Origin of the sequence: Burkholderia sp. SRS-25, assembly GCF_004343765.1 — a bacterium.
Classification (GTDB): Bacteria; Pseudomonadota; Gammaproteobacteria; order Burkholderiales; family Burkholderiaceae; genus Burkholderia; species Burkholderia contaminans.
This window is the reverse complement of the sequence record NZ_PTXM01000015.1, coordinates 170,088-283,881: the sequence shown is the minus strand read 5'-3', so window position 1 is coordinate 283,881 and position 113,794 is coordinate 170,088. Positions and strand designations below refer to the sequence as shown.

106 protein-coding genes, 1 pseudogene and 1 riboswitch (2 of these 108 only partly in view) are annotated in these 113,794 nt (G+C 64.9%); of the genes and pseudogenes, 64 read left to right on the top strand and 43 right to left on the bottom strand.

The genetic code is table 11. The features are described 5' to 3' along the window. The 3 genes from C5O79_RS22030 to C5O79_RS22020 all read right to left on the bottom strand — a co-directional run. A protein-coding gene (locus tag C5O79_RS22030; protein WP_046549151.1) for an amino acid permease crosses the window boundary here: on the bottom strand, positions 1-890 show its 5' portion. It extends 643 nt beyond the left edge of the window; the window shows 890 of its 1,533 coding nt (coding positions 1-890); it begins with the start codon at positions 888-890; the stop codon falls past the left edge of the window. A 309-nt stretch (positions 891-1,199) separates the two neighbouring features. Continuing rightward, positions 1,200-1,499, bottom strand: a complete 300-nt coding sequence (locus C5O79_RS22025; RefSeq protein WP_122474773.1) for a superoxide dismutase — start codon at positions 1,497-1,499, stop codon at positions 1,200-1,202. A 28-nt stretch (positions 1,500-1,527) separates the two neighbouring features. Continuing rightward, positions 1,528-2,082: a flavodoxin family protein gene (locus tag C5O79_RS22020; RefSeq protein ID WP_122474774.1), complete on the bottom strand. Its 555-nt coding sequence runs from the start codon at positions 2,080-2,082 to the stop codon at positions 1,528-1,530. 157 nt (positions 2,083-2,239) lie between these two features. Here C5O79_RS22020 and C5O79_RS22015 point away from each other — a divergent pair, with 157 nt between their 5' ends. After that, positions 2,240-3,196 (top strand): LysR family transcriptional regulator, encoded by a 957-nt coding sequence (locus C5O79_RS22015; protein WP_122474775.1) that lies wholly within the window; start codon positions 2,240-2,242, stop codon positions 3,194-3,196. Between the two features lie 27 nt (positions 3,197-3,223). On the opposite strand, the gene C5O79_RS22010 is transcribed toward C5O79_RS22015, so the two are convergent. Further along, positions 3,224-4,303, bottom strand: a complete 1,080-nt coding sequence (locus C5O79_RS22010; RefSeq protein ID WP_122474776.1) for a zinc-binding alcohol dehydrogenase family protein — start codon at positions 4,301-4,303, stop codon at positions 3,224-3,226. Positions 4,304-4,413: 110 nt separating this feature from the next. Here C5O79_RS22010 and C5O79_RS22005 point away from each other — a divergent pair, with 110 nt between their 5' ends. After that, on the top strand, positions 4,414-5,205 hold the full coding sequence (locus tag C5O79_RS22005) for a helix-turn-helix transcriptional regulator (protein ID WP_122474777.1): 792 nt from the start codon (positions 4,414-4,416) through the stop codon (positions 5,203-5,205). Between the two features lie 100 nt (positions 5,206-5,305). On the opposite strand, the gene C5O79_RS22000 is transcribed toward C5O79_RS22005, so the two are convergent. Then, positions 5,306-6,802, bottom strand: a complete 1,497-nt coding sequence (locus C5O79_RS22000) for an aminotransferase class V-fold PLP-dependent enzyme (RefSeq protein WP_122474778.1) — start codon at positions 6,800-6,802, stop codon at positions 5,306-5,308. 141 nt (positions 6,803-6,943) lie between these two features. On the opposite strand from C5O79_RS22000, the gene C5O79_RS21995 reads away from it, so the two are divergent. After that, entirely contained in the window at positions 6,944-7,615 is a 672-nt protein-coding gene (locus C5O79_RS21995) for an NIPSNAP family protein (protein ID WP_240687922.1), read from the top strand. Positions 7,616-7,870: 255 nt separating this feature from the next. Here the strand turns inward: C5O79_RS21995 and C5O79_RS21990 are convergent, their stop codons facing one another. From C5O79_RS21990 to C5O79_RS21965, 6 genes are all read right to left on the bottom strand, one after another. Next, positions 7,871-8,203 (bottom strand): TrfB-related DNA-binding protein, encoded by a 333-nt coding sequence (locus C5O79_RS21990; RefSeq protein ID WP_172625574.1) that lies wholly within the window; start codon positions 8,201-8,203, stop codon positions 7,871-7,873. After that, on the bottom strand, positions 8,204-8,461 hold the full coding sequence (locus C5O79_RS21985) for a PAAR domain-containing protein (RefSeq protein ID WP_124471866.1): 258 nt from the start codon (positions 8,459-8,461) through the stop codon (positions 8,204-8,206). It lies immediately after the preceding gene. A gap of 80 nt (positions 8,462-8,541) precedes the next feature. Next, on the bottom strand, positions 8,542-9,885 hold the full coding sequence (locus C5O79_RS21980; RefSeq protein ID WP_131931737.1) for a virulence factor: 1,344 nt from the start codon (positions 9,883-9,885) through the stop codon (positions 8,542-8,544). Between the two features lie 65 nt (positions 9,886-9,950). After that, on the bottom strand, positions 9,951-11,423 hold the full coding sequence (locus C5O79_RS21975; protein ID WP_240687921.1) for a virulence factor: 1,473 nt from the start codon (positions 11,421-11,423) through the stop codon (positions 9,951-9,953). Beyond that, on the bottom strand, positions 11,420-13,660 hold the full coding sequence (locus C5O79_RS21970) for a hypothetical protein (RefSeq protein WP_131931755.1): 2,241 nt from the start codon (positions 13,658-13,660) through the stop codon (positions 11,420-11,422). The genes C5O79_RS21975 and C5O79_RS21970 overlap by 4 nt, the downstream gene beginning before the upstream one ends. Positions 13,661-13,751: 91 nt before the next feature. Continuing rightward, positions 13,752-16,520 (bottom strand): type VI secretion system Vgr family protein, encoded by a 2,769-nt coding sequence (locus C5O79_RS21965; RefSeq protein WP_122474781.1) that lies wholly within the window; start codon positions 16,518-16,520, stop codon positions 13,752-13,754. Positions 16,521-17,362: 842 nt separating this feature from the next. On the opposite strand from C5O79_RS21965, the gene C5O79_RS21960 reads away from it, so the two are divergent. The 19 genes and pseudogenes from C5O79_RS21960 (at position 17,363) to C5O79_RS21875 (ending at position 33,892) form a co-directional block, all read left to right on the top strand. After that, the gene (locus C5O79_RS21960) at positions 17,363-18,616 is read left to right on the top strand and encodes an MFS transporter (protein ID WP_131931735.1); all 1,254 of its coding nucleotides are present in this window, start codon (positions 17,363-17,365) and stop codon (positions 18,614-18,616) included. Between the two features lie 133 nt (positions 18,617-18,749). Next, positions 18,750-19,679 (top strand): LysR family transcriptional regulator, encoded by a 930-nt coding sequence (locus tag C5O79_RS21955; protein ID WP_131931753.1) that lies wholly within the window; start codon positions 18,750-18,752, stop codon positions 19,677-19,679. A gap of 115 nt (positions 19,680-19,794) precedes the next feature. Beyond that, the gene (locus C5O79_RS21950) at positions 19,795-20,289 is read left to right on the top strand and encodes a hydroxyquinol 1,2-dioxygenase (protein WP_122474783.1); all 495 of its coding nucleotides are present in this window, start codon (positions 19,795-19,797) and stop codon (positions 20,287-20,289) included. 38 nt (positions 20,290-20,327) lie between these two features. Beyond that, positions 20,328-21,347: a hydroxyquinol 1,2-dioxygenase gene (locus C5O79_RS21945; protein WP_046549159.1), complete on the top strand. Its 1,020-nt coding sequence runs from the start codon at positions 20,328-20,330 to the stop codon at positions 21,345-21,347. Between the two features lie 51 nt (positions 21,348-21,398). Continuing rightward, complete coding sequence (locus tag C5O79_RS21940) at positions 21,399-22,865, top strand: aldehyde dehydrogenase family protein (RefSeq protein WP_131931733.1); 1,467 nt, start codon at positions 21,399-21,401, stop codon at positions 22,863-22,865. An 8-nt stretch (positions 22,866-22,873) separates the two neighbouring features. Further along, positions 22,874-23,941 carry a maleylacetate reductase gene (locus C5O79_RS21935; protein WP_131931731.1) on the top strand — a complete coding sequence of 356 codons (1,068 nt, stop codon included), beginning with the start codon at positions 22,874-22,876 and terminating at the stop codon, positions 23,939-23,941. A gap of 28 nt (positions 23,942-23,969) precedes the next feature. Continuing rightward, positions 23,970-24,098: pseudogene (locus tag C5O79_RS38205) on the top strand (6-chlorohydroxyquinol-1,2-dioxygenase); the annotation flags it as partial. Positions 24,099-24,118: 20 nt separating this feature from the next. Continuing rightward, on the top strand, positions 24,119-24,430 hold the full coding sequence (locus C5O79_RS21930) for a YciI family protein (protein WP_046549162.1): 312 nt from the start codon (positions 24,119-24,121) through the stop codon (positions 24,428-24,430). A gap of 3 nt (positions 24,431-24,433) precedes the next feature. Beyond that, positions 24,434-24,769 carry a Rieske 2Fe-2S domain-containing protein gene (locus tag C5O79_RS21925; protein ID WP_047851885.1) on the top strand — a complete coding sequence of 112 codons (336 nt, stop codon included), beginning with the start codon at positions 24,434-24,436 and terminating at the stop codon, positions 24,767-24,769. A gap of 197 nt (positions 24,770-24,966) precedes the next feature. After that, on the top strand, positions 24,967-26,055 hold the full coding sequence (locus tag C5O79_RS21920; protein ID WP_131931729.1) for a porin: 1,089 nt from the start codon (positions 24,967-24,969) through the stop codon (positions 26,053-26,055). Positions 26,056-26,238: 183 nt separating this feature from the next. After that, on the top strand, positions 26,239-27,054 hold the full coding sequence (locus C5O79_RS21915) for a MipA/OmpV family protein (protein ID WP_131931727.1): 816 nt from the start codon (positions 26,239-26,241) through the stop codon (positions 27,052-27,054). 8 nt (positions 27,055-27,062) lie between these two features. Beyond that, positions 27,063-27,737 carry a response regulator transcription factor gene (locus C5O79_RS21910; RefSeq protein WP_131931725.1) on the top strand — a complete coding sequence of 225 codons (675 nt, stop codon included), beginning with the start codon at positions 27,063-27,065 and terminating at the stop codon, positions 27,735-27,737. Positions 27,738-27,791: 54 nt separating this feature from the next. After that, entirely contained in the window at positions 27,792-29,144 is a 1,353-nt protein-coding gene (locus tag C5O79_RS21905) for an ATP-binding protein (RefSeq protein ID WP_131931723.1), read from the top strand. Positions 29,145-29,296: 152 nt separating this feature from the next. Continuing rightward, a riboswitch (SAM-I-IV-variant riboswitch) is annotated at positions 29,297-29,400 on the top strand. Between the two features lie 42 nt (positions 29,401-29,442). Next, on the top strand, positions 29,443-29,775 hold the full coding sequence (locus C5O79_RS38200) for a hypothetical protein (protein WP_163009006.1): 333 nt from the start codon (positions 29,443-29,445) through the stop codon (positions 29,773-29,775). A 296-nt stretch (positions 29,776-30,071) separates the two neighbouring features. Beyond that, positions 30,072-30,953 carry an NmrA family NAD(P)-binding protein gene (locus tag C5O79_RS21895; protein ID WP_122474789.1) on the top strand — a complete coding sequence of 294 codons (882 nt, stop codon included), beginning with the start codon at positions 30,072-30,074 and terminating at the stop codon, positions 30,951-30,953. Positions 30,954-30,984: 31 nt separating this feature from the next. Further along, entirely contained in the window at positions 30,985-31,359 is a 375-nt protein-coding gene (locus C5O79_RS21890; protein WP_046549537.1) for a hypothetical protein, read from the top strand. Between the two features lie 72 nt (positions 31,360-31,431). Next, positions 31,432-32,145: an SDR family oxidoreductase gene (locus C5O79_RS21885; protein WP_039354144.1), complete on the top strand. Its 714-nt coding sequence runs from the start codon at positions 31,432-31,434 to the stop codon at positions 32,143-32,145. A 157-nt stretch (positions 32,146-32,302) separates the two neighbouring features. Next, complete coding sequence (locus C5O79_RS21880) at positions 32,303-32,764, top strand: MarR family transcriptional regulator (protein ID WP_047851877.1); 462 nt, start codon at positions 32,303-32,305, stop codon at positions 32,762-32,764. Positions 32,765-33,079: 315 nt separating this feature from the next. Then, a complete protein-coding gene (locus C5O79_RS21875) occupies positions 33,080-33,892 on the top strand; it encodes a hypothetical protein (protein WP_131931751.1) in 813 nt (270 codons plus the stop codon). 351 nt (positions 33,893-34,243) lie between these two features. Here C5O79_RS21875 and glmS read toward each other — a convergent pair whose 3' ends face one another. Beyond that, positions 34,244-36,073 carry a glutamine--fructose-6-phosphate transaminase (isomerizing) gene (gene glmS / locus C5O79_RS21870; protein WP_131931749.1) on the bottom strand — a complete coding sequence of 610 codons (1,830 nt, stop codon included), beginning with the start codon at positions 36,071-36,073 and terminating at the stop codon, positions 34,244-34,246. 156 nt (positions 36,074-36,229) lie between these two features. Between glmS and C5O79_RS21865 the strand changes: the two genes are divergently transcribed. After that, positions 36,230-36,721, top strand: coding sequence for an Lrp/AsnC family transcriptional regulator (locus tag C5O79_RS21865; protein ID WP_021160045.1), 492 nt, complete (start codon positions 36,230-36,232; stop codon positions 36,719-36,721). Between the two features lie 107 nt (positions 36,722-36,828). On the opposite strand, the gene panB is transcribed toward C5O79_RS21865, so the two are convergent. Then, the gene (gene panB, locus C5O79_RS21860; protein ID WP_131931721.1) at positions 36,829-37,686 is read right to left on the bottom strand and encodes a 3-methyl-2-oxobutanoate hydroxymethyltransferase; all 858 of its coding nucleotides are present in this window, start codon (positions 37,684-37,686) and stop codon (positions 36,829-36,831) included. A 77-nt stretch (positions 37,687-37,763) separates the two neighbouring features. On the opposite strand from panB, the gene C5O79_RS21855 reads away from it, so the two are divergent. Continuing rightward, positions 37,764-38,582 (top strand): helix-turn-helix transcriptional regulator, encoded by an 819-nt coding sequence (locus C5O79_RS21855; protein ID WP_046549179.1) that lies wholly within the window; start codon positions 37,764-37,766, stop codon positions 38,580-38,582. A gap of 19 nt (positions 38,583-38,601) precedes the next feature. Here C5O79_RS21855 and C5O79_RS21850 read toward each other — a convergent pair whose 3' ends face one another. Both C5O79_RS21850 and C5O79_RS21845 read right to left on the bottom strand, forming a co-directional pair. Further along, positions 38,602-39,135 carry a methylated-DNA--[protein]-cysteine S-methyltransferase gene (locus C5O79_RS21850; RefSeq protein WP_122474813.1) on the bottom strand — a complete coding sequence of 178 codons (534 nt, stop codon included), beginning with the start codon at positions 39,133-39,135 and terminating at the stop codon, positions 38,602-38,604. Beyond that, on the bottom strand, positions 39,132-40,616 hold the full coding sequence (locus tag C5O79_RS21845) for a DNA-3-methyladenine glycosylase 2 family protein (protein ID WP_131931719.1): 1,485 nt from the start codon (positions 40,614-40,616) through the stop codon (positions 39,132-39,134). Before C5O79_RS21845 ends, C5O79_RS21850 begins: the two co-directional genes overlap by 4 nt. 321 nt (positions 40,617-40,937) lie before the next feature. Between C5O79_RS21845 and C5O79_RS21840 the strand changes: the two genes are divergently transcribed. Then, the gene (locus C5O79_RS21840) at positions 40,938-42,230 is read left to right on the top strand and encodes an MFS transporter (protein ID WP_046549538.1); all 1,293 of its coding nucleotides are present in this window, start codon (positions 40,938-40,940) and stop codon (positions 42,228-42,230) included. 86 nt (positions 42,231-42,316) lie between these two features. On the opposite strand, the gene C5O79_RS21835 is transcribed toward C5O79_RS21840, so the two are convergent. After that, the gene (locus tag C5O79_RS21835; protein ID WP_124471819.1) at positions 42,317-43,420 is read right to left on the bottom strand and encodes a LacI family DNA-binding transcriptional regulator; all 1,104 of its coding nucleotides are present in this window, start codon (positions 43,418-43,420) and stop codon (positions 42,317-42,319) included. A 77-nt stretch (positions 43,421-43,497) separates the two neighbouring features. Between C5O79_RS21835 and C5O79_RS21830 the strand changes: the two genes are divergently transcribed. Then, complete coding sequence (locus C5O79_RS21830) at positions 43,498-44,334, top strand: NAD(P)-dependent oxidoreductase (RefSeq protein ID WP_131931717.1); 837 nt, start codon at positions 43,498-43,500, stop codon at positions 44,332-44,334. Between the two features lie 19 nt (positions 44,335-44,353). Here the strand turns inward: C5O79_RS21830 and C5O79_RS21825 are convergent, their stop codons facing one another. The 3 genes from C5O79_RS21825 to C5O79_RS21815 form a co-directional block, all read right to left on the bottom strand. Continuing rightward, on the bottom strand, positions 44,354-44,674 hold the full coding sequence (locus C5O79_RS21825; RefSeq protein WP_131931715.1) for a DUF1330 domain-containing protein: 321 nt from the start codon (positions 44,672-44,674) through the stop codon (positions 44,354-44,356). A gap of 233 nt (positions 44,675-44,907) precedes the next feature. Further along, positions 44,908-45,606: a hypothetical protein gene (locus C5O79_RS21820; RefSeq protein WP_046549185.1), complete on the bottom strand. Its 699-nt coding sequence runs from the start codon at positions 45,604-45,606 to the stop codon at positions 44,908-44,910. Between the two features lie 104 nt (positions 45,607-45,710). Beyond that, complete coding sequence (locus tag C5O79_RS21815; protein ID WP_124471815.1) at positions 45,711-46,181, bottom strand: MerR family transcriptional regulator; 471 nt, start codon at positions 46,179-46,181, stop codon at positions 45,711-45,713. A 78-nt stretch (positions 46,182-46,259) separates the two neighbouring features. Between C5O79_RS21815 and C5O79_RS21810 the strand changes: the two genes are divergently transcribed. Further along, entirely contained in the window at positions 46,260-47,504 is a 1,245-nt protein-coding gene (locus C5O79_RS21810; RefSeq protein WP_131931713.1) for an NADH:flavin oxidoreductase/NADH oxidase family protein, read from the top strand. Positions 47,505-47,672: 168 nt separating this feature from the next. Here the strand turns inward: C5O79_RS21810 and C5O79_RS21805 are convergent, their stop codons facing one another. From C5O79_RS21805 to C5O79_RS21770, 8 genes are all read right to left on the bottom strand, one after another. Then, entirely contained in the window at positions 47,673-49,790 is a 2,118-nt protein-coding gene (locus C5O79_RS21805) for a TonB-dependent receptor (protein WP_131931711.1), read from the bottom strand. A gap of 53 nt (positions 49,791-49,843) precedes the next feature. Next, positions 49,844-51,958, bottom strand: coding sequence for a TonB-dependent receptor (locus C5O79_RS21800; protein WP_131931709.1), 2,115 nt, complete (start codon positions 51,956-51,958; stop codon positions 49,844-49,846). 173 nt (positions 51,959-52,131) lie between these two features. After that, positions 52,132-52,563 (bottom strand): DUF2946 domain-containing protein, encoded by a 432-nt coding sequence (locus tag C5O79_RS21795; protein WP_131931707.1) that lies wholly within the window; start codon positions 52,561-52,563, stop codon positions 52,132-52,134. After that, a complete protein-coding gene (locus tag C5O79_RS21790) occupies positions 52,541-54,004 on the bottom strand; it encodes a PepSY domain-containing protein (RefSeq protein ID WP_131931705.1) in 1,464 nt (487 codons plus the stop codon). The genes C5O79_RS21795 and C5O79_RS21790 overlap by 23 nt, the downstream gene beginning before the upstream one ends. A 242-nt stretch (positions 54,005-54,246) precedes the next feature. Continuing rightward, positions 54,247-54,732: a hypothetical protein gene (locus C5O79_RS21785; protein WP_046549541.1), complete on the bottom strand. Its 486-nt coding sequence runs from the start codon at positions 54,730-54,732 to the stop codon at positions 54,247-54,249. A gap of 103 nt (positions 54,733-54,835) precedes the next feature. Continuing rightward, entirely contained in the window at positions 54,836-55,381 is a 546-nt protein-coding gene (locus C5O79_RS21780; RefSeq protein WP_047851859.1) for a hypothetical protein, read from the bottom strand. After that, positions 55,378-55,566 carry a hypothetical protein gene (locus C5O79_RS21775; RefSeq protein ID WP_240687918.1) on the bottom strand — a complete coding sequence of 63 codons (189 nt, stop codon included), beginning with the start codon at positions 55,564-55,566 and terminating at the stop codon, positions 55,378-55,380. Before C5O79_RS21775 ends, C5O79_RS21780 begins: the two co-directional genes overlap by 4 nt. Before the next feature lie 144 nt (positions 55,567-55,710). Continuing rightward, positions 55,711-56,034, bottom strand: coding sequence for a hypothetical protein (locus C5O79_RS21770; protein WP_039354216.1), 324 nt, complete (start codon positions 56,032-56,034; stop codon positions 55,711-55,713). A 604-nt stretch (positions 56,035-56,638) separates the two neighbouring features. Here C5O79_RS21770 and C5O79_RS21765 point away from each other — a divergent pair. After that, positions 56,639-57,271: a LysE family translocator gene (locus tag C5O79_RS21765; protein ID WP_122474833.1), complete on the top strand. Its 633-nt coding sequence runs from the start codon at positions 56,639-56,641 to the stop codon at positions 57,269-57,271. An 18-nt stretch (positions 57,272-57,289) separates the two neighbouring features. Here the strand turns inward: C5O79_RS21765 and C5O79_RS21760 are convergent, their stop codons facing one another. Beyond that, positions 57,290-58,258 carry a LysR family transcriptional regulator gene (locus C5O79_RS21760; protein ID WP_122474835.1) on the bottom strand — a complete coding sequence of 323 codons (969 nt, stop codon included), beginning with the start codon at positions 58,256-58,258 and terminating at the stop codon, positions 57,290-57,292. Positions 58,259-58,529: 271 nt separating this feature from the next. Between C5O79_RS21760 and C5O79_RS21755 the strand changes: the two genes are divergently transcribed. After that, positions 58,530-59,858, top strand: a complete 1,329-nt coding sequence (locus tag C5O79_RS21755) for an MFS transporter (protein WP_124471810.1) — start codon at positions 58,530-58,532, stop codon at positions 59,856-59,858. Positions 59,859-59,986: 128 nt separating this feature from the next. Next, a complete protein-coding gene (locus C5O79_RS21750) occupies positions 59,987-61,153 on the top strand; it encodes a Xaa-Pro peptidase family protein (protein WP_124617614.1) in 1,167 nt (388 codons plus the stop codon). 70 nt (positions 61,154-61,223) lie between these two features. Here the strand turns inward: C5O79_RS21750 and C5O79_RS21745 are convergent, their stop codons facing one another. Further along, positions 61,224-62,852 (bottom strand): NADP-dependent glyceraldehyde-3-phosphate dehydrogenase, encoded by a 1,629-nt coding sequence (locus tag C5O79_RS21745; RefSeq protein ID WP_122474837.1) that lies wholly within the window; start codon positions 62,850-62,852, stop codon positions 61,224-61,226. Positions 62,853-63,784: 932 nt separating this feature from the next. On the opposite strand from C5O79_RS21745, the gene C5O79_RS21740 reads away from it, so the two are divergent. Both C5O79_RS21740 and C5O79_RS21735 read left to right on the top strand, forming a co-directional pair. Then, on the top strand, positions 63,785-65,914 hold the full coding sequence (locus C5O79_RS21740; protein WP_046549196.1) for a TonB-dependent siderophore receptor: 2,130 nt from the start codon (positions 63,785-63,787) through the stop codon (positions 65,912-65,914). A 66-nt stretch (positions 65,915-65,980) separates the two neighbouring features. Next, positions 65,981-66,475 carry a hypothetical protein gene (locus tag C5O79_RS21735; protein ID WP_240687917.1) on the top strand — a complete coding sequence of 165 codons (495 nt, stop codon included), beginning with the start codon at positions 65,981-65,983 and terminating at the stop codon, positions 66,473-66,475. Positions 66,476-66,494: 19 nt separating this feature from the next. Here C5O79_RS21735 and C5O79_RS21730 read toward each other — a convergent pair whose 3' ends face one another. Further along, a complete protein-coding gene (locus tag C5O79_RS21730; RefSeq protein WP_046549197.1) occupies positions 66,495-67,442 on the bottom strand; it encodes a LysR family transcriptional regulator in 948 nt (315 codons plus the stop codon). Positions 67,443-67,668: 226 nt separating this feature from the next. Here C5O79_RS21730 and C5O79_RS21725 point away from each other — a divergent pair, with 226 nt between their 5' ends. Continuing rightward, positions 67,669-68,697, top strand: coding sequence for a DUF1338 domain-containing protein (locus C5O79_RS21725; RefSeq protein ID WP_046549198.1), 1,029 nt, complete (start codon positions 67,669-67,671; stop codon positions 68,695-68,697). A gap of 219 nt (positions 68,698-68,916) precedes the next feature. On the opposite strand, the gene C5O79_RS21720 is transcribed toward C5O79_RS21725, so the two are convergent. The 5 genes from C5O79_RS21720 to C5O79_RS38195 all read right to left on the bottom strand — a co-directional run bounded on the left by C5O79_RS21720 (position 68,917) and on the right by C5O79_RS38195 (position 70,576). Next, positions 68,917-69,165 (bottom strand): GlsB/YeaQ/YmgE family stress response membrane protein, encoded by a 249-nt coding sequence (locus C5O79_RS21720; protein WP_076841438.1) that lies wholly within the window; start codon positions 69,163-69,165, stop codon positions 68,917-68,919. A 135-nt stretch (positions 69,166-69,300) separates the two neighbouring features. Beyond that, positions 69,301-69,522: a hypothetical protein gene (locus tag C5O79_RS21715; RefSeq protein ID WP_046549199.1), complete on the bottom strand. Its 222-nt coding sequence runs from the start codon at positions 69,520-69,522 to the stop codon at positions 69,301-69,303. A 204-nt stretch (positions 69,523-69,726) separates the two neighbouring features. Then, complete coding sequence (locus tag C5O79_RS21710) at positions 69,727-69,924, bottom strand: CsbD family protein (protein WP_009694074.1); 198 nt, start codon at positions 69,922-69,924, stop codon at positions 69,727-69,729. A 56-nt stretch (positions 69,925-69,980) separates the two neighbouring features. Continuing rightward, positions 69,981-70,331 carry a BON domain-containing protein gene (locus C5O79_RS21705; RefSeq protein ID WP_047851856.1) on the bottom strand — a complete coding sequence of 117 codons (351 nt, stop codon included), beginning with the start codon at positions 70,329-70,331 and terminating at the stop codon, positions 69,981-69,983. An 80-nt stretch (positions 70,332-70,411) separates the two neighbouring features. Further along, positions 70,412-70,576: a hypothetical protein gene (locus C5O79_RS38195; RefSeq protein WP_163009010.1), complete on the bottom strand. Its 165-nt coding sequence runs from the start codon at positions 70,574-70,576 to the stop codon at positions 70,412-70,414. A gap of 371 nt (positions 70,577-70,947) precedes the next feature. Here C5O79_RS38195 and C5O79_RS21700 point away from each other — a divergent pair, with 371 nt between their 5' ends. The 4 genes from C5O79_RS21700 to C5O79_RS21675 all read left to right on the top strand — a co-directional run bounded on the left by C5O79_RS21700 (position 70,948) and on the right by C5O79_RS21675 (position 75,747). Then, positions 70,948-72,480, top strand: coding sequence for a helix-turn-helix transcriptional regulator (locus C5O79_RS21700; protein WP_131931701.1), 1,533 nt, complete (start codon positions 70,948-70,950; stop codon positions 72,478-72,480). Between the two features lie 140 nt (positions 72,481-72,620). Beyond that, positions 72,621-72,812: a CsbD family protein gene (locus C5O79_RS21695; RefSeq protein WP_046549202.1), complete on the top strand. Its 192-nt coding sequence runs from the start codon at positions 72,621-72,623 to the stop codon at positions 72,810-72,812. Positions 72,813-73,229: 417 nt separating this feature from the next. Continuing rightward, on the top strand, positions 73,230-74,381 hold the full coding sequence (locus tag C5O79_RS21685; RefSeq protein WP_046549203.1) for a branched-chain amino acid ABC transporter substrate-binding protein: 1,152 nt from the start codon (positions 73,230-73,232) through the stop codon (positions 74,379-74,381). A gap of 193 nt (positions 74,382-74,574) precedes the next feature. After that, a complete protein-coding gene (locus tag C5O79_RS21675) occupies positions 74,575-75,747 on the top strand; it encodes an FAD-binding oxidoreductase (protein WP_039354247.1) in 1,173 nt (390 codons plus the stop codon). 127 nt (positions 75,748-75,874) lie between these two features. On the opposite strand, the gene C5O79_RS21670 is transcribed toward C5O79_RS21675, so the two are convergent. Continuing rightward, positions 75,875-77,056 (bottom strand): serine hydrolase domain-containing protein, encoded by a 1,182-nt coding sequence (locus C5O79_RS21670; protein WP_122474846.1) that lies wholly within the window; start codon positions 77,054-77,056, stop codon positions 75,875-75,877. Positions 77,057-77,419: 363 nt separating this feature from the next. Here C5O79_RS21670 and C5O79_RS21665 point away from each other — a divergent pair, with 363 nt between their 5' ends. Together C5O79_RS21665 and C5O79_RS21660 are read left to right on the top strand one after the other, a co-directional pair. Beyond that, positions 77,420-78,547: an aminotransferase class V-fold PLP-dependent enzyme gene (locus C5O79_RS21665; protein WP_046549205.1), complete on the top strand. Its 1,128-nt coding sequence runs from the start codon at positions 77,420-77,422 to the stop codon at positions 78,545-78,547. Positions 78,548-78,724: 177 nt separating this feature from the next. Then, positions 78,725-79,135, top strand: coding sequence for a GNAT family N-acetyltransferase (locus C5O79_RS21660; RefSeq protein ID WP_046549206.1), 411 nt, complete (start codon positions 78,725-78,727; stop codon positions 79,133-79,135). A 61-nt stretch (positions 79,136-79,196) separates the two neighbouring features. Here the strand turns inward: C5O79_RS21660 and C5O79_RS21655 are convergent, their stop codons facing one another. Further along, positions 79,197-80,426 carry a peptidoglycan DD-metalloendopeptidase family protein gene (locus tag C5O79_RS21655; RefSeq protein ID WP_047851853.1) on the bottom strand — a complete coding sequence of 410 codons (1,230 nt, stop codon included), beginning with the start codon at positions 80,424-80,426 and terminating at the stop codon, positions 79,197-79,199. A 462-nt stretch (positions 80,427-80,888) separates the two neighbouring features. Between C5O79_RS21655 and C5O79_RS21650 the strand changes: the two genes are divergently transcribed. After that, a complete protein-coding gene (locus C5O79_RS21650; protein WP_240687916.1) occupies positions 80,889-81,995 on the top strand; it encodes a NucA/NucB deoxyribonuclease domain-containing protein in 1,107 nt (368 codons plus the stop codon). 60 nt (positions 81,996-82,055) lie between these two features. Then, on the top strand, positions 82,056-84,095 hold the full coding sequence (locus C5O79_RS21645; RefSeq protein ID WP_236862367.1) for an SMI1/KNR4 family protein: 2,040 nt from the start codon (positions 82,056-82,058) through the stop codon (positions 84,093-84,095). 124 nt (positions 84,096-84,219) lie between these two features. Here C5O79_RS21645 and C5O79_RS21640 read toward each other — a convergent pair whose 3' ends face one another. Then, positions 84,220-84,678, bottom strand: coding sequence for a GNAT family N-acetyltransferase (locus tag C5O79_RS21640; protein ID WP_047851852.1), 459 nt, complete (start codon positions 84,676-84,678; stop codon positions 84,220-84,222). Between C5O79_RS21640 and C5O79_RS21635 the strand changes: the two genes are divergently transcribed. The 7 genes from C5O79_RS21635 to C5O79_RS21605 all read left to right on the top strand — a co-directional run bounded on the left by C5O79_RS21635 (position 84,677) and on the right by C5O79_RS21605 (position 89,679). After that, positions 84,677-85,816: a helix-turn-helix transcriptional regulator gene (locus tag C5O79_RS21635; protein WP_236862368.1), complete on the top strand. Its 1,140-nt coding sequence runs from the start codon at positions 84,677-84,679 to the stop codon at positions 85,814-85,816. The genes C5O79_RS21640 and C5O79_RS21635 overlap by 2 nt on opposite strands. Before the next feature lie 86 nt (positions 85,817-85,902). Beyond that, complete coding sequence (locus C5O79_RS21630; protein WP_122474853.1) at positions 85,903-86,817, top strand: alpha/beta hydrolase; 915 nt, start codon at positions 85,903-85,905, stop codon at positions 86,815-86,817. A 234-nt stretch (positions 86,818-87,051) separates the two neighbouring features. Then, positions 87,052-87,426: a VOC family protein gene (locus tag C5O79_RS21625; protein ID WP_046549210.1), complete on the top strand. Its 375-nt coding sequence runs from the start codon at positions 87,052-87,054 to the stop codon at positions 87,424-87,426. 127 nt (positions 87,427-87,553) lie between these two features. Further along, positions 87,554-87,775: a hypothetical protein gene (locus C5O79_RS21620; protein ID WP_046549211.1), complete on the top strand. Its 222-nt coding sequence runs from the start codon at positions 87,554-87,556 to the stop codon at positions 87,773-87,775. A gap of 112 nt (positions 87,776-87,887) precedes the next feature. Continuing rightward, on the top strand, positions 87,888-88,334 hold the full coding sequence (locus C5O79_RS21615) for a hypothetical protein (RefSeq protein WP_124493497.1): 447 nt from the start codon (positions 87,888-87,890) through the stop codon (positions 88,332-88,334). Positions 88,335-88,402: 68 nt separating this feature from the next. Continuing rightward, on the top strand, positions 88,403-88,897 hold the full coding sequence (locus tag C5O79_RS21610) for a GNAT family N-acetyltransferase (protein ID WP_122474855.1): 495 nt from the start codon (positions 88,403-88,405) through the stop codon (positions 88,895-88,897). Between the two features lie 104 nt (positions 88,898-89,001). Next, positions 89,002-89,679: a hypothetical protein gene (locus C5O79_RS21605; RefSeq protein WP_122474857.1), complete on the top strand. Its 678-nt coding sequence runs from the start codon at positions 89,002-89,004 to the stop codon at positions 89,677-89,679. A gap of 4 nt (positions 89,680-89,683) precedes the next feature. Here C5O79_RS21605 and C5O79_RS21600 read toward each other — a convergent pair whose 3' ends face one another. Then, the gene (locus tag C5O79_RS21600; RefSeq protein WP_047851847.1) at positions 89,684-90,655 is read right to left on the bottom strand and encodes a LysR substrate-binding domain-containing protein; all 972 of its coding nucleotides are present in this window, start codon (positions 90,653-90,655) and stop codon (positions 89,684-89,686) included. Between the two features lie 135 nt (positions 90,656-90,790). On the opposite strand from C5O79_RS21600, the gene C5O79_RS21595 reads away from it, so the two are divergent. Next, the gene (locus C5O79_RS21595) at positions 90,791-93,091 is read left to right on the top strand and encodes an NADP-dependent malic enzyme (protein ID WP_122474859.1); all 2,301 of its coding nucleotides are present in this window, start codon (positions 90,791-90,793) and stop codon (positions 93,089-93,091) included. Between the two features lie 395 nt (positions 93,092-93,486). Next, positions 93,487-94,470 carry a hypothetical protein gene (locus C5O79_RS21590; RefSeq protein WP_047851845.1) on the top strand — a complete coding sequence of 328 codons (984 nt, stop codon included), beginning with the start codon at positions 93,487-93,489 and terminating at the stop codon, positions 94,468-94,470. Positions 94,471-94,510: 40 nt separating this feature from the next. On the opposite strand, the gene C5O79_RS21585 is transcribed toward C5O79_RS21590, so the two are convergent. Continuing rightward, positions 94,511-96,205, bottom strand: a complete 1,695-nt coding sequence (locus C5O79_RS21585; RefSeq protein ID WP_122474861.1) for a bacteriophage N4 adsorption protein A — start codon at positions 96,203-96,205, stop codon at positions 94,511-94,513. Continuing rightward, positions 96,202-98,160, bottom strand: coding sequence for a glycosyl transferase family protein (locus C5O79_RS21580; protein WP_046549219.1), 1,959 nt, complete (start codon positions 98,158-98,160; stop codon positions 96,202-96,204). The genes C5O79_RS21585 and C5O79_RS21580 overlap by 4 nt, the downstream gene beginning before the upstream one ends. Positions 98,161-99,134: 974 nt before the next feature. Between C5O79_RS21580 and C5O79_RS21575 the strand changes: the two genes are divergently transcribed. From C5O79_RS21575 to C5O79_RS21550, 6 genes are all read left to right on the top strand, one after another. Next, positions 99,135-99,440 (top strand): hypothetical protein, encoded by a 306-nt coding sequence (locus tag C5O79_RS21575; RefSeq protein WP_081421190.1) that lies wholly within the window; start codon positions 99,135-99,137, stop codon positions 99,438-99,440. 12 nt (positions 99,441-99,452) lie between these two features. Next, positions 99,453-101,096, top strand: a complete 1,644-nt coding sequence (locus C5O79_RS21570; protein WP_046549220.1) for a DUF2334 domain-containing protein — start codon at positions 99,453-99,455, stop codon at positions 101,094-101,096. A gap of 106 nt (positions 101,097-101,202) precedes the next feature. Continuing rightward, on the top strand, positions 101,203-102,171 hold the full coding sequence (locus tag C5O79_RS21565) for a hypothetical protein (protein WP_046549221.1): 969 nt from the start codon (positions 101,203-101,205) through the stop codon (positions 102,169-102,171). A gap of 313 nt (positions 102,172-102,484) precedes the next feature. Then, positions 102,485-103,684 (top strand): PLP-dependent aminotransferase family protein, encoded by a 1,200-nt coding sequence (locus C5O79_RS21560; RefSeq protein WP_131931699.1) that lies wholly within the window; start codon positions 102,485-102,487, stop codon positions 103,682-103,684. 12 nt (positions 103,685-103,696) lie between these two features. Beyond that, positions 103,697-103,888 (top strand): hypothetical protein, encoded by a 192-nt coding sequence (locus C5O79_RS21555; RefSeq protein WP_124493502.1) that lies wholly within the window; start codon positions 103,697-103,699, stop codon positions 103,886-103,888. A gap of 95 nt (positions 103,889-103,983) precedes the next feature. Beyond that, positions 103,984-104,571, top strand: coding sequence for a pyridoxamine 5'-phosphate oxidase family protein (locus tag C5O79_RS21550; RefSeq protein ID WP_131931697.1), 588 nt, complete (start codon positions 103,984-103,986; stop codon positions 104,569-104,571). Positions 104,572-104,587: 16 nt separating this feature from the next. Here C5O79_RS21550 and gcvA read toward each other — a convergent pair whose 3' ends face one another. Beyond that, positions 104,588-105,481, bottom strand: coding sequence for a transcriptional regulator GcvA (gene gcvA / locus C5O79_RS21545; RefSeq protein ID WP_039354300.1), 894 nt, complete (start codon positions 105,479-105,481; stop codon positions 104,588-104,590). A 134-nt stretch (positions 105,482-105,615) separates the two neighbouring features. Between gcvA and C5O79_RS21540 the strand changes: the two genes are divergently transcribed. Further along, positions 105,616-106,320 (top strand): SDR family oxidoreductase, encoded by a 705-nt coding sequence (locus C5O79_RS21540; protein WP_039354670.1) that lies wholly within the window; start codon positions 105,616-105,618, stop codon positions 106,318-106,320. Between the two features lie 204 nt (positions 106,321-106,524). Further along, a complete protein-coding gene (locus C5O79_RS21535) occupies positions 106,525-107,802 on the top strand; it encodes an epoxide hydrolase (RefSeq protein WP_047851839.1) in 1,278 nt (425 codons plus the stop codon). 84 nt (positions 107,803-107,886) lie between these two features. Here C5O79_RS21535 and C5O79_RS21530 read toward each other — a convergent pair whose 3' ends face one another. Further along, positions 107,887-108,720: an alpha/beta hydrolase gene (locus C5O79_RS21530; protein ID WP_122474867.1), complete on the bottom strand. Its 834-nt coding sequence runs from the start codon at positions 108,718-108,720 to the stop codon at positions 107,887-107,889. 108 nt (positions 108,721-108,828) lie between these two features. On the opposite strand from C5O79_RS21530, the gene C5O79_RS21525 reads away from it, so the two are divergent. From C5O79_RS21525 to C5O79_RS21500, 6 genes are all read left to right on the top strand, one after another. Continuing rightward, positions 108,829-109,359, top strand: a complete 531-nt coding sequence (locus C5O79_RS21525; RefSeq protein ID WP_047851837.1) for a MarR family transcriptional regulator — start codon at positions 108,829-108,831, stop codon at positions 109,357-109,359. 95 nt (positions 109,360-109,454) lie between these two features. Beyond that, on the top strand, positions 109,455-110,411 hold the full coding sequence (locus tag C5O79_RS21520; protein WP_046549228.1) for a LysR family transcriptional regulator: 957 nt from the start codon (positions 109,455-109,457) through the stop codon (positions 110,409-110,411). A 208-nt stretch (positions 110,412-110,619) separates the two neighbouring features. Next, positions 110,620-111,549 carry a TauD/TfdA family dioxygenase gene (locus C5O79_RS21515; protein ID WP_047851836.1) on the top strand — a complete coding sequence of 310 codons (930 nt, stop codon included), beginning with the start codon at positions 110,620-110,622 and terminating at the stop codon, positions 111,547-111,549. After that, positions 111,546-113,021 carry an AMP-binding protein gene (locus tag C5O79_RS21510; RefSeq protein ID WP_047851835.1) on the top strand — a complete coding sequence of 492 codons (1,476 nt, stop codon included), beginning with the start codon at positions 111,546-111,548 and terminating at the stop codon, positions 113,019-113,021. Before C5O79_RS21515 ends, C5O79_RS21510 begins: the two co-directional genes overlap by 4 nt. Positions 113,022-113,034: 13 nt before the next feature. Next, a complete protein-coding gene (locus C5O79_RS21505) occupies positions 113,035-113,661 on the top strand; it encodes a thermostable hemolysin (protein WP_046549231.1) in 627 nt (208 codons plus the stop codon). 57 nt (positions 113,662-113,718) lie between these two features. Next, on the top strand, positions 113,719-113,794 hold the start of the coding sequence (locus tag C5O79_RS21500) for a multidrug effflux MFS transporter (protein WP_047851834.1). Its footprint extends 1,115 nt past the window's final position; the window shows 76 of its 1,191 coding nt (coding positions 1-76); the start codon lies at positions 113,719-113,721; the stop codon falls past the right edge of the window.

Genomic DNA, 113,794 nt, shown 5'->3' with positions numbered 1-113,794 from the left:
AGGTCGGGCATCACCAGCACGAACGCGCACACCATCACGTAGCCGAATACCGCGGACCAGAACACCGACCCGATGATGCCGCGCGGCACGTTCCTGGCCGCATCGTGCGTCTCCTCCGACGTGTGCGCGGAAGCGTCGAAGCCGGTGATCGTGTAGGTCACGAGCAGCAGGCCGGACAGGAACGCGAGCGGCGTGGCCTGCTTCGGCCATGCGCCGCCGTCGACGCCGGTGAAATTGGTGAACGTCACCAGCCGATGCGCATCGAGCGCGACCGGCGAGTAGTAGAGCAGCGACACCACGAGCGCGATCGTTACCACGAAGATGAGATAGCCCGACAGGTCGGTGATCCTGCTCGCGATCCGGATGCCGCGCGCATTCAGGATTGCCTGCGAGATCGTGATGAACGCGATGAACGCCGTCTGGTGCCACCAGGTCAGGCTGTCCGGGCTGACGCCGAACATCGGCGCGATCAGCGTCTTGAAGAACGGATCGTAGGTGCCGAAATTGATCGCGGCGATCACGAAGATCAGGCCGAGCAGGTTGAGCCATGCCGTCATCCACCCCCATTTCTTCCCGCCGAGGATCGCGCCCCAGTGATAGAGGCCGCCGGCCGTCGGAAACGCGGACGCGATCTGCGACATTGACACCGCGACGATCAGCGCGAACAGCGAGCCCAGCGGCCAGCCGAGGCCGATCGACGCGCCGCCGGTGGCGGAAAACGCGAGCTGGAACGCGGTGATGCCGCCCGACAGGATGCAGATAACGGAAAACGACACCGCGAAGTTCGAGAAACCGCTCATACGTCTCGACAGTTCCTGCGCATAGCCCATCTTGTGCAACAGGCTTACGTCACTGTCGGTGCCTGAATCAGGCTGGAGTTTTGCATCCATGGTCGCTCCGTCACGAATGTCCTGCGTGGCAGGACCGTCATCGCCGCCCGGGCCAGGCAAGCCGGCCCGCTCCTGGGATTCGTCGGCGGCTCGCGATGCCGTGTCGAGCGGTCATCGCTTTGCAGTCCGATGCGTGAACGGTATGAAATCAAATCTCCGGGCTCTATCAGATTTCGGCAATCCAGTAAAAAACCGGACGGATGCACCGGAAGAGGGCAGGGGGATGCATCGTGGCAGGTCGATCCGGTGCGACGCCGGATGCGGGGGCTCGCCCCCGGGATGCCGGTGGGCGAGCGTGGGGGGCGTCAGTCACGCAGGGTCCGCTGCAAACAGCGCTTCCCAGCCGAGAAACGCGCCAAGCGGAATGATGTCCCAGTCGATCAGCCCGGCCTTCGCCAGCGGAAACTCGCGCAGCGCTTCGCGGGCGCTTTCGATCGACTCGCACTCTGCCATGATCGCGACGCCGGGGCGATCCTGACGGAAATAGATATCGCGGACGATCCCGCGCTTGAGCAGTTGCCACCCGTAGCGCACTTCGTCGAGCAGATGCGGCTGATACGCGTCCGGGCTGGCGCCGGGCAGCGGGACGTCGAGGCACAGCAGTTTCATGTCGATCTCCTGGCGAATGGGGGGCTGCTTACGCGCTGGCCGCGAACCGCGACGCCAGTTCGGCGACACGCTGCCCGAGGTGCGCGGCGGTGTCGAGGTCGCTCGCGATCGGCGACAGTTCCGGCGACACGTCGTCGGACTGCGCCATCGCGCCGAGCCAGCCGCCGATCCGGTTGCGCTCGTTCGCCGCGGTGCCGGCGAACAGGTCGAGCCCGACCCAGATCATCCCGTGCTGCGCGGCGAACAACGTCATCGTCATCAGCGAGTTGAGCTTGTCGCCGTGCTGCGCGCCGGAATTGGTGAAGCCGGCCGCGATCTTGTTGCGCCAGGTTTGCGGAATCCACGCGGGGCGCGTCGAGTCCTCCATGAACTTCTTGAGCCGCGAGCTGATCGAGCCGTTGTACGTCGGCGAGCCGAAGACGATCGCATCGCTCGCGGCGAGCGTATCCCACGGAATCGCGCCGTCGGCGACTGCGACGAGCCGCACTTGCGCGCCCGGCACGCGCCGCACGCCTTCCGCGACGGCTTGCGCCTGTCGCTCGGTGTGACCGTGACCGCTGTCGAAAACGATGGTGACAAGCATGGGCATTCCTTTGGAGTCCGTTGAACGATGGACGCATTGTGGGCAGCGCGGGTCCCGACCGGAAGTTGGGTCCGGGTTGAGTCGCTCTCAACTTCAGGTTGATAATCGGCGGCAGGAGAAGGTGTACCGTGCAACGTGTCGATCGAAGGAGACTGCTTTGGATGTGTCACAACGCACGCGTGCGATCCTGTCGTTCGTGCATGCGGCCGACGGCGGCAGTTTCGCGGCGGCCGGCCGCATGCTGGGCATCACGTCGGCCGCCGTCAGCAAGAATGTCGCCGGCCTCGAGCAGGCGCTCGGCGTGCGGCTGATGAACCGCACCACGCGCACGCTGAAGCTCACCGACGAAGGCAGCGTGTTCCTGCGTCAGGCGCGCGTCGCACTGGACGCGCTCGATTCGGCGGTCGACAGCATCGTCGCGCAGCGGCTCGGGCCCCAGGGGCGCGTGCGCATTTCGACCAGCGCCGCGTTCGGACGCGAGCACCTGCAACCGGTGCTGCCCGGGTTGCTGGCGCGTTACCCCGGCTTGTCGGTGGAGGCTGATTTCGACGACCGGATCGTCGACGTCGTGCGCGACGGCTACGACATCGTCATCCGCGGCGGCAACGTCCACGATTCCGCGCTGGTGTCTCGGCCGGTCTTTCGCATGAATACGGTGCTGGTTGCGTCACCCACGTACCTGGCGAGCCACGGCATTCCACGAGCGCCGGGCGATCTCGTTGCGCACCGGCTGATCGCACGCCGGTTTCTCGGTGGCGAGGTCGCGACATGGAGCTTCAGGACGCGCGACGGGAGCATCGTGGCGGTCGATCCGGGCGAGACGGCGCTGCTGACATTCTCTGCGCCGGAGGCCGTGCTGCAGGCCGCCCGTGATGGCCTGGGCATCGCGCAGGTCGGTGTGCACCTCGCGTGGGCGCATCTGCGTGCCGGTGCGCTGAAGGTGCTGCTGCATCGCCATCACTTGCCCGGCAGCTACGAAATGGCGATGCAGTATCCGCATCGCGCATTGAAGGCGTCGCGCGTACAGGCGACGGTCGACTATCTGCTCGATGCGTTTGCCGCGAACGAAAGCCTGCATGTGCCGCTGAAGGCGCTGGATGCGTACGGCGCGTGAGGGCGGCGCGTCCGCCGAGCGCCGACATCAAGGCGCAATCACCGTCATCCTGAACGGCCCGCCATTCGCCGCTGCATGCGTAACCGCATCGTTCGCCTCATCGAGCGTGAACCGCGTCACGTCGAACAGTCCGAGATCGAGCAACCCGCCGCGGACGAGCCCAGCCATCAGCGTCACGGCTTCGGTCGGGTACATCCACTTGCCGCGCAGCGTGATGTCGTTGCGCATGATCCACGGGTACGGCAACTCGAGCCCCGCTCCGCCGAGCATGCCGACGCCGCCCATCAGCACCACGCGACCATAGGGTCGCACCGCCATCACGGCGGCGCGTACCGTCGTCGCCGGCACCGACGGCGGCATCAGGTCGATCACGCAGTCGATCGGCCCTGGTGCCACTTGCTGCATGCCGGCGCGATCCGTGGCTTCGTCGCCGGTCAGCTCGACGGGGCGTATACGCTCGCCGAAGCGGCGCGCGAGATCCGCCAGCGTGCGCGCGTTGCGGCCGGGCGCAACCACGCACTGCGCGCCCATCGCCAGCGCCACCGCGACGCATGCGCTGCCGAAGTGGCCGGTCGCACCGCTCACCAGCACGATCTCGCCCGCGCGCAGATCGGACGCGAGCAGCCCGCCGTACGGTACGAGCAGCGTATTGAGCGCGCACCAGCGCGCGGCGTCGGCCAGTGCGATATCGCCGATGCGTACCGCGTTCTCGGTCGGCACGCGCACCCGTTCGGCAAACGGCCCATCGTGGAAATGGCGCTGCAACTGCTGGCCGCCTTCGCCGCGTGCGCTCCAGCCCTGCAGCACGATGTCGGGCATCCGCGCATCGTCGCGCGAGCGCACGGTCGGATCGCAGAACACCCAGTCGCCCGGCCGCAACTGCGTCGCATCGGGGCCGCTTTGCCGGACTCGGCCGATGGCGCCGCAGCCGGGCACGATCGGCAGCGCGATCGGATAGCGGCGCTCGCCGCTGAACACTTCCTGCGCATAGGGCAGCACCGGCGTCGCGACCACATCCACGATGACCTCGCCGGTGCCGAGCACCGGGTCCGGCATCGTTTCGATCGCGAGCGGCATGCCGAGCGACTTCAGAATCGCAGCTTTCATGAGGCTTCCTGACGGTGAGGGACGCGCCGATTCTGGCAGGCTTAGAATCCGCAACAAGGCCCGGCACGAACCCAGGATTACCCGATACCACCCTGCACGGAGCACACCCGATGACCTTCACCCCGCGAACGCCGTTCGGCGATTTCCTCCGCTCGCGGCGCAAGAAGCTGCGCCCGGATGCCGTCGGCCTGCACGACGGCCCGCGCCGGCGCACGCCCGGCCTGCGGCGCGAGGAAGTCGCGGAACTGGCCGGCATCGGCGTCGACTGGTACGTGCGGCTCGAACAGGGGCGCGACGTCAGCCCGTCGGAGGCGACGCTCGATGCGCTGGCGCGCGCGTTGCGGCTGGACAAGGCCGAGGCCGCCCATCTGCGCGCCCTCGCGCGGCGCGACGCATCACGGGCATTCGTGCCGGAGCGCGTGCCGCCGTCCATCGCGCGGCTCGTGGCGAATCTGAACCAGCCCGCGTACGTGACCGGGCGGCGCTGGGACATCCTCGTGTGGAATGCCGCGGCGGCCGACCTGCTCGGCTTCGACCTGCTCGCACAAGCCGACCGCAACATCCTCGTCTACATGTTCGTCGAGCCGCACGCGCGTGAGCTCTTTGCCTCGAGCTGGGCCGACGAGGCGCGCCGGATGATCGCGCTGTTTCGCGCGAGCCACGATCTCCATGCGAGCGATCCGGCGTTCATCGCGCTGGTGGCGCGCTTGCGCACGAGCAGCAGCGAGTTCGCGCAATGGTGGGATGCGCATGACGTGCGCAGCGGCGTGTCGGGGCAGAAGGTGTTCGCGCATGCGCGACAGGGCGTGCAGCGCTACGAATACGCGACGTTCCAGGCGAACGACGATCCCGCGCTGAAGCTGGCGATCTATACGCCGGTCAGCGGGGATGATGAGGATTGAAGTGGCTTCAATTGCCGCCGCCATCCGGCCACGCTTCGAAGTTTCGGCCTCGTGCGTGAATGCCGGTGGCGGGGCGTAATGGGGCGATGTTCCTGATCGATCAGACAGAGGCCGGGGCTTCGGCCGTCCGCCGGGCGAACAGCCGGCTCCACAGCAAGCCGGAGCGATTGCCGCTGCGGCAATACGCGAGTACCGGCTTCTGCAGCGTGTCGATCAGCTCACCGAATGCGTCGATCTCCGCATCGCTGATGCCGTCGCGCTCGACCGGCAGGTAGCGCGCTTCGAGGCCCAGTTCGCGGGCCGCCGCGGCGATTTCGTCGAATGCCGGATGTGCGTCGCCTTCGCCGTCGGGACGGTTGCAGATGACCGAGCGGAAGCCGGCATTGCGGATCGCCTTCAGGTCGGCCGGCGTGATCTGCCGCGACGCGGAGAAGCCGTTCGCCGCCGTCGCGCGACATTGTTCGATCGCGTGGCGGAAACAGGCGATCGCGAAGTCGACGTCCTGCTCCGTCGTGAAGCGGCCGAAGCTCACGCGCACGGTGCGGCCCGCCGTTTCGGCGTCGAGGCCGATCGCGGTCAGCACGTGGGACGGTGCGCCGCTGGTCGAGTTGCATGCGGACGTTGACGACACCGCGAGCGCCTCGCCGAGCATGAACGGGAAGAAGCCCGGCGCGTTCACCGTCAGGCTCAGCGTGTGCGGGATCCGGCGTGCCGTGGCCGCGTTCTGCGTGACGTCGCCGAGTGCGACCAGCGCGTCCGTCAGGCGGGCGCCGAGCGCCGCGATCCGTGCGGCTTCGCCGTCGAGCTTGTCGGCGGCCAGTTCGCATGCAACGCCCATGCCGACGATCTGGTGCGTCGCGAGCGTGCCCGAACGCAAGCCGCGCTCATGCCCGCCGCCATGAATCTGAGGGGCGATCCGGTGCGCGATGTCGCGGCGGACGAACAGCGCGCCGATGCCCTTCGGGCCGTACACCTTGTGCGCGGACATCGACAGCATGTCGATGCCGAGCGCGCGCACGTCGATCGGCGTCTTGCCGAGCGCCTGGGCGGCGTCGACGTGGAGCAGCGCGCCCGCGTCATGCACGATGCGCGAGATTGCGCCAATATCGGTCAGCGTGCCGAGCTCGTTGTTCACGAGCATCAGCGACACGAGGCCCGTATCGGGGCCGATCGCGGCCGCGACCGCATCGGCGGTGATCTCGCCGTCGCGCGTGGGCGTCAGGAACGTGACCGACGCGCCGTGCTTCGCCAGGTTCGCCATCGTGTCGAGAATGGCCTTGTGCTCGATGCGGCTCGTGATCAGGTGGCGCTTGCCGGTTGCGTTTTCCGCATAGCCCTTCAGCGCGAGGTTGTTCGATTCGGTGGCGCCCGACGTCCAGACGATCTCGTCGGCGTCCGCGCCGATCAGCGCGGCGACTTGCGCGCGGGCGTGCTCGACCTTGTCTTTCGCGAGCCGGCCGGCGGCGTGCGAGCTCGATGCCGGGTTGCCGAAGATGCCGTCGAAGCCGAGGCAGGCCGTCATCGCTTCGATCACGCGCGGATCGGCCGGCGTCGTGGCGGCGTAGTCGAGGTAGTGCAGCGGGGTGGTGTCGCTCATGTCCTTCTCATGCTCGTGTCTTTCGGAATGGAAGAAATGATACGGGGGACAGAAGGGAAAAAGGATCCAAAGTTGGCTGGTGATTCAGCTTGATATGGAATAACGTTTTATAGGAATGCGGATTGGGGGAATTTATTTTTCATGGGCGGGCGGGTGCGACGTGCGTGTCCGCCGCCCATTTTGCGAGGGATGATCGACATGCAGTATGAACTGACAACGCTGTCGTGTTTGCTGCTGGAGCAGGATGCCGTTTCCGCCGGTGCGCATCGGTGGGTATCGGATCCGGGGGCCGCGGGGCGTCTCCTCGGCGCGTGGCGTTCGGAAATCGGCGAGCTGGGGCAGATCGTCGTGTTGCGAGGCTTCGACGATGCCGACGAACTGCGGCAGGAGCGCCGTCGCGCGTTGATGAGCGGCGGGCCGTTCAATATCGACGGTGACCGTGTGGGTCTCAGCATGGAAACCTACGAACTCTTTCCGTTCCTGCCCGAGATCGAGCCGTCGAAACTCGGCAGGTTCTACGAATTTCGCCGCTACTGGCTCAAACCGGCCGGGATCGCGCCGACGATCGCCGCGTGGGAGCAGGCCGTCGGCCTGGCCGAAGCCTATACGTCGCATCTCGTCGCGAACCTGTACGCGATCGATGGGCCGCCTCGCATTGCCCATATCTGGGGATTCTCGAGCCTGGAGGAGCGCATGGCATTGCGCGCGCGCCACTATGCCGAAGGGCTATGGCCGCCCAAGGGCGGACCGCAGCAGATCGAGCGGGCCACGTCGACGATTTGCCTGCCGGAGGCGTGGTCGCCGCTGTGCTGAACTTTCAATGAATTGCCGATGAGGCCGCCCCGCCTCGTGCTGTCGAGGGCAGCACGAGGCGAAGGCTGGTGCCGGATATTCTCCGCCAGTCTGAGGGATGGAATGCCGGCCGGCCTGAGGGCCGAATTACGGCGTCGGCACGCCGGCACGCAACGCGATCGTCGCGTACCGGGCCGCATCCGGAATGATCGAAAACTTCATGTGACGTAAAAACCGTTATGAAGTGGGTTCGAGAAGTTCCGGGGCGGGAATCGATCAGGTTGCCGTATCTTGTTCATTCTGATTCGCCAATCGATATGCATCCCGCACCCATGCCTGGAGTGCGGGCTCATATCTGGCCGGGATCGTGATCGTGAGGGTGGTGAGGCGCGTGCAGTTTGCCGGTAGATCCAGATACCGCTGCCACGCCTTCCGTACAAGCTGCGACATCGCGGAACCCGTCATGCCGACTTCCGCCGCCACAGCCCGCTGCGATCGGCCCTTGACGAAAATCTCGTGCAGGGCCCACTGGTTCAAGGGCTTGATTCGTGTATTTTGCATGCGCAACAGACGGAACTGTTCGGCAGTCATGCGTCGGGTCTTTTGCATTCAAACTCGCCCGGAAGTGTGAAGTGAAGAAATCAAGGTCGCGCCGCATGAAGTCTTGTGACCATCGAAGGCAGCGTCTCGACCTTCGACCTTGAATGCCGTGTCGCCTTCTGCAATCGTGCACGTACCGTGAATCGGACACGAACACACGTCGCCGATGCGAGCGACCGAGCGCCCCATCACCTTGCTCGTTCCGGCTCCGGATTCGACCCGGCCGCCGTGGGTATGGGCGTCGCCTACCCGGATAATTCCTCGCATATGACTCATTCCCCGAATGATTGGCGTGGTGCTCGCGTTCGCATGCGACGTGCGGTCGCGTTGGTTTGTGTCGGTTTGCATCACCATGAGTAACCCTGCATGCCGTAATCGGTATCGTGCCGGCGCCCCCACCACGGCAGGTAGGCGTTGTTTCCGCCGCGTGCGCGGAACCAGTCCTTGTCGGGATCGATCGGTGTGAGCTTCGACGGTGGCATGACGACAACCGCGACGGGACGCTCGGGATCGGTCGTGCCGGCGACGAGTGCGTTGCCGCCGAAGTGATTGATCCGGCCGATGGCGAGCGCGACGTCAGTCAATGCGCTGCCGGTTCCCATGTCGCCGAGCAGGGCGGCTGTGTTGAATGTCTGCTTGCGGTGGTCGTATTCGGGAAGGGTTTCGGTCAAGGTCTGCGCGAGGGCGGCAAGACGTGCCGACGATGCGTCATTGCCTTTACCGGCGTCGTGGACGATGTAGTTGATGTCGGGCGCCGCGATGCCGGCATTGCGCGCCGCTTGGTCGATGGTCGCCTTCCACGCCTGCACAGAGCGCGTCGTGCCGACTTTCTGCGGAAAATCGAGCGTGTTGCCGGTTGCGGCTTTGCCGATCCACGCGAGCGGTTCACGCTCGGTGTTGAAGGTTGGGCCGGCGAGGAACAGTACGACAAGGTTCTCGTTGATCTGTGCATCCGTGGGCGGGAAGTTGGGTGCGTCCCAGTTCACTACCCAGACGCTCTTGTCGGGGTTCGCCTGCAAGTAGTCCAGTGCGTTGTTCAGCGATGTGAAGCCGGCGTTCGCGCCGCCTTGCGTGATTTGTACGTCGGGAGGCGTGTCGCGGCTCCACAAAGTCTTCGGTGACGGTGGACCGATCTCGAAGTATTCGACAATCTCGTTGGTCAGGATGGCTTTGGCATACCCCGGTTCGAGCCTGACGGGTATGGCGAGTTCGACGTGAACTCCGGCGAGTTCGCGCCAGTTTTTTGAATTGCTAGGATTAACTGTGTAGAAGTACTTTGCGTTTGTCGCGTAACGCTTACGCATCAACCCAAGCGCTTCATTGATGTACTTGTGATAGAAACCTTTAAACGTCTCTTTCCCTTCATTGCCATATGCAACACCTGCTACTGATTGCAGCGTTGTGAACGACTTCGGATCGGTTCGTACCATGTCATCGTTCTTGTTCGGTGCGGCGAGTCCTTGGGTCCACAACAATTGCCATTGAGTCGAGTAGTCTTTACGCTCCAATGGATTTAACCAGATTAGCCCAACTACCTGTGCGACAAACGGCTTCACCGCTTCCTCCACAGAGGATCCCGGATGCGTTGCGGGTTCCGTCTCCGGTGCCGCATGCGCCGACCGTACCGTGGCCGTCGGGAACAGAAACGCCACAAGTGCAACCAAACTAAGTACAACTACAAATCGTTTCATCCCATCTCCTGCTGCTCGATACAACAGCTACGTTCACATGTAACGCGCTGCCGTGCCGGTGTGCATCACCATGAATAGCCTTGCATGCCGTAATTTGTATCGTGCCGGCGCCCCCACCACGGCAGGTAGGCGTTGTTTCCGCCGCGTGCGCGGAACCAGTCCTTGTCGGGATCGATCGGTGTGAGCTTCGACGGTGGCATGACGACAACCGCGACGGGATGCTCGGGATCGGTCGTGCCGGCGACGAGTGCGTTGCCGCCGAAATGATTGATCCGGCCGATGGCGAGTGCAACGTCGGTCAATGCGCTTCCGGTTCCCATGTCGCCGAGTAGTGCAGCCGTGTTGAACGTCTGCTTCTGGTGGTCGTATTCCGGAAGCGTTTCCGTCAACGTCTGTGCGAGCGCGGCAACGCGGGACGACGCGGTGTCGCTGCCTGCACCTGCGTCGTGGACGATGTACTTGAGGTCTGGAACCGCGACGCCGGCATTGCGTGCCGCCTGGTCGATGGTTGCCTTCCATGCCTGCACGGCGCGAGTCGTGCCGATCTTCGGTGAAAACTCTTTCGTGTTGCCCATTGCGGCTTTGCCGATCCAGGCGAGCGGTTCGCGTTGCGTGTTGAAGTTCGGGCCGGCGAGGAACAGCACGACGAGGTTCTCGTTGATCTGCGCGTCTGTGGGCGGGAATTTCGGCGCGTCCCAGTTGATCGCCCATACGGTCTTGTCCGGGTTCGCCTGCAAATAGTCCAGTGCCTTGTTCAGCGATGTAAAGCCTGCGTTCGAACCGCCTTGGGTGATTTGCACATTCGGAGGCGTGTCGCGGCTCCAAAGCGTCTTAGGTGACGGCGGCCCGATTTCGAAGAAATTCATCATCCGATCGACCACGCGTGACTTGGCAAAGGCCGGATCAAGTCGGGGTGGAATGGCAACTTCGACGTGTATACCAGCGAGCTCACGCCAGTCCTGCTGGCTTTGGGATGCTACATTGTAGAAGTACTTCGCGTTACTAAAATATCTGGTACGCACCAGCAAGATGAACTTGTCCACGTACTTGGCGTAGAAGCCCTTGATCGTCTCCTTGCCGTCGTTGCCGTATGCGATCCCCGCTACAGACTGCAAGGTAGTAAAGGATTTCGCATCGGTGCGAACCATATCGTCGGTCTTGTTTGGCGCGGCCAGTCCCTGTGTCCACAATAATTGCCATTGGGTGGGGTAGTCCATACGTTGCAAGGGATTCAACCACATCAGGCCAACAACCTGCGCGACGAACGGCTTTGCCGGCTCATCGGCGGTTAGCGTGGCATGCTCCCGGACAGGCGTGGCCCGTGCTGGACGCATTAGGACGGTGGTGAACAGAAACACCATGAGTGCAGCCAAGCCGGGCACGACAACGAATCGCTTCATCCAATCTCCTATTTCCAAATGGGCCGGGTCAGGTTGTTCTACGTGCGTCATCAGCGAGGCCATGAGCACGGTTGCGATCAACCATGTCGAAACGGCGACGGCGACACGTCGCGGCCATGTAGCGATCAGCATCTTCATACGGCACCCCCGACCTTCAAATAAAGCTGACCTTCACGCTCATCCACGATCGCGCTCGGCATCTTGCCTTCGCTTTTATCTGCATGTATCCATTCTTGAAGAGGCGTTCTATAGAGAGTGCCCGATGCAAAGTAGTCGGCATACGTCTTGTTCGGAATATCTAGAGGAATCCCGTCCCCCATCCGCCAATCCGCCTCAATCCGCAAGTCATAGAGTTGCTCGGGCGTCAAATAGCAAACCCCAATCGCCACATCGTACGAAAGCGCCTTTTCCGCATGCTCCGGATTTGTCATCGTCGTGGAATGATTCGTCGGGCTGTTGGTCGAACCACGATCGAGCCAGTCGACAATCTGCTTGTCGCGCCACTCCTTGTAGCCCTCCGGCATTTCGCTCTTGCCGTCCTCGCCGATCACGTGGCAATCACCATCGAGCCATTCCGTATTCAGCGTTCGCCGCGCCTCCATCCGCATCAACGCGCGGTCCTCATAACGCTGTCCGGCTTCGCTTTCCGCCGTACCTTGCGCGACGCTATCGTCGTTCTTCGCGTTGTACTGGTCGTACGGATCGTCCGCGCGCTTGTCTGCCTCGCTCTTGCTTGCGTCGCGCCATGCGGCCGGCGGATCATTGCCTTCGTTGAAGTCGCTTGTCGCATTGCCGTCCTTCGTTTCGATGGGCTTGCCGAACCGCCACGCCTTCGGTGGGAACGGTTCGTCGAGTGTCGGAGCGTCCGCCACCACCGTCCAACCCTCCGGCGGATTGGCGTTCACGCGGAACATATTCAATGCCGAGCTGATCTGGGTCACGAAAAACATGATCGGCGCGGATGCAAGCGTGGCCGCCACCCCGAACACGGACTCGTTTCCCTTGAGTGCACCGATGAGATTGAATTTGGCAGGCGGTGAAGGCGGATACCAGAATCCCGACGTCGCTCCCTTCTGTACATACCGCCAGTCATCTTCCCGATACCGATATTGCTCCTGCACGCCGACGTGGAAGCCGGAGGCAAAGACGCGCTGCGTCAGCACGCCGGGGACACCGATATCGTTCAGCTCGTGCTTGTCGATGCCGCGCCAGCCGATGCCTTGAACCGTGATCGCAGAAATCACCTGATCGTGCGGACAGCAATACGCGGTGACGCGACCATACGTCGATCCGTTCAGGCCGTGGCGTACCCGATCGTCTTGTGCGGCATAAGACTTGTTGCTGGTCGGCGATACCCGTTCGTTCGCCATGTCTTCATCGATCTTGTCTGCGGAAAGTTCATAGGCCTTCCGAGTGCCGATGATCGACAGAAACTTGCCGAACGTTTTCGTGCGCGCGGCGTAGGTCTGCCGTCCACGACGGCCATCGCCGTCCTTGGTCGCGCGTTGCGACCACGTATCCATGAACGTATCGGATGGATTCGGACCATCTGCACGCGCAAGGCTATACGGCGCATTCGCCAGCACGTAGGCGTCTGCCACGCAATGCCCGCTACGCCCCCACGGATCTTCGACATCGGGTAGCGCATCGCCGAAGAACGCCGCCGTCAGGCCCACGATGTTGCCCTGGCTATGGCACACGACAGTAATCGGTACGTTGGCCTGCATGCGGCGGATCGACTCGATCAACTTCGCAAGGCGCAACGCCGCGAGCACGCCATACGCGCGGGGCGGCGCGCGATACAGCGGCCGATTGGTCGGATTGATGCCCTGCACGGTTATCCACCCGGCCGCCCGGTCGTCGAGGCCGCCTTGCCAGAGATCGGGCAGGCTCGCACAGCCGTTCGTGAACGGACCGCCGCCCCAATAGTCCTTCTCGTTCAGGAAAATCTTGTCGCCGTATTCCTTGAGTTCCTCGGCTGTCGCCCGATAGCCCCACCGGAAATGAATGACCGGCGAAAACGACGGATCGGGCTTGATGTAGTCGCCGGCCCAGAGCTTGGGATTCAGAAATCCGTCCGGCGTCACGCTTTCCGTGTACTTCGCGGGTACCAGTTGCCCGGCATCGATGCCGCGATACTTGAGTTGATCGTCCAGCCGCCCGAGCCGGCGATTCAGGCCATCGCACAATCCTTGCTCGGCGGCCTCGAACCATTCGCCTTCGGAGTTCACCCCATGCACGAAGATCACGATACCGGGCAACGGAAGTTGCTTGATGCAGATCAGCCGAGTGCCTTTCGTCCACATCGAGACGCCGTCGCTCCGGCCGACGATGATCTGAGGTGGCTCCGGGCGCGGCGCAGCCGCGTCGGGCATATCTGACTTCGCGGCGTGCTCGTCGATGCGGGCGTCCTCTTCCGGCCGAGGATCGAGAGATGAATCAATCATCCGGACTCCTGCGCTTGCGTTAAACATTCTTCTTGGTGAACTGCACCGCCAGCCTCTCGAACCGGTCGGTATCGACCTCAGGCAGTTCCCCGGCCATGTCGGTCGTCAAATCCGATAGCGTTCCCGATGTCTTTCGAACCTGTCCTTCGAACCCCGGTGCCGCGTTGCCGTCCGTTGGGCGGACCAGCTTCGGCACGCGGCCGAGCGTACGTTGATCGAATGTCGGCAAGTCGACGCTCATGCTTGCGGGGCCATCCCATGCATGACCGTTCGATTTCACGGTGAACTTGCCGGGGCATCCCAGTTCGATATCGCCGCCATGCAGCTTGAGATACGCGCCGCCGGACGTGACGAATACGACTTCGTCGCTTGCCGTGCCGGCAAGCTTGCCGTCGGCGGCAGTCAACCGGATGTTTTTGCCGGACTCGATCTGCGTGTCGTCGTTCTGCGATTGAATGGCCACTTCCCCCTGATTCGCGATGACCGATACGCCGTTGCTGTGCGCGAACATCGCGACGCCATGCCCGGCATGCAGATTGATCCGCTCGCCGCTCGTGATCTGCATGTGTTGTTGCGCAATCTGATCGATGTTCTCGCCCGCATACATGACGTGCGTTTTCGGCGTGACGTTCAGCGACCCCGCTTGCGCGCCGAACGCCATGAACGCGGATGCGTCACCCGTGGCACGGGATTCCGAACCGCCGGGTTTCCAGTGGCGGAATGCGCTGACGAGGTTGTCCTGGCCGCCGGTGTCGGCGGATTGCCCGCCATGCTGGCCGGCGTAATCGCCGAGCGACTCGAACAACGCCGTGCACTGGTCGAGCAGGTGAATCAGCTCGTCGCGATCGAGCTGACCACCGGTCGCGTGCGACCGCGCATAGGTCGTCAACAGCATGCCCTGGGCGGCGCGCAACGCCGCAGCGGCGTCGGTGCGCAGTTCCGCGCCTTCACCCCGGTCGCTCCCGTGTCCATCGTTACGGGGCTGCGTCAGATAGCCGAGATTCAGTTGGGAGTGCGCATGTTCGCTCGCCAACTGCGCCGAAATTTGCGACGGCGTATCGTCCAGGCGAAGCTGGTTGTACCGGTGGCCCTTGATTTCCTTGGTCTTGATCCCGGACAGGTAACGGTTGCCGGGTAGCGAACCGGTATCGCTGAAGGTCGCGGGCGGGTTCGCGCCGTTGCTCAAAATCCCGATGATCACCAGACGGTCCGGATCGCCCGACAGGCTGCCCAGCAAAACCTCCATGCCGACCCGAGGCAGGAAAAGCGCGCCGAAGTGTTTCCCCGCCAGGCTTGCGCCGACGCGAATCGGCGCACTGTCGCCGGCCAGGCCGGTCGTTCCGGCGCCTTGCGCGTGGGCGTGATCGACCGGGTCGTAGCCGTGAATCTGCACGCGCACGCGGCCGGCCTCATCGCAAAACACTTCCTCGCCTTGTGTGCCGACGATCGTGCCGGTGAGCAGGTGGACCGGCGGCACATCGATTCGCGGATCGTAGGAAGGCGTGAGCGGCACGCCGCGTCGCACGCAGGTGAAACTGTTCTCATAGCGCGTGTCCGTTCGATCCGATGCATCGGCCGGCGCCGGTGGAACGACTTGAGTCAGGTGACGGCTTGCCGTGAACAGCCCGTTCACGCGACCTGCCAGGATCTTCGGCAGGTTGTTCCAGATATCGTGCCGAACCGACGTGACGACAAACTGACGATGATCGGCGGGCTTCATATCCAGCTCGGGGTCGCCGGTCAACGTGAACCAGTGACCGACCGGCATGTCGCGCACGCTGCTGATGCCTTCATGGCGTACGGCTTCGAACTGATGCGCGAGCATCCGGTCGTGCGTGATGCGATCGTGATCGCTCCACGAATCGCCGACGTGCGGAATGTCGATCGCCACGTCGGTCAGCAGGTGCGCAAGGTCGTTCCCCGACTCGCCCTGGTCGATGCCGGTGACGGTCGTGGATTCGTCTACACGGGCTTTCTTGTAGTCCCACGACGGACGGCTGACTTTGCCGGACGACAGGCTTTGGCAGTATGCAAAGAGCGTCACCGTGTCGCGTTGTTCGACGCCGGCATCGCGTGGATGGATACGGAGGGTGCCGGCCGGCGCTTCCGCCAGGCGATAGGGATCATCGCAAAACTGGAGTGTGTGGACCGGGCGTTCGTCGGGCATGCCGCTCGCCCCGCCGATCGGTCCCGCCTTCGCAAATACCGTGATGCCTTCCCGACGCAACAGGCGCCGGATGAAGCGCGCGTCGGACTCGTTCACCTGCCGTGTCAATTCGCGCACCGGATAGCGTTCGGCCCGCAATGCCGACAGGTCGAAATCGAATGCCTGCGCGAGTGCGGGGCTGCGATGTTTCCACTCATTCATCAGCGTCGCCAGAATGTCGATCACGCTGCACGATCGGAACATGCGGGCGTTCGTGCGGCGGTCCATCAGCGACAGGGCGTCGCACACGTGCAACTGGTACACGGTCAGTTCACCGTCGGATTGACCGGCTCGCACGTCGTGCACGATCGCATTGATCGCTCGTATGCCACCCCGATCGGTCGTCAGCCGGACCGACACGGGCAGACCGAGAAACAGCGCGGGCGATAGATGCGCGTGGGTGGACACGCAGGTCAGTTGCCCGTCGATTCCCGATATCAATCCTTCGCGAATATCGGCGTGATGGAGCGCCAGCAGATGACCGACCGTGCGTTGCGCGAGTCCGAAATGGAGATCGACAGGCCGCTCGTTACCGCTAATCCGACCGTACACGAAATTCCGAAATGTACTTTCTATCGACATCACCGCAATCTGGATATTTTCGCCAAAATTCCGAATGGTCGGAATTGGGGATTTGAGTGAACAAAAATAAGATTCTGGAAAATTCGCGGTGAAGAATATCAAACTTGTTTGGCGTGTTAAATGATTTGATATTTTGAGATGGGTTTTTAATTGGTCGGATACTTTATTTAACTTTCTATGTGGGGAGTGTGGAATTTGTGTTTTGTAATGGGTGTAAATGCTATGGATAAGAATATGGTGGTGTATCGAGGTGAGGTGGTTTGTGTTTTGTCGATATAAATTGAATTTAAAAAAGAAGAATGAGACTCATCTCATGTCTGAACGAACTGCGGTGCAGTGTGATGCAGGAAAGGGTTGTGACCAGGATTGCGCTGGTGCTCGTCCGGTGCATCTTGGTTTGCCCCCGTTTTTTTCGCCTCCCGCTACCCGGCGGGCGGCTTCTTCTTGCGTGGTTCGCGAAGGGTTTGCCTGATCGTATGCATGCGTGACGTGAATGGCGCCGTGCGTGGATGCCCCGATGTCCATGAGGGAATTCCCCGTGACGCATGAGCGAGCGCCACGTCGACGCCGCGCCCGTTCGCTTCGCGCTTTGCCGCCGCCCCTTCCCGCCCACCGCCCGCGATTATTTGCGTTTCGCGAATGGCGCGTTCGCCGGTTGTTCCATACCCGATTGGCGGCCGTGCACCTATCGTGGTGACGTCGGCTGATTGAACGCAACGCGTCGAACCCGAACGCCAGCCGGCACTTCCTCGCGATTCGCGTCGCACACAAAAACCATCGGACCTGGCTCATGCGCAGGCGCTGCGGCGCGCGCAGGCGAATCTGCGTCCACGGAGACGGACATGAAAGCAAACGAGTGGGATACCTCATACGAGTGGAAGGCGGTCACGCTGCTGGCGCTCGGCTTCGGGCTGGTCGGCCTCGATCGCTGGCTGATCGCGCCGCTGTTCCCTTCGATCATGAAGGACCTCAACCTGACCGCGCAGGACGTCGGCAACTGCATCGGCGTGCTCGGCCTGTCGTGGGGCATCTTCGCGGCGCTGATGGGCGGCATCTCCGACAAGATCGGCCGCCGGAAGGTGCTGATTCCGGCCATCATCGCGTTCTCGCTGCTGTCGGGCTTCTCGGGGCTCGCGGGCGGCCTGCTCGGCCTGATGGCGATTCGCGGCCTGATGGGCGTGGCCGAAGGCTCGTTCTGCCCGACGAGCTTCGCCGCGACGGCCGACGCATCGCATCCGCGGCGGCGCGGGCTGAATCTCGGCCTGCAACAAAGCGGTTTCGCGCTGTTCGGGCTCGCGCTGTCGCCGATCATCGCGACGCAGCTGCTCGGCTTGGTATCGTGGCGCTGGGTCTTTGCGCTCGTCGCCGTGCCCGGCCTGATCCTCGGCGCGATCATGTTCTTCGTCATCCGTGAGCCGAAGGTCGCGAAGGCCGTCGCGTCGGAGCATGCGCCGGCGTCGCTCGGCCACGTGCTCAAGAGCCGCAACATCCTCGTGGCGATGGCCGCCTTGTGCTGTGCAATGACGGGCGTATTCGTGCTCGGCGCGCTGCTGCCGCTGTACCTGACCGACTACCTGGCGCTCGGCACGCAGAAGATGGGCCTCGTCGTGTCGGCGATCGGTTTCGGCGGTTTTCTCGGGCAGTTCGGGTTGCCGGGCCTGTCGGACCTGGTCGGCCGCCGCCTCGCGAGCATCGTCGGCTTCGCGGGAACGGCCGTGATGCTCTACCTCTTCCGCGGCCTCGGCCCGCAGCCGCTCGCACTGTTCGGGGTGCTGTTCGTTGCGTCGTTCTTCACGCTCGGGCTGGTGTCGCTGCTGTCCGGCCCGGTGGCGACGGAGGCTGCGCCCGTCGGGCTCGTGTCGACGTCGATCGGCGTGGTGGTCGGTGTCGGCGAGATCTTCGGCGGCGGCATCGCGCCGGCGATGGGCGGTTATGTCGCCGCACACTTTGGCATCCAGAACATCCTGTGGCTGCCGATGTGCGCGGTCATGCTGGGCATCGTGGTCAGCCTGCTGCTGAAGGAAACCGCGCCGGCCGTGCTGCAGCGTCGCGTGGCCGTGCAACCGGAACTCGCGGCGGGCGAGCAATCGCGGTAAGGGCCGCGCATGCGGGGGCCGGCGTCATCGGCGATTGACATCGATTGGGTGACAGAGTGACGCTTCCTGCATGACACAGCCCGTCATCCGCACGGGTAGACTGCCGGTTTCGCTGTCGAAAAAAGGGCGCGGTATGGACCGGTTCCTGAGCATCGAGGCATTCGTCAGGGTGGCGGAGGCGAGCAGCTTCGCCGAGGCGGCGCGGCAGCTCGGCGTGACCAGCTCGGTCGTGACGAACCGCATCCAGCAGCTCGAGAAGTTCGTCAACGCGCCGCTGTTCCATCGCAGCACGCGCCACGTGCGCCTGTCCGAAGTGGGCGAGGCGTTCTATCGCGAGTGCGCGGAGGTGGTGGGGCGCGTCAACGAGCTGACGGACCAGATGCGCGAGCTGCGAGCGACGCCGACCGGCCGGCTGCGCATCCAGATGCTGCCCGGTTTCGCGCTCGATCACTTCGGTGCGCCGCTGATGGAATTCAACCGGCGCTACCCGGGCATCCAGCTCGACGTCATCGTCAATGACCGTGTCGTGGACCCTGTCGAAGAAGGGTTCGACATCGCGTTCCAGATCTTTCCGCCGATCTCCGAGTCGCTGATCGAACGGCGGCTGTTCATCGTCAGGCGCCTCTTCTGCGCGTCGCCCGCGTACCTCGACGCGCATGGTGCGCCACAACATCCGCACGACTTGCTGCAGCACACCACCGCGCTTTATTCGGGCTATCCGTCGCGCAACCGCTGGACGATGACGCGCGGCGACGAAGTCGTCGAAATGGAGCTGCCGGGCATGATCCGCTCGAACTCCGTGCACCTGCTGCGCGAGTACGCGCTGTCGGGTGGAGGCGTCGTGTGCCTGCCGACGCTGGTGGCGAGCGAGGCGCTCGTCGCCGGCCGGCTGGTGCCCATCCTGACCGATTTCCAGCTCGCGCCGCTGAGCTTTGCCGCGGTCTATCCCGCAACGCAGCGACAGGCGCTGAAAGTGAAGGCGCTGGTCGAATTCCTCGCGGAAACCATCGGCGACGAATCGCCGTGGGATCGTCCACTCCTGGAGCGCGGCTGGGTGCGTTGAACCGCGCGGATTATTCGCGAAACGCAAATGCCGTAGTCGCCGTCCCGTGCCTTGTTGCGGTGGGTCCTTGCCCCTAGAGTGGAATCCAACAAGCGGTTCAACTCAGGAGACAGAAATGACCGACACGGCATTCCATACCGTCTTTGGCTCGCTCGACCATTACCGGAAAGGCGAGATCGAAATCACGAGCGGCAGCGCTCAACACTACGCGTTCTCGAATGTCTTCGAGGTCGCATCGAAATCGGCCCCTTACGAAAAGGTCGTCGCCGGCAAGAACCTCGAATACGTGATCGAAGTGCTGCGGACCGACGGCCAGTCGCCGTGGTTCGCCTGCTCGCACGACGAGTTCGTGATCCAGATGGATGGCGAAGTCCGGGTCGAATTCATCAAGCTCGATACGCCGCCGCAAGCGGGTCGCGGCACCGTCAGCGCCGGCACGCAACCGGCCGGCCGCAAGATGGGCTACGTCGTACTGCGCCAAGGCCATCAGGCGCTGCTGCCGGCCGGCTGTGCATACCGCTTCACCGCCAGCCGGCCGGGCGTCGCACTCGTGCAGACCGTCCTGGGCGAGCTGTCCGTGGAGAAGTGGGCCGACATCTGCCTGCACTGATTCGTCCGACCTCATTCGACACTTCCAGGAGACACGTCATGGCCACGCTCGACACCCTCGACACTTCCGCAGGCTTCGCCGCCGATCTGGTGCAAGCCACCGAAGCCGATGCCGTTACCGGCTACCGCCGCTTCCGGCTCGGCGCATTCGAATTCCAGCGCGACGAATATTTCGTGAAGATCAGCTGGCCCGCGAAAGGCCAGACCCGCACGCACGCGATGCCGGCGGACGCGTTCCTGCGCGCGATGATGCGCGACGTGGCGTGGGGTTTCTTCTACGGCTGGGTGAACTTCGACCACGTATTCGGCACGCGCAATCACTACGGCAAGGTGGACATGTACGCGGGCACCTTCAACGGCATCCTGAAGGATGCCGGCGTGGACTACACCGAGACCTTCGAAACGCCCACGATCATGGCGACCTTCAAGGCGATGCTGCACGACTGGACGAACGAAGGCTTCGATCCGTTCGCGGCGCCCGAGGAAACCGGCACGGCGTTCGGGCGCAAGCACGGCGAGAACGGTTCGGCGATCGAGCGTACGCGGATCGCGACGCGCCGCATGCCGGGCCTCGAAGGCGATTCGCCGCTGCGCGACGACCTGCCGGTCAACCGCGCGTTCCTCGACGTCGCGCAGGACGAACCGGAGGTGCATGTCGAGCCGGGCTTCGAAGGCGAGCTGCACGCGTTCAACCTGTTCAAGTACCTGTCGCGTTCGGACGTGACGTGGAATCCGTCGGTCACGTCGGTGTGCGGGCGCAGCCTGTTCTGCCCGACCACCGAGGAATTCATCCTGCCGGTGTTCCATGGCAACGACCGCGTCGAATGGTTCCTGCAACTGTCCGACGAAATCGTGTGGGACATCGGCGACAAGAACACCGGCGCGCCGCGCGCACGCGTGACGATGCGCGCCGGCGACATCTGCGCGATGCCCGCCGACATCCGGCATCAGGGCTACTCCACGAAGCGGTCGATGCTGCTGGTCTGGGAAAACGCGACACCGAACCTGCCGCAGCGCTACGAGAGCGGCGAGCTCGCGCCGTATCCGATCGCGTTCTGAGCGGCGCGCCGGTTTCCGCTTCCGCTTCAAGCCATACACCGAGGACGATTCATGCAAACCCAACTCTTCATCGACGGACGCTTCGTCGACGCCGTCGACCGCGGCACGATCGACGTGCTGAACCCGCACGACGGTTCCGTCATCACGAAGATCGCCGCAGCCACCGCGGCGGACGTCGACCTGGCGGTCGAAGCCGCGACGCGCGCGTTCCCCAAATGGTCGGCGCTGCCGGCGGCCGAACGCGGCCGGTTGCTGCTGCGCCTGGCCGACGCGATCGAGGCCAACGCGGAGGAGCTGGCGCAACTCGAATCGCTGGACACCGGCCACCCGATCCGCGATTCGCGCGCGCTCGACGTGCCGCGCACGGCTGCGTGCTTCCGCTACTTCGGCGGCATGGCCGACAAACTGCAAGGCTCGGTGATTCCTGTCGAAACCGGCTTCCTGAACTACGTGCAGCGCGCGCCGATCGGTGTCGTCGGCCAGATCGTGCCGTGGAATTTCCCGCTGATGTTCACGAGCTGGAAGATGGGCCCGGCGCTTGCCGCCGGCAACACGGTCGTGCTCAAGCCATCTGAAATCACGCCGTTGTCGACGCTGCGCATCGTCGAGCTGATGGCCGAGGTCGGGTTCCCCGCAGGGGGCGTCAACATCGTCCCCGGCTACGGGCATACTGCCGGCCAGCGGCTCGCCGAACATCCGGGCGTCGGCAAGATCGCGTTCACGGGATCGACGGCCACCGGCCGGCGGATCGTCGAAGCGTCGCAGGGCAACCTGAAGCGCGTGCAGCTCGAACTGGGCGGCAAGGGCGCCAACATCGTGTTCGACGATGCCGATCTCGACGCGGCCATCAACGGCGCCGCGTGGGCAATCTTCCACAACCAGGGGCAGGCGTGCATCGCCGGCTCGCGTCTCGTGCTGCATGAGCGCATCGCGGATGCGTTCCTCGAACGCTTCGTGGCGCTCGCGTCGTCGATCCGCCTCGGCAACCCGCTCGACGCGAACACCGAGATGGGGCCGCTCACGTCGAAGCAGCATCTCGAGCGCGTGCTGTCGTTCGTCGACGTCGCGCGCGAGCAGGGCGGCCGCGTGCTCACCGGCGGCACCGCACCGCAGGATCCGGCGCTCGCCGACGGCTACTACGTGCGCCCGACGGTCATCGAAGCCAGGAGCGCAACCGACCGCGTCGCGCAGGAGGAAGTGTTCGGCCCGTTCGTCACGGTGCTGCGCTTCGGCAGCGACGACGAAGCGCTGGCCATTGCGAACGCAACCGAATACGGGTTGGGCAGCGGCCTCTGGACGAAGGATCTTTCCCGCGCACACAAGATGGCGTCGCAGATCAACGCGGGGATGTGCTGGATCAACTGCTACAAGCGCGTCAATCCGGGCAGCCCGTTCGGCGGTGTCGGCAAGTCGGGCTACGGCCGCGAGATGGGCTTCGAGGCGATGCACGACTACACCGAGGCGCGGTCGGTGTGGGTCAACGTCGACGGCAACGTGCCGCCGCATTTCAAGCGCTGAGGTTCGCCATGGATCGCTTCGTCTATCAGGGCACCCCTTCCCGCGTGGTGTTCGAATGGGGCGCGCTCGACCGGCTCCCGGAAGAGCTGTCGACGCTCGGCGCGCGCCGAGCACTCATCTTGTCCACGCCCGAGCAGCGGCCGCTTGCCGCGCGCGTGGAAGCGATCCTGGGCGAGCGTGCGGCCGGCATCTGCGCGCAGGCAGTGATGCACGTGCCGGTCGAGGTCGCGCACGCGGCGCGCGAGATGGCCGGCGAGCTCGGCGCGGACTGCTGCGTCGCGATCGGCGGCGGCTCGACAATCGGGCTCGGCAAGGCGATCGCGCTCGAGTCGGTGCTGCCGATCCTGGCCGTGCCGACGACTTACGCGGGTTCGGAAATGACGCCGATCTTCGGGCTCACGGAAGGCCGGCTGAAGCGTACCGGGCGCGACGCGCGCGTGCTGCCGCGCACGGTGCTCTACGACCCGTCGCTGACGTTGTCGCTGCCGCCGGACATTTCCGCGGCGTCCGGCATCAATGCGATGGCGCATGCCGTCGAGGCGCTTTATGCGGAAGACGCGAACCCGGTGATCAGCCTGATGGCGGAAGAATCGATCCGCGCGCTCGGCGAAGCGCTGCCCGTGGTCGTGCGCGATCCGGCGAACCGCGATGCCCGCAGCCGTGCGCTGTACGGCGCGTGGCTTGCCGGGACTTGCCTGGGCGCGGTCGGCATGGCGCTGCATCACAAGCTGTGCCACACGCTCGGCGGCACCTTCAACCTGCCGCACGCGCAGACCCATGCAGCGATGCTGCCGCATACCGCGCACTACAACCACGCTGCCGCGCCCGATGCGCTGCGCCGCGTGGCGCGCGCGCTGGGCGGGAGCGACGCGGCCGAAGCGGGCCCGCTGCTGTTCGCGCTGAACGCACGGCTCGGCATCGCGCCGGCGCTGGCCGACCTCGGGATGCCGGAGGCCGGCCTCGATGAAGCGGCCGACCTCGCATGCCGCAACCCGTATGTGAATCCTCGGCCGATCGAACGCGAGGCCATTCGCGCGCTGCTTCAGCATGCATGGGAAGGGCGCGCGCCGCAATGAGTGGCCGGATGCGCCAACGGAGACAACCATGAGCCTTGACCACCATGACGGTGACGCCACGCCGGCCGAGCCGGTCGTCGCCAGCTTCGACGGCATGCCGAGCCCGCGCTTGCGTGCGCCGATGCAGCGCGTCGTGCGGCATCTTCATGCGTTCGTCCTCGATCGGAGCTGACCGCCATGGCAAGATTTTTTGCGGTGTTTGCGACGGATCAGCCGGGTATGCGCGACGTGCGCGATCGCGTGCGGCCGATTCACCGGACTTACCTGCGTTCGGCCGACCAGCACGGCGTGGTGGTGCGGCTCGGCGGCCCGACGCTGGACCCGCACGGCGACGCGATGAACGGCACGCTGCTCGTCGTCGAGGCGGACGACATTCAGGCGGTGATGCAGTTCATCGGCAACGATCCGTATGTGAAGGAAGGATTGTTCTCGCACGTGGAAGTGCGTCCGTGGGACTGGAGCCTCGGCAACCCCGAGCAGCGGGTGTGAATCATGGAAGCACGACAACTCTGCCGGTTTTCCGATGTGCCCGACGGCGGCGCGCGGGTCGTCGATGAGGCATGTATCGGACGTCCCGTGATCGTCGTGAGACGGGGCGAGACCGTGTGGGCTTATGTGAATCGTTGCCCGCACTTCTCGGTGCCGCTCGATTTCGTGCCGGGCAGCGTTTCCTGCTACCGGTCGCAGGTATTGATGTGCGCCCATCACAGCGCGCTGTTCCGGTTCGACGACGGCGTGTGTATCGACGGGCCTTGCTCGGGCTCGGCGCTGGAGGTTGTGGCGGTCGAGGTGGATGCCGCCGCGTGGGTCGTCTATCGAGGCGCTTGATTCTGGCGCTTTGATGAAGGGCGAGCAGGGCCGTTCAATGCGACAGCTATCGTGTCATTTGATCAGTAAAGCTAATCATGTTTCAGGTGTCCGGCAATCGATGCCTGAATGATGGCGATTCCTTGTGCAGCACCGAGCGAGCACCTGCCACGTAGCAGGTGGCGGTCTCGCATTTTCATAAAAAAGACGGGGACGCAATGAAACTCAGGTTTGGAGCAGTGGCGATTCTCGCCGTGGCGCAGGGCGCATGGGCGCAGAGCAGCGTGACGATGTTCGGGCTGATCGACGCTGGCGTTTCTTATGTCAGCAACGAGGGTGGCGGAAAGAACGTCAAGTTCGACGACGGCATATTCGCGCCCAACCTCTTCGGCTTTCGCGGCACGGAAGATCTCGGTGGCGGATATCGCGCAATTTTCGCGCTCGTGAACCAGTTCTCGATGGCGAACGGCGCGATCATCGGCACGGGGATTTTCGGGCGCAACGCGTATGTCGGCCTCGAAAGCAACCGGTTCGGCAGCATCACGCTGGGCAATCAATACGACTTCATGGTGGATTCGCTGTTTTCGAAGAACAACGCGATTTCACGGGATATCTCGGGGCTGTACGGCTTTCGCAATGGCCCGTTTCAACGTCTCGCGCTTCCAGGCAATCCGACCGGTGCATTCGATTGGGACCGTACGGCGGGCAGCAAACCGATCGCGAATTCCGTCAAGTACAGTTCGCCGACGGTGTCGGGTTTTTCCGGCGGCGCGATGTATGCGTTCGGCGGGGTGGCCGGGTCGGTCGGCGCGGACAATGCGGTGAGCGCCGGGCTGAACTATGAAGCGGGGCCGTTCGGTATCGGAGCGGCCTACACGAACGAGAAATACGGCCCCGCGCCAGGCGTGCCGTCCACCAGCGTGCGCAACTGGGGTGTCGGGATGCACTACGACTTCGGTGTCGTCACGGCGAATGCGCTGATGACCACCGTGCGCAATTCATTCAACGACGCCGGCGTGTGGATGGCCGAAGCGGGCGGGTTGTGGCACGTCAGGCCGGATGTCGTGCTGGGCGCGAAGTACATGTACATGAAGGGCAATGAAGCGGTGAACAACAATCACGCGCACCAGGTCACCGTGGCGCTTCAGTACCTGTTCTCGAAGCGGACGATGGTGTATGTGTCGGCGGACTACCAGCGCGCGAACAACGGTGCGAACGCGCAGGTCAATGGCGTGCTGGATCCGAACGGGGCATCGAGTTCCGCGAGCCAGACGGTGGCGCGGGTGGGGTTGCATACGGTGTTTTGACGGGGCGTGACGCCCGTTCCTCAAGCGCGCAGGGCGGCCGATGCTCGCCCTGCGTCGATATTCCCCGTCACCGATATGCGCCGCAGGGTTGGCAGCGCGGCGATATTTTCCTGGTAAGTGAGCGGTAAGTCGACTGGTCCTACAGTAGCCCCCGTTTCGATCGTCGACTCCAGGAAAATGATTGTGAAAAGAGCCTTCCGCCGCGAACGTCCGTTACTGCTGCTTGCCGCTTCATTCGCATTTGCGTCTGCTTCCGCCTGGGCGGACGAGGGCATGATCCCGCCCGATGCCGATAATTCGGGGCTGACCATCCTCAACAACGCGACCAATGTGACGCATTGGGGATTGGGTGCCGGCGTCGGCTTCGCGCCGTCGACCTACAAGGGCGACAGCACCCGCGTGCTGCCGTTTCCGCTGGTCTATTTCGACAACAAATGGGTACAGGTCATCGGTACCACCGCCGATCTGAAAATCGGGAGCTGGAGTGGCGTCAGTGTCGCGCTTCGCGGCCAGTTCTCGCTTTTCGACGGATACAAGGGTTCGGATGCCCCGATCCTGAACGGCATGGAAAATCGCAAGGGCGCACTCTGGTACGGACCTGCACTGTCATGGGGCACCGGGTTCGGTACGTTGTCCGGCACCTTCCTGTTCGGCGGAAACAAGGGCGAGCGCGCGAAAATCGGCTTCGAGAAGGCATTCGCATTCGGCCAGTTCTCGATCACGCCGCATGTCGGCGCGGAATGGCTGAGCGACAAATACGTCGACTACTATTACGGCGTGCGACCATCGGAGGCGCGTGCGGGACGTGCCGCCTACAGCGCCGGTTCGACGGTGAACGTGTCGGCCGGCACGCGTATCGACTATCGGCCGACGAAGCAGCAGACGATATTTCTGGACGTCGGCGTGTCGCGTCTCGGCGACGCCATCACCGACAGTCCGATCGTCGGAAGACGGTTCGTTCCCGAAGCAAGAGTGGGCTACATGTACAGGTTCAAGTGAGAGCGGCGATGCCGAGAGTTGCGATTGTCGAGGATCATGAGCGCCTTGCCGACATGTTGAGCCAGGCGCTGGCCGCAGCGGGAATCGAATCCGACCGGTTCGGCAATGTCCGTGAAGCTGCCTATGGTGTCGACCGGGCAGACTACGCACTGCTGATCATCGACCGCGGATTGCCCGACGGCGATGGCCTGGCGTTCTTGCGGACGCTGCGCGCGGCGGGGCGCATGATGCCTTGCCTGATGCTGACCGCACGCGATGCGTTGCATGACCGCATCGACGGACTCGAAAGCGGGGCCGACGACTATGTGACCAAGCCGTTCGAAATGAGCGAACTCGTTGCCCGTGTACGCACGCTGATGCGGCGCCCGGCGCTGCTGACGACGCTCGTCGCATCGTTCGCGGATGTGACGGTCGACCCGCCACAGCGCGCGATGTGCTGTGGCGACCGGACGATACCGCTTGCGCCGGCCGAGTTGCAGGTCATGCTGTGCCTGATGGAAGCCGCGGGCCGGACGGTACGGCATTCGATACTCGAGCATGCCGCGTGGGGGCTCGGGGAAGCGGTCACGCCGAACGCGCTCAAGGTGACCGTGCATCGCTTGCGCAAGAAGCTGGCGGCGATCGGCGCAACGATGCGGCTGACCAATATTCGCGGTGCCGGTTTCGCGCTGCGGGACGCATGACGCTTCGTCGCGTCTTGCTCGTTTCCGCTTCAGCTTCAGGGTAAGAAAGCGACCATGTTCCATCATTGGATTCGACGCCTGTCGACGCGTCTTTGGATGACCAACGTCGTTGCGTTCGCCATCAGCCTGGCGCTGCTGTCTGCGCTCGCCGTGTATGCCCTCGATCGCTATCCGGAGTTCCTGGGGCGGCGACAGCAGATGGAGATCGTCCGTCACGTCGTGACCGGATTGAACTTCGACGACGCCGGGCGTCCGGTATCCGTGCAATTGGGCGGGCGCCCGGCGCTGATGTTCCGGCTCTTGTCGACCGAGGTGAAGTATCGCGTGCTCGATTCGACGGGGCGGTTGTGGCTGGCGTCGACGCCTTCGAACGGGGGCCGGCCGTGGCTGACGGAAGACCTCGCGAAGGCGGCTGGCAAGGTGGTGTCCGCCACGATCGATGGCAACGTATACGCCGTCGCCACACGACGCATGTCGAAAGGAGGCGTCGATTATTACGTGCAGGTTGCGCAAAGCAGGCAGCTGATGGACGCGCTTGTGGTGTCGAAGATCGAGCCGATCCCGAAGACCGTCGGCTATGTGCTGCTCATCGCGACCGTCATCTTCGGGCTGACGCTTCCACTGACGATCAGCCACGTGTTGAAGCCGTTGCGGGAGGTATCGCGTGCCGCGAGCGGAATCGAGCCGCGCAACCTGACGACGCGACTGTCGTCGGACGGGATTCCGAGCGAGATCAAGCCGCTGATCGATGCGTTCAACGATGCGTTGACGCGACTCGAGAATGGCTTTGCCGTTCAGCAGCGGTTTCTGGCCGACGCCGCGCATGAGTTGCAGACACCGCTCACGCTGGTCAGAGGCCAGATCGAGCTGCAGCCCGACATCCGGCACAAGGCGCTTCTGCTTCGCGAGATCGACCTGATGGCTCGGCAGGTCAAGCAGTTGCTGCACCTGGCTGAAGTCAGCGAAGCGCAAAACTTCAGCTTCGACGACGTGAACAGTGCCGAAGTCGCACGGGACGCCGTGGGCTTGCTGGCCGGCAAGGCCGATGCGAAGCAGGTGAAGCTCCATATCGAAGCGCGCGACTCCGCGTCACCCATCCGGGCCGATGGCGGGGCGCTCTTCATCCTGCTCAAGAACATTCTCGAGAACGCGATCAACGCATCGCCCGCGGCCGGCGTGGTCGTGCTGACCGTACTCGATACGGCGATTCATGTCGACGACGAGGGGCCGGGCATTCAGCGGGAGCATGTCCCGCTGCTCTTCGACCGGTATTGGCGCGCGCCGGATTCACGGTATGACGGTGCCGGCCTCGGGCTGGCAATCTGCAAGGAGATTGCCGTGGCCCATCAGTGGAAATTGACGGTTGATGTGCTGGCCACGGGGACACGATTCAGCGTGTGGTTTTAGTCCGAGCGGTTGTCGTGCCGGGCCGGGGTGCCACCGGACAAGGGCCGGGCCGAAGCTTCCGCCCGGTCGAAGGGGGGCTTTCCCCGGGGGCCCTTGTTCGACGTTTGTTTTTCGGTATAATGAATTCACGTTCGGAATGTCGAACGTAAGGAATCAAGCATCCAGAGTCGGATTCTCCGACGCCAACCTGCCCTCCCGGGCAAGGTGGACGCCTCCAAGGCGATGCGGCCGATTTACGGCAACGAAACGGGAGCAGCATGGCTGGCACCGGTTCGATAACCACTCATCCGGAGCAACCATGCGTCAAGCTACCTCTGCCTCCTGTCCGACAGTCTGTGAAGACTGGTCACACTTCCTTCCCGGTTTCACGCTGACGCATACGGTTCATCTCGTGTCGCGACGGAATCCGGGCATCGTCTCGACCGCGGCTGCCGTGCTCGAAGGTGAAACCGCCACGGTCGATCGTTGGGCCATCACCCGCTGCGGTGACGTTCTCGAGCAAAAGATCGTTCTGGGGGAAATGACGGAAGGGCAAGCGGTTCGACTGCGCGAACGACTGGCTGCGCTCGAGGGCGTACTGCGCACGAGGGTGGAGCATCACTTCGTGCGGGGCGGGTCGGCCGCCTCCTGAAATTCACCCGGGAACGACCGTCAGACGATGGATTCTCGTCGTCGCCGTATCGGCCGAAGCGGGCGGGCGACGATCCCCCCTTGTCAAAGATAGGACCAGATCAAACCGGCAGCGCCAGATCGGCTGACTCCGTTCGGCCATTTCAAGCTGTGCGCTCGTATCCCCAATGCCGCCGGCTGAATCGCGCCTGGCGTTCCTCCGCATGCACGCAACCAGAAAAACTTGACAATGAGAGCACATGCTCCTATCTTTGCCTTAAGGGAGCATATGCTCTCACTTTCGAACGGAGCGAAGCGATGAACGAAGCCGAGATTCTTGTGAGTGGTGCCACCGGACGGACCGGAGGTTTTGCCATTGACGAACTGCTGAAGATGGGCAAACGCGTGCGGGCCTATGTGCGCACGGATGACGACCGGGCGGCCGCGCTGAGGCGGCGCGGTGTCGATATCGCGGTGGGGGACTTCACCGACATCGACGCAATCCGCGCAGCGATGGAAGGCATCCGGTCAGCCTATTTCCTTCATCCGATCGCGCCGGGAATCATCGGGGCAGCGGCCTATTTCGCGCAGGCCGCAAAGGAAGCGGGCGTCTCTGCGATCGTCAACATGTCGCAGATTTCCGCACGCCGGGAATCGGCGAGCCACGCAGCACAGGATCATTGGGTATCCGAACGGGTCTTTGATTGGTCGGGTGTCGCGACGACGCATTTGCGCCCCACCTTCTTCGCCGACTGGCTCGTCTATCCGCATTTTGCAAAGGAAATCCGGGCCACGGGGAAGATCGAATTTCCGTTCGGCAACGGCCGTCACGCGCCGATCGCCTCAGACGATCAGGGGCGCGTCATCGCGCATCTCCTCGCCAACCCCGCAGGCCACGAGGGCAAGATCTACACGCTCCACGGCCCCGTCGAGATGAACCACGTCGAGATCGCAGCCGCGATGAGCGAGGTTCTCGGCACCCGGATCGAATATGCGCCGACTTCCATCGAGGCATTCCGAATCAAGATGGAAACCCTTTACAAGTTTCCGCCGTTCCTCACGCAGCATCTGGTCGAAGTCGCGCAGAACTACCGCGACGGCATTTTCTCGGGCACCAACGATGTCGTCGAGACAATCACCGGCACGCCGCCGCTGTCCGTCCAGGCGTTCGTCGCCAGGAATCGGTCCGCATTCGCGTGAACCCATTCTTAGAACGAAGCGAGGTTTGAACATGTCACTCACTCAAGACGAGCGTCACCCGTTTCTCGACGATCTGACGGCTGACGCGGAACTGATCAGCTCGGTGTTGCGTGGTCCCGTCACCGGACGCGACGACATCCGGCTCGCCGTCGACGCCGTCGGAACCTTCTACGCGTCCCAGACGCCCACGTTTCTTCAAACCGTCGGCTCGCGGCTTTTTCTGGAATACGAGGCTGTCCTGACGAGCGGCGAGAAGTTGAGCGCGGTCGTTGTCGTCGATCGCAACGCCGACGGATCGGTGCCGCGCGTCAGCGTGCGGATGAGCCCGCTTGGCGCCGTACTGACGCTCGCCACCCATCTGCGGGGGGCGCTCTCGAAGCAGTTGCCGGAAAACGTCTTTCTTTGAACCGAGCACGCGCAGGCCGGCGGCGGGAGTCGACTCGCACCAGGCAAGCGGCTTTTGAAACAGGAGCATGTGATGGATATCAAGAACGCCACCGTCTTCATCACCGGTGCCAATCGCGGCCTGGGTCTGGCTTTTGCGCGAGAGGCACGTCGTCGCGGGGCGGCGAAAGTCTATGCGGGCATGCGCAATACGAGCGGTTTCGACGAGCCGGGCGTTGTGCCGGTCAGGATCGATGTCACGGATCCGGCGTCGATCGCCGAGGCCGCGAAACTGGCGGCCGATACGACGCTGCTGGTCAACAACGCGGGGATTGCCGCGCTGATCGACGGGCCTCTGGCGGCCGACATGGAAGCGCAATCCGCCCGCATGTTCGATACGAACTACTACGGCGTGGTGCGCGTCACACAGGCCTTCGAGCCGATCCTGGCGGCCCGGCCGCATGCCGCCATCATCAACGTGCTGTCCGACATCGTGTGGCTTCCGCGACCCTATCTGGCGCCGTATGCTGCGTCGAAGGCCGCCGCGTGGAGTTACACGAACCAGCTTCGCCTGTCTCTGCACGAGCGTGGCATCCAGGTTCTCGGCCTGCACGTCGGGTTCGTGGATACCGACCTGACCCACGGCATCGACGTGCCCAAAGCCAGCCCGGAGGACGTCGTGCGACAGACCTACGACGCGCTCGCCCTCGGCAAGAGCGAGGTGATGGCCGACAAGGGGACCGCATTGCTGAAGAGTACGCTTGCGGCCGAGATACCCGGCTACATCACGCCGCCGGCAGGGCTTTGAACGCCGCAGATGATACGGGGCGGGCACGGCAGCGAGACATGCGGTGCGCGGATCGCCGTACGCCACCGCTGCCGGCTTTCATCGAAAGATACCGCTGCACCTTCGCGTGACGTACGCTTGGCGTTTGCGCGATCAACCGAAACCAGGAGTAGAACAGATGTTGCCGGTCAACCAGCCGCTTGGAATCGATCAATGCAACTGCTTCGCCGTACGGAAAGCGAGCAGGCAGATCTCCAGGCTCTACGATAGCCATCTCGAGCCCGCGGGCCTGCGCATCACGCAATTTCTTACGCTGGCTGCCCTGAGCGAGGTGGGAAGTACCCCGGTCAACGCCCTTGCCGAACGGCTCGATATCGAACGAACGGCGATGGGGAAAATGGTTGGCTTCCTGGAACGCGACGGCTTCGTCACGATCAAGCCGTCGCCCACGGACGGCCGAAGCCGCCTGATCGAGCTCACCGAGGAAGGGCGGCGCCTGCACGAAAGGGCGGCCCCGCTCTGGCAGGAGGCGCAACGGGAGTTCGAGCAACTGAACGGGGCAGGCAACGTGACGGCGTTGCGGGAGGGGCTTAGAGGCGTGGTCGTCGGCGACGTGTCGCTTGGGTCGTCAGAGGGCTGAGCCTGCAGCCCGTGCGCGCTGGATGGCACGGCGCCGACGGAATACAGGCGGCAGGATCGGCAGGTGTGAGGTTGCGGTTTCGCGACGGGCAGGTGAATGTCACTGCCCCGCCCGTCGCGCCGCTGCTCGCTTGTCGTGGATTGTTGTAGTCTGGGCAATACGATAGTGTGGTGCACCGGCCTGCCGCCGAACTGACAATGAACCTATGATGTGTCGCGCAGGCGATCGGTGAACCCGGACGGTTGGACCGTTACCGATCGTTCGATCCTGCCGATCTCATCGTCAACCGATCCGCCAGAAAATCAGGAGTGTGTCGTGCTTCACCGGAGATCCATGCTGGGCTGTCGGAGTGTCGCGTGCGTTGTTGCCGTGGCGATCATGCTGGCCCCGGTCGCGACGCGTGCGGCGGCCGACAATGTCAACGAAACGGCGAGCGTCGCGCCTGCCGTTTCGGCCAACACGTCGCCCACGCGGCCGATCGTCGGCGACGATCCGGTTGCGATTCGGGAAGCACTGGAGAAGTTGCACGTCAAAGGCGCGTCCCCGTCCCTGAGCGAGCGCGTCCGCAACCTGATCCCCGGTGTGGCCGACAAGCATGGCCAGGACGCCGAGCTGGCCGCGGTCAACCTGGATCGTGAGGTCACTTTCCTGGTGCCGGTGTCGTACGGGTTGCGATATCAGTCGCAGAAGCATCTGTTGAAGGTGAACGTCGACCTGGTCGACCCCGACGGCGAAGGCCGGACAGGCATCCTGCTCAGGAAGGTCATCACCGGGCCGCGAGGGCGAGGGCTCGTGATCGCACCCGAGGCGAAGGCAAAAGGCTATATCCAGCAGATCGACATCATCGAGCTCGATCCCGGAAAAGGCAGGAAGTCCACCGTGCGCGGCAGTGTGAGGCTGTCACCCGCTGCGTACGCGCAAGCGCAGGGCGGGTTCGCGTTCGCGCTTTCCGGGCGCCTGATCCGGCCGTACCTGACCGAACACGTCGAGCACGCCGAGCCGAACAACGACGAGCCGACTGATATCACGACGAGGACATCGAGGTTGCACCTGGATGTCGAATCCATTTCGCTCGTGAGCCGGGCGAGTGGTGTGGTGTTGTTGAAGAAGCTGAGTTTCTCGAAGTAGCGGGTTTCTTGTGCGGGTCTTTGGGCGGGAAAGGGGTGCCGGCCATTGACTGGCTCGCCGGCGGCGAGCTGGTCGATCTCGCGGAACTGGCTCATGCCCGCTCGGGGATCTCGATCGGGCTCGTTTGACGTGTGGTATCCGCAAGCTGGCGGGGAAGATTCGGGCGGAGCATCGTCGCGGGTGACGCCGAGGCACACGGCGGCGGCGCTACGTCAGGCCGGATCGTGCTGCTGCGGAAACAGGGCGACGTCAACCTGACCGTTGCTCGGCTGCGATGCGGGCAAGTCATTTCGGAACACTTCTCGTGCTGTGCGCCGTCAAGCCCAAACCGATTCATCGATTCGGAGCCCCTCACTCCACCGTCACCGACTTCGCCAGATTCCTTGGCTTATCGATATCCGTCCCCCGCGCCAGCGCAGCGTAATACGCGAGCAGTTGCATCGGCACCGTATGCAGAATCGGCGAAAGCGGCCCGTAGTACTCGTTGAGTCGAATGACCTCGATCCCTTCACTCGGCACCAACCCACAGTCCACATCCGCAAACACGAACAGCCGCCCATTCCGCGCACTGACCTCATGCATGTTCGACCGGAGCTTTTCAAGCAGCATGTCATTGGGCGCAACCGCAATCACCGGCATTTCGTTGCTCACCAGCGCCAGCGGCCCATGCTTCAGCTCTCCGGCAGGATAAGCCTCCGCGTGAATATACGAAATCTCCTTCATCTTCAGCGCGCCTTCCAGCGCGATCGGATAATGCATCCCGCGTCCGAGAAACAGCATGTTGTCGCGTCGTGCGAGCAGTTCCGACCAAGCCATGATCTGCGGCTCGAGCGCGAGCACTTTCGACATCGCATCGGGCAGATGCCGCAGCGCACGCAGATGCTCCTTCTCCTCGCCGTCGCTTAACCGCCCGCGCACCTGCGCCAGCGACAACGTCAGCAGAAACAACGCCACGAGCTGCGTCGTAAAAGCCTTCGTCGAAGCCACCCCGATCTCGATCCCCGCACGCGTCACGAATTGCAGCGCACATTCCCGCATCAACGCGCTCGTCGCGACATTGCAGATCGCGAGCGTATGCATCATTCCAACGCTCTTCGCGACATGCACCGCACCAAGCACATCCGCCGTCTCGCCGCTCTGCGACACCGCGACAACCAACGTCCGCGGATTCGGCACGCTATCGCGATACCGAAACTCGCTGGCGATTTCCACGCTGGCCGGCAGCTTCGCGATGCTCTCGATCCAGTACTTCGCGGTGAGCGCCGCGTGATAGCTGCCGCCGCAGGCGAGCAACAACACCGAATCGACGTCGTTGAAAACCCGCCACGCACCATCGCCAAACAACTCAGGCATGATCGAAGACACATCGAGCAACGTATCGGCCACCGCCTGCGGCTGCTCGAAGATTTCCTTCTGCATGTAGTAGCGATACGATCCGAGATCGGCTGCCCCGCTATGCGCGGCGACCCGTTGCACGACGCGCTCGACACGCTGGCCGGCCGCATCGACGATCCAGTAGCGATGCAGCTGGATATCGGCAACATCACCGTTCTCGAGGTAAGCGATGCGGTCGGTAATGCCCGACAGCGCAATCGCATCCGACGCCAGAAAATTCTCGCCTTCACCGACGCCGACCACGAGCGGCATGCCATCACGCGCACCGACGATCCGGTGCGGCTCGTCACGGCACATCACCGCGATCGCATAGCTGCCACGCAGTCGCGCGACCGCGCGCCGGACCGCATCGAACAGGTCGCCGTCGTAAAGATGATCGATCAGGTGCGCGATCGCCTCGCTGTCGGTCTGGCTCGCGAACACGTAGCCATGCGCCTGCAATTCCGCGCGCAGTTGATCGCAGTTCTCGATGATCCCGTTATGCGACAGCGCGATGCGCGAATTGGCGTCGCTCGGCGAGAAGTGCGGATGCGCGTTGAGCGTGACGGGCGCGCCGTGCGTGGCCCAGCGCGTGTGCGCGATGCCGGTGTAGCCCGACAGCGCCTGTTCGGCGATCTCGCACTGCAGGTTGGCCGCGCGGTCGACGCTGCGGGCGCGCGCCAGCGCCCGGTCGCGATAGACCACGACGCCGCACGAATCGTAGCCGCGGTATTCGAGCCGCTTCAGGCCGTCGACCAGGTTCGGCAGGATGTCCCGCTGGGCGACCGCCCCGACAATTCCACACATATCGCGCTCCGTAAATGTCCTGTCTGGATCAGTGAGAGCGATGGTAGGGGGAGTCAAATGGAATTAAATTTCAAAATTCAATCGCAAATGAAATGAACGGCAGATCGTCTATCATGTTGAAATTAAATTTCACGCCCTGACCCGAAGGAGCCGCCGATGGCCGGCATCACCCTCGACGATCTCGACCTGCGCATCCTGGCGATCCTGCAGGACGACGCGTCGGTGTCGAACCTGCAACTGGCCGAGCGCGCGCTGTCGTCGCCGCCCACCTGCATGCGCCGCGTGCGCCGGCTGACGGAGGCCGGCGTGATCCGCAGGCAGGTTGCGGTGCTCGACCCGGTGGCGATCGGCACGGCCGTCACCGCGCTGATCGAGATCAGCCTCGACCGGCAGACAGCCGAAGACTACGACGCATTCGAAGCGTACGTGTGCGCGGAGCCGGCCGTCACGCAGTGCTATCGGGTGTCGCCCGGGCCGGATTTCGTCGTGGTGGCCGATCTGGCCGACGTCGCCGAATACGACGAATTCGCGCGGAGGCTGTTCACCGGCGCATCGAACGTCCGCAACGTGCGGACGTTCTTCTCGACGCATCGCGCGAAGTTCGAAGCGAACGCGCGGGTCACGCATGCGATGCGCAAGCGCGCGTGAGGTGATCGCACCATCATTCGCCATGCGTTCGCGCATGCCTGCGCGACGTCACCACGTCACCACGTCACCACGTCATCACGTCATCACGTCATCACGTCATCACGTCATCACGCAGCAGCGTCAGCCGCGTCCACGAGTTGCAGCGGCTTGCCATACCCGAAGCAATGCGCGGGCTCCGGAAACACCCGCTGCCGCACGTCATGCGCGTACTGACGAATCGCATCGCGCATCACCGCATTTGCATCGGCATAGCGCTTCACGAAGCGCGGCGTGTACGCGTCGAATGCGCCGATCATGTCCTCGGTCACGAGCACCTGCCCGTCGCACGCGGGCGATGCGCCGATGCCGATCGTCGGGATCGTCAGCGTTTCGGTGATATGGCGCGCGAGCGCTTCGGCAGTGCCTTCGACGACGACGCTGAACGCACCGGCCTGTTCAGCCGAACACGCGGCATCGAACACCTGCGCGGCGGAACGCGGGTCCATCCCCTGCGCGCGGAAGCCGCCTGTCGCGTTGGCTTGCTGCGGCATGAGCCCGATGTGCGCCATCACCGGGATACCGCGCTCGGTGAGGAAGCGGATCGTGTCGCCCATCTCGCTGCCGCCTTCGAGCTTCACGCCCTGCGCGCCGGTTTCGGCGAGCAGGCGCGCGGCGGAGCGATACGCTTGCGCGGGCGATTCCTGGTACGTGGAAAACGGCAGGTCGACGACGACGCACGCCTGCGCGGCGCCGCGCACGACGGCCGCGCCGTGTGCAATCATCATGTCGAGCGTGACGCGCAGCGTATCGGGCATCCCGTACAGCACCATGCCGACTGAGTCGCCGACGATGATCACGTCGGCCACCTCGTCGACGAGCTTCGCCATCGGCGCGGAATACGCGGTCAGCGACACGAGGCTGCCGATGCCCTTGGTCGAACGGATCGCGGTGACGGTCTTGCGGGTGGTGCGGGTATGAGCGCTCATGAACGGAAGCCGTGTGAAAGAAGAGCCGCCACGGTAGCATCGCGCTCGTTCGTGCAATGACCTTCGGAGGACGTCTTATGTTGCTGGCGGGACAATCGGGTGACCCTTACGCGGTGCCGCCGATGGCGCGCCTGCCGAGGCCGCTGTACGTGCGTGCGTTCGGGATTCCCGGCAACGTGAGCATCGACGCGCACAGTCATCCGTGGGCGCAGCTGATGTATGCGACGAGCGGGGTGCTCGAGGTGTCCACGCCGTCGGGCCGGCACCTGTTGCCGCCGCACTATGCGATGTGGATTCCGCCGCACGTGCCGCATGCGGTGTCGACGCGCGATTGCGTCGCATTCCACAGCCTGTATCTCGATGCCGCGATCGCGCGCGACGACGTGCACGACGATTGCGCGATCCTCTGCATGACGCCGCTGCTGCGCGAGCTGGTGCTCGCCACGGCGGAGTTGCCGGTGAACTACGACGAGACGGGGCCGGACGGTGCGCTCGTCTGCCTGATCGCCGACCGGATCGCACGGATGCGGCAGGCGCCGCTGACGGTGCCGCTGCCGCGCGATCCGCGTCTGCTGAAAATCGCGCGTGCGTTGCATGCGTACCCCGGCGATACGCGCAATCTCGACGAATGGGGCCATCAGGTCGGCGCGACGCGACGCACGCTGTCGCGGCTGTTCCGGCAGGATACGGGGTTGTCGTTTACCGAATGGCGGCAGGCGGTGCGGCTGCTGGCGTCGCTGCCGCTGCTCGATGCCGGCGAGCCGATCGGCGCGGTGGCCGCGCAACTCGGCTACGACTCGACGTCGTCGTTCATCGCGTTGTTCCAGGCGAAATTCCAGGTGACGCCCGGCGCGTATGCGAAGCGTGAAGCGCGCCGGCCCGTGCTGAACGCGTAGCGCGGCCGCACACCGCCACTCAGAACGCGAGCGCCTGCTGCACCGGATGGTGGGCGCCGCGCTCGAACCCCGCGCCTTCGAGCGACAGCAGCGCGCGCTTGCGATCGATGCCACCCGCGTAGCCAGTCAGGCTGCCCGATGCGCCGACCACGCGATGGCACGGCACCATGATCGACACCGGGTTGCGGCCGACCGCACCGCCCACGGCGCGCGCGCCGCTCATCGGCAGCCCGACGCGCTCGGTGATGTCGCCGTACGTCACGAGTTCGCCGAACGGAATCGCGAGCAACTCCTTCCATACCCGTCGTTGAAACGCGGTGCCGCGCAAGTGAATCGGCACCGAGAACGTCTCGCGCATGCCGGTGAAGTACTCGGCGACTTCTTCCGCGACCTTGCGCGCGAGCGGCGACGTCGTGAGCGCATCCGCATCGGTCACGATCGCAACCGGCGGGAAGTATTTCTGGCCGACGAAGTAGAGGCCCGTCAGCGCATCGTCCTCGATGCGCACGGCGATGTCGCCCAGCGGGCTCGGAATCAGGTGAGCGGGAGTCATCGCAACACATCTCCATGGAGGCGCCACACGTGCAATGCGGCATACGCGCGCCACGGCGCCCAGCGCGCCGCATGCGGCGCGGATGATGGCACACGGGCGCGTTCGGTGCGCGCGGGAAGCCACGCATCGTCGGCCGGGAACGCATTCGGCCAGGCCATCGCGCGCATCGCGACGTACTGCACCGCATGCTCGTCGAAGCCGGGCAGCGCGCGCAATGCGTCAAGCGTCGTGTCGAGCGGCGCCATCGGTTCGAGTGAGAGCGTGCCGTCGTCGACTGCGCGGGCGAGCGACACGATCGCCCGTGCGGTGTCGCGTGCGATGCCGATCGTTTCAAGCGCCGAAGGCGGCAGGGCGGCCAGCGTCGCGGCGGAGGGCAGCGCGTGCGTGAGGCCCGGCGGCGCGCCTTCGATCGCTGTGCCGAAACGTTCGGCGATGCGTGCGAGCACCGGCGTGCCCGCATGCGTGGCCGCGAGCCGTTCGCCTGCAATCGCACGGATTGCGATCTCGACACCGTCGAACGCGCCGGGGACACGCAGGCCCGGCGAGCCGCTCGCGAGTTCGCCGAGATGCGCGTCGATCACGTCGGGGCGGCTGTCGAGATCGAACAGCCGGCGCACGCGCGCGAGCACGGCCGGTACGACCGGCGTCAACGACGGCGACACGGTGACGGCCAGCGCGAAGCGCTGCGGCACGTGCGCGACGGACAGCCAGCCGGCCACGCGCCCGTTGTCGGCTTGGGTGCGCCCGTCCCGGTTCGGTAATTCAACGACGCGCGCATAGCCCTGCGCATCGATCCGCTCGACACCGTCGATCTGCCGCTGCGAAAGAAAGCGCATCAGGTCGTCCCACGCGAACGGCGGACGATACGGCAGCGGAAACGTCATGTCGCCATCGGCCGATGCGCGGGCTCCTTTGCGCAGCCGCAGCGGATTGAGCCCGTAACGCTGCAGGAACAGGTCGTTGAAGCGCCGCACGCTGCCGAATCCGGCCGTGGACGCGACGACCGCCACCGGCAGCGCGCTATCGGTCAGCAGCCGCTTGGCCATCAGCAGCCGGTGCGTCTGCGCGAACTCGACCGGCGACACGCCGAACTGCGCGCCGAAGATCCGGCGCAGATGGCGTTCGGTCACGCCGACGCGCTGCGCGAGCGCATCGACGGAATGGGTGTTCAGGAAGCCGTCCTCGATCAGTGTGGCGGCTGCGTCGGCGAGCGTGCCCGACAGGTCGAGCAGCCCGTGGCCGGGCGCGAGCTCGGGGCGGCAGCGCATGCAGGGTCGAAAGCCGGCTTTCTCGGCGGCCGCGGCGCTCGGGTAGTAGCTGCAGTTCTGCGCTTTCGGCGGCTTCACCGGGCAGACGGGGCGGCAATACACACCGGTCGTCGCCACACCGACGAAGAACCAGCCGTCGAAGCGGCGGTTCCGCGAAAGCAGGGCGTCGTAGCAGGTGTCGGGATCGAGGCGCATGAGACGACTGTAAACCATCCCGCCCGCCGATTCTGGCTGGAATCGGACATGTGTCTCGGCAGCCATCCTCGCGCGCGCCGGTTGGGAAAATCCGGGAAAAACGGTTAATGCCATGTAGTGAAACAGTCGTCTCTTTTGCCGTGACCATTTTGAGATGACTCATCGAAATCCCCGACTGACAGGGCGCCGGCGCACGCCCTATCCTTTGAAAAACGTTTTCCAGATTGATCGGCGGAATCGGCCGTGCGCGACAGGCGCGCCGCCGTCCGCCCCGGCGCCGGTCGCCGGTCAACGAACATCGTGCGGCGCGACGGGCGCGGCCGCGCATCGGAGACATTCATGCAATCTGCCGTCGTCGGCGCCGTGCGCGCGGCCGCCAGCCGCTACCGCTGGACTGTCTGTGCGCTGCTGTTTTTCGCGACCGTCATCAACTACATGGATCGGCAGATCCTCGGCCTGCTCGCGCCGATGCTCCAGCACGACATCGGCTGGAGCCAGGTGCAGTACGGCCGCATCGTGATGGCGTTTTCCGCGTTCTATGCGCTGGGCCTGCTCGGCTTCGGGCGCATCGTCGACCGGCTCGGCACGCGCATCTCGTATGCGCTGGCGATGCTGGTGTGGAGCATCGCCGCGATGCTGCACGCGGCAGTGGGTTCGGTGATGGGCTTCGCGTTCGTGCGCGCGCTGCTCGGGATCGGCGAGGGCGGCAACTTCCCGGCCGCGATCAAGACGACGGCCGAATGGTTCCCGCGCCGCGAACGCGCGCTCGCCACCGGCATCTTCAACTCGGGCGCGAACATCGGGGCGGTGTTCGCGCCGGCGATCATCCCGGCGATTGCGGTGGCCTACGGCTGGCGCGCGGCGTTCGTGATCGTCGGCGCGATCGGCCTCGTGTGGCTCGCGGTGTGGCTCGTGCTCTATCGCCAGGCCGATACGCGCGCACTCGCCGCGGAGTACGACGAGCCGCGCGACGAAGCCGAAGCGCTCGACGCGGCGAACGCGAACGCCGGCGCGCCGCGCTGGGGCGAACTGATCCGCAAGCGCGAGACGTGGGCGTTCCTGATCGGCAAGTTCCTGACCGACCCGGTGTGGTGGTTCTACCTGTTCTGGCTGCCGAAGTGGCTCAACGAATCGCGCGGGATGGACATGCAGCACATCGGCCTGCCGCTCGTCTGCATCTATGCGCTGACGACGGTCGGCAGCATCGGCGGCGGCTGGCTGTCGTCGATGCTGCTGCGCGCGGGCTGGAGCGTGAACGGCGCGCGCAAGACGGCGATGCTGATCTGCGCATGTTGCGTGCTGCCGATCGCGTTCGTGTCGCAGGTGCAGAGCCTGTGGGCCGCGGTGCTGATCGTCGGCCTCGCCGCCGCCGCGCACCAGGGCTGGTCGGCGAACCTGTTCACGACGGCGTCCGACCTGTTCCCGCGCCGCGCGGTCGCATCGGTGGTCGGCATCGGCGGTATGGCCGGCTCGATCGGCGGCGTGCTGTTCTCGGAAGTGATCGGCCAGGTGCTGCAGCGCACGGGGCACTACTGGGTGCTGTTCGCGATCGGTGCGTCGGCTTACCTGATCGCGTTGGGCGTGATGCACATGCTCACGCCGAAGATGAAGCCTGCGCAGCTCGACGCGTAACCGCGTAACCGTGTAATCGCACGTCCGCAAACGAACGCGCCGCCCTTGGGCGGCGCGTTTTCGTTTGAAGGCTTGAAGCGGGGAACTCAGCCGACCGCGGCCGTCGATGCGCGCATGATCAGCCGCGGCTCGAACGTCGAATAGCTCGCATCGGTGCGTCCGGCGAGCGCGTCGATCAGCTTCTGCATCGCGAGTTCGCCCATGTTCTCGCTCTGGATGTCGACGGTGGTCAGCGCGGGCGCCGCGTATTCGCCGTACGGCACGTTGTCGATGCCCGCGACCGACACATCCTGCGGCAGCCGGAAACCGAGCGATGCGGCTTCCTTCATGAAGCCGAGCGCGATCAGGTCGTTGTAGCAGATCACGGCCTGCGGGCGCTGCGGCCCGAGCATCACGCGCGAACACGCACGCTCGCCGGCCTCGGCGGTCGGCGCATGCGCGTCGTGCACGTCGAGCGTGAGCCCGGCTTCCGCGAGACAGTCGCGCGCGCCCTGGATCCGCTCGTCGTTCACGCGTGCGGTGCCGAAGCCGAGATACGCGATGCGCGTATGGCCGAGATTGAGCAGGTGGCGCGCGAGCATGTAGGTCGACAGCCGGTTGTCGATGCCGACGCTCGGAATCGGCAGGCCGGGGCTGCGCCGCAGCAGCACGAGCGGCTTGTTGAGATCGAGCATCCAGCCGGCTTCCTCATCGGGCATCCGCGTGCTGACGATCAGCCCGTCGACGCGCTGCGCGAGCGCCTCGATCAGCGAGCGTTCGCGCGCCTGGTTCTCTTCGGTATCGACGAGCAGCAGCGTGTAGTCGTGCTGCAGCGCGACGCGGTTCGCGCCTTTCACCACGTTCGTGAAGTGCGGGTTGCTGATGTCGAGGATCACGAGGCCGATCGTGCGCGTGCGGCCGGTGATCATCGAGCGCGCGAGCGGGTTCGAACGGTAGCCGAGCCGGTCGATCGCCTCCTTGAGCCGTGCCTCGACGGTCGGCGAGAAGCGCTGCGTGCCGTTCACGTACTTCGATACCGTCGCGACCGACACGCCGGCTTCCGCCGCCACGTCGCGGATCGTCGGGGAAACTTTTTTCATTCGAAGGGTAACGTTTTCGTTCGATAACGCCGGATTGTGGCAGAAAAAGGGCACGCGCGGCCGCGCGCCGATATCGGGAAAGTGCGGATGGCTGCGAACAGGTTCGACCATTGACGTTCAGCGGTGCGCCAACGTATAGTTGGAAAACGTTTTCCGATTCAGTCAGATTTCAGATCCCAGGAGATTCGATGAACGCCTCATCCACCGGCGCGCGCAAACCGTTCGGGCGCCTGCTGCTGACGGGCGCGGCCGGCAACCTCGGCCGCCAGTTGCGCGGCGCGCTCGCCGACTGGGCCGACGTCGTGCGCGTCAGCGACATCGCGACGCTCGGCGACGTGGCCGCGCATGAAGAAACCCGCGTCGTCGACCTGGCCGACCGAGCCGCGGTGATGCAGCTCGTCGACGGCGTGGACGCGATCGTCCACCTCGGCGGCATTTCGGTCGATGCGCCGTTCGACGATCTCGTCGGCGCGAACATCACCGGCACGTACAACCTGTACGAAGCCGCGCGCAAGCACGGCGTGAAGCGCATCGTGTTCGCGAGTTCGAACCATGCGATCGGCTTCCATCCGGTCACGGAAGTGCTCGACGCCGATGCGCCGCTGCGCCCCGACAGCCTGTACGGCGTGACGAAGTGCTTCGGCGAATCACTGTCGCGCTACTACTTCGACCGCTTCGGGATCGAAACCGTGTGCCTGCGGATCGGCTCGTCGTTCGAAGTGCCAAAGAATCCGCGCATGCTCGTGACGTTCCTCAGCTATCGCGACTTCATCGAGCTGGTGCGCTGCTCGCTGCTGACCAACCGCGTCGGGCACGCGATCGTCTATGGCGCATCGGACAACCCGGTGAAGTGGTGGGACAACACGAAGGCCGGCTTCCTCGGCTTCCGACCGCGCGACAGCTCCGAGCAGTTCGCCGGGCTGTTCCCGGTGACGGCGCCGACCGCAGACCACGACGATCCCGCGCAGCGGTTCCAGGGCGGCGGGTTCGTCGTCGGCGAGCCGATGGAGCGCAAGGCGTCGTAAGCGTCGCCGGCGTCGCGGCTCAGCGCAGGATGTCGGTCGCCTTGTGCCGCGCGTCGACGCCGTCGATCAGGATCAGCGGGCCGCTCGCGTGCCGCGCGCGCAGCGGCTGGATCTGCCGGTACGCATCCGATTCGTACCACGCGCGCGCCGCGTCCAGATCCGGAAACGCGATCGCGATCAGGTCGCCGCGCCACACGCCTTCACGTACCTCCGGCCGCGCGCCGTGAATCACGAAATGACCGTCGTACGGCGCGAGCGTGCCGTCGATGCGTTCGAGGTATTCGACGATGTCGTTGCACATCTCGACGTCGTGCAGGTGGGCGATGGCGTAGGCGGTCATGGCAGGCTCCTTGGCGTGATGCGGTTCGTGTGTCGATGGAGCCATGATCGCGGCGCGGGTGATGCGCGTCGATTACCTGTGACGTAAGCAAATCTGGGCGGCTGCGGAAGGGCGCCAGCGCCAGTGCGTGCCGGCGGGCGCACCGATCGTGCAGCACGGCAGCGCCCTGTGTATCGCTTGCCCGCACGCATCGTCAGCCAGTGCAGCCGTGCAACCGTCCAGCCGCGGCGCCGTCAATGCGTCTTGCTGCAAGCCGGATCGGTGCCTCGCCGCTCGGCCGAATCACACCAGTAATCCGGCCGCCACGCTTCGAACGTGACCGCTTTCGCCGCATTGGCGCGCGTGACGCGCACCGGGTCGGCTTTCAACACATCGCCGTTCGGGTCGTCGTTGAAGCGCCAGTTCCGGAACACCTCGCGATGGAATACCCACGTGCGATGCGCATTGTCGTAGCGAAACGTGACACGGTCGCGCCAGTGGTCATGGCCTGCGAATACGCCCTGTTCGACCGTGAACGTGCGCGGTTCGATCGTGAGCGCGTTGTCGGCGACGCCATCGAGATACGGGTCGCCCATCCCGCCTTCGTCGGCCTTCATGATCACGGTGTCGTTGCGCGCCGCGAGCCGGTAGTGCCCGTCCTTGCCCGGCAGGAAGATCATCAGCGGACGCAGCGACGCCTTGCGCGTCGAGTCGTCGGGCTGATGCGCGACGACGACATAGCCGATATGGGGGCTGTCGGTCAGTCGCCCTGACGCGGCATCCATCGCTTCGTAGCCGGCGGGCAACTGCGCGACGATGTCGTCCGGAAGGTCGGGGGCGTCGGGGCACGCGAACGACGCAGGCGTATCGGCGCACGTCCTGGCGCAAGCGCTGCCGATGCCGAACGTCAGCAGCGCGGCGAGGAGGAATCCTTTGATACGGGGGATCGTCATTCGGATCGGGTCTTGAAGTCGCGTTGCGGAAGCCGGCGCACACGCGTCGACCCGTCTCGCCGCCGCGCGGATTGATGGTTTTTCAGGTGCCGCAGTGTAACCACTCATGCGCGCTTGCGTGTCGGCCGCGGGACCGGCACGGGCGCCGGTGCGGACGCCGGCGCTTCGTCGGCCTGCGCGCACAGCCGGTCGAGCATCCGTTGCGCGGTTTCCGCGCAATCCTCGCCCGCCGGCTTGTTCTCGATCTCGTCGATCAGCACCTGCAGATGTTGCCGGTTCTGCGCGAGACGCTGTTCGAGCAGCACGATTTCGTCGACCTTGTTCCGCAGCGCCACCAGCAGCTCGTCATGCGGCCACGCGCCGAGATCGGGCGGCAGCACCGCGCGGATCTCGTCGAGCGCGAAGCCCGCGCGCTGCGCGCGGTCGATGATCGCGAGCCGTGTCAACGCTTCCGACCCGTATTCCCGATAGCCGTTCGCCTGCCGACGGGCCGGTTCGAGCAGCCCGCTCGCTTCGTAGAAGCGGATGCGGGACGCCGCGAGGCCGCTCGCCTTCGCCAGTTCGCCGATTTTCATGCTGCGCTCCAAGAGGGGCTTGACCTTAAAGTTGACTTTAAAGTTATCGTTGGGCATCGTCAATCGAGGGTGCCCTCCATGAACCTGTTTACACCGCTGACACTGCCCAACGGGGCGGTGATTCCGAACCGTCTGGCCAAGGCCGCGATGGAAGAGAACATGGCCGATGCGAACCACGCACCGTCCGACGCGTTGCTGCGCCTGTACCAGGCGTGGGCCGACGGCCAGGTCGGCCTGATCCTGACCGGCAACGTGATGGTGGACGGCCGCGCGATGACGGGGCCGAACGGCGTCGTGCTCGAGAGCGATGCGCATCTCGAGCGCTTTCGCCGCTGGGCGCAGGTGGCGCGCTCGGGCGGCGCGCACGTGTGGATGCAGATCAATCACCCGGGGCGCCAGATGCAGGCGGCGCTCGGCCAGACGACGTTCGCGCCGTCGGCCGTGCCGCTCGCGCTCGGTGCGCTGTCGAAGCAGTTCCCGGTGCCGAAGGAAATGACGCAGGCCGATATCGCCGACGTGCAGCGGCGCTTCGTGCGCGCCGCGCAACTCGCGGAGCAGAGCGGCTTCACCGGCGTGGAGATTCACGCGGCGCACGGCTATCTGCTGAGCCAGTTCCTGTCGCCGCTGACGAACCGCCGGCAGGATCAGTGGGGCGGCAGCATCGAGAATCGCGCGCGCCTGCTGCTCGACATCGTGCGGGACGTGCGCGCGACGGTATCGCCGCAATTCGCGGTCGCGGTCAAGCTGAACTCGGCCGATTTCCAGCGCGGCGGCTTCAGCGCGGACGATGCGAAGCACGTGGTCGAACTGCTGAATCCGCTCGGCGTCGATCTCGTCGAACTGTCGGGCGGCAGCTATGAAGTGCCGGCGATGCAGGGCGAGGCGCGTGACGGGCGTACGCTCGCTCGCGAAGCGTATTTCCTGGAATTCGCGCGCGACATCACGGCGGTCGCGCGGATGCCGCTGATGGTCACGGGCGGCATCCGGCGTCGCGTGGTTGCCGAGCAGGTGGTCGACAGCGGCGTGGCGATGGTCGGCATCGCGACTGCGCTGTCGATCGAGCCGAACCTGCCGCGCGACTGGCGGGCCGGCAAGGACAGCGCGCCGGTGCTGGAACCGATCCGCTGGAAGAACAAGGCGCTGGGCGCGCTGGCCAACATGGCCGTCGTCAAGTTCCAGCTCACGCGGCTGAGCGTTGGCCGGCGCACGCACCCGCAGGTGTCGCCGCTGCGCGCGCTGGTCACGCAGCAACTGGCCGCGCAGTGCCAGACGCGGCGCTACCGGAAGTGGATGGCCGGGCGCGCGGCGGGCACGCGTGCGTGACATGCGGTCATGCGGCCCGGCGAGGGGTTCGCCGGGCCGCTGTTCGCCGATCCAGGGTGTTCATGCGGTCGCGTGAGCGGATGCGCATTCGCGGTGAGGCCGCGATGAATGCCCCCGCCGCGATGCATGCGCGCCGGCGTCGGGTGCGGCGCACCGCATCGCGCCGTGTCAGAACCGGTAGTTCGCCACCACTTCGAGCCGCCGGTCGTTGCCGAGCAGGTACTGCGTTTCGTTGTAGTACGCGGACTGCACGAAGCGCCGGTTGAACACGTTGTACGCGCGCGCGGTGATCGTCGTGTCCTTGCGCGGCTTCCACGCGAGGCCGAGGTCGACCGTGGTGTACGACGGCATCACGAGCTGGTTCGCGGTGTCGGCGAAGCGCTTGCCGACGTACTTGACGCCCGCGATGCCCGTCCAGTCCGGCGCGAAGCGCCAGCTCACCCACAGGTTCGCGAGCCGTTGCGGCACCGACACCGGCACGTTGCCCGCGCGCGAGACGGTCGTGCCGCCGGACGTCTGCAGGAAGTCGTCGTATTTCGCGCGCAGGATCGACACGTTCGCGTCGACGCGCCAGTCCTTCGCGATCTCCGCGCCGACCGTCGCCTCGAGCCCGCGCGACGACTGCTGGCCGATCTGGATCGACTGGTTCGGGTTCAGCGGATCGGCGGTCAGCAGATTGCTCTTGACGATCCGGTACGCGGCCAGCGTCCATTCCGCCTTGCCGCCGAGGAACGACTGCTTCACGCCGATCTCGATCTGCCGGCCGGTCGCGAGCGTGAAGTTCGCCTTCGACGCATTCAGCGACAGCAGCGAGGTGATCGGATCGGCCGCGACCGAGTACTGGCCGTACACGGCGAGGCCGGGCCGCACGTCGTACACGGTGCCGATGCGCCAGCCCGTGTTCGCGAACACCTTCGTGAACGCGCCGCCGTTCACGAGATCGTCGCGGTTCACGCTCGCATGGTCGTAGCGCAGCCCGCCGATCACCGACCAGCGCGACGTGATTTCCAGCCGGTTCTCGGCGAACAGCGCGTACTGGTTCGCCTGGCTGCGGTACTTCGGATAGGTGCCGGCCGTGTTGACGAAGCTGCCCGAATCGAAGTTGAACGGATCGACCGTCGACGTGCCCGAGTACGGCGAGTTGTTGTCGTGCTGGAACGTCGTGTGATTGAACTCGAAGCCCGTCGAGAACGTGTTGCGCATCCCGAGCAGCGCGGTGGTCACGGTGGCAGCCGTCACGTTGCCGTATTGCTCCTGGTCGTGGAAGATCTCCGTGAAGCTGCTGCGCCGCACTTGCGCGGTCGACGGCAGGTACGTGTAGTACTCGGCGTCCTTCCAGTGACGGTTGCTCTTCATCCGGTACAGCGTGCTCGTCACGTTCAGGCTGTCGCTCGGCTGCCAGTTCGCCGACACCGTCGCCCAGCTGTCGCGAAACGCGATGTCGCTGTCGCCGACGTTGTAGTTCTTCTTGTCGAGCGCGCGATCGCGCGCGCCGTTCACGAGCGGCGCGCCGAAATACTGCATCGGATGCTGGAAGCCCTGCGCATACGACGCGCTCACGTACAGGTCGGACGTCACGTCGTAGCGCAGCGCACCGGAGATCGACAGGTTGCGCGAATTGCCGCGGTCGACCCAGTTCGACGAACGATTGCCGCTGATGTCGAAGCGGTAAGACAGCTTGTCGTTGATCGCACCGCCGCTGCCGAACGCGACCCGCGCCGTGCCCTCGGTGCCGCCGCCGACCTGCAGCTCGTTCTGGATCGCACCGCGCGTCGGCTTCTTCGGCACGATGTTGACGACGCCGCCGATCGCGCCTTCGCCGTAGATCACCGACGCCGGGCCGCGCAGCACGTCGATATGGTCGACCGACCACGTGTCGAACGGAAACGTGACGCCGATCGCGCCGTACGGGCGCACGCCGTCATAGAGCTGCGTGACCGACGACGCACCGACGAAGCCGCGCGCGCCGAGCTCCGAGCCGCCGTTGCCCGGATGCGGCGACGCGCTGATGCCGGCGGCGCGGCTCACCGCGTCGACGATCGCGCTGTCGCCGCGCGTGTCGAGCGTCTTGCGATCGATCTGCTCGACGCTCGCGGGCGTTTCGAGCGACGTCAGGCCGAGACGGCTGCCGGTGTCGAGCGGCTGCGTGAGCGGTGTCGCCTTCCGGGCGTTGACGCGAATCGGCGCAAGCGTGGCGCCGGTGCGCGCGGCATCGCTTTCCTGTGCCTGGCCCGCGGGCGCGAACGCCGCGAGAACGGCGGCAGGCAGCATCAATCCGAACTTCATGTTTCGATATCCTTTGAATCTGTTCAATGCGGTGTTGCGTGAAAGGCGGCGCATCAGAACGCGTACCGCATGCCGGCGAACACGCTGCGCCCTTCGCCCGGATAGAAGATCGCGGTGTTCGCGGTGCGCGCATCGGCGACCGTGCTGATGTCGCTCACATAGCGCTTGTTGGTCAGGTTGCGCGCGTCGACGAACAGCGAGAGGCCATTGCGGAAGTCGTAGCCGGCCTGCAGCCCGAGCAGCGTGTAGCTCGGCACGCGCAACGTGTTCGCATCGTCGGCCCACGCGCCCGACGGCACCCAGTCGAGCGTCGCCGCGATGTGGAAGCCGCTCGGCCGCGCGTAACCCAGCGTCGCGCGCAGCACGTTCAGCGGCACGCCGGCGATCCGGTTGTTGCCGTACTGCGGGTCGTTCTTGAAGCGGAAGTCGTTCAGGTTCCAGATGCCCGACAGCGTGACCTTGTCGCCCGCGCCGCGCCCGGTGACGTTGCGCAGCAACTCGACCGACGCGCCGGCCTCGATCCCTTGCAGCACCGTCTTGTTCGCATTGAACGTCGATGCCGGGACATCCGGGTTCGTCGTGTACTGCAGCAGCTGGTCGCGCACGAGCGAGCGATAGGCGGTCACGTCCCAGCTCACGCGCTCGCGCGAGCCGCGCGTGCCGAACTCGATCGTCCACGCGTGCTGCGCCGCGAGCGGCGTGAAGCGCGTCGTGTTCGAGAAGGTCTGCGTGAGGTCGGTGAAGTCGGGCACGTCCTGGCTGCGCGTGATGTCGACGTAGGCCTGGGTGTGCGCATCCGGCTGCCACAGCAGCCCGAGCTTCGGATTGACGCCGCTGTAGCTCGCATTCGTCGACTTGTAGTTCGGGTTGCGCGGCAGCCCGCCGTTGTCGATGTACTCGCGCACCGAGTGCAGTACCTTCACGCCCGTCATCAGCGCGACGGTCGGCACGAAAAACAGCCGGTTCTCGACGTACGCCTCGTAGTTGAACGCCGTCTGCGTCGAGTCGAGCGTCTGCGCGCCCTTGTTGCCGTTGACGTTCACGTACTGGTTCGCCTGCGTGCGGCCGCCGAAGAAGCGCGCGCCGACGATCAGGTCGTTGCGCATCCCGCCGAGCGTCAGGTGGCCCGTGTAGCGCGGTGCGAAGCCGTAGGTCCAGCCGTCCTGGTCGAGCGCCTGGAAGATCGGGTGATAGAGGCTCTTGTGGATCGCCCACGTGTCGAACTGCAGTTCGCCCGAATCGAGTTTCACCGTCGTGCGGTTCGCGATCCGTTCAGTGCGCGTGTTGCGCGCCTGGTCGCCCGATATCGCGTTCGCCGCGGCCTTGGTCGGATTGTTCAGCGCGTCTGACAGCGACAGCGTGCCGGGCAGCAACTGGTCGACGACGTACACGCCGACGTAGAAGCGCGTCTCGACCGTCGGGCTGAACCGGTAGCCGACGTTCGCGTTGAACTGCTCGTATTGCCCTTTCGAATGATCGCGATAGCCGTCCGCGTGATTGACGCTGAAGTTCGCAAGGAAGTCGAGCGGGCCGAGCACGCGCGAGATCTGCGCGCTGGTGCGCACCGTGCCGTAGCTGCCGCCTTCCACGCGCAGGATGTTCGGCGCATCGGCGGTATGGGCGGTCGGCGTGATGAAGTCGATCGCGCCGCCGAGTGTCGACGCCCCGTACGCGAGGCCGTTGCCGCCCTTGTAGACCTGCACCGCCTGCAGCGCGAGCGGATCGATCTGGTAATAGTCGCCGCTGCCGTCCGCGAGGTTGGTCGGGATGCCGTCCTGCAGGATTTCGAGGCCGCGCGTGTGGTACGAGCGGGCGATCCCCGAGCCGCGAATCGACAGCCGCAACTCCTGGCCGTAGCGGTTCTCGACGAACACGCCGGGCACATCCTTCAGCACGTCGCGCAGCGTGAACGCATAGGTGTTCCGGTAGCTGTCGGCATCGACGAAGCCCACCGAGCCGACCGTCTGCTCGAGCGTGCGCTTCAGGCTGCCGGTCGATTTCGATGTCAGCGAGTCCATCTCGCGGGTTGCGTTGACGTTGATCGCGGGCAGTGTCGACGCGGCCGGCGAGTCGGTCGGCGCGGCGACGGCCTGTGCGCATGCGGCCGACGTGAAGAGCATGGAGATCGCGCCGGACAGCGCGACGGCGATACGGGTCGGGGTAAACATGTCGTTGTACGTAGGGTGAGGGTGACGATGATGAGTCGGACACGATGCGCGCCATGCACGGCACCGGCCGCCGCGCGTGGTCACGCGCGCGGGTTCGGCATCGGGCACCGGCAGGGCGGGCAGGCGAAGCGGACGGCGCCGTGCGGTGTGCGGCGGCGCGGTCGCGAGGAGCGTCAGGCGCGGGCGGAAGGCGGCCCGCGCGCGGCGAGCGCGTAGCGCTTCGGCGGATGGCAGGCAGAGGGGATCAGCGGCTCGGGCGGCGCATGCCGCACGGCCGGGGAAGCGGAGAGCAACACCGCGTATTGCAGCGGCGGATGGCCGGCGAGCAGGCCGCAATAGCCGCAACGGTCGAAATGACCGGCGGATCGAGCATCGGACGGCGCATCCGGTTCCGCGTGCGCCACGAGCGTGTTGCCGGTTGCCGAGCAGATCGGCGCGGCCGGCAGGCCGTCATTGGGAGCGGCCGCGCGCAGTTGCGAGATCAGCGGCGCGACGAGCGCGAGCACGAGCGCGAACAGCCCGAGCCACGCGGTGGCCCGGGCTCGTCGCGTCGTCGCGCCGCGTATGCCGGCGCGCGATGAATCAGGCCGCTGCGCGTGCCGCACGGCCGAACAGCAGACGGTCGATCAACCATACCGCGACGATCGTCGCGCCCATCAGCGGGAAGACGACGCCGAGCAGCACGAGCCCCGCGATCCAGCCGCGCATCGGCGGCGTGCCGCGTTCGCGCGACGGCGCACCCAACTTGCGAGCCGGACGGCGCTTCCACCACATCACGGTGCCGGTGACGGCCATCGCGGCCAGCCCGAGCGACAGCACCGCGCAGACGATCTGGTTCGCGAGCCCGAAGTAGCGGCCCATGTGCAGCGATGTGCCGTACGACACGGCGCGCGATACCGCGCCGTAGTCGTCATAGCGGATGTCCTTCAGCACGGCCCCGCTGTACTGGTCGACGTAGATCGTCCGCTCGGCTTTCGGGTCGTCCGGGAAGTACGACGCGGTGAACACGCCATCCGCGCCGGACGGCAGCGCGAGCGTGTAGCCGCTCGTCACGCCGAGGCTTCCAACGATCGCGATCGCGCGGGCCAGCGGCAGCGGTGTCGGCGTCGGTGCCGACGGCGAATGCGGGACGGGCACGTTGCCGACCGCCCACGGCGTTTGCGGCAACGGCAGGTCGTCCATCACCATCCCCGGCATCGACTCGCCGGATTCGTGGTGATGGCCGGACGGTGCGCCAGCCTCGGCAGGCGCGGGCGCCGCGGCGGCGCCGGGGCGCGTCGAGCGTACCGACGCGCCGCCCCATGCGCCTTCCGGCGCGCCGAGGTTCACGGTGGCGGCCAGCGCCTTGAAGTTCTTGCCCCACGAGCCCGACCACGGCAGCCCCGTCAGGATGAACGCGACCGTGCCGGCCGCGAGCCAGATGCCGGCCGTCGCGTGGAGGTTTTTCCACAGCGGCCGGCCGCGCAGCGACAGGTCGGGGCGCAGTGCCTGCCCGACGCGTGTCGCGCCGCGCGGCCACCACAGCGCGATGCCGGTGCCGATCATCACGAAGGTCCAGCACGCGGCCAGTTCCATCAGCAACTCGCCCGTCTTGCCGAGCAGCAGCTTGCGATGCAGCATCCGGTCGATCTGCATGAAGCGGTTCTCGACGCTCAGCGTGCCGAGCACGCTGCCGTCGTACGGGTTCACGTATACGCTCTCGCGGCTGCCGTCGCGCAGCCGGAACACGTATTCGGCGCTGCGGTCAGGCGCGGTCGAGACCTGGACGGACACCGGCGTCGCGCCGGCCGGCATCGCGGTACGCGCGCTCGCGAGCAGTGTGTCGGCATCGAGCCGCGGCGTGGCGCGCGGCTCGACGACGAGCCGGTGCGGATACAGCAGCGGCTCGATCTGCGGCTGGAAACAATAGAGCGTGCCGGTGATCGCGAGGACCACCAGGAACGGCATGACGAACAGGCCGGCATAGAAGTGCCAGCGCCAGAGCGTCCGGTAGCCCGCGTGGGCGGATTGGGCGGGCGAGATCGCCCGTTCGACGGTGGTCGACATGGTGTCAGCTCCTCGGGTTCGTTGAGCGGCCGCGCCGGCGCGGGCCGGCAGGCGTCAACGCGCGTTGCGCCCGCCTGCGCGCGGCGACGGAACGGGCGGCGCGGCGCCATGCGCGGATGGGGCGCATGACGGCGTCGCCCGCGCGAGGCGGGCAGGCGGGTGAACGCTTGAATCAGGTCGTGTGAGACGAACGGCATGCGGGCCCGCGCACGTCGACGTGTGCGAGCCGCGGGGCAGAACCGTTAGCAGAACTGCGGAGGTGCGCGGGAGGGGGGGCGATCGTCGAAGATCGATCGCACGACCGGAATACGGTCGACGTGAATCCGGAACCGCCGTGGCGCGGCGGCGGGAAACAGCAGCACCAGCAGCACGAACGACGCCAACGCGGTGAACAGCGCGGCGCCGAATGCGCACAGGCTGTCGCCGCTGCCGGACGACGCGGTGTTGTCCGCATGCCCGTCATGCTTGAGCACATCGGCGAGCGCGAGCGCGTCGTTGGCCGGTGTGATCGGCGCGCCGGCATCGAAACGGGCAGCCAGTGCGGCCACGTCGACGATCAGCGGGCCGCGGCCCGAACACAGCACCACCGAGCCCGCATCCGGACCGTCCGGATCGAGCATCACGGCGCCCGACATCAGCGCGCGGGACAGCAGCGTCACGAGGAGGAACCCCCACAGAAGCTGTCGCGCGACGCCTTGCCGGAGCAGGAAGCGGCGAAGTGCGTTCATGGCGCGCGATTGTACCTCCGTTTGCGGCGCGGGGCCGTCCGCCACGCTGATGCACGGCATCAGCCCGGCGTGCTGCAGGAAGCGGACGAACGCACGCGGGCGGCTATTCGGACCCGAGCGATCCGCTGCCGGGTGGCGCGTTCGCCGGGCCATACGACCAGGTGCCGTCCGCGCGGGCGGTCAGCACGTTGCCCGAGCGCCGGTCGTACAGATGCCACTGTTCGTCGGCCGGGTCGTCTCCGTACGGCCAGGTCGTCAGCTTGCCGCCGAGGTCGAAATCGAACGCCCACGAACCCGGCTGGGCACCGGGCGTGACCGATTGCAGGATCTGCCCGTCGAGCCGTTGCGCGGCGGCTGCGATGTCGCCGGATCGGGATTCGCTGTGCGCGAGTTCGAGACCGTCGAGCGTGATCGACCAATGGCAGTAGCAGATCCACAGGTGCCCGTTGCCGGCCACCGTCACGTGCCGCGACGCGAGCCTGTCCCGCGCGGTCGAGGACAGGCCGGGCGAGCCGGCGAGCGGCTCCCGCACGTGCAGCACGGGTTGCCCGAATTCGAACGTGAGAAAGCTGCCCTGGCCTTTCGTCACGGACCAGGCAGGGGTTTCGCAGATGGCCGGCCAGATCTGGTCGAAGTCGACAGCGGTCACGGCGTGCGTCTCACATCGGTGAAACCGACCTTGGCCTCTGCGTCGTCGGCGTGGCCGTCATCGGTGGCCAGCAGATCGGACAGGTCGGCCGGCGACAAGCGCCGCATCGTCCGCACGACGTCGTGATCGTAGCGGCGATCGTTCCGGTCGAGAGGCTTCTGCGCGTTGCGGCCGTAGGGTTTCACGAACACGCCGAGCGTGCCGGCCAGTCGGGATATGCGGTTCCTGGGGATCATGCGGCGAGGTCATCAGGCATGCGCGTGCCGCGAATCGGGAAAGGCCGCCGCAGCCGTACGTAAGGCCCGCGGCAGCCGATGCATTGCGCCGGCTCAGGCCGGATACGCGTCGTCGACTTTCAGGTTCGCGAGCCGGAACAGCGTGCGCAGTGTCTGCGGATGAATGTCGCGGTGCGCGGCGAGCGACGTCAGCATGAAGTCGAGCACCTTCGCGTAGCGGAGCAGCACGAGGCAGCGCGCGAGATCGGGCGTGCGACCGCGCATGTCCTCGGCGAGGTGAACCATTTCGGTGGACAACGAGCGTGCCATCTCGAGTTCCATCTGCTGTTTTTCGGTCCAGTCGGGCAACGGCTGTTCGAGCAGCTTCGCGAGAAAGAGCTGGAACGACGTGTCGGACGAATTGGGCAGCATATCCATGAAGGGCCTCGTTACTTGCTCGGATCGTTCGGGCGTGTCCGCTGGATGCGCCCGACGGTGGGTTCGTGTCCGCGCGGTGATCGGCGCGGCGGTTACCCGAACGGGATGCAGGTTTCGTACCAGCGGCGCGAGACGATTGTTGAGTATTGTTGAGATGCGCTGTGGCGCAGGTGGCGAGTCCCGCCGGTACTGGGTTGCGGAGGTGATCGAGGAGGACATCTACACGCGCGGCGCGATGCATGTGAGGGTCAGGGAACGGCTCGCCGAGGCGAAATGCTTCACGGATGTAACGTAACGCCCGTTTAAATCTCGTGACGCGTTTGCGCGGCGAACCGCGCGAACTGCACGACCCGCGGCGGCCCGCGCATTCCGCCTGCGCTTGCCGGGCGTTCGGCAGGCCGGACGCGGTGCGACAGGAGGTTCGCCCCGGCGCGGCGGACGCCACCGGCGAATGTGATGGATGTTTCAAATCCGAGACGGATTTGCGCGCAGCGATCCGGCGGCGCGCCCTGTCCAACTGGCCCAGCGAATTGTCGGCCAATTGTCCATGGGCAGACGGCCCGGGTTTGCCAACAATCTCCCGATCATCCCTGCGAGGTTCGACATGAGCGTCCACACCTTCTTCTCGGCCAACCTGATGCTGGCCTACACGGCTTATTTCATCGGGACGGCCAGCCCCGGCCCGAGCAATCTCGCGATCATGTCGGTCGCCGCGAACCAGGGCCGCAAGGCGGCGTTCGCGTTCGCGCTCGGCGTCATTTCCGGGTCGATGTGCTGGGCGACGGTGGCGGCGCTCGGCGTGTCGGCCGCGCTGCTCGCGTGGTCGAAACTGCTGGTCGCGATCAAGCTCTTCGGCGGGCTGTACCTGCTGTGGCTCGCGTTCAAGTCGGGGCGCACGGCGTGGTCGGGCAAGGCGGCGGCATCGCTGAACGCAGCGGGCGAGCAGCGGCTGTCGCGCTTCTATGTCCGCGGCGCGATGCTGCACCTGACCAATCCGAAAGCGATCCTCGTGTGGGTGTCGATCGTCGCGCTGTCGTCGAACGGTGCGGGCGCGTCGCACGGGGCCGTCGTGCCGGGCTGCCTCGTGATCGGATGCCTGGTGTTCGGCGGCTACGCGCTCGTGTTCTCGATGGACGGCGCACGCCGGATCTACGTGCGCGGCCGGCGTGCGATGGAAGCGTGTCTCGCCGTCGTGTTCGGCGTGGCGGGGATCCGGTTGCTGGTGTCGAACGTGTGAGGCGGCACGCCCGCGCATCTAGCGGGCGCCGCGCCGCGTGGCCGGGCGCCCGGCATTGCCCGGCTGCTCCGCCGGGCGCGTGAACAGCGACACGATCGTCTGCCGGAGCCAGCGGTGCGCGGGATGGCTGTCCCAGCGCTGATGCCAGATCACGCAGTAAGGCCGAGCGGGCATGCGCACCGGCGGTTGTCGCGACACCAGTTCCTTTTCGTGGATCGACAGATCGAGCAGCGTGGTCGGCAGCACGCCGATGAAATCCGACTCCCGGATGATCGCCAGTGCGGGCGAGTACGCATTCAGCGTGAGGACGAGATTGCGCTGCAGGCCGTGCGCGGAGAGCAGGCTGTCGTACACCGGCACCCGCATGCCGGAAAACCCGACGTCGAGATGCCGCGCCGCGAGAAAGCGCTTCAGCGTGAGCGGCCCCTTCGCGAGCGGGTGATCCTTGCGCATCAGGCAACTCCAGTGGATCGGCCACATCTCGTGCGTGCGCACGCCGCTGCTCGGGCTCGAGTCGTTCAGGTAGCCGCCGATCGCGAGGTCGACGCCGCCGCGGTCGAACATGGCCGGCAGGTCTGCGACGCTGAACGGCGTGAGCTCGATCCGCATCGATGGCGCATGCGTGCCCATGTACTGCGCGAGGCGCGGCATGATCCGCTCGACCGAGTAATCCGACATTGCGATCGTGAAGGTGCCCCGATGCGCTTGCGGGTCGAACTGGTCCGGCGAGATCGCCTGCTTCAATGCGTCGAAGTGCGGCTGGACCGCCGACCACAGCTCGCGCGCCCGCGCGGTCGGCCGCACACCCGAGACGGTCTTCTCGAACAGCACGTCGTCGAGCGATTCGCGCAGCCTGCGCAACGCATTGCTGACCGCCGACTGTGAAAGCGCCAGCCGTTCGGCGGCGCGCGTGACGTTGCCTTCGGCCATCAAAGCCGCGAACACGCGCAGCAGGTTGAGGTCGAGCTGGCGGAACACATCCTTCATCGCACATCTCCCATTCGCGTGCCGGCATCCCGCGCGTGGCGTCCGGCACCGGATCATCGTGGCGGCCAGTGTCCGGGCAACGGGCCGTTCGGGCAAGGCCGCGTTTGCCCCTGCGGCGAGCCGGCTGGCGACGCGACGCAGTCGTGCGCCGCGCACGTACCGTTATTCACGTTGGTGATGATCATATTCCGGAAATCCGTTGGACGCGGTAACGGTGCGCATCGAACATGAGCACGAAACCACCGCAGCCAGCAGAAGGAGGAGACAGACGATGAAAGAGGATGCAGTGAATCCGGCCGGCGCCCTGGCGCTCGATCGCCATATGGCAGAGGCGCAGCCGTCCGCGCGAACGGGCACGCTGCGCGACGTCGCGGCGGCCGCGGCCGGCAACGCGCTCGAATGGTTCGACTTCGTGATCTACGGCTATTTCGCCAGCGTGATCGCGAAGCTGTTTTTCCCGGTGGCCGGGCAGGTCGGGTCGTTGTTGCTTGCGACGGCGACCTTCGGCGTGGGGTTCGTCGTGCGGCCGCTCGGCAGTGTCGTACTCGGGCTGTACGGCGACCGGCACGGCCGCAAGGCGGCGATGTCCGTCACGATCTGGCTGATGCTGGCCGGCACGGCCGCGATCGCGGTAGCGCCGCCGTATGCGCAGGCCGGCTGGCTCGGCGCCACGATCCTCGTGCTGGCGCGGCTCGTGCAGGGCTTCGCGGCATCGGGCGAATTCGGCAGCACCGTTGCCTTCCTCGCGGAAAAAGCGCCGCCGCATCGACGCCATTTCTTCGTGAGCCTGCAGATGTCGAGCACGATGCTGGCCATCGTGCTGGGCGGCACGATCGGCACGATCCTGACGACGTCGCTGAGCCCGCATCAGCTCGAAAGCTGGGGCTGGCGCGTGCCGTTCGTCGTCGGGCTGCTGATCGGCCCGGTCGGCTTCTATATCCGCCGGAGCGTGTCGGAAACCGATGCGTTCGTGCACGGCGAGGCGCTGCCGGTCGCGCAGGTGCTCGAGCGCCTGTTCGGCGAGCACCTCACATCGTTCCTCGCGGCGATCGGCGTGACGATCGTCAGTACCGCCGCGTTCTACATGTACCTGATCTACATGCCGACGTTCGCGGTGAAGCAGCTCGGGTTGCCGATGTCCGCGCCGTTCATGAGCACGACGGTCGCCGGCATCGTGATGGTCGCGATCGCGCCGCTCGCGGGCTTGCTCGGCGACGTCTGGCGCCGACCGGTCGCGATGGTGGCCGCCGCGATCGTCGTGCTGTCCGCGATCACGCTGCCGCTCTATATGTGGGTCATCGCGAGCCCTTCGCTGCGCAACCTGCTGGTCATGCAGGCCGCCGCCGCCACGCCGATGGGCGTGCTCGTCGGACTGGTGCCGGCGCTGGCCGCGCGCGCGTTTCCGGCTGCGGTGCGCAGCACCGGGCTCGCGGTGTCGTACAACATCCCGACGACGGTCTTCGGCGGCTTTTCCCCGCTGATCGTCACGTGGCTGATCGCGACCACGCACAACAAGGCATCGCCCGCGCTGTATATCGTCGCGATGTCGGTCGTGAGCCTGGTTGCGCTGATCGGGTTTCGACGCATGCCGGGCGATTAAGCGAACCGGATTCAGTCGCCATTCGTATCGTTGAAATGAAGGATAACGAATCAAGTGAAACGGAATGGCGACGCCGCAATGCCAGGCCGATGAGGCCACCCCCTCACCCTCAACAGGAGAAGTCACGCATGAAGTTCGACCCTATCGTCGCACCGCCCAGCGAGGCGGAACTCAAAGGACGCCTCGACCGCGTGCGCGCCCGCATGGCGGAAGCCGGCCTCGATCGCTATGTGGCGTTCTCGCCGGACAACATCTACTACCTGACGAACTTCGCGAACATCGTGCATGAGCGGCCCTTCGTGCTGGTCATTTCGCGCAGCGGGCCGCCGCAGTTCGTCGTGCCGCAGCTCGAGCAGCCGCATGTGCGGACGCGCTCGATCGGCGAACTCGAGCTGATTCCGTACTTCGAATTTCCGGCGCCGGCCGGGCGCGAATGGAGCGACCGGTTCAAGGCGCTGTTCGGGCCGGGCGAGCGGGTTGGCGTGGAGTCGGTGTGTCCGCTGCAGGTCTATGCGCAGACGCCGGGCGAGCGCGTATGCATCGACATCATCGACGACGTGCGGATGATCAAGTCCGACTACGAGATCGGCCGCCACGTATATGCGTGCGGGGTCGCCACCGATGCGCACAACCTGCTGCTGAGCGAGGCGCGCCCGGGCCTCGGGATGGCGGAGATGTCGTCGCGGATTCGCGGCTACATCATGCAGCGGCTGCTGGCCGACGATCCGTCGCTGAACCCGTTGGCGACGCGGATCGTCGCGGTGTTCCAGCCGGGCAGCGTGTCGCACGATCCGCACAACTTCAGCAACATCGACATGCGGATGGAGGAGGGCGGCCCGCATGTGTCGATCGTCAATGCGGTGATGAACGGCTACGGCGCGGAGGTCGAACGGACCTTCTTCCTCGGCCACGTGCCCGACGAGGCGCGACGCGCGTTCGACGTGATGTCGGAAGGGCGGCGCCTCGCGTTCGACGCGGCGATGCCGGGCGCCCTGCTGAGCGACGTCGATCGTAAGGTCAACGACTATTTCCGCCGCGCGGGGATGGGCGACCGGATGCTGCACCGGACCGGTCACGGGATGGGCGTCACTGCGCACGAGGCGCCGTTTTTCGCCGAAGGCTACGACCGGTCGATCGAGAAGGGGATGTGCCTGACGATCGAGCCGGGTATCTACATCGAGGGTGTCGGTGGTTTCCGTCATTCCGATACGGTGCTGATCGGCGATGAAGGCCCGGTTCAACTGACCGGCGGGCCGCTGGAGCTCGACGCGTTGACGTTCCCGGTTCGGGCGTAGTGGGTTACGCGCAGGCGCAAAAAAGCCGCCGCACCGGCGTGTGCAGCGGCTTTGTTGCGAGCGGCTCGCTTCAGAAAATAAACCCCGTATTGATGAACTTCGAGTAGTGATCCGACACGATCGAATCGAGCAGCTGCTTGCTGCCTTCGGTCTGCTTCGCCGCGACCATCGAGCGAATCGAGAACGCGCGCAGCGCGTCGCTCACCGACAGCGTGCCTTCCGCCGAATCCTTGCGCCCCGCGAACGGGAACACGTCCGGCCCGCGCTGACACTGGCAGTTGATGTTCACGCGGCACACCTGGTTGACGAGCGGATCGACCAGCGCGCCAATCTGCGCCGGGTCCGAACCGAAGATGCTGACCTGCTGGCCGTGATCCGACGTCGTCACGTAGTCGAGCGCGGTTTCCACGTCGTCGAACGTCGCGACCGGAATGATCGGCCCGAACTGCTCCTCGCGGTACAGCTTCATCCCTTCCGACACCGGGTACACGACGGCCGGATAGAACAGCGTCTTGCTGAACTCGCCGCCCGAATGATTGACGACCTCCGCACCCTTGGCCTTCGCATCGTCGATCGCATCCGTCATGTACGCCGTGCGATGCATGCCCGGCAGCGGCGTGATGCTGACGCCTTTCTCCCACGGCATGCCGATCTTCAGCTGCTCGAGCGCGGCGGTGAAGCGCTTCAGGAATTCGTCGACGATCGAGCGGTGCACGAGCAGCATCTTCAGCGCGGTGCAGCGCTGGCCATTGAACGACAGCGCGCCGAGCAGGCACTCCTTCACGGTGAGGTCGAGATCGGCGTCGGGCAGCACGATCGCCGCGTTCTTCGCGTCGAGGCCGAGGATCGCGCGCAGCCGGTGCGATTTCGGGTGCTGCTTCTTCAGGTGATCGGCCACCTTGCTCGACCCGATCAGCGCGAGCACGTTGATCTTGCCCGACGCGAGCATGTGCGGCACGACCACCGCGCCCGGCGCGTAGATCGTGTTGATCACGCCCTTCGGGAACGCGTCGCGGAACGCTTCGAGCAGCGGCTCGAACAGCAGCGTGCCGTACTGGGGCGGCTTGAACACCACGGTATTGCCCATCAGCAGCGCGGGGATCAGCGTCGCGAAAGTTTCGTTCAGCGGATAGTTGTACGGGCCCATGCACAGCACGACGCCGAGCGGCGTGCGGCGGATCTGGCCGATCGTGCCTTCGGCGATCACGAAGCGCGAGTTCGCGTTGTCGAGCTCCTTCAGCGCGTCGATCGTTTGCGTCATGTACGTGACGGTGCGGTCGAACTCCTTCTGCGAATCGGCGAGGCTCTTGCCGATTTCCCACATGATCAGGTTCACCACCAGCTCACGCTGCGCGACCATCCGCTTGATGAAATCCTGCATGCACGCGATGCGCTGCTCGACCTTCATCGTCGGCCACTCGCCGCGGCCGGCGTCGTACGCGCGCACCGCGGCGTCGAGCGCCGCGTCGCTTTCCGTTTCGCCCATCACCGGGTAGCTGCCGATCTCGACCTGCTCGACGCTGCCGTCCGCCTGTCGCACGCACACGGGCGACAGCACGGTCTTGGTCGCGCCGTCCCACGGCCGTAACTCGCCGTCGACGAGCGACACGCGCTGGTGAATCGGCGAAGCGAGCCGGTACTCGGCGGGGATGTCCTGAAAGGCGGGAAACAGCTGCTGCAGGGAGGCGGAATCGGGCATGACGGTCTCGTTTGACGGGGTGTCCGGGAAGGACGGGCGATGCGAATCCTGAGCGGGGAGATCCTCGATCCTGAATCGGCATCATGACGCGCGGACGACGACGCGTCACGCACGACCCTGGCCGATTCAACGACTGGAACCAGTTCCATTAAAAAGGAACGCCGGCGCGAATGCAAGAATTGCCGAATCGCTCCGCGTTAACCGTAAGCATTCAGAAAGACTGTTGCCGAATGCTTGGTATAACACGCCAACTGCACCCGCAAACGTTTCCCCTGGGCCGGATTGCGCGGATAATGGTCCGGCGCGGCGAAGAAAAAAATGAAGTGAGCCTGAGAGCATAGGTAGTGAAGAAAGGAAGAAAGTCCGCCGCGCTGCCGATGCGAGGTCGGCTGCCCGGAGCGCCGGGTCGGGGTTGCCCGGTCCGGCGCGCGCCGGACTTCGGATGCGCGCCGTCCGCTTCGACGGATGCTTCGTGATCCTCTCCAGTCCTTTCGTCGTCGTCTCCCGAATCCCGCCTGTTGCGTGGCCCTTCATCACCTGATGCGGCCGATGAGATTCTTTCGTTTTAATTACACGCGAGTCGAGTTAAGCGGCAAAACAGAAAGGTATTCGTCAGGAATACAGAGCGCTGGGCGCCTGCACGTTGCGGGCAGGCGACACGTTAAAAATTAACTAAAAACACGAATCATTCTCGTTTAATATTTCGCTCCGTTACGAGCCGTGACGGAGCGTCACGGCTTCTTTCGTGCCGGTCCTGCCGGCCGGCTGCCACCCGCGCCGGCCGTTCACCGGCTCGCCCGCGCGACGAGGCGATCCCTCGCGCGCCGCTTCATTTCACGGAAAGGATTTCGCCAGCCCGATTCACAGCGTGGTTTCGCGTGTTGGCCGAATGCGTTTCCGTTCGCCGTTTTCCTTCAGCCTCTACTTCAACGATGAAACTCAACAAGAGCGCCTGCCATGCGCTGCTGATCGCCACGTCGCTGGCCGGCGCACGCACCTCCTTCGCACAGGCGAGCGACGCCGCGGCGACCTTGCCCGCGATCTCGGTCAAGGCGACGGCCGAACATGCGTCGTACGACGGCGGCCGCTCGCGTGCGGCGACCAAGACCGACATGTCGCTGATGGACGTGCCGCAGACGGTGAACGTCGTGCCGCACGCGGTGATCGAGGACCAGAACGCGACGTCGATGCAGGATGCGCTGCGCAACGTGCCGGGCGTCGGCTTCTCGGTCGGCGACGGCCAGCGCGACCAGATCACGATTCGCGGCTTCAACAGCATCACGGACCAGTACGTCGACGGTATCCGCGACGATGCGCTCTACTATCGCGACCTGTCGAACGTCGATCACGTCGAAGTGCTGAAGGGGCCGGCGGCAGTGCTGTACGGCCGCGGCTCGGCAGGCGGCATCGTGAATCGCGTGTTGAAGCGGCCGGAGGCGAACCCGGTGCGCGACGTGGGCGTGACGCTCGGCACACGCGGCGAGCGGCGCGGCGAATTCGACCTCGGCTGGAATGCGAACGACGCGGCGCGTTTCCGGATCACCGGCGCCGCCGAAAACTCGAACAGCTTCCGCGACCAGTTCCAGCTCAACCGCCAGGCGATCGCGCCGTCCGCGCAGTTCAAGCTCGACAGCAACACGGTGCTGAACGTCGAATTCGACTACCTGCACGACCGCCGCACGTCCGACCAGGGGCTGCCCGCGTATCTCGGCCGGCCGGTCGACGTGCCGATCAACACGTTCTACGGCTCGGCCGACGCGGCGAACAGCTCGTACAACGACGTTTCCGCGAAGAGCGCGACGGTGTCGCTCGATCATCGCTTCAACGATTCGCTGTCGTTCCATGGCGCGATCCGCGCGTACGACTTCTCGCTCGAACGCAAGAACTACGTGACGTACGAGCCGATCAAGACGGCCGCGCACCCGGTCGTCACGCTCGACCAGTCGACGCGCCAGCGCACCGACCACGGCATCGACGGCCTGTTCGAGCTCACGCAGAAGACGTCGCTGTTCGGCATGCGCCACGAGCTGCTGTACGGGCTCGAACTGTCGCAGCAGCAGAAGTTCGACACGATCTACAGCGTGTCGAAGGTCGCGACCTACGATCTGTTCAATCCACAGCAGGTGGTGCTGCCCGGCGTGCCGACCGGCGCGCGGGCCAAGACGAACGCGTCGACCGTCGTCGGGCTCGCGGGCGTCTATGCGCAGGACCTGATTTCGCTGACCGAACACTGGAAGGTGCTCGCGGGGCTGCGCTTCGACTACCTGAACCAGATCCGCCACGACTACACGTCGTCGAACGTCAACCTCGATCGCACCGATCACGCGTGGAGCCCGCGCGTCGGCCTGATCTACGAGCCGCTCGACTGGCTGACGCTGTACGGCTCGTTCAGCCAGTCGTTCTCGCCGCTGGCCGATACGCTGATCAGCTCCGGCGCGTTCTCGAACGGCGCCGCGCTCGCGCCGCAGAAGACCACCGCGTATGAAGTCGGCTCGCGCTTCGACCTCGGCGGCAACGCGACGGCCAGCGTCGCGCTTTTCGACATGCGCCAGACCAACCAGCAGATCGGCGACCCGGCGAACCCCGGCTATGCGCTGCCGATCGGTACGCAGCACGTGCACGGGATGGAGCTGGGCTTTACCGGCGAGATCGCGCCGAAGTGGTCGGTGTATGCGGGCTACGCGTACCTGAACGGGACGGTCGACGGCTCGGCGCAATCGACGGCGGCCGGCGTCGCGGTGTCGAGCAACACGCCGGGGCTGATGCCGCGCCATAGCGCGAACCTGTGGGTGAAGCGGGAGCTGCCTGCCGGCTTCTACGCGGCGGCCGGCATGCAGTTCCAGTCGGCGCGTTATACGTCGGCGAGCGATCTCGTCACGCTGCCGTCGTTCACCGTGTTCAACCTGGGCGCCGGCTATCGCAGCAAGAAGGTCGACGTGACGCTCACGCTCGACAACCTGTTCAATCGCCGCTACTTCATCGCCGCGCACGGCAATGCGGACCTGTACAACATGCCCGGCGATCCGCGCACGCTGACCGCCACGGTGAAGTGGCACATGTAATGCACGTGATGCGTGCGCCGGGTGACAATGCGGGTCTTCGTCACGATGACCCGCACCTGACTGCCCATGATCCGCCAATCGATTGATGTGTCGAACCTGACCGGCCGCGCCCGCGTGCTGTGCGCGGTGTTGTGGCTGGCTTGCGGCGCGGCCGCGGCGCACGCGCAGACGATCCCGGCCGACGCCGAGCCGGAATGCCATTCGGTGCACGTCGGCCGGTCGATCACGCTGTCGGGTCGTTACACAGTCGATTACGGCGACGAAGAGAGCGGGGAGGACGTGTGGTTCGAGGAGGACGACGCTTCGGCGCGGCGCTTGCCTGACCGTTCTCGACGCGCGGGTGTGATCCGGTTCACGAACCAGGCCGATGCACGGCGCAGTCTGCGGCTGCCGGCAGCGCAACCCGAAGGCGTGTGCCGCTTCGACGGGCGCGCGACGCTCGTGATTCGCGATCTTGAAACCGTGTGCCCGGGGCTGGAGGAGCCCGATCACGCAAGGCTGGTGAAGGTGGTGAAGGCCAGCCCGCCGACGCGACACGCGTGCGAGGCCGCCGCGCCCTGAGGCTGGCGCGACCGCGCCGTTACTCGACGTCCTCGTCGTCCACCAGATCGCCGCCATCCGCATCGGGATCCGGCGATGCGTACGCGCTCGCCTGCTCGAGCAGCCAGCCGCGAAACAGCTCCAGCGGCTTGCTGTGGCTGAACTCCGTCGGATACACGAGGTAGTACGCGGAATCGCCGACGGTTGCCGCATCGCACGGCACCACCAGCCCGAGCTGCTGCAGCTGTTCCTCGACGAAGAACTTCGGCACGAGCGCGATGCCGAGGCCGGCCGCGGCCGCGCTGATCAGCATCGTATGCAGCTCGTAGCGCACGCCCTGCATCGTGCGGATATCCTCGACGCCATGCGTCTCGAACCACTGCGCCCACGCGCCGGGGCGCGTCGTCGAGTGCAGCAGCGGGTAGGCGAGCAGGTCCTCGACGCTGTGCACGGGCCCGTCGAGCAGCGCGGGCGAGCAGATCGGCACGACTTCCTCGCCGAACAGGTAATCTGACGACGTGCCGGGCCAGGTCGGCTTGCCGTAGTGGATCGCGGCCTCGAAGTGGGTGTCCTCGAACGAGAACAGGTCGGTGCGGCTGCCCATGTTCACGCGCACGTCGGGCGTGCGATCGTAGAAGCTCTTGATGCGCGGAATCAGCCAGTGCGACGCGAAGGTCGGCAGCACGGCCAGCTCCAGGTAGCCGCCGCCGCTGCCGTGCGCGATGATCGACAGCGTGTCGCGGTCGAGCGCTTCAAGAGCGCGCCGCACCTGCGTGCCGTACAGCTTGCCGGCGCGCGTCAGCACGACGCGCTGCTTCACGCGGGCGAACAGCCGCACGCCGAGGCTCGCTTCGAGCGTCGCGATCTGGCGCGACACCGCGCTTTCGGTCAGGAACAGCTCCTTGGCCGCGTGCGTGAAGCTCTCGTGGCGCGCGGCGGCTTCGAAAGCCACGAGCGCGCCCATGTTGGGGATCTTGAATTTACGCATGATGTTCGATTCGTCTGACGATCAGGCCGCCACGGCACAAGGCGGAAGGTGGAGCAGGGGATCCGCTGATAATTCCAAAAACTCATCACATATCAATTTAATCTCGCTTTACGCCCGGCTGCAACCCTTTGAATAATGCTCCCCACGCAAGGTCAGGCGCCCGTGGGGCGGCCGGCCGACGAGTTGCCGGCACGTTTGCCGGCGGTCCCCCGAGACGAGAATCCAGATGCGCAATCCGAATATCGAGAGCTTGCTGACGAAGCTGCTGGGACAGGCGAAGACCGACGCCCTGTTCTCGACCCTGAACATGCCGGCCATCCTCGAAGAATGGGAAGACGGCGTCGTGACGCGCGCGGAAATCGCGCAGGCGATGAACATGGCGCTGTTCGAAGGGCTGCTCGAACGCTCGGCGAACGGCCGCGCGTATACGGCCGACACGATCGAAAGCGGCGGCTCGGTGTATTTCGACCACGGCGCGCTGCGCACGGTGCGCTGGCCGCACACCGGCGCGCTGCCGCCGGGCGAGGCCGCGTTCACGCGCATCCTGCGTCCGCTCGGCTTCCGCCTGAACGGCCGTTACCCGCTCGACAAGCTCGGCATGACGGGCCGCGCGTATGCGCATGAAGACGCGCCGGACGAAATCGCGCAGTTCTTCGTCAGCGAACTGCATCCGGAACGTTTCTCGAAGGAATTCCAGCAGGCCGTGACGAACGTCGTGAGCACGTCGCGCGATCCGCTGTCGCCGGCGGCCGTCGCGCTGCTGTGGGAAGTCGAGCGCGAAGGCTGGCTGTCGCTGGAGGCCGCGCATGCGCTGCTGCCGGAGATCGTCGGGGCGTTCGCGCGCCAGCACGACCTGCCGAACGAACTCGACTACGAAACGCTGCTGCTCGAATCGGCGGAAATGGCGTGGATCTCGACCGAAGGCAACGCGTTCAACCACGCGACCGACCGTGTTGCCGACGTCTTCAAGCTGTCCGACGCCGAGAAGGCGAAGGGCCGGCCGATGAAGCCGGAAGTCGAGCGCTCGCGCTCGGGCCGCGTGTTCCAGACCGCGTATCGCGCGGACACCGTCGAGCGCGAATTCCGCACGCGTGACGGCGGCACGGTGAAGCGCAACGTGCCGGGTTCGTTCTACGAGTTCATCACGCGCAAGCGCACGTTCGACCAGGCGGCGCGCCGCTGGGTGACCGACTTGCGTTTCGATGCCGGTAACGCGCAGGGCATCTTCAAGATGACCGCGAACGCGGCGAAGTAACGAAGCGAAAGCGGAGCGCTGCGCCGGCCGGGACGGTTGGCAGGCGCGTGCGCGAAACGCTGCCCGAGGCGCCCTGAGGGTTCAGGGCGTCAGCCATTTCGGGGAAGGGCCGTCATTGACGGCGCGGCCGGACGCGCGGGTTTGCGCGGCCCCGAAAATCTCATCGAGTCGCGTCACATCCACCGGTACGGGACGACACACGTCTCGCCGGATGACCCGTCACGCTGCGCGACGGAACAGGCGAATCACGAGCAACAGGATCACCGCACCGATGAGGGCGATGACGATCGAACCGAGAATCCCGCTGAAGCCGATACCGAGCAATCCGGCGAGCCAGCCGCCGATCACCGCGCCCAGAATCCCGACGACGATGTCGACGAGCAGGCCGAAACCGCCGCCCTTGACGAGTACGCCCGCTAGCCAGCCGGCGATGGCGCCGATGACCAGCCATATGATCAAGCCGTGCATATCCATGAACGATATCCCCTCTGGATTGGCGAAATCGTTGTAAATCCGGTGGTCACGCCTTTACCTGCGGTGTCAGGCATGCAGCGCAATGCCGGTCGTTCCGGAGAACGGTCGACCGGCCGCGTCGTGACGCGTTCATTGCGAGGCGGCGGTTGCCGCGCTTGCCGCCTTGGCTTTCTTTGCCGCGTGGTGGTGGCCGATCGCGCAACCCGCGGCGGCACCCATTGCCCCGTGGTGCCCCGCGACATGGCCGGCGACCCCGCCCACGGCTGCGCCCTTCAGGCACCCCGCCGCAAATCCGGGGATCGAAGCGGTCATCAACGCGATGCAGGCGACCGATATCGAAAGAAATTTCATTGCTTATCTCCCTGAAAACCGAGTTGTACTAATTGGATTTGATCGAACAGGCACGCTCAGAAGACGTGCGTGATCAGAAAGAACAGCACCAGCAGCCCGACCGGCACGCCGAGCAGCCAGGCGATCAGGTATTTGCCCATGTCGTTGTCCTGGTGGCCGCGACGCCATCGGCGCCGCGGCGGGTTGTGTCGATGCGTTATCGCATCAAAGCTCGCGGTCGAATTCCTTCAGCTGCTTCTCGGCTTCATCGCGGGCGATGCCGTAACGCTCCTGGATCTTGCCGGCCAAGTACTCGCGATTGCCGTCGGCCACCTTCAGGTCATCGTCGGTCAACTTGCCCCACTTGGCCTTCAGCTTGCCGGAGAGTTGTTTCCACTGGCCCTTGATCTTGTCCTCGTTCATCGTGTGCTCCTTGTCATGCAGGGATAAAAGGCGCGGCGGCGTGCCGCGCCGGGAGGTCAGGCCTTTGCCTTCAGGCCGGATGCGTCGACGTGCTTCACGCCCTTGATCGCGCGCGTGACGGCGACTGCCTTCTTCACGGCGACCTTCGTCGGCAGCACGCCGGTGAGCGTGACGACGCCGTCGACCGTCTTCACGCTGATGTCAGTGCTCTTGACGCCGTCGGTGGTCGCGAGCTCACCCTTCACCTTGGTCGTGATCCACGTGTCGGTAACGGGCTGGTTCGATTCGGCCGTCATGCCGCTGTCGGCGGACGAGGCTTGCGCCTGCGCGTTCGTGAGCGGCGCGGCGCAAAGCAGGAAAGCCGCGCTGGCGGCGAGCAGCGTCGAAAGGTGCGAGGTCTTGTTCATTGATGTTCTCCTTCGATTGGCGTGGTGAATGAATTGATCACCGAGCACGGCGCGTGCCCGGGTCAATGGGCGATCGCGGATCAATGGGCGATCGGCGTGTCGTAGCCGGGCTCGCGCGGCGGCATGTCCGGGCGCGGCACGTCGGGCGGCAGCGGAACCGGCGGATCGGTGCCGGGCGGTGGTTCGGGCGGATTGTCCGGGGCCGGTTCGGGCCGCGTCGGATCGGGTGTCTGGTGCAGCTTCATCGTGCTTCTCCCTCTCTGGTTCGGAAGGCAGCGCATGAGCGCCGATGCAGTACCAGAGTACCGAGGCGAACGTGCGCGGACATCGCGCAAATTCACCTGATCGGCTAGTGCGTTTGCACGGGGCGTCGAGAAGGGGGAGGCGGCGCGCCTGTCGGCCGGGACGTGCGGAAAGCAGGTGCGGTGGATGCTTCGGGGATCGGCGGGACAGCGCACGGTGGGGCAGGCCGTGCGCATGTACTATGACGAATAGTGCATCCGTGACTGTCGTGCACCGGTGCGGCACGCGATCATCGCCACATGCGCCGGCCGGCGCGTGTCGACGTAGCGGCAACCGGGCCGGCAGTCATGCTGACGACAGGGACAACCATTCGATGAACGAACAGGTAAACGAACAGGCGCTCAAGTCGCATACCGACCGGCGTCAGCTGCACCAGATCATCGCGGGGCTCACCGAGGGCGTGATCCTGATCGAGCCCGACCAGCGGATCGTCTGGGCGAACGAGGCCGCGCTCGCGATGCACGGCGTGACCGAGCTGAAGGCGCTCGGCGCGACCGTCACCGATTACCGCGAGCGCTTCCGGCTGCGCTACCGGAACAACCACCCGGTGCGCGACGGCCACTATCCGATGGATCGCGTGATCGCGGGCGAGGAGTTCAGCGACGTGACGGTCGAAGTCGAATCGGCCGCCGACGAAACCATGAGCTGGGTCCACCGCATCCGCAGCCTCGTGCTGACGAACGCGGCCGGCGAACCCGATTGCCTCGCGCTCGTGCTGCACGACGCGACCGAGTGGGCGAGCGCCGAGGAGCGCTTCGAGCGCACCTTCAACGCGAATCCGGCGCCGGCCGTGATCTGCCGGCTCGACGACCTGCGTTACGTGAAGGTCAACCAGGGCTTTCTCGACATGACCGGCCACGCGCGTGAAGACGTGCTCGGCCGCTCGGTGTACGAGATCGACGTGCTCGACCAGGCCGAGCGGCGCGAACTCGCGATCGAGCGGCTCGGCGAGGGCGCGACGATCCCGCAGATGGAGGCCGTGCTGAAGCTCGCGGACGGCAGCACGAAAGCGGTGGTCGTCGCCGGGCAGCCGATCGACATGAACGACGAGGCATGCATGCTGTTCACGTTCATGGATCTCGAGCCGCGCAAGCAGGCCGAGCGCGCGCTGCGGCAGAGCGAGGAACGCTTCGCGACGGCGTTCCGGATGGCGCCGGTCCCCACCGCGATCGTCACGGCCGACCGCTTCGAATTGCTCGACGTGAACGGCGCGTTCGCCGCGATGACGGGCTACGCGCAGGACGACCTGCTCGGCAAATCCGCGGACGAGATCGGGCTATGGGCCGAGCGCGGCGCATGGCAGCGCATCGAAGGCCAGCTCGCGCACGACGGCAGCGTGCGCAACGCCGACGTGCAGATCCGCACGCGTGAAGGCGACGTGCGCGATTGCGTCGTGTCGGCCGATCCCGTCGCGATTCACGGGCGCGACTGCCTGCTCGTCGCACTGCTCGACATCAGCGACCGCAAGCGCACGGAGATGGAGCTCGTCTACGCGATCGAGACGGCGATGCAGGATGCATCGTGGTTCAGCCGCACGCTGATCGAGAAGCTCGCGAACGTGCGGCGTGCGAATGCGCCGGATGCGGGCGCCCAGCTGTCGGACCTGACCGCACGCGAGCGCGACGTGTTCGACCTGCTGTGCCACGGTCTTGCCGACAAGGAGATCGCCGGCCGCCTCGGGCTCGCGCCGAACACGGTGCGCAATCACGTCGCGACGATCTACGCGAAGCTCGACGTGCACAGCCGCGGCGAGGCGATCGTGTGGGCGCGCGAACGCGGGATCGTCGGCGCGGCCGAAGCGAACGGCGCGCGCGGCGAGAAGGGCGGCACGAAGGACAAGGGCTGACCCAGTCGGTACGAATGCACCATGCGCGCTGGTGCATCCGCATCTGCCGCGCGCGGCGCCCGCTTGCGATCCTGTCCACTCGGCGGTGCGGCGCAGCCCGTCGCATCGCCGGCTCTCCCCAACCATCGCAGGAGACGACCATGGACAGGAATCGCATCGAAGGCAAGCTCAAGCAGGTCAGGGGTTCGGTCAAGGAAGCGCTCGGCAAGGTCACGGGCGACCGCAAGGCGGAAGCGGAAGGCGTCGCTGAACAAGAGGCCGGCAAGATGCAGGAGCAGGCCGGCGAGGCAGCCGATGCGGTGCGCAAGCAGACGGGCACCGATCGGCACTGACCGATGACGCGGCGCCGCGGGCGTCGCGATGGCCGGCCGGGCCGTCATCGCAACGATGATGCGCCGCCGGCATGACCACGGCCGCCCTTGATGGCCGGGCGCCGGCGCGGTATTCCGCGGCGCCGGTTTACCCGCGGCCCACCGTTGCGTGGGCCGCGCGCCGCCCGCGAACGCGGAACTTGATGACAAATCCTCACAACATAGTTCCGATATTTCGTTTGCTGCACGGGTATTGGCTACCCACAATCCATTCACCTCTTTCGCGATGAAAGGCTCTTCGGAGACGGAGCCGCGGCGATCGACCGGCCGATAAGGGCGTTGCGACGCTCCGCAGGCGGGCGACATGACCGGCACGCGGGAGGTTGCCGACGCGCGGCAGTCGCGCGTTGCATCCCGGCCCCCAGAACAAGGATTGTCATGACGTTCCGCATTCGTTCGCTTTCCGGCGTCGCATTGACCGCCGCGATCCTCGCGCTCCAGACCGGCGCGGTTCACGCGCAGGAGACGGTCGTCAAGGTCGGTGTGGCCGGCCCGCTGACGGGCGGCGGCGCCGCCTACGGCAAGGACATCGAGAACGGCGTGCGCATGGCCGTCGACGAAGCGAATGCCGCGCATACGACGGTGGGCGGCAAGCCCGTGAAGTTCGTCGTCGCGTCGCAGGACGACCAGAGCGATCCGCGCACCGGCGTGCAGGCCGCGCAGCAGCTCGCCGACGCGCAGGTGGCCGTCGTGATCGGCCACTTCAACTCGGGCACGACGCTGCCCGCGTCGAAGATCTACGCGAAGGCCGGCATTCCGATGATCACGCCGTCGGCGACCAATCCCGACATCACGCGCGCCGGGCTCGGCACCGTGTACCGCGTGATCGCGACCGACACGCAGAACGCCGGCAACGCAGGCGCCTATGCGGCGAGCGTGACCAAGGCGAAGCGCATCGCGATCATCGACGACCGCACCGCGTTCGGCCAGGGCGAAGCCGACGAATTCGAGAAGTCCGTGAAGGCGAACGGCGGCACGATCGTCGCGCGCGAATTCACGAACGACAAGGCGGTGGATTTCAGCGCGCAGCTCACGAAGATCAAGAGCACCAATGCCGACCTCGTGTTCTTCGGCGGCCTCGACGCGCAGGCCGCGATGCTCGTGAAGCGCATGCGCCAGCTCGGCATCCGCGCGCAGTTCCTCGCGGGCGGCGGCGTGATGAACGCGAACTTCATCAAGCTGGCCGGCAATGCGGCTGAAGGCGCGTCCGTGTGGGAATACGGGCAGCCGCTGTCGCGTCTTGCGAAGGGCAAGCAGTTCGAAACGAAATTCAAGCAGAAGTACGGCATCGACATGCTCGCGTATGCGCCGTTCGCGTACGACGCGACATGGATCGCGATCAATGCGATGCAGAAGGCGAACTCGACGAAGCCGGCCGATTTCAACGGCGCGCTGAAGGGCACGCGCTACGACGGCATCACGGGCACGATCGCGTTCACGAACACGGGCGACCTGAAGAACCCGAGCTCGACGCTGTATGAGGTGAAGAACGCCGCGTGGCAGCCCGTCACGACGCAATCGGCGGATTGAACGCCACCCGCGCGCGGACTTTCGCGGCGGCGCCGGACGTGCTGAAATGCCAGCAGCGATCGGGTGCGATCGCGGCGTACGCCGGTGTGGCAGCCGCACGAGTCTGCCCGCGCGACGCCGCGCGTGACGCGGCACGAACAACCCATGGGCGGGGCCGGCTGGCCGCGCCCGATATGTGCAACTGGAGTCAGTCGTGAGTTCTCAAGTCGTCATCGTCGGCGGTGGTGTGATCGGCAGCTCGATCGCCTATTTCCTGCGCGCCACCGATCCCACGGTCTCCGTGACCGTGATCGAGCGCGACCCCACCTATGCGCGATCGTCGTCGGCGTTGTCGGCCGCATCGATTCGCCAGCAGTTCTCGACGCCGCTGTCGATCGAGATGTCGCTGTTCGGCATCGACTTCCTGCGCACGATCGGCGAGCGCCTCGAAGTGGACGGCCACCAGCCGTCGATCGACCTGCACGAAGGCGGCTACCTGTTCCTCGCGACGCCGGCCGGCGACGCGACGCTGCGCGAGAACCACGCGCTGCAGACGAGCCTCGGCGCGGATATCCGGCTGATGGACCGCGATGCGCTGCGCGCGAAGTTTCCGTGGCTGAACGTCGACGATCTCGTGTCGGGTGCGTACGGCGTGAGCGGCGAAGGCTGGTTCGACGGCTACGGGCTCGTGCAGGCGCTGCGCAAGAAGGCGCAGGCGCTCGGTGCGCGCTACGTGCCGTCCGATGTGAAGGACGTGGTGCGCGACGGCCGCAAGGTGACGCACGTGGTCACGGCCGACGGCGAACGCTACGCGTGCGACACGCTCGTGAACGCGGCCGGAGCGTGGACGCGCACGCTGTCGTCGATGATGGGCATCGACATTCCCGTGTATGCGCGGCGCCGCAGCATCTTCAACGTGTCGTCGCCGGCGAAGCTCACGGATTGCCCGCTGCTGATCGACCCGACCGGCGTGTATTTCCGGCCGGAAGGGCGCACGTATATCTGCGGGACGTCGCCGAGCCCGGATCGCGACCCGGACGACCTGCCGCTCGACGAAGTCGACCACGACCTGTTCGACGAGGTGATCTGGCCGACGCTCGCGAACCGCGTGCCGGAGTTCGAGGCGCTGCGCGTGGAGAACTGCTGGTCGGGGTACTACGAGTACAACGTGTTCGACCACAACGCGATCATCGGGTATCACCCGGAACTCGACAACGTCGTGTTCGCGAACGGCTACAGCGGCCACGGGCTGCAGCAGGGGCCGGCGACGGGGCGCGGCGTCAGTGAACTCATTCTGGGCGGGCGTTACGACACGCTCGACCTGTCGACGCTCGGCTGGGCGCGTGTGCTGGAGAACCGGCCGATCGTCGAAAAGAACGTCGTGTAGCGCGGCGTACCCCGCCCGGTGTGGTGGGCGGGATTCTCCTTGTGTCTCACCTCATTGGCCCGACCGTGTCGGGCCTTTTTTGTTGCGCGTGCAATTGTGAGCGCGATTGCGGGTGCGATTGCGCGTGTCAGCCGACGCCGTAGATCGCGTCGCGCAGATCGAGCGTGTACGGGCCGTTCATCCCTTCGTAGAGCGTGTTCGACAGCGACACGACGGTGAGCCCGCGTGCGCGGTCGACGAACCACGAATGACCATAGACGCCGCCCCAGCGCCACGTGCCGGGCGACTCCGGCGACAGCGCCGCGCGCGGGTCGCGCAACACGGAAAACCCGATTCCGTAACCCGCGCCCGGCAGGTCGGGCAACTCGAGGTTGCCGGTGTGGATGCGGCCCATCTCGTCGACCAGTTCGGCCGGCAGAATGGCGCCGCCACCTGCCCGCAGCGTGTCCAGCACGTTCAGCACGTCGCCGGCGGTGCCGACCATCCCGGCGCCGCCCGATGCGAACGCATCCTTGTTGAGCGCGCGCGACGGCGAGTACGTCACGCCGATGGAGCCTTCGTAGATGGGTACGACTTCGTTCTCGGCGAGCCGGTGCGGCTGCGGCGTGTCGTTGACGTAAGGTGTCGCGAGCCGCGCGGCGTCGCGTGCGACGAATCCCGTGTCGCGCGTGCCGAGCGGGCGAAGCACCAGTGCATCGACCGCATCGGCGAGCGGCAGCCCGCTGGCGGCCTCGATCACCGCGCCGACCACGTCGATGGAGAGCGAGTAGTTCCAGCCGGTGCCGGGCGCGTACTGCAACGGCACGCTCGCGATCCTGCGCATGTTCTCGGCGAGCGTGACCGATGCGCCATCGAGCCCGTCCGAGACGCCCGCGCGTGCATACGCGCACGTCGCGTCGGGTTCCGCGTAGCGATAGCCGAGGCCGGCGGTATGCGTGAGCAGGTGGCGCACCTTGATCACCGGCACGCTGCCGTCACGCAGCGCCGGACGGAATTCGGGCAGCCAGCGCGTGACGTCGTCGTCGAGCGACAGCTTGCGCTGCGCGACGAGCGCCATGGCGGCCGCCGAGACGATCGGCTTCGTCACCGACGCGAGCCTGAACAGCGTGTCCTCCTGCATCGGCGTGCGTGCTTCCCGGTCGGCGAACCCGGCCGCGCGGTGATAGACGAGCTCGCCGTCGCGTGCGACCAGGACGACCACGCCGACGAGGCGTTGCAATTCGAGTTGGCGGGACAGTACCGCATCGACGCGCTCGGCAAGCGCGGGATCGGCCGACGGCTGCTGTGATGATGCTCGGTTGGGGATCATCGAAGACTCTGTCGTGAAGGGGGAGCAGACATGGTAGGCGGCGCGCGGCGGAAGTGCCATTTATCCATGCATGGAACAGGGCTTCGTGGGCTTCGTGCGCTGCAACGGCCGGCGAGGACGGCCACCGGGCGGGCGATTCAGCCGGGGGCCGCGGTGGCTCCGTTGCAGCGCGGCGCGCGGGCTGGCAGCGCGCCACGTCCACTTGCGCCGGGCAGCCGACAAAATATGCCCCAAGCGGCGCACGGCCTTCGTTAGAATCTGCTTTCGTCGAGAAAATAACGCAATTGCATGGGTGCAGCGCGGTATCGCATCACGGACACTGCTCGCCCAGATTTCATCGTTCATCTTTCACCGGAGGCGAGCATGCCAGGATTACTTCCCGATGTTGACCGCGAGGGGCTCCTCGAATATTCGGTGGTGTACACCGATCGCTCGGTCAACCATATGTCGCAGCGCTTTCAGGGCGTCATGCGCGACATCTCCGGCACGCTGAAGAAGGTCTACAACGCGAAGTCCGTCGTGATCGTCCCCGGCAGCGGGACGTTCGGCATGGAGGCCGTCGCGCGGCAGTTCGCCACGAACAAGAAGTGTCTCGTCATCCGCAACGGCTGGTTCAGCTTCCGCTGGTCGCAGATCTTCGACATGGGCAGCATCCCGTCCGAAACGACGGTGCTGAAGGCGCGCCCGGTCGAGGCGGGACGGCAGGCCGCGTATGCGCCGGCGCCGATCGACGAAGTGGTCGCCGCGATCAACGAACACAAGCCGGATCTGGTCTTTGCGCCGCACGTCGAAACCGCGTCCGGGATGATGTTGCCCGACGGGTATCTGCGCGCGGTGTCCGACGCCGTGCATGCGGTCGGCGGCATGTTCGTGCTGGATTGCATCGCGTCCGGCACGGTGTGGGTCGACATGCAGGCGAGCGGCGTCGATATCCTGATCAGCGCGCCGCAGAAGGGCTGGAGCGCGTCGCCGTGTTGCGCGATGGTCATGCTCGGCGAGCAGGCCCGCGAACGTATCGACGGCACGACCAGCACCAGCTTCGCGTGCGATCTGCGCAAGTGGCTGCAGATCATGGAGGCCTATGAAGGCGGCGGGTTCGCTTACCACGCGACGATGCCGACGGACAGCCTTGCGACGCTGCGCGACGTGATGAAGGAAACCGAGGCGTACGGCTTCGACAAGGTGAAAGAGGAGCAGCTCGAGCTGGGCAAGCGGATTCGTGCGTTGCTGGCCGAGAAGGGTTTCCGGAGCGTGGCGGCGCAAGGGTTCGAGGCACCGGGTGTCGTGGTCAGTTATACGGACGACGACGGGATTCGAACCGGGAAGAAGTTTGCCGACGTCGGGTTGCAGATTGCGGCCGGCGTGCCGTTGCAATGTGACGAGGGGGAGGACTTCAAGACCTTCCGTCTCGGGTTGTTCGGCCTCGACAAGCTGCATGATGTCGATGGGGCGGTTGCGCGGTTTGCTGATGCGTTGAACCGGATTCTTTAAGGCGCTTGGCGGATTTGGCGAGGCAGTGGACGGTGGGTGTGCGCGCCCGTGGCCTGCTGTCTCGCTGGATCGATGGTCATGGTCTTGTCTGATGCGCGCGTTCGGGCTCAGGGTTCGACGGACTCATGCGCAGCGAGGTCGGCCCATTGGTCTGTGTAGCTAACCTGAAGGGTTCGCATGGCATACGTCGTTCGACAGGAAGTCCCGTCGGTATCCGACTACATCGGCATTCGTCTTGCCGCCGGGTTGAGCAGAAAGTCGGAACAGGCTGCGACGATCGGGCTGAAGAATGGTCTTTTCAGCGTCGTTGCCTACTGCGACAGCGATCCGGTTGGCATTGGCCGCGTAATCGGCGACGGCGGCTGCTTCTTCGAGATCGTCGATATCGCGGTGTTGCCCGCTCACCAGAAGAAGGGCGTGGGCGACCTGATCATGCGGGCACTCATGGGCTACGTTCACGAGCACGCGCCGCCGACCGCCTACGTCAGCCTGATGGCGGATCACGGGACACCGAAGTTCTACGAGCGCTACGGTTTTCAATCGTCGGTGTTGCCTGAGAAGGCGGGGATGTTTCTGCGGATCACGTAACGTTGAGGCGTCGTATTCCCTGTCTCGGTGCGGCGGCCCGGTGTGCGCCGGTGCGCCTGCGCTAATTCACGCATACCGGCACCACCGGGTCGTTGCTGCCCGTATAGACGAATCCGTCTGAGATCCATTGATTCGAGTCGAGTCGATACCAGAGCCGCGTGGCGCCCCAGTTGCCATTCACGGAGTCGCCGTACTGGTGACAAGCGAGCTGCACGGTGCGCCCATTCTCGAGCGAACCGACGACCGGCGCCGACAATGAAGGCGCGCTGCGCAGATTCGCCGGGCCCGGTGCCTGTACACGCGCGCTGACGGGCGTGGACGGATCGCCGGAATCCGCGCTCCCGTAGTTGACCAGCCATGCCTGCGGGGAGACGCGCCGCTGGTTGCGAACCGCGTATCCGGAATACGGCGAAGGGCCCTCGAAGAATTGCCAGCCGCCGATCGTCATGCCATTGACGGACACGTCATTGCCATCCTTGCTCAATGAAAAGTGAACATGCGGCCCCGTCGTTTGTCCGCCGCACGGCAGGCCGTTTCCGACGCTGCCGAGATATTCCCCCTGACGGACACGCGTACCGCTGTTCAGCGACGTCAGCCGGACCATGTGGTAATAAGTCGTCGCATAGCCATTGTCGTGAACCACTTTCACGATGGCGCTGCCGTCGCGCTCGCAGCTCTTGTACAGATAGCCGTCACGCGCCGCCAGCACGCGGCCGTTGCCACCCGAGAAATCGAGGGAGTTATACGGCCTGCTTTGTCCGGACCAGCCGTGTGCACCGCCCGTCCAATACCACCCGTCATTCGGTTCCCACGGCAACGCAAGGCCCGGTTGCGGCAATGCAGCCGATCGCGGTGCAAGCGATGCGCGTCTCGACGCCAGGTTTTTCCGCTCGTCGGCCGCGAGCAGCGTGGATGGCGCCGCATCGAGCAATTCGCCAAACTTGCTGCTGCCCTCCACACCCGAGATCCATTGGCCATTCACGTAGCGCGCAATGAACAGCTTCGTGACGGGATCGCCGGATTCATCCTCGCGCAGGATTTGTGTCGCAGTGCCAAATAACCATCCGGAAACATCGTCGGTTTTTATTGCCTCGACCAGGCTGTCGTCCGACCGGGCCGGCAGCTTCAACGTCCCACCCGATCGGGATTCAAGCGCCTGCCCGATCGAGTGTTGCAACGACGTCTCGATTGGCGCCGCATGCGCGATTTCGGCAAGGTTGGCCGCAATCAGCAGGATTCCAATGGAGTATTGAATCGAATTCGAGGCGGAACGACTTGGTAAATTGCGCATTGTCAAATGAACCACGAAGAGGGTTTGTATGAAGTTCATGACGGCGCCAGCAAGCCTACATCATTCTCCAGTCATTGCAAGGAAAATGAAATATATCTGGATGCATTTTTAAATTGACTGCTTCAGGTGAAATTGTTGATGCGATAGTTTCAAAGTGATTTGACCACTCGGGAAACCGGAGTCGATTGATCTGGAATCGCCGTGCGGGGCGGTCTCAAAACGTCATCCAGGCGCAGCCTCGCGGCGAGCCGCGTCGTGACGCTGCCTGGATCGGAAAAGGATTCAATAAATGTCGAATTGGATTGGATCGTTTATGAAAAAGAAACGACCTGGATAGGGTCTTGTTAATATAAATTACATCGTCCTGACAAATATAACAGTTTGTTTTCAATCGAATCGATATTCAAATTGAGTCGCGACAAAATAAATCATTTCGATTGGTGAATTTTCAGGAGGGATGTGATGCATCGAATGCTGCTTGGCCGGCTGTTTGCCGGTGCGCTCGCGCTTGCGACGGCGATTCCTGCCCACGCGGAAAGCGCCACGGACGTTTCGCCCGTCTGCACGACGGTCCGGACCGAAACGAGCAAGAATGCGCTGTTGAGCCGGACCAGTTACTGCCAGAAAACCGAGCCGCTCGTCTATGTCGCGATAGACGGCCAGAACAATGAAATCGGCCGAGTGGCGATTGACGCCTATGCGTATTCCGACAATCCGTCGAACCAGCTCGCATGGCCGGTGACGTTCCGCTTCCGCACGCGGGTCCTGTCCGGCAATCCGCCCGGCCTGATGATCAAGCCGATCGTCGAATGCGGCTCCGATTGTACGGTTGCGCCCAATGCCGGCGTGCCGCTCGCCCTTGGCGGGCTGTCCAACGAGCTATCGGTGGTGATCACGCCCAACATGGGATCCGGTAATCCGCTCAGGTTCAGTCCGACGCTCGAGTACCGGGTGGCCAAATCGGGAGACTCGTTCGAGAACGGCGCAAGCATGAATCCCTACGCGGGCGCAGGCTATATTCCCAATATTCGATGCGACGTCGCGCTCGTCAAGAGCAACTCGCAAGGATGCATTTACGCGGACGCACCGGCCGTTCTGCGTACCATCGTCGCCACGAATCCCGACGTCGACGAATCCGCGATCCATATCCGCGAGGCGCAAGCTGCCGGCCGTCCCGGCAAGTTCGTACCGATGGGCGATGGCACGATCTTTCCGGATACCTTTGCGTCCAGGCCGCTGACACGCACCCGCGACGCAGCACTCCGGCGGGCCAATCGGGACACGTCCAAGCAGCAATGCGTCGCGAAATTCGGTTCGGTCACCGGCCAGTGCACGTTCACCGGCGACCCGGACGAAACGCCGTCCGATTGCGATTGCGACGAGTATCCGTTTGCCTCGACAGAGGAAGGCGCATCAAGGGATCCGGAAGTATCGGTCAAGCGTATCGATGCGAGTGATAATCGACGTGCGGGCGCTTTCCTCGGCAATTTCTATTTGAATCAGCGCGTGCTCGACCAGGAGCAGTTCTACGTCGATGTCGGTTCTCCGCAGTCTGCGGCAAGACGTTAAGCCACGGGCGACGATAACCGTACCTGTGCCGCGGTTCGCAGGCATCCTTCGAACCACGGCATGACAACACCCATCACCATGAACGATCACGAGAACTTCCCCTTCTGGCTCGACCAGCCCTACAAGCTCTGCCGACGGGTCGTGCCGGGCGCGATGCAATCCGAGACGATTCCGGTCGAGGATGCGCTGACGCGCGTGACGGCGGCGGACGTTTTCGCCCCCGAGAATGTTCCGCCGGTTCCGCTTGCTGCGGTCGAAGGCTATGCGATGCGCGCATCCGATACCGCGCATGCCGCGCAGGGTGCACCGGTCGAGCTCGAATTCCAGTTCAGCCGGCGCGCGCTTGCCTCGCCGGCCGGCAGTCCGGCGGCTCGCGCAATCGGCGCGCAGTGTGCGGTCGATGTCCCACCGTATTTCCCGCTGCCGGAAAATGCCGACGCCGTCGTCCCGAAAAGCGACCTCGAGGTTTCGTACCGTGGCGCTCGATCGTTTCTGCTGCTGCATGCGCCGCTATCCGCCGGCCAGCATGTGATCGCACCGGGCAGCGAATTTCGGCAAGGCAACCTGCTCTTGCCCAGGGGCAGCCGGATAACGGCCGAACGGCAGATCGCGCTGACGGCCGCAGGCGTACGCGACATCGAGGTGACGAAACGGCCGCGCATCGGCGTGGTGATCGTCGGGTATGAGCAGTGCGCAACCCGCACCGTTCGCGAGCGCTGGCAGCGGCCCGACACGAGCGGACCGTACATCCGGGGGGTACTGCAGCGCTGGGGATACGAGGTGGGTTCGGTCGAGTACATCGAGCCGCCGGACATGGCACGGCCGCCGCTTGAGGTGCAGCAGAACGAATACGCGTTCAAGAAGAAACTGGCCGAGCTCGCGCAGCGTTACGACCTGATCGTCGGTGCCGGGCTGCCTGCCGTGCCGCCCTTTCGGAATCTGGGGCTGAATATGCCGTTGGTGTACGCCTACGACGAAACGACTGTCGACATCAAGCAAACGCCAGCTGATCGCTTCAACTTCGGACGTAGCGACAATCGCTCGCCGCCGAAGAAAACCATGCTGACGCTCACGCGCCCGGACGGTACGCAAGGCGGGACGACGCTCCTGACCAGCTACGATCAGGCCACGCTGATCAACCTGCCGGGCCACACGAGCGCAGTGGCGATGCTGATGCACGCGATCATGCCGCGTGTGCTCGATTCACTCGAGCACGCGTCAACACCGGGGCCTCATTGGGAGTCCGGGATCGTCGACCACGGCGTCGAGCGCGATGCCCGACTGAACGCGATGCGATGGGGCAATCTGCATCGCGGCGTCGACGGAAACCTGGTCGTTCGCCTGTTGCCGTCCGATGCCTACGGGCTGATCGGCGGCGTCGTTCGTGCCGATGTGCTCGTCGCGATCCCCGCCGGGGAGTTTCCCTTGGCAGCAGGGTCGTCCGTGCTGTTCCTGCGTCTCGACCGCGACCTCGCCAGTGAACCGCCGCGCCCCGTGGCGGAGGCAGCCGTCGAGGCGGCCATACCGTCACCGGTGGTCGACGCCCGCGTGACGACCCGCGATACCGACGACGCGCGCAACATCGATCTTCGCGAAACATGGCGGCAGCTCGAAGCGGCCTTCGCCGCCGACGCGTCACGTCTGCCGGGTGGCCTCAACGGGCCGGCGTCCGACGACGAGATCGCAGCCTTGCAGACTGCGCTGGGAACGCAACTTCCTGACGCATTCGTCGACAGCCTGCGCATTCACGACGGCCAGGCCGATTCGGGGAATGAATTTTCCGGAAGTGATGCGCTGCTGAGCGCGCACGAGATCCTCGCGCAATGGCGTATCTGGAAAGGTCTCGTCGACGGAGGCGATTTCGACGGTATGGAATCGGAGCCGGATCCGGGCATCAGGGACGACTGGTACAACCTGAAGTGGATTCCGTTCACGCATGACGGCAGCGGCAATCATCTGTGTATCGACCTCGATCCCGCGGAAGACGGTTTCCCGGGGCAAGTGATTCGGGTCTGGCATGATGACGCGCGACGCGAGCGCATCGCCGGGAGCTTTTCGGCGTGGCTTGTCCGCGTCGCCGACGAGGGGCAATCAAGCTGAGCACCCGCCGGCGGTGATGACGGCGGGGTGTCGGCCGCTACATTGATGAGCATGCTCCAAGGGCAATGCCGGTGGACCCTTGGGCGAGCACTTGTCTGCGCAGGGCATACAGGCGTTTCGTGCGCTACCGGGGCAGGCAGTACAAGACGTCAGGACACCCTTCCTCGTTCCTGCTTCCGTCGCTGTATGCAATCGCCACGAACCCCTGCCGCTCGTAAAACGCAGCGGCATCGCGATTCATCTGGAACGTGTAGAGCTGGAGCTTGCCAACCGTCTGCGACTTCACCGATTCGAGGAGCGCAGAACCAATCCCTTGCCGCTTGAATTCGGGGTGCACATACAACTGGTCAAGCCATGCCACGCCATCAGCAACAACGTGTGCGGCCATGCCGACGATGCGGTTATCGTTCACGGCAACGGTGACGTTGCCCGACGGCACAAGCATGTTGGCAACCCAATCGCGGACGGCGGCTTCCGAATGCGCAAGCGGCGCATACGATGCCAGCGTGTTGCGCGACCGTAGATAGACTTCGGCTACTTCCGCGGCATCATCTGAAATCGCTCGACGCAAGATCAAGGGCATGTATCTCCCGCTCCGAAGTCTTCAAAAGGTGCACCACAATAGCAGCACGGAATCGAACTTCCAATATCGCGCAGCATGCTGTTGCAACCGGCGAAACCGGGAGTTCAGCGCGACATATCGAGTCCACGCAACAACGAATCGGCAGCGCGATCGCATCACCGATTCGCAGCTTCATTCCCGGATTCCAGAGGGCCAACATTCCCGTATCATCTGTCCGATTCGCCGGATCGCACGACCCGGCGATTCCGCACACAGGAAAGGACGAGCGATGAAGGTCGAAGGGCGCCGCGGCCACGGTAAAGCGAACGAGCGAAACGCGACGGCAGCCCCGAAGCGTGCCGGTAATGCACCCGTCACGAAGAGCACCGACCCGCGCGACTACCAGCATGCACCCGGCATCGCCGCCGTCATGCCGAAAGCCTTCCCCGACGGCTTCGTCGTCGCAGAGCACCGGCACTCCCGCGCACAACTCGTCTACACGACGACCGGCATCGCCGAAGTCGTCGCGTGCCAGTCGCTGTGGATGATCCCGCCGCATCGCGCACTGTGGATTCCGCCCGACCTGCCGCACGCGATGCGCGCCCACGGGCAACTCGAAATGCGTACCGCCTACGTCGACCCGAAAGCGTACCGATCGGCAACCCCGGATCAGCCAAGCCTGGTCAACGTGTCGCCGCTGCTGCGTGAATTGATCGCGCGCGCGTCGTCTTTCCCGGTCGAGATCCCTCCCGACGGCCGCGACGATCTCGTCATCCAGCTCATGCTCGCCGAAATCGAGTGGTCGCCCGAGCAACCGTTGCGGCTGCCGTCCGGCCAGGACCGGCGCCTTGCCCGCGTCTGCGACGCGATTCTGGCGAATCCGGCCGACCAGCGAACGCTGACGGAATGGGCCGATGAAGTCGGTGCGTCGAGCCGGACCCTGGCCCGGCTGTTCACGGCTGAAACCGGGCTGTCGTTCAGCCAGTGGCGCCAGCAGGCCCGGATTTCGGCCGCGCGCCCGCTGCTGGCATCGGGCCGCTCCGTGATCACCGTGGCGGCCGAACTCGGCTACGAAACCACGAGCGCCTTCTCGACCGTGTTTCGCCGGTTTGCCGGCATGACGCCCAGCGCTTACGCGAAACTGTCCGATTCCGCGTAGCAAACGTCTTTCCAGCAAACGCAGGGCGTGGCGCACACGCTTATCGTGTCGGTCATCGAATCACTCACCGAACGAGGTAAGCCGACATGACGCGACACGACATCGAATTCCAGTCCGAAGGTGCCACGCTGCGAGGCTGGTACTACGAGCCGGCGCAGCGTATCGCCGATACCGCGACGTATCCGGCCATCGTGATGGCGCACGGCTTCTCCGGCGTAAAGGAACAGTATCTGGACCGCTATGCCGAGGTATTCGCCGCCGGCGGCTTTGGCGTGCTGCTCTACGATCACCGGAATTTCGGCGCGAGCGACGGCTACCCGCGGCAGGAGATCGACCCCGTGCAACAGAGGCGCGGCTATCGCGATGCGATCAGCTATCTGCTCACGCGCCCGGACGTCGACGCCGAACGCATCGGCATCTGGGGCACCAGTTACAGCGGCGGCCACGTGCTCGAAGTCGCGGCGATCGACCGGCGCGTCAAATGCGTGGTGTCGCAGGTGCCGACGATCAGCGGGTATCAATCGGCGTTGCGTCGTACGCGTTCCGATCTGGTGCCGGCGGCGCTGGCTCGCTTCGATGAAGATCGCAGGCAGCGATTCGCGGGCGCCGCGCCGGCGATGTTGCCGGCTGTCAGCGCCGATCCCGCGACCGCCTGTGCGATGGCCGGTGCGGATGCATACCGGTTCTTCACCGAGTCGGCAGCGCAGTTCGCCCCGAACTGGAAAAACGAAGTGACGCTGCGCAGCGCCGAGCTGTCGCGCGAGAACGAGCCTGGCCAGTATGTCGATCGCATCTCGCCCACCCCGTTGCTGATGATCGTGGCCGACCAGGATCTGCTGACGCCCACCGACCTTTGCCTCAACGCGTGGGGAAGTGCGCTGGAGCCGAAGCGGCTGCTCATGATCAAGGGTGGGCACTTCACGCCGTATATCGAGCACTTCGAAGCAACCAGCCAGGCGGCAGTGGAATGGTTCACGCTGCATTTGCGCAGCACGCGTTGATCGGGCCCGTTGCGGCGTTGGTTGTCTCCGCGGCTTGCATGAAGGCCGGCGCTGCCGGTTCTGACGGCGACTGCATTTGCAAGGACCTTGTATCCCGCTCGTTGGCCCGACTGTGTCGGGCCTTTTTTGTTCGATCGCGAGCGGGTGTGCCGGCGACGGCCACCTGTGGCAACATCGCGGTGATTTCCACATTCCATCCGGGTGCCGGCAGACCCATCTATCCGAGGGGGAGTCATGTTTGACCATGTCAAATTCGGCGTGACCGACTTTGCAGCCAGCAAGGCGTTTTACCTGAGCGCGCTCGAGCCGCTTGGCGTCGTGGTGCAGGGCGAGGGCGAGCCGTCGTACGGCATCGAGATCTCTCCGCCGGGCAAGCCGTCGTTGTGCCTGTTCCAGACCTCGGAGAAACCGGCGCACCTTCACATCGCGTTCGTGGCCGACAACCGGCAGCAAGTCGACGCGTTCTATCGCGCGGCGCTGGCGGCCGGCGGGAAGGACCATGGCGCGCCGGGGCTGCGGCCGCACTATCACGCGAATTACTACGCGGCGTTCGTCATCGGGCCGGATGGACACAATATCGAGGTGGTTTGCCATCAGGCGGAGGGGTGAATCCCTTGCGAGCAGAATGGGGAGGCCAGGCCGCTTGCGACGTCGCGCGTCGATGAATCGTAGGTGACCGATGCATCCGAAACGATGAGCAAACTCACGCCCCGCACAAGCAACGGAGCTTTCCGGAATGAGCGACATCGCCATTGACATCCCTTTTCCCGTCATCGCGATGATCTACGGTGCCATCTACTGGCCCCTGACGCTGTGTGTCGGCGCCGTGGGCATGTATGTTGGCGTGACCCGTCTGCGCGGCGTCTGGCGCGTCGTGTGCGTCGTCATTGCGCTCTTGTTCATCGTTGACGCTGGCGCGGGGATCTATGAGTCCGTCAGGCAAGGTCTGAATACCTGACTCGCCGGTGTACGACACCCGGCGGACACGCGTTGCAGCGTGATGTCGACAAGCGGCGAATACGATACCAACACTGTCGGGGGCGGGAGGCGCAGGCTTCCTGAAAGAGACGATGCCAATCAGCAAATTGAAGGCAATGCCGGCGTTTCGCGTCGATGCGCCGCGGCAGATCCGTCACGCGATCGCGCTCTTCACGATTGTCTGGCTCATCGAGGTCGGATTCGCTGTCTGGCTCGTGATGATGGGTTTCGATCAGGCAGGCCAGGTATCCGCGGCGAAGGCCGTGCTCATGCGTCAAGGCATCTTGCTGGTCGCGATAGTCCAGGGCTCCTGGCTTTTTTTGAACGCCGGCCTGATCGTGGGCCTCTGCCAGCGGCAGAAGCTGGCGCGCATGCTGGAACTCGTGCTCACGATCATCACGACGCTGGCTTTTATCGTGGTGGGATTTCCTTTCAGGGTGAGTCTGATCGAAGTGGGCTTTTTTGCGAATGCGATCGCCACCGTGCTCATTTACACGGGCCCGTGTACGCGCTGGTTCCAGGCAGTGGCTTCTTCATAAACGCGTCGCACCTTTGCAAAAAGGCGGCTTTCGAGCCACGACATGAAGGCTCAACGGAGAAACGAGCGATGACCCCGAGAAGCATCCGCAGGGCAACGGCAGACGACGTACCGACGCTGACTCGAATCCGGAATGACGCGCACGCGAAGAAGCTCACATACGACGACCATGTGTGGGGCAAGGAAGGCGACGGATTCTCCGAGGCGTGGGTACGCAACAACGTGTCCCAAAAGGACGTGTATGTCGTCGAAGTGGACGGTGCGTTGGCCGGAAGTTTCTCGCTCGCCTTCGACGAGGACGCGCACTGGGGGCCGCAGGAACCGATCGCCGGCTATGTGCACGGGCTGTGCGTGCGGGAAGCTTTCAACGGGCAAGGGCTCGGCAGCTTCATGCTCGACTGGTGCGGGCGCAAGGTGAGCAGCCTGAACCGGCGTTTCGTTCGACTCGATTGCGCCGTGGAGAACGTGACGCTCTGCGCTTACTACGAGTCGCTGGGCTTCATTCGCGTCGGGTTGAAACCGGACGGGATCGTCTGGTCACTGTACGAGAGGGCGGCTGAGTAGCTCTCCGTCGTACCTGACGCCACGTCAAGCACGCTCATTCGACAGAACCGGCCGGATCATCGACAATTCGCGCCTGTCAAAACATGAGAGAAGGGGGCAGGTGCATGCGCGGGTTCCGTAAAACGCTTGGGGTGATCCTGGGCCTTTCCGTCGTTGGCGTTACGGGCGTTCAAGCCGCCTCCAACGAGCTGGCCTTCCCGCGTTTCACCCAGACGGAGGGCCGGACGGATAGCGACGGGCTCCCGCTGTCCGGCGCGAAACTCTGCGTGCTCCCTGATCGCGCGCCGTGTTTCCAGATGCCGCCTGCGCCGCTTCCCAATTCTCCGAAGGAGTTTTACCAGTTCGGACTGACGCCACGGTCCGAACGATTGCCGATTGCGTCGGGCGGTTCCTGGGTGTTCTTCTCGGGGATGTTCTCGGGCGGCGGCAGCGGGATGCTGGAGCGCGTGGCGATCCTGCGTTACGGCGCGAACGGCAGGATCGAGAACCTGATGCCGGAAGTCACCCAGACGGAGTCGGCCGACCGCGCGATGTGGAAGGTGCCGGACGTGTCGCCCTATCCGGTGTTCGTTCGGGCGGACTTCGTGTGGGCCGACAACGAGGATCATTTCGGCAAGCACTTCTTCGAAGTCGACGCGTGGGTGTTCGATCCCGCGACCAGCCTGTACAGGAAGCGGTTTTCGTACCGGACGACCAAACGCTATGACCGCGGCGAGGGCTCGGACCATGTGCTGAGCGCCGAGCGTGCGGAAATTCTGCGGCGCCTCGCGGCCAGCAAGTAGCCGCCTACCGCTGCGCGTCCCCGTAAGTCTCCCTGCAAACCTCGCGCAACGCGTCGACGAGCAGATCCCGCGCGGGCGAGCGCGAATCGGCGGCGCGGGTAAACAGCGCGATGGGCGGGAGCGTCCACACCAGCGAGTAAGGCACGATCGCCACGCCGGCGATCCGCACCAGTTCTTCCGCGATATCGGCGGGCACGATCGAGACGGCCTCGTCGCTCGACGCGATCATCTCGCCGATCAGCTTCGACGAATAACTTTCGACGATCGGGACGGGCGGCGCGATGCCGGCCGACAGGAACAGGTCGGTCACCTGTTCGCGCATCGGCGTGTGCGGCGCGCCGAGAATCCAGTCGAGCGCGTGCAGCTTGTGCCAGTCGAGCGCGGTGCGGGCCAGTTTCGCGGCAAGGCGCCGGCTCGCGATCATGCGCGGCTGCTGCTGGTACAGCACTTCGAACGAGACCTGGCCCAGGTCGATCGCCGACGAGGCCCGCCCGATCACGATGTCGACGCCGTGATCCCTGAGCTGCAGCAGCAACTGATCGCTGGTGCCTTCGTGAATCGTCACGGTCAGGCGCCTTTCCATGCGCGCTTGCAGCCGCTTGAGCGCCGCCGACAGCATGTGCCCGGAAATGAACGGGATCACGCCGATGTGCAGGTGGGCCCCATGCCCGGCGGCGACGGCCTCCATCTCGCGGGCGAGGTGGTCGAGATCCTTGATCATCGCTTTCGCCCGCTCGAGCACGACCGCGCCGAGCGCGGTGGGCCGCATGCCGCGCGACGAGCGCTCGAACAGTGGCGTGCCGAACATGCTCTCCAGCTCGGACAGCGCGTTCGTCACGGCGGGCTGGCTGCTGGCCATGTGCTCCGCGACGCGCGTCAGCGACCCGTGCTGCTGGATCTGCAGCAACAGCACCAGGTGCCGCATCTTCAAGCGGGCGCCCAGCCGCCTGACCACGTCGTTTGCGTCAAAAGTCATTGACTGGTCACGTATGCATCATGAAAAAGTGATGGGCCGATATTAAAACAGAATCATCACCTTATGGCGGATCCCTAGAATCACCTTCATGGATCGCGCCGGGACTGGCCTGGCGCCCGTGCCCGGATCGAAAACATGAAACAGACTGAGACACAGCAGCAGGCAGCGTTCGACTATCACGAATTTCCGACCCCGGGAAAGATCTCGGTCGTCGCCAGCAAGCCGCTCGTGACCCAGCGCGATCTCGCGCTGGCGTACACGCCCGGCGTGGCGGGCGTGTGCGAGGCCATCGCCGCCGATCCGCTGCAGGCGCACCGTTTCACGAGCCGCGGCAACCTGGTGGGCGTGATCACGAACGGCACGGCCGTGCTGGGCCTGGGCAACATCGGCCCGCTCGCGTCCAAGCCGGTCATGGAAGGCAAGGCCGTGCTGTTCAAGAAGTTCGCGGGGATCGACGTGTTCGACATCGAGATCAACGAAACCGATCCGGACAAGCTGGTCGACATCATCGCCGGTCTGGAGCCGACCTTCGGCGGCATCAACCTCGAGGACATCAAGGCGCCCGAGTGCTTCACGGTCGAGCAGAAGCTGCGCGATCGCATGAAAATTCCGGTTTTCCACGACGATCAGCACGGCACCGCCATCACCGTCTCCGCCGCGTTCATCAACGGGCTGAAGGTGGTTGGGAAGTCCATCAAGGAAGTGAAGGTCGTGACGTCGGGGGCCGGCGCCGCCGCGCTCGCGTGCCTCGACCTGCTGGTCGACCTCGGGCTGCCGGTCGAAAACGTCTGGGTGACCGACATCGAGGGCGTCGTCTATCGCGGCCGCACCACGCTGATGGACCCGGCGAAGTCGCGCTTCGCGCAGGAAACCGACGCGCGCAAGCTGGCCGACGTGATCGGCGGCGCGGACGTGTTCCTGGGCCTGTCGGTCGGCGGCATCCTGACCGCCGACATGCTGAAGGCAATGGCGCCGCGCCCGCTGATTCTCGCGCTGGCCAATCCCACGCCGGAAATCTTCCCGGAACTGGCGCATGCGACGCGTGACGACGTCGTCATCGCGACGGGCCGCTCGGACTACCCGAACCAGGTCAACAACGTTCTCTGCTTCCCGTACATCTTCCGCGGCGCGCTGGACGTGGGCGCGACGACGATCACCCGTGAAATGGAGATCGCCGCCGTTCACGCGATCGCCGGGCTGGCCGAGGAAGAGCAGAACGAAGTCGTCGCGGCGGCCTACGGTGCGTACGACGTGGCGTTCGGCGCGCAATACCTGATTCCGAAGCCGTTCGACCCGCGCCTGATCGTGCGGATCGCGCCGGCGGTGGCCAAGGCGGCGATGGAGGGCGGCGTGGCGAAGCGCCCGCTGACCGATCTCGATGCGTACGTCGAGCAACTGCAGCAATTCGTCTACCATTCCGGCGCGTTCATGAAGCCGCTGTTCGCGACGGCGCGCCGCCTGGTGCGCGACGGCGGCAAGGCGCGGATCGTCTTCACCGAAGGCGAGGACGAGCGCGTGCTGCGCGCGGTGCAGGTGATCGTCGACGAGAAGCTGGCGCGGCCGATCCTGGTCGGGCGCCCGGAAGTGCTGCTGGCGCGCATCGAGCGATTCGGCCTGCGGATCCGGCTCGGTCAGGATGTCGAAGTGACCAATCCGGAATATGACGAGCGCTTCCCGCAATACTGGACGAAGTACTGGGAGCTGCGCTGCCGGGACGGCATCTCGAAGGAGATGGCGCGGGTCGAGATGCGCCGCCGCCTGACGCTGATCGGCGCCATGATGGTGCGGCTCGGCGATGCGGACGGGATGATCTGCGGGACGGTGGGCGAGTATCACAACCACCTGCGGTTCGTCGACGAAGTGATCGGGAAGAAGCCGGGTGCGTCGACCTATGCGGCGATGAACATCCTGTTGCTCGACCAGCGGACGGTCGCGCTGGTGGATACGCACGTCAACGACAATCCCGACGCGGAGCAGATCGCGGAATTCACGATCGCCGCGGCGCGTCAGATGGAATGGCTGAACCTGACGCCGAAAGCGGCGTTGCTGTCGCGATCGAACTTCGGGTCGGGAAGCGCGGCGTCGGGCGTGAAGATGCGCCGGGCGCTGGAGATCGTCCGGGAGCAGGCGCCGGATATCGAGGCGGACGGCGAGATGCATGGCGACTGCGCGCTCGACGAGGGCTTGCGGTCGAAGCTGCTGCCGATGTCGCCGCTGAAGGGCGCCGCCAACCTGCTGGTTTGCCCGAACGTGGATGCGGGGAATATCGCGTACAACCTGCTGAAGACCGAAGCGGGCAGCAATGTGGCGGTGGGGCCGTTCCTGCTGGGCGTCAACGCGCCGGTGAACATCCTGACGTCGAGCGCGACGGTGCGCCGGATCGTGAACATGGCGGCGTTGACGGTGATCGAGGCGAATCGCAACGCGTCTGCTTGAGCAGGCAATGGAAGCGGGGCGGTGGTGGCCCCGCGACGCGCCGTGTAGCGGAATCCGGGTGGTAGCGGGTTCCGCTATCCGGTTGCCCGGTGAACGAGTGTCGCGGGTGTCGGTAGCGGTTGGCGGCGGGCACCTTCGGGCGTCGGCAATCCGGACGTCGGCAATCGTTTGCACGCAGACCCGGACGTCGGTTTTACCCTGACGCGCACCCGCCCCATCCCGGCACCGAAGTTGCAGTGCATTTAATAAGTATCACGTAACAACTTCGTCGGCGCGACACCCTGCCGCATCCCCTTTTGATACCGATCCTAACGATCTTTTTAGGGCTCGCCATTTCCTATATCGTCCGATAATTACCTTTTATTTTCGTCTAAAATCGCGCTTCTTCTTACTTTATGACGGGAAACGTTTTGATTAAACTGACGAAAAATATCTCGCGCACGGCCATCGCCGCCTGCGTCGCTTATGCCGGGCTCCTGCCTTTATCCCGGCCCGCTGAAGCCCAGGTCGAACCTCTGAAGAATCCCGTCTACGGCGTGACTCTCGACGACCTGACCAAGCTGGACGCGATCGTCGCGTCGCTGCAGAACCTGCCGTACAAGCCCACCGTGCGTGTCGTGTTCGATCCGGGTACGTCGGCCGCCGACTACTACGCACCGCTGCTGCGCCTGCACGCCGTCGCGTACGTGATGGGCGAAGTCTACGATTCTTACTATTTCCCGACAGATCTGGCCACGTATCAGGCGCGCACGCAGGAACTGGTGTCGCAGCTGAAGAACACCGTCGACGTCTGGGAGATCGCGAACGAAATCAACGGCGAATGGCTGCGTAACAACCCGAACGGCACGAATGCCGTGGTCAACTCGCAAGAGCAGCAGATCGGCCAGATGGTTGCCGCGGCCAACCAGATCGTCAAATCGAACGGCGGCAAGACGGCCATCACGCTGTACTACAACGACGACAGCAAGGGCACCAACTGCTGGGAGAAGCCGCAGGATTACTGGAAGACGTGGCCGACCACCTTCCTGTCGTCGACGGTCCGCCAGCAAGCCGACTACGCACTGTTCAGCTACTACCCGTATCAGGATTGCCCGGGGCTGAATCCGTCGTGGAAGAACGATTTCGCGGCGCTGGAAAGCATCTTCCCGAACGCGAAGGTCGGCTTCGGTGAAATCGGCACCTCGGATACCGCCGCGCCGGCGTCGGTGCAGCAGAACCTGATCAAGACGTACTACCCGATGGTCAACAGCATGACCGATCCGCGTTTCATCGGCGGATTCTTCTGGTGGAACTACGTCGAGCAAATGCTCCCGTATTCGACGAGCTCGTACTTCCAGTTGTTGCGTCAAACGATCCTTCCGCTCAAGTCGCCCAACTAAGCGAAAAGCGTCGTTCAAGATCAAGCGTCAGCGTCGATGGCTAGAACCACAATGTCGCGCGTACCACGAGACCACGTGCGCGTGCCGCTGACGTCAACCCGAACCGGTATTGCACCGTGACATCCAGATAGCTTGCCGGCGCGCTATATCGGCCTTCGCGAAACCAGTACCGAAACTGGATACCGGGCCCGGCACCGATCGCCGTCTTGTCCGGCTGCCGATTGTCGTGATCGCCGGCCACCGCGACGTGCGGGTAGATGGTCAGCCGATCGCTGATCATCGGCAAACGCCAGGTGTGCCCGTAACGCAACTCCGAATAAATGATGTATCGCCCCGCGCTGATGAAGTAGGCGCCTTCAACGTACGCCTGCCAGCTGCGCCAGCTCGGCTCGGTGACCCTCAGGTCGGTCCCGCCTTCCGACGAATAACCCACGCGCATCAGCCAGTCGGTCATCGACAGGCTGCCGACGTGGAACAGCCGCTCGGCGGTCAGCACGACGTTCTGGTCGGGCAGCGGTTTGTAGCGCGCGCCCACTGAACCCTGCACGGTCGGCAGACCGGTCGTGTTGCCCGATCCATCGTAGGCCGTGCCGTATCCGCGTACGAAGAACTGGAAGATGCGGCCGTTCTGATAGCCGATCTTCGGCGGCTGCCAATACACTTCCACACCCGGCTGCAACACGCTGATGGTGCCTTGTGGACCGAACGCGGCCGACTGGTACGGCGCGCTCAGCACGAACCCCCAGCTGCGCTGAAGCTGCTCGACCTCGCGCCGATAGCCGAACTTGTGCTGCGCATCGAAGGTGTGTTCGTTTTCATCGGCGTCGAGGCTGTGCTCGAACAGATCGATGGACTCCTGGTTCAGCCCGATCCGCTTGGCGGCGTAGCCCGCGTCCGCGTAGTTCATCGCATTGCCGGCGCCGCCGGAAAATCCCTGCTGAAATGCATCGAGCGCCTCACGATCCTTGTGGTCGCGCAGGAGGTCATAGGCCTCCTGCAACTTCTGTTGCGCGGTATTGTCGACCGGCGGCTCGGCGGCTTGATTTTCCTGCCGCGCCTGCGCCGCGATCGACGCGGCCATGTTGCGCTCGCCGTCGGTCGTCGCGTCGCTGGCCGCCAGGTCGGCCATGCGGATGGCGGTGTCGCGGTCGCCGGCCTGCAGGCTCATCTGCGCGATGCGCACCTGGATCACGGCCGATTTTTCATCGGCCAGCGGCGCCAGCGCGATGCCGGCTTCATGCGGAAGCTTCGCCGCGAGCGCACTGTCCGACCAGGCGAGGCGCAGGTTGCGCTGCTGTTCCTTGCTCCAGTTCCCGGTCGCAACGGCGGCCGCGAAATCGCTGCAGGCAACGTCGTAGCGCATCTGACGCTGCGCCAGGTAGCCGTGCTGCGCGCGTACCGCCGCACTCTTCGGAAAACGAACGATCAGCGATTCCACCATCGAGTCCGCTTCGTCGACCTTGCCTTCCCGTCTGTATACGTCGACGAGCAGCAACCCGAGCTGTTCGCTTCCCGGCTGAATCTTGATGGCGCGCGCCGCATACACTTCCGCGAGGGGCAGGTCACCGGCATTGATTGCCTTGTAGGCGCTGTCGGCGAGCTTGTAGGCCTTGGGCGTCAGTTGCTGCGCGGCGGATACCGGTGCCTGCCAGGCCAGCGACACGGCGATCGCCAGTGCGCTCAACCCTGCGCAGCGCCTGAGGCCGGCCGCGATCGGGAGTTTCGAATGCTTCATGCCTGTTCTCCCGATGGTTTTTGCACGGGAGCGCCCTGCTGCGCTGCCGGGTCGCCATCGCGTATGCGAGCGAGTTCGACGAAGCGCGAGTGCCGGGAGAGTTCGGCGGCAATCTCCGCATCGCACGCGATGAAGTAGGCCACGTTCGATCGGGCTCCCCGCCGTACGACATCCTGTTCGTCCTGCGTGAGCGGCCGCCCGACGGCTACGTTCAACGTGCCGTCGTCCGCGGTCGAGAACGGGACGGCGCGGTACGCGTACTGCAGCTCGAATGCCAGCGAATCCGCAAAGTGGCCCACCGCGACGTTACCGAGGCTCACGCGGGGCAGCTCGGCCTGCTCGGCGATCGCATCCGCCAGCGATTCGGCGGATATCGCGCAGCCTTCGACCAGCAGTTCCCCGAGCCGCTTCCCGCAGGTCACCTGCTTCTCCAGGCTCGCCTGCAATTGCTCCAGCGTCACCACGCCCCAGCCGACCAGGATCTCGCCGACTTTCAGGCGCACCTTCCCGAGCGCTTCGTTCGACAGGTAGGTGTGACTGGTCTTGTCCCACGCGATGGGCTTGCCGGTCACCAGATGGCGGATATAGATGCGCCACGCGCGGCAAACCGCGTAGAAATTGATCAGGTTGTTGACGAACATCCGCGGAATCGAGAGCAGCCCCTGGGTCGGGCCGTTCAGCTTGCTCACGAAATGGAAACGCTGCCCGGCGCGTGCGAACAGCATCGCGGTGTTGATCCACAGCAGCGGTGCGACCCAGTGGCTCGCCATGACGATCGACGCGCCATTCGGGATGACATGGCCGGCTCTCTGAAGCGCGCCGAGCAACAGGAAGTTGACCAGCACGGCATAGGCAACGACCGAGAACAGCGAGGTCACGATGCCCTTGCGATCGTGGAAGAACATGTAGCGGGTGAGCAGGTTGCCTTTCCAGCCGAGCTGCTCCCAGCCCTGAAAGGCAATGCCGAGGATCCAGCGCGTGCGCTGACGGTACGCGGTGCGAAATGTCTTCGGAAAGTACTCGCGCGTGGCCAGCAGGTTTCGATTGACGTCGCCACCCGGTGCGCGCTTTTCCGCTGCATCACGCGTGATCCCCGTCAGCGGAATGCACGCAAAGGTTTCCTTCATCCCGAGGTCTCTCAGCCGGAAGCTGAAGTCGTAATCCTCGGTCAGCGAACTGGTGTTGAACGGCGAGCCATTGCGCTCCTTCATCGCCGCTTCGATCGAGCGCCTGCTGTAGCACGACGCCACGCCCGCGCCCGGGACGATGCCGGTCAGCCGGGCACGCACCGGTACGTCCTTCTGGTGCGTTTCGCTGAAATCGTCCAGATAGCAGCCGGCGACGAACTCGTTCCATTTCCGCGGCAACGACAGCACGGGAAGCTGGACCAGGTCGCTGTCCGCCACCGCGTGGTTGAGGTACTTGAGTTCGACCGGATGAATGACGTCCTCGCAGTCGTGCATCACGACGCCCGCGAACTGAATGTGATGAACCGATTCGTAGCGCAGGATCGCTTCGATGATCCAGTTCAGGCAATCCGCCTTGCAGGTGGGCCCGTCGTTCATCACGGTCGCGCGCGTGACCCTGCCCGGATACCGGCGGACCATCCGTTCGACCTCGGCCGTGGTTTCGGCATCGTTGTGATAGGTGCCGACGAATATCACGTATCGCTCGTACTCGAGCGTCGCCAACGTGTTTTCGATCATCTTGGCGATCACGTCATATTCTTTCCATGCCGGAACCATCAGCGCCAGATGTCGCTCCTCCAGCGCGCGCAGCATGCCGATATCGACCGTTTGCGATTTTTCCCGGCGCAGGATGCGACGGATTTCAAAGGACCAGTAACAGGCATCCAGCGTGAGATCATCCAGGGTGCTCACCAGGATGACGATTGCGGTGACAATGGCGACAAGGTTAAGTGCATATAAATATGCACTCCAAATCATGTTATCCATCATTTTTTTCCGCGCTGTTATGTTTTGTATTGGTTGATTCGCCCTCGTATCGACGCAAGACGAAACTTTTCGCCGTCCTCGTCGCCCCCGTCACGTCCACTTCGAGGCTTGCGCCACGCGATTTTCCCGCCGCCCGGGCAAGCCCTGCCGGCACGGGGGCTTTCCCGATGTGGGCACGTCACATCGCGAGCGATGCAGCGTGTTCAGTGGATGACGTTTTTGACCGCCCGTATCCTGCTTGCCTGCCTCCGTCCCTGCATGCTTCGACGCTTGCAGCCGCTCTCCACCCGGCGCATCCGCAGTGCCCCCGCGCACCGACTCCGCAACCTGCTGCTCATGTAGCAAGTCGTGCGCCATCGCTGCGTGACCCTTGCGGTTGGGGGCGTCGCGGGGCACCGCACAGGATCGGACCGACGAATCCGAGCCAAATGTTTCAGTGCTGAAACACGCGGTCGATCGACCCGATGACACATCGTTTTCCGACCCTCGGCACCTGCCCGGCCGGCGCTCGCCGCAATTCGTCACGCGATGCCGGTGGCGATTGCCCGGAGGAATGGGCGCCGAACCGAAAATCGAGCGCGCCAGTCGTCGTTGCGCATGCGAGCGTGCCATCCACGACGATCGTCGTATCGCGATCCGCGAAGCGTGGGGCACGACAGGTTTCACGTGGGGCGCATGAACGGGTTTCGCGTGTTTGTCCGATCAAACTCGCGACACCGCCGCGTTGCACGCCTGAAACGTTTTATCGACGCATTTTTGAGCGGCGCCGATGCGTCAATTTCGGCGCCTTGGCGCTATGCCCATTTGCGACCGATGGTACGGTTCTAGCTTGAAAGTAAAGCCATCTCCTACCGGATTTATTTGTCTGGTTTCAATTGCGCATCAAAAGTTTCACGACATGGCGCCCCGATTCCGGATGGTGATTCGACGTGCTCGTTTCGCTAACGAGATGAACTTATTTTGCATATCAAAGGATGAAAATCATGCCTTCGCATCGCAATCAATCTTTTCGAAACGGGTTGAGCGCCGCCGGATCAATCGCCGCATTGATCACGACGCTCGTCTTCGCCGTCGGCGTTCAGGATGTGGATGCGCAGCAGACGAGTAATTCTTCTGCCCAGACGATCAAGCCGCCTCCGCTGCCGAACGGATCGGCGCACGTCAACGTGAAAGCCGGCATGTCCGACGAGGATTGGGAAAAGGCTTACAAGGAAACGGGCCGCCCGAAGTTCAGCAAGAAGTCCGTCAATAAATCCAGCGGTAATGTGGAACGTGAATAGGGAGAAACGGCCATGAAAAAGATCTTGCTCGTCATCGCCCTGCTTGCGGGACTCGCGCAAATGACATTGCCGGGCACCGCGCGCGCGCAGGTCACCACCGCCCATACGCTCATCCTGTACGACAATCCGGCCAACGATCCGTTTTCGAAGCTGGGCCTGATGTACAGCATCATGCTGAGGAACCTGCTGGGTCACTTCAATACGACGGTCGATCTGGTTCCGATCCAGAACTACACGGCCGGCATGGTCGGGAATCACGACGCTACGTTCTATATCGGCGATTACTACAACAACCCGATTCCGACCGCGTTCATGAGCGACGTGATGACCACCAAGAAGACGGTGGTCTGGTTCAAGTACAACCTGTGGCAACTGGCCTGGAATACGGCCTACACGTTCAACCAGACCTTCGGCTTCAGCTTCGTGGGCCTCGCCGGGATGAACGCGACGCCTTCGGCGAGCAACCCGAATCCAGGCTTCTACGACACGGTTACGTACAAGAACCTGCCGATGGTCAAGTACTACGCGTACAACGCATCGACCGGCGTCGTCAGCGCGGATCCGGACGTCGGCCTGACCCAGGTCGTGGATGCCACCAAGGCGCAGGCGCTCGTCACCATCAAGAACAGCCAGAGCGGCGCAACCGCGCCCTACGTCATGCGCTCGGGCAACTTCTGGTACTTCGCGGACATGCCGTTTTCCTACATCGGCCCGACGGACCGCTACCTGGTGATCTGCGACATTCTGCACGACATCCTGCAGACCAATGCACCGGTGAATCATCGTGCGCTCGTCCGCCTGGAGGACCTCGACGCGTACACCACGACGAGTTCGATGCAGCTGCTGACGAACTACATGTACTCGAAGAAGATCCCGTTCACGATGGCAACCATTCCGTTGTATACGGACCCGAACGGTTACTACAACGGCGGCGTGCCGGAGACGATCCATCTGGCGCAGGCAACGGGCCTCAAGAGGGCGCTGAATTACGCGCTGCTGCGCGGCGGCTCGATCGTGATGCACGGCTATACGCACCAGTACGATTCGACGCCCAACCTGCTGACTGCAGTCAGCGGCAGCGATTACGAGTTCTGGTACGCGGTGCAGAACCGGCCGGTCGATGAGGACTCCATCCCGTGGGCGGAGGGCAGAATGGCCGATGGCCTGCTCGAGTTCACGACCAACGGCTACAAGGTCGTCGGCTGGGCTGCGCCGCAGTACCAGATGTCGCCGGCTGCGTCGTCGGCGACAGCCCTCACGTTCCCGACCACGTTCCAGCGGGCCGTGTACTACACGTCGGCCAATCCGCGGCTCGGAACGGGGGCCGCCAACCAGGACTTTTCCGCGGGGCAGTTTTTCCCGTACATCATCAACGCCGATTACTACGGGCAGCGGATCATTCCGGAGAACCTGGGCAGCGTGCAGTACAACATCTGCAATGTCGACCCGTTCTCGTGCATCACGTACACGTGGCAGCAAATCGTGACCAACGCGCAGTATGGCCTGGCGGTGCGGGACGGTTTCGCGTCCTTCTTCTTCCATCCGTACTGGCTCGAGCCCGATCTCGGATTGCCGGCGTACCAGGACTTCCAGAGCATGATTACCGGCATCACGAACCTCGGCTACAAGTGGGTGGACGGCACGACGGCCAAGTGACGCCGACGTAGCGACGACCCCGTGCGACCCGCATCGGCAACGCGGGTCGCACGTTTGCGTTCGATCGGCTACGATGACGCGCAGGCATGCTTCCGGGGAGCCGGCGATGACCACGTATGCGATACCGGCCTGGCGCAGGATTCGACAGCGTATGGGCCGGCTTCGGCTTGCAGGGCCACCAGGCCCGCTTACCGGCGCGCCGCGTTCGCCTCGCGCGGCGACGCTCGCGGCGATCGGCGCATCGCTCGCCGTGGCCGCCTGCAGCTGGACCGCGCACGACGTGCACGCGGACGGCATCGTCTGGCAGGTGGACAACGCGACGACCAATCCGGTCGGCAACTGGCAGATACTCGGCATACACGATCTGCTGATTCAGTGGACCGTCGTCGACGATACCGCGTTCATCGCCAACACCCGCATCCAGCCTGCTGCGCATCTCCCCGACTGGGAACGTATCAGTCGTGAGCCATGGGCCCGAAACGTGATCCTGGGGCTCGCAGGCTACCAGGACGAAAAACGTGCGCGCACCCATCTGTCGACGCTCGCCGACCAGTCGCTGGAGGTGGCGCGCGCATCGGTCCCGCTGCATGTCGCCGGCTACTACTTCCCCGTCGAGATCGATCCGACCTGGCAGGACGCGCCCAAGCTCGCCGCGATCCTGCAACGGCTGCCGCGCCCGCTCTGGGTAAGCGTGTACGACCAGACCAACATCGGCGGAAAGACGCTCGCGGACTGGCTCGCGGCATGGCTGCCCGCGGACGTCGGCGTGTTCTTCCAGGATGGCTGCGGCGTTTATGCCCGCGAGCCGTACGTCGCGCGCAGCTACCTCGACGAACTCGTTTCAAAACTGGGCAAGCAACGCGTGCGGGTGATCGCCGAGGCGTTCCGGCCTGCCGAGCGGGGCGGGTTTCGGGCCGCCAGCGCCGAAGAGTTGAGCAAGCAACTGGTGGCGTATCACGGCTATCCGGTCTATCTGTTCGACGGCCCGCACTACGTGTCGGACGACCTCACGCGTGCGCTCTCGACGTGGAAGCCCAAGCCGCCGCCGCCCGGATCTGCGGGGCCGGCGCACTGATTCGGCTGGATTCCGGCCGAGCGGGGCGGGCCGGGTGGGCGCGCGGCGAAACGATCGGGCGGATTGGCTTGCGGCCGGCAACACCCGCGCGGAACCCTGTATCGAAACGCCGGCGTACGGCGCGTTTCGCTGCGCCTGACCGTGCCCCATGTGATGACCAAACCGCAAGACCTAGTGCATAGATATCGTTTGCCGCGGCCTTAATGACTATCGACAATCGTGGCTCGATTTCACCGCCGTGGCGCCAGAAGCGCCGCGGTGGCCGGTCTCTGGCGGCTATCCCGGCCGTCCGCGCCATCCAGCTCACGACGACATGTACGCGTTCACTCCCTCATTCCAGAATCCCGCCGGCTCGCCGATCCGCGAACTGTTCAAGTACCTGTCCGAACCGGGCATGATTTCGTTCGCGGGCGGTTATCCGGCCAGCGACCTGTTCGACGTCGACGGCCTGAACGCCGCCGCCGAGCGCGCGTACGCGCAGCCCGTGCGCTGCCTGCAATACGGCCCGACCGACGGCCTCGCCGAACTCAAGCAGCAACTGATCGCGCTGATGGGGCGCCGCGGCGTGGCGTGCACGGCGGCCGAGCTGCTCGTCACGACCGGTTCGCAGCAGGGCCTCGACCTGCTGCTGCGCGTGATGGTGTCGCCGGGCGACGTCGTGCTGACCGAGCAGCCGGCCTATCCGGCGACGCTGCAGGCGATGCGCTTGCAGCAGGCGCGCATCGTGACGATTCCGGTCGACGGCGCGGGCGTCGACGTCGATCGTCTCGGCGAACAGCTCGCGTCCGGCGCGATCGCGCAGCCGAAACTGCTCTACACGGTCCCGACCTTCGCGAACCCGACGGGCGCGACGCTCACGCGCGAACGCCGGCTGAAGCTGCTGCGTCTCGCGGTGCAATACCGTTTCCTGATCATCGAGGACGATCCGTACGGCGACCTGCGTTTTGCGGGCGAGGCCGTGCCGTCGATGCTCGCATTCGCCGATGAAGTGGACGGCGCGCGCGACTGGATCGTGCATTTCGCGAGCCTGTCGAAGATCGTTGCGCCCGGGCTGCGCGTGGGCTGGACGATCGCGCCGGCCGAGATCGCGCGGCGCTGCGTGATCGCGAAGCAGACGGTCGATCTGTGCAGCGCGCCGTGGACCCAGGCGGCCGCTGCCGAGTATCTGGCCGACGGTGCGCTCGAACGCCATCTGCCGCGCATCACGGCCGCATACCAGCGCAAATGCGATGCGATGTGCGACGCGTTGCGCGCCGGCATGGGCGATGCGATCGAATTTCATCGTCCCGAAGGCGGGATGTTCGTGTGGGCGCGGATCGGCGCGGTGTCGTCGGACGTGCTGCTGCAACAGGCGATCGCGAACAAGATCGTGTTCGTGCCGGGCAAGGCGTTCTTCGCGGACAACGTCGACGCGGCTTCGCTGCGCCTGTCGTTCGCCGCACCGGACGTCGACGCGATCCGGGAAGGCGTGGCGCGCCTCGTGCGCGCGTATGGTGCGGCGCTGGCCGCGTGAGGAGACACCCACATGACTATCACCGTCAACGACACGGTAACGATGGGCGCAGCGCCGGGCGCGGGCGACAACCGGCCGGTTGCGCACCGGTCGTCGCAGATCAGCGCGGGGCCGCAGTATGTGGCCGACGTGCTCGGCCGTTTCGGCGCGGAGCCGGCGGCTGACTTCGGCGACGCGGCACCGGTCGTACGCGGCTACAACTGAGCCGTGCGGCGACGGCCGGCGCGCCGCATGCGTGCCGTCGCCGCGGCAACCGGTTAAGCTGGCGCGATCGCAACCTGCACGATCGCCGCTTCGTCATGCCTGACTTCATTTCCGATTCACTCGCGCAAACCTACGGGCGCCTGTGGTCCTGCCTCGAATCCGGCGTGAGCGCACAACGCTCGCCGTTCACGATGCTGCAGGCGGCGACGCTCGGCATCGACGGCGCGCCGAAGGTGCGCACGATCGTGTTGCGCCAGGTGAGCCGCGCCGATCGCGTGCTGTCGTTTCATACCGATGCGCGTTCGGAGAAGGTCGCGGAGCTGCGCCGCGATCCGCGCATCGCGCTCGTCGCCAGCGATCTCGATGCGCTCGTGCAGATTCGCGTGGAAGGTACGACATCGATCTGCGACGACGAAGCGCAACGGCGCGCCATCTGGCAATCGAGCCGGCCGCATACGCTGCTGCTGTATCGCGCCCCGTTGCCGCCGGGTACGCCGGTCGCGTCGCCGGAAGCCGCGCATGTCAGCAGCGCCGCATCGACCGATGACGGCTACGACAATTTCTGCCTGCTTCACGTGACCGTGACGCGTATCGACTGGCTCGAACTCGCGCGCACCGGCCATCGCCGCGCGGTGTTCGACCTGCATGAAGGCGGCTACGAAGGCCGCTGGGCCGCACCCTGACGCTGCCGAAGCCCGTTCAAGGGCGCCCGTCCGACACGGCCTGCGTGGCCATCCATTCGCGCATCACGACGATCGCATCGTCGTCGCGCCGCTCGGCCGGATACACGAGATAGAACCCCACCGACAGCGGAAACGCGAAATCGAACGGTTTGCACAGCCGGCCCGCGGCGATGTCGCGCTCGACCAGCGGATCGGTCGCGAGCGCGATGCCCTGGCCGGCGACGGCTGCATCGATCGCGAGCGACGTCTGGTTGAAGCGCAACCCCTTGTGCGGATCGATGTCGACAGGCTCGGGCATCGCGGCGAGGAACTCGGGCCACAGGTCGTGTGCGTCATGCAGCAGCACGTGGCCCGCGAGCGCGCGCGGCGACGCGGGCGCGGCCAGCAGCGCGGGGCTGCAGACCGCACACACGTCGAGCGGGAACAGCGCGTGCGTGGCGAGATGCTTGCCGAACGGCGGCTTGCCGTAGCGGATCGCGAGATCGACGCCGTCGTGGCGGAACGTTGCGATCTGCGGGTCGGCGATCACGCGCACGTCGTAGTCGGGATGCGCATCGGTGAACTGCGCGAGCCGCGGGATCAGCCATTTCGACGCGAACGACGGCGTCGTGCTGATCGTCAGCGCGGCGCGCCGCTTCACGAGCTTGTCGGTCGCGTCGGCGATCGCATGCAGCGCGCGCTGCACGTCGGAGAAATACGCGGCGCCGTCGTGCGTCAGCGCGAGGCCGCGCGGCAGGCGTTCGAACAGTTTCAGGCCGAGCACGTCCTCGAGGTGGCGCACCTGCTGCGCGACGGCGCCCTGCGTGACGCCGATCTCGTCGGCGGCGGCGCGGAAATTGAGGTGCCGCGCGGACACTTCGAACGCGCGAAGCGCATTCAGCGGCGGCAGGCGGGAGGGGCGAGGCGGCATCGTCAGGCTGTAGAAAAACTATCGACTGGAGGCAGAAATACTGGTTCGACAGTCGGGATTGATGCGCCTACATTACCACCATGGCGCGCCGAACGGCGGCAGCGCGGCGGCAGGATTCGAACGAGGAGCACATCGTGACTGTAGAAAAAGTAGCGTTGATCACGGCGGCAGGCAAGGGCATGGGCGCGGCGATCGCGCGCGAACTGGCGGCGACTGGCTATCGCGTCGCGCTGATGTCGCCGTCGGGCAGCGCGGTCGCGCTCGGCGAGGAACTGGGCGGTTTCGGCATCCAGGGCTCGGTGACGGAAGAGGCCGACATCGACCGGCTCGTGCAGGAAACGGTGGCGCGCTACGGTCGCATCGATGCAGTTGTGAACAACACCGGGCACCCGCCGAAGGGCGAGCTGCTGGCGATCACCGACGACAACTGGCACGCGGGGCTCGACCTGATCCTGCTGAACGTGGTGCGCGTGATGCGCCGCGTGACGCCGATTTTCCAGAAGCAGGGCGGCGGCGCGGTGGTCAACATCTCGAGTTTCGCGGCGGATGCGCCCGAGCAGCCGATGCCCGTGTCGTCGGCGCTGCGCGCGGCGCTGAGTGCGTGGACGCGGCTTTACGCGGAACGCTATGCGGCCGAGAACATCCGGATGAACGCGGTGCTGCCGGGTTTCATCGACAGCTGGCCGGAAACGCCGGAGATCGTCGCGCGCATTCCGGCCGGCCGCTTCGGCAAGACCGGCGAGATCGCGAAGACGGTCGCGTTCCTGCTGTCGGACGGCGCGGGCTACATCACCGGCCAGAACATTCGCGTCGACGGCGCGATCGTCAAGGCGCTCTGAGCGTCACATCGGCGAGCGAGCGGCGGCGCGGGCCGCCCGCTCGCGGTGCAGCCGCTACAAACGCGTACAAATCAGACAAATCCGGGATACATCAGACCTTTCAAATGGGCGACGCCGCGTGACGAGGGCGCGCCGGATCGAAAGCGTGGGCGCGATTCCGCGCGCGGCATCTTCACTTTCCACTTCACGAAAGGATGCCGAACGATGTCTTCCACACCGTTTTCCCCGATGCGCCGCCACCTGCTGGCCACCTCCGTGGCCGCCGGGGTCTCGGCGATGCTGCCCACCGCGCTGCATGCGGCGACCGGCGCGAGCGGCATACGCCCGTTCACCGCGCACATTCCCGACGAGGCCGTGATCGACCTGCGCCGCCGCATCGCCGCGACACGCTGGCCGGGCCGCGAAACCGTCGCCGATGAATCGCAGGGCGTGCGGCTTGCACGCATGCAGGCGCTGCTGCGCTACTGGGGCACCGACTACGACTGGCGCAAGGGCGAGGCGCGCCTGAACGGCTTCCCGATGTTCATCACCGAGATCGACGGGCTCGACATTCATTTCATTCACGTGCGATCGCGGCACGAGAACGCGATGCCGATGATCATGACGCACGGCTGGCCCGGCTCCGTCTTCGAGCTGCTGAAGGCGATCGGCCCGCTGACGGACCCGACCGCGCACGGCGCGAGCGCGGACGATGCATTCCACGTGGTCGTGCCGTCGTTGCCGGGCTTCGGCTTCTCGGGCCGGCCGACGAAGACGGGCTGGGGCTCCGACCACATCGCGCGCGCATGGGGCGAACTGATGGCGCGGCTCGGCTATACGCGCTTCGTGTCGCAGGGCGGCGATTGCGGCTCCGTGATCTCGCACCGGATGGCGATGCAGCGCGTGCAGGGCCTGGCCGGGATTCACGTGAACATGCCGGCGACGGTGCCGCCGGATATCGCGACGCTGCTGGCGACCGACGCGCCCGCGCCGGCTTCGCTGTCGCCGAAGGAGAAGGTCGCGTACGAGAAGCTCGCGACGTTCTATCGCGACAACTGCGGCTACTCGGCGATGATGGTCACGCGGCCGCAGACGGTCGGCTACGCGCTCGCCGATTCGCCTTCCGGGCAGGCCGCGTGGATGTACGACAAGATCTCGCAGTGGACGTACAGCGGCGGCGTGCCCGAACGCTCGATTCCGCGAGACGAGATTCTCGACGACATTTCGTTGTACTGGCTGACGAACACCGCGACGTCCGCCGCGCAGATCTATTGGGAAGATCACTCGAACAACTTCAACGCGGTGGACATCTCGCTGCCTGCCGCGATCACGGTGTTTCCGGGCGAGATCTACCAGGCGCCGCGCAGCTGGGCCGAGCGCAGTTATCACAACCTGATCTACTTCAACGAAGTCGACAAGGGCGGGCACTTCGCGGCATGGGAAGAGCCGGAGCTGTTTGCGCGTGAAGTGCGTGCCGGGTTCCGGCCGTTGCGGCGCGTGTAAGCGCGCGACGGGCATGCGAACGCGGGCCGGCGGTCATGCGGCCCGCGTTCGCTTCCGTGGATGTGACGCGCCCCGGCAATCGTTTCAATGGGGGGCAACATGCGCTGCATCCAGCTCGTTGTGGTCCGACAGAAAGCGCAAGAGCGCCCAGTTGAATGTCCTGGCACAGTCGAGATTCGGATGATGCCCGCTTCCCGGGAGTGCACTGAATCGCGCACCCGGGATCATGGCGGCAAGCCGCTGGCCCTCGATCGCCGGGTGAATGCCATCGTCGTCGCTTTGCAGAACCAGCGTCTCGCTGCGAACGAGATTCAGTCTTCTGCGCACGTCGTAGTTCGCGATTCCGTCGCAAAGGCGAGCGAGGAAGGCTGAATCCGCGCCTGCCGCATGGGCATGGCCGATCTGATACGCGATCTCCCCATCTTCCGTTTGAGCGTAGTCGGCGCTCACCAATGACGGCCACATTTCCTCGAACCAGCGCGTCGCGCCGTCGCCGCGCTGGAACGCTGCCTTCCACAGCTCGAACCGGCGCACGACATCGTCGGCAGCCAGGTTCGAGAATCCGTTGCAGATGACGAGCTTGCCGACCCGCGACGGCGCGTCGATCGCCATCGATAGCGCAATGGCGCCACCGAGTGACAGGCCGACCAGGTTCGCGCTTTCCAGCCCGAGATGGTCCAGCAGACATTCCAGGCCGCTGGCGAATGCCTGAACGTCAAGCATGCGATCCGGGTAGGACGACGCGCCGTGACCGGGAAGGTCCGGCACGATCACGCGAAAGCCGGCCTGACGCAGGAACGACATCTGGCGCGCCCACGCGCGCCCGCAACTGCCCAGATCGTGAATCAACAAGACAGGCGTACCGCTGCCGACATCAGCGTAGTAGAGATCGTGGTCTCCGAATGATAGTTTTGTCATGGGTCTGCTCCGTAGTCGCGCCCAACATGCGCTCTCGCGATTATCTTAATATTGAGATATATTGATGACAAGCGCTCACCGAGAACCCCTTCAAATGCGAGGACATTCATGATTGCGTCGGCCAAGGAGGATCATGTCGACCGTGTGGTGGCTCAATGGCGCGACGAACGCCCTGAGCTCGACGTCGCGTCGATGGAGATCTTCGGCCGGCTCGCGCGGCTTTCCAAGCACTGCGAGAAAGCGCGTACGGAGGCGCTTTCGCCGTTTGGATTCAAGGAAGGCGAATTCGACGTGCTGGCGACGCTTCGACGTGCCGGCAAGCCTTACGAGCTGTCGCCGACGCAGCTTTACCGCTCGCTCATGATCACGTCCGGCGCGATCACGAACCGGTTGATGCGCCTGGAGCAGGCCGACCTCGTCGAGCGTGTACCGAATCCACAGGACGGCCGGGGCCTGGCCGTGCGGTTGACGCCAGCCGGCCTCGAGCTGATCGATCGGGCCGTGCGCGTGCACGTGGATACGCAGAATCTGCTGCTCGGCGGGCTCGATGCCGATGACCGTACGATGCTTGCGGCACTCTTGAAACAGGCGCTGCTCGCATTGCCGGGCGAGGCACTCCCACAGGACGACGCCGGTTAGGTGGTGGGAAAGGGCGATCGATGATCGCCGGCGTATGACCCGGGCGTCGAGGGGAACCGGGAAGATGTCCAATGACAACAACAACGAGGTAGATCGTGCTCAACAGTAACGTATTGCGCCAACTCGACCTGCAAGACGTGATGGTGTTTCTGTGTCTGTACGAACACAAAAGCGCACGCCGCACCGCCGAGGTCATGAGCATCAGCCAGCCTACCGTCAGCTATTGCCTGAAGCGGTTGCGCAATTGCTTTCACGACGTGCTCTTCGATGTCGATCACGGCAGCCTCGTCGCGACGGCCAAGGCCGAGGCTATCGAGCCCTATCTGCGAAACGTGATCGATGCGGTGAACCACTGCGCCGACATGGATGACGACCAGGTGGTCGCAACGACACGCCGTGTGATGCGCGTCTGCGCGCCGGAGTACTTCGAGCTGCTGTTGCTGCCGGGTGTGCTCGAGTCGTTCATGAAGCGTGGCCGTGAAACCTCGCTGATCGTCGACCGCCTCGGCCGCGAACTGCCGGTGGAACGGCTGCTGGCCGGGGAAATCGATTTCGCGATCGGCTTCGGTCCCGGCTACCATCGGCTGCATCCCGACCTGCAATGGGAATCGGTCCTTTCCGACACCTTCGTGTGTCTGACCGCGTCGCGCAAGCTCGCGCAGTCGACGCGCGTCTCGCTCGACGAATTCTGCGACATGGACCACGTGTTCCCGACACCGTGGGTATCCGAGCGCAACATGATCGACGGCTGGCTCGAAAAGCTCGGCCGCTCGCGCAGTATCGTCGCGCGCGCCAACACGTATCAGGCCTGCCTGAACATCGTCGCGCGGCTGCCGGTCGCCCTGACGTTGCCGCGGCGCCTGATCCAGTACCTGTCGATTCCGCCGGCCGTGCAGATCTGCGAAGTGCCGCTCGGCTTCCCGACCTTCACGCTGGACGTGATCTGGTCGACGCCGATGGAAAAGAACCCCGACATCCGCACCATGCGCACCCTGTTCAAGGATCTTGCGAGCGCCAATGCGCTCGAGCCGGGGGAATTGCCGCGCGCGTAGCCTCGACCGGCCCGTGCCGGCCGGCGATCGCCGCCGTCCGGTTTATTGCCGGTGAGGAAGCAAAGCCCGGCTTCCTTGCAGGACCCTAAACAAAATTTACATCCACCATTTAATTTTTAAAACGGTGTGCCCGGCCGTATCGGTAGATTGGTCAGTGTTCGACGAAGCCGTGCTTCGAACACAAGACCAACCACACTGAGAGGCAGCCATGATGGATGTTGTTGACGTAATCACCGCGCAGGTTCAGCACAAACCGTTGCCGCGTTTCGGCTTCGAGTTGATCGAAAGCCTCGAGCCCGGTCAAAAGGCGATCGACCTCGTCGATACCGCCCAGTTGTACGACCAGCTCGCCCATTCGGGCGTCGTGATCTATCGCAATTTCGCGGATACGCTCGACGATTTCAACCGCTTCGTCAGCCAGCATTCGGCGCGCGTCACGTTCGATCCGGCGCGCAAGACCTCGACGGAAAACACCGCCGAAATCGATGCCGGCGAGCTCGAAATGGGCCTGCACCGTGAGAACGGCAACCTGCCGTTCACGCCCGACCTGCAATGGTTCTACTGCCTCGAGCCGGCTCGCGTCGGCTCCGAGACGACGATCTGTGACGGGCAGCGCGTGCTGCACGAACTGACGCCGGCCGTGCGTCGCCTGTTCGAGCAACGCCAGATCAAGTATTCGCGCCGTATTCCCTGGCCGAATGTACAGCGCTTCCTGAGCGTCGAGCTGCAACTGCCGGCGCACGAAGTGAACGACTCGCATCTCGAGGTCGTCAACCAGCGCGTTCGAGGCCAGCACTACCGCCGTCTCGACCAGTTTCTCGTGTCGTCGGAGCGTGTGACCGATGCGATTACCACCAGCTGCTTCTCCGGCCGTCGCGCGTTCTGCAATTCGCTCCTCGGGCCGAGCGTGAACTACGAGCCGCCGCTGATCACGTGGGCCGACGGGTCCGACATCGATTTCGAGGTGTGGGACGAAATCAAGGACGTGACCGCCCGTTATACGTACGACCTGTTCTGGAACAAGGGCGACATCGTCGCGATCGACAACAGCCGCGTGATGCACGGCCGCCGCCGTCTCGCGGACACGGGGCGCCGCATCTTCGGTGCGCAAAGCTATCGCAAGGGAGCAATCGCATGATCAGCACACTCATCGAACGTCATTTCGCAGAAGCGCCGAACCGCATTGTCGTGCGGGAGATGGACGGCCGTGAATACTCGCTGGACGAACTGCGCGCGGACGTCGCGCGGATCGCCGGCAAGCTGGAGGAGGTCTACGGCGATTGCAGCGGCCTCGTGTTCGGTATTGCCGCGCGCTCCAGCTACACGTGGGTAGCGACGATGCTCGCGATTTTCCGCGTGAAGGCGGTCCTGCTGCCGGTGCCGATCGAGTTTTCCGACGAGCAGATCGGCAGCCTGCTGCACAAGGCAACCGCGATCTTCGCGCAGGACGCGAAAACAGCCGCACGCATCGGTTCGATCCTGCCGGGCATCTCGTGCATCGACGCCGCGAGCGAGCGCGACGGTTGGCCCGCGGCGGGCGCACCCACCGGTGAGCGAATCGAGCCGGGCATCTGCGGGATCATCCATACGTCCGGTACGACGTCGAAGCCGAAGGGCGTGAAGATCCGCGACGAGGCCGTCGGCCTGCTCGTGACGAACGTGCTGAAGCGCGTGCCGGCCGGCCCGCTCGACTACCTGTCGATCGTGCCGATGAGCCTGTTGATCGAACAGGTGCTCGGCGTGTTCCTGCCGGTGCTGTCCGGCGGCTCGCTGACGCTGATGCCCGCGCACTACGCAGAGTACGGCGCACGCAGCGGCAATGCGCGCGACTACCTGGACCTGATCGCCCGCGTCGATCCGAACTTCCTGTACCTGCCGCCGAAGCTGCTCGAGGAGGCCGATGCGTTGCTGGAGTCGACCGGTACGACGCAACTGTTCGGCCGCCGCAATCCGCACATCATCACGGGCGGCGCGAAGATTCCGGCCACCGTGCTCGAATCGCTGGACAAGCGCGGCGTGCAGGTTTACGAAGCGTACGGGCTCAGCGAGAACAGTTCGATCATCTCGCTGAACTACCCGGGGCAGCGCCGCATCGGCTCGGCCGGGACGCTGCTCGACGGGATCGTGCCGGTGATCGTCGATGGCGAGCTGCGCGTGCGCACGCCGACGCTCTGCGCGGGCTACTACAACTCGGACGATACGTCGTGCGAGCTGACCGACGGCTACCTGCATACCGGCGACATCGCCGAGATCGTCGATGGTTTCCTGTACATCACGGGCCGCAAGAAGCACGTGATCATCCTGTCGACGGCGCGCAACATCTCGCCGGAGTGGGTGGAGACGGTCTACAAGGAAAGCGCGCTGATCGACGACATCGTGGTGTTCGGCGAAGGGCGCGAAGAGCCGGCGGCGATCGTGCTGTCCGCGCACGACGAAGCGGCGGTGCGCGACGAGATGGCGCGGCTCGAACCGCGGCTCGCGGATTTCGCGCGCGTGCGGCGAGTCCGGGTCGTGACCGACATCGAGCGTTTCCGCAAGGATTACTACACGGTCACCGGGCGGCCGCGCCGTCAGCTGATCGAGCGCGATCACGCGGCGTCGCTTTACTGACCGGGAGCCGAACGTGCACATCGTACGAAGCTTTCATCCGGGCCAGGGCGCTTATCGCGAGATGCAGCTCGCGGTCTCGCAGCACTACTACCAGGCGCACGGCGCGCGTCCGGAGCCTCGCCCGGACCAGTTCTGGTGCCTGACCGACCGCAAGATGACGTTGCCCGGCTATGCGTGCCTGGGGCTCAGCTGGGGCGACAGCGCCCCGCTGTTCTCCGAGCACTACCTCGACGAATCGCTGACGAACCTTTACGGGCTGTCGCGTGCGGAGCTGGTCGAACTCGGGCAGTTCTCGTCGTTCGGCTCGAAGGGCGCGGGGCGCTACCTGATCGCGAACGTGTTCCGCACGCTGGCCCAGCATCACTACCGGTACGTGCTGATGACGGCGACGGAGCGGGTGCGTCACATCGTGCAGTCGTTGCAAATCGCCTATGACGATCTCGGCCCCGCGTGCGTGAGCCGGGTACGTGACCGACATGTCGACTGGGGCACGTACTACGACAACTCGCCGCGCGTCATCATGGTGAAGATCGACGACATGGCCAGGCGCAACGATTTGCCGATGTGGAGCCCGCTCGATGATCCGCCGTCGGCCCGCATGCCGCTGAGGCAGGTTGAATGCACCGCAAACGGTCACTGATCCCGATGGGCCGCACGCATACGCGTCGGCCTGTCCCGTCATTTCAGGAACGTCCCCATGTCCGACTCAAATAGATACGAAAACTTCCTCGTGTTCCTGGCGCCGCTGATCAACAGCGTCGGCGGGATCGCGA

What these genes read in the sequence shown, in the direction of transcription:
- C5O79_RS21865 (WP_021160045.1), top strand. Translation starts at nt 36,230, where the DNA reads ATGGCCGGCATCACCCTCGACGATCTCGACCTGCGCATCCTGGCGATC.
- C5O79_RS21880 (WP_047851877.1), top strand. Translation starts at nt 32,303, where the DNA reads ATGTTGCCGGTCAACCAGCCGCTTGGAATCGATCAATGCAACTGCTTC.
- C5O79_RS21985 (WP_124471866.1), bottom strand. Translation starts at nt 8,461, where the DNA reads ATGCGAGGAATTATCCGGGTAGGCGACGCCCATACCCACGGCGGCCGG.
- C5O79_RS21595 (WP_122474859.1), top strand. Translation starts at nt 90,791, where the DNA reads ATGAAACAGACTGAGACACAGCAGCAGGCAGCGTTCGACTATCACGAA.
- C5O79_RS21715 (WP_046549199.1), bottom strand. Translation starts at nt 69,522, where the DNA reads ATGAAATTTCTTTCGATATCGGTCGCCTGCATCGCGTTGATGACCGCT.
- C5O79_RS21815 (WP_124471815.1), bottom strand. Translation starts at nt 46,181, where the DNA reads ATGAAAATCGGCGAACTGGCGAAGGCGAGCGGCCTCGCGGCGTCCCGC.
- C5O79_RS21645 (WP_236862367.1), top strand. Translation starts at nt 82,056, where the DNA reads ATGACAACACCCATCACCATGAACGATCACGAGAACTTCCCCTTCTGG.
- C5O79_RS21530 (WP_122474867.1), bottom strand. Translation starts at nt 108,720, where the DNA reads ATGACAAAACTATCATTCGGAGACCACGATCTCTACTACGCTGATGTC.
- C5O79_RS21850 (WP_122474813.1), bottom strand. Translation starts at nt 39,135, where the DNA reads ATGACTCCCGCTCACCTGATTCCGAGCCCGCTGGGCGACATCGCCGTG.
- C5O79_RS21625 (WP_046549210.1), top strand. Translation starts at nt 87,052, where the DNA reads ATGTTTGACCATGTCAAATTCGGCGTGACCGACTTTGCAGCCAGCAAG.
- C5O79_RS21550 (WP_131931697.1), top strand. Translation starts at nt 103,984, where the DNA reads ATGCCTGACTTCATTTCCGATTCACTCGCGCAAACCTACGGGCGCCTG.
- C5O79_RS21560 (WP_131931699.1), top strand. Translation starts at nt 102,485, where the DNA reads ATGTACGCGTTCACTCCCTCATTCCAGAATCCCGCCGGCTCGCCGATC.
- C5O79_RS21620 (WP_046549211.1), top strand. Translation starts at nt 87,554, where the DNA reads ATGAGCGACATCGCCATTGACATCCCTTTTCCCGTCATCGCGATGATC.
- C5O79_RS21990 (WP_172625574.1), bottom strand. Translation starts at nt 8,203, where the DNA reads ATGCAAAAGACCCGACGCATGACTGCCGAACAGTTCCGTCTGTTGCGC.
- C5O79_RS21930 (WP_046549162.1), top strand. Translation starts at nt 24,119, where the DNA reads ATGGCAAGATTTTTTGCGGTGTTTGCGACGGATCAGCCGGGTATGCGC.
- C5O79_RS21800 (WP_131931709.1), bottom strand. Translation starts at nt 51,958, where the DNA reads ATGTTTACCCCGACCCGTATCGCCGTCGCGCTGTCCGGCGCGATCTCC.
- C5O79_RS21740 (WP_046549196.1), top strand. Translation starts at nt 63,785, where the DNA reads ATGAAACTCAACAAGAGCGCCTGCCATGCGCTGCTGATCGCCACGTCG.
- C5O79_RS22025 (WP_122474773.1), bottom strand. Translation starts at nt 1,499, where the DNA reads ATGAAACTGCTGTGCCTCGACGTCCCGCTGCCCGGCGCCAGCCCGGAC.
- C5O79_RS21995 (WP_240687922.1), top strand. Translation starts at nt 6,944, where the DNA reads ATGGGCGGGCGGGTGCGACGTGCGTGTCCGCCGCCCATTTTGCGAGGG.
- C5O79_RS21660 (WP_046549206.1), top strand. Translation starts at nt 78,725, where the DNA reads ATGGCATACGTCGTTCGACAGGAAGTCCCGTCGGTATCCGACTACATC.
- C5O79_RS21590 (WP_047851845.1), top strand. Translation starts at nt 93,487, where the DNA reads ATGACGGGAAACGTTTTGATTAAACTGACGAAAAATATCTCGCGCACG.
- C5O79_RS21980 (WP_131931737.1), bottom strand. Translation starts at nt 9,885, where the DNA reads ATGAAACGATTTGTAGTTGTACTTAGTTTGGTTGCACTTGTGGCGTTT.
- C5O79_RS21845 (WP_131931719.1), bottom strand. Translation starts at nt 40,616, where the DNA reads ATGGTTTACAGTCGTCTCATGCGCCTCGATCCCGACACCTGCTACGAC.
- C5O79_RS21835 (WP_124471819.1), bottom strand. Translation starts at nt 43,420, where the DNA reads ATGGTCGAACCTGTTCGCAGCCATCCGCACTTTCCCGATATCGGCGCG.
- C5O79_RS21600 (WP_047851847.1), bottom strand. Translation starts at nt 90,655, where the DNA reads ATGACTTTTGACGCAAACGACGTGGTCAGGCGGCTGGGCGCCCGCTTG.
- C5O79_RS21840 (WP_046549538.1), top strand. Translation starts at nt 40,938, where the DNA reads ATGCAATCTGCCGTCGTCGGCGCCGTGCGCGCGGCCGCCAGCCGCTAC.
- C5O79_RS21965 (WP_122474781.1), bottom strand. Translation starts at nt 16,520, where the DNA reads ATGTCGATAGAAAGTACATTTCGGAATTTCGTGTACGGTCGGATTAGC.
- C5O79_RS21885 (WP_039354144.1), top strand. Translation starts at nt 31,432, where the DNA reads ATGGATATCAAGAACGCCACCGTCTTCATCACCGGTGCCAATCGCGGC.
- C5O79_RS21735 (WP_240687917.1), top strand. Translation starts at nt 65,981, where the DNA reads ATGATCCGCCAATCGATTGATGTGTCGAACCTGACCGGCCGCGCCCGC.
- C5O79_RS21650 (WP_240687916.1), top strand. Translation starts at nt 80,889, where the DNA reads ATGCATCGAATGCTGCTTGGCCGGCTGTTTGCCGGTGCGCTCGCGCTT.
- C5O79_RS21890 (WP_046549537.1), top strand. Translation starts at nt 30,985, where the DNA reads ATGTCACTCACTCAAGACGAGCGTCACCCGTTTCTCGACGATCTGACG.
- C5O79_RS21555 (WP_124493502.1), top strand. Translation starts at nt 103,697, where the DNA reads ATGACTATCACCGTCAACGACACGGTAACGATGGGCGCAGCGCCGGGC.
- C5O79_RS22010 (WP_122474776.1), bottom strand. Translation starts at nt 4,303, where the DNA reads ATGAAAGCTGCGATTCTGAAGTCGCTCGGCATGCCGCTCGCGATCGAA.
- panB (WP_131931721.1), bottom strand. Translation starts at nt 37,686, where the DNA reads ATGAGCGCTCATACCCGCACCACCCGCAAGACCGTCACCGCGATCCGT.
- C5O79_RS21695 (WP_046549202.1), top strand. Translation starts at nt 72,621, where the DNA reads ATGGACAGGAATCGCATCGAAGGCAAGCTCAAGCAGGTCAGGGGTTCG.
- C5O79_RS21665 (WP_046549205.1), top strand. Translation starts at nt 77,420, where the DNA reads ATGCCAGGATTACTTCCCGATGTTGACCGCGAGGGGCTCCTCGAATAT.
- C5O79_RS21750 (WP_124617614.1), top strand. Translation starts at nt 59,987, where the DNA reads ATGAAGTTCGACCCTATCGTCGCACCGCCCAGCGAGGCGGAACTCAAA.
- C5O79_RS21510 (WP_047851835.1), top strand. Translation starts at nt 111,546, where the DNA reads ATGATCAGCACACTCATCGAACGTCATTTCGCAGAAGCGCCGAACCGC.
- C5O79_RS21935 (WP_131931731.1), top strand. Translation starts at nt 22,874, where the DNA reads ATGGATCGCTTCGTCTATCAGGGCACCCCTTCCCGCGTGGTGTTCGAA.
- C5O79_RS21635 (WP_236862368.1), top strand. Translation starts at nt 84,677, where the DNA reads ATGTATCTCCCGCTCCGAAGTCTTCAAAAGGTGCACCACAATAGCAGC.
- C5O79_RS21920 (WP_131931729.1), top strand. Translation starts at nt 24,967, where the DNA reads ATGAAACTCAGGTTTGGAGCAGTGGCGATTCTCGCCGTGGCGCAGGGC.
- C5O79_RS21630 (WP_122474853.1), top strand. Translation starts at nt 85,903, where the DNA reads ATGACGCGACACGACATCGAATTCCAGTCCGAAGGTGCCACGCTGCGA.
- C5O79_RS21905 (WP_131931723.1), top strand. Translation starts at nt 27,792, where the DNA reads ATGTTCCATCATTGGATTCGACGCCTGTCGACGCGTCTTTGGATGACC.
- C5O79_RS21940 (WP_131931733.1), top strand. Translation starts at nt 21,399, where the DNA reads ATGCAAACCCAACTCTTCATCGACGGACGCTTCGTCGACGCCGTCGAC.
- C5O79_RS21535 (WP_047851839.1), top strand. Translation starts at nt 106,525, where the DNA reads ATGTCTTCCACACCGTTTTCCCCGATGCGCCGCCACCTGCTGGCCACC.
- C5O79_RS21805 (WP_131931711.1), bottom strand. Translation starts at nt 49,790, where the DNA reads ATGAAGTTCGGATTGATGCTGCCTGCCGCCGTTCTCGCGGCGTTCGCG.
- C5O79_RS21705 (WP_047851856.1), bottom strand. Translation starts at nt 70,331, where the DNA reads ATGAACAAGACCTCGCACCTTTCGACGCTGCTCGCCGCCAGCGCGGCT.
- C5O79_RS22020 (WP_122474774.1), bottom strand. Translation starts at nt 2,082, where the DNA reads ATGCTTGTCACCATCGTTTTCGACAGCGGTCACGGTCACACCGAGCGA.
- glmS (WP_131931749.1), bottom strand. Translation starts at nt 36,073, where the DNA reads ATGTGTGGAATTGTCGGGGCGGTCGCCCAGCGGGACATCCTGCCGAAC.
- C5O79_RS21515 (WP_047851836.1), top strand. Translation starts at nt 110,620, where the DNA reads ATGATGGATGTTGTTGACGTAATCACCGCGCAGGTTCAGCACAAACCG.
- C5O79_RS21575 (WP_081421190.1), top strand. Translation starts at nt 99,135, where the DNA reads ATGAAAATCATGCCTTCGCATCGCAATCAATCTTTTCGAAACGGGTTG.
- C5O79_RS21615 (WP_124493497.1), top strand. Translation starts at nt 87,888, where the DNA reads ATGCCAATCAGCAAATTGAAGGCAATGCCGGCGTTTCGCGTCGATGCG.
- C5O79_RS21910 (WP_131931725.1), top strand. Translation starts at nt 27,063, where the DNA reads ATGCCGAGAGTTGCGATTGTCGAGGATCATGAGCGCCTTGCCGACATG.
- C5O79_RS21950 (WP_122474783.1), top strand. Translation starts at nt 19,795, where the DNA reads ATGACCGACACGGCATTCCATACCGTCTTTGGCTCGCTCGACCATTAC.
- C5O79_RS38195 (WP_163009010.1), bottom strand. Translation starts at nt 70,576, where the DNA reads ATGAAGCTGCACCAGACACCCGATCCGACGCGGCCCGAACCGGCCCCG.
- C5O79_RS21670 (WP_122474846.1), bottom strand. Translation starts at nt 77,056, where the DNA reads ATGATCCCCAACCGAGCATCATCACAGCAGCCGTCGGCCGATCCCGCG.
- C5O79_RS21975 (WP_240687921.1), bottom strand. Translation starts at nt 11,423, where the DNA reads ATGAAGATGCTGATCGCTACATGGCCGCGACGTGTCGCCGTCGCCGTT.
- C5O79_RS21565 (WP_046549221.1), top strand. Translation starts at nt 101,203, where the DNA reads ATGACCACGTATGCGATACCGGCCTGGCGCAGGATTCGACAGCGTATG.
- C5O79_RS22000 (WP_122474778.1), bottom strand. Translation starts at nt 6,802, where the DNA reads ATGAGCGACACCACCCCGCTGCACTACCTCGACTACGCCGCCACGACG.
- C5O79_RS21925 (WP_047851885.1), top strand. Translation starts at nt 24,434, where the DNA reads ATGGAAGCACGACAACTCTGCCGGTTTTCCGATGTGCCCGACGGCGGC.
- C5O79_RS21825 (WP_131931715.1), bottom strand. Translation starts at nt 44,674, where the DNA reads ATGACCGCCTACGCCATCGCCCACCTGCACGACGTCGAGATGTGCAAC.
- C5O79_RS21685 (WP_046549203.1), top strand. Translation starts at nt 73,230, where the DNA reads ATGACGTTCCGCATTCGTTCGCTTTCCGGCGTCGCATTGACCGCCGCG.
- C5O79_RS21855 (WP_046549179.1), top strand. Translation starts at nt 37,764, where the DNA reads ATGTTGCTGGCGGGACAATCGGGTGACCCTTACGCGGTGCCGCCGATG.
- C5O79_RS21745 (WP_122474837.1), bottom strand. Translation starts at nt 62,852, where the DNA reads ATGCCCGATTCCGCCTCCCTGCAGCAGCTGTTTCCCGCCTTTCAGGAC.
- C5O79_RS21610 (WP_122474855.1), top strand. Translation starts at nt 88,403, where the DNA reads ATGACCCCGAGAAGCATCCGCAGGGCAACGGCAGACGACGTACCGACG.
- C5O79_RS21765 (WP_122474833.1), top strand. Translation starts at nt 56,639, where the DNA reads ATGAGCGTCCACACCTTCTTCTCGGCCAACCTGATGCTGGCCTACACG.
- C5O79_RS21785 (WP_046549541.1), bottom strand. Translation starts at nt 54,732, where the DNA reads ATGAACGCACTTCGCCGCTTCCTGCTCCGGCAAGGCGTCGCGCGACAG.
- C5O79_RS38200 (WP_163009006.1), top strand. Translation starts at nt 29,443, where the DNA reads ATGCGTCAAGCTACCTCTGCCTCCTGTCCGACAGTCTGTGAAGACTGG.
- C5O79_RS21945 (WP_046549159.1), top strand. Translation starts at nt 20,328, where the DNA reads ATGGCCACGCTCGACACCCTCGACACTTCCGCAGGCTTCGCCGCCGAT.
- C5O79_RS21960 (WP_131931735.1), top strand. Translation starts at nt 17,363, where the DNA reads ATGAAAGCAAACGAGTGGGATACCTCATACGAGTGGAAGGCGGTCACG.
- C5O79_RS21730 (WP_046549197.1), bottom strand. Translation starts at nt 67,442, where the DNA reads ATGCGTAAATTCAAGATCCCCAACATGGGCGCGCTCGTGGCTTTCGAA.
- C5O79_RS21710 (WP_009694074.1), bottom strand. Translation starts at nt 69,924, where the DNA reads ATGAACGAGGACAAGATCAAGGGCCAGTGGAAACAACTCTCCGGCAAG.
- C5O79_RS21580 (WP_046549219.1), bottom strand. Translation starts at nt 98,160, where the DNA reads ATGGATAACATGATTTGGAGTGCATATTTATATGCACTTAACCTTGTC.
- C5O79_RS21810 (WP_131931713.1), top strand. Translation starts at nt 46,260, where the DNA reads ATGAACCTGTTTACACCGCTGACACTGCCCAACGGGGCGGTGATTCCG.
- C5O79_RS21570 (WP_046549220.1), top strand. Translation starts at nt 99,453, where the DNA reads ATGAAAAAGATCTTGCTCGTCATCGCCCTGCTTGCGGGACTCGCGCAA.
- C5O79_RS21640 (WP_047851852.1), bottom strand. Translation starts at nt 84,678, where the DNA reads ATGCCCTTGATCTTGCGTCGAGCGATTTCAGATGATGCCGCGGAAGTA.
- C5O79_RS21770 (WP_039354216.1), bottom strand. Translation starts at nt 56,034, where the DNA reads ATGGATATGCTGCCCAATTCGTCCGACACGTCGTTCCAGCTCTTTCTC.
- C5O79_RS21790 (WP_131931705.1), bottom strand. Translation starts at nt 54,004, where the DNA reads ATGTCGACCACCGTCGAACGGGCGATCTCGCCCGCCCAATCCGCCCAC.
- C5O79_RS21700 (WP_131931701.1), top strand. Translation starts at nt 70,948, where the DNA reads ATGAACGAACAGGTAAACGAACAGGCGCTCAAGTCGCATACCGACCGG.
- C5O79_RS21585 (WP_122474861.1), bottom strand. Translation starts at nt 96,205, where the DNA reads ATGAAGCATTCGAAACTCCCGATCGCGGCCGGCCTCAGGCGCTGCGCA.
- C5O79_RS22005 (WP_122474777.1), top strand. Translation starts at nt 4,414, where the DNA reads ATGACCTTCACCCCGCGAACGCCGTTCGGCGATTTCCTCCGCTCGCGG.
- C5O79_RS21755 (WP_124471810.1), top strand. Translation starts at nt 58,530, where the DNA reads ATGAAAGAGGATGCAGTGAATCCGGCCGGCGCCCTGGCGCTCGATCGC.
- C5O79_RS21760 (WP_122474835.1), bottom strand. Translation starts at nt 58,258, where the DNA reads ATGAAGGATGTGTTCCGCCAGCTCGACCTCAACCTGCTGCGCGTGTTC.
- C5O79_RS21955 (WP_131931753.1), top strand. Translation starts at nt 18,750, where the DNA reads ATGGACCGGTTCCTGAGCATCGAGGCATTCGTCAGGGTGGCGGAGGCG.
- C5O79_RS21720 (WP_076841438.1), bottom strand. Translation starts at nt 69,165, where the DNA reads ATGCACGGCTTGATCATATGGCTGGTCATCGGCGCCATCGCCGGCTGG.
- C5O79_RS21895 (WP_122474789.1), top strand. Translation starts at nt 30,072, where the DNA reads ATGAACGAAGCCGAGATTCTTGTGAGTGGTGCCACCGGACGGACCGGA.
- C5O79_RS21525 (WP_047851837.1), top strand. Translation starts at nt 108,829, where the DNA reads ATGATTGCGTCGGCCAAGGAGGATCATGTCGACCGTGTGGTGGCTCAA.
- C5O79_RS21820 (WP_046549185.1), bottom strand. Translation starts at nt 45,606, where the DNA reads ATGACGATCCCCCGTATCAAAGGATTCCTCCTCGCCGCGCTGCTGACG.
- C5O79_RS21655 (WP_047851853.1), bottom strand. Translation starts at nt 80,426, where the DNA reads ATGCGCAATTTACCAAGTCGTTCCGCCTCGAATTCGATTCAATACTCC.
- C5O79_RS21725 (WP_046549198.1), top strand. Translation starts at nt 67,669, where the DNA reads ATGCGCAATCCGAATATCGAGAGCTTGCTGACGAAGCTGCTGGGACAG.
- gcvA (WP_039354300.1), bottom strand. Translation starts at nt 105,481, where the DNA reads ATGCCGCCTCGCCCCTCCCGCCTGCCGCCGCTGAATGCGCTTCGCGCG.
- C5O79_RS21830 (WP_131931717.1), top strand. Translation starts at nt 43,498, where the DNA reads ATGAACGCCTCATCCACCGGCGCGCGCAAACCGTTCGGGCGCCTGCTG.
- C5O79_RS21970 (WP_131931755.1), bottom strand. Translation starts at nt 13,660, where the DNA reads ATGCCCGACGCGGCTGCGCCGCGCCCGGAGCCACCTCAGATCATCGTC.
- C5O79_RS21605 (WP_122474857.1), top strand. Translation starts at nt 89,002, where the DNA reads ATGCGCGGGTTCCGTAAAACGCTTGGGGTGATCCTGGGCCTTTCCGTC.